Raw genomic sequence first — 110,152 nt, forward strand, 5'->3', positions numbered from 1 at the left:
CCTACGACAACAGCCTGGCCTATACCGACCACGTACTGGCGCAGACCGTCGCGCTGCTCGAGCGCAACGCCGCGCGCCTCGACACGGCGATGCTCTACGTCTCCGATCATGGCGAGTCCCTGGGCGAGGGCGGTCTCTACCTGCACGGTCTGCCCTACGCCATGGCGCCCGACGAGCAGACCCATGTGCCAATGATTCTCTGGGTCTCCGAGGGCCTGCTGCGCCAGGAGGGCCTGCAGGCCCATTGCCTGACGGGCCTGAAGGACCAGCGCCTGTCCCACGACAACCTGTTCCACTCGGTGCTGGGCCTGATGGCCGTGCAGACCTCGACCTACCGCCCCGAGCGCGACCTGTTCCGCCAGTGCCTGGCGCCGCAGCAGGCCGCCGCGCAGATGGACAGCGCGGCGAGTAGGGTCAACTAGCGCCGGGCGCGTGTCTTGCCGGGCGGCGGGTCAGAGACTGTCCTGGGCGTCCTCGCCGCGATCCATCGCCACCTGGCGGATCGACAGGCGCAGCTCGGCCGGCAGCACGCGCTTGGCGGCGCCCTCGACCAGCTCGCCCAGTTTCTCGTGGTGACCGAGCTTGCCGGCCTCGTCCTGGCGCAGCACGCCCTGCTCCTGCAGGGTCTGGATGAAGTGGCGGAACAGGCTCTTGTCGAAGAACTCCGGGGCATTGAGGCCATGCAGGATCGACAGGCGCTGGGCCATCACCGTGCACAGGTCCTCCAGCTGCTCGGCGCTGATGACGTTCTGCCCAGCATTGAGCAGCAGGGCGATGGCCATGTAGAAGCGCTGCAGGGTCTGGGCGATGGCCCGCGACAGCAGGGTCAGCAGGACGAACTGGCGCGAGCTCGGCGCCGGACGCACGTAGACGTCGCCCTCGAGCTTGAGCAGGCCCTGCTCGACGAAGGCCGCCAGCCACTCATCGACGACGCTCTCCAGTTCCTCCACGTCCCAGCGGATGAACAGCTCGGCCTGCAGGTAGGGGTAGAGCGCCTCGGTGAAGCGCAGGATCTGCTCGCGGCTGATCCGCGCGCTGCTCTGGAAGAAACTCGCCAGCAGCGCCGGCAGGGCGAAGATATGCAGCACGTTGTTGCGGTAGTAGGTCATCAGCACCGCATTGTGCTCGTCCAGGTAGAGGATCTTGCCCAGGGCGTCGCGCTGTTCGGCGAGCAGGTCCATGCCCTTGACGTAACCGATCAGCGCCTGGCCGTCACCGTCCGGCAGGGTGGTGTGGGGCGAGTAGGGCACCCGGCGCAGCAGCGCCAGGTAGAGGTCGAGGACCCGCGCCAGGGCGCTGTCGTCCAGGGCCAGCTTGCTGGTGGACAGCAGCGCCAGGGCCACCAGGTTGACCGGGTTGATCGCCGCCGCTTCGTTGAGGCGTTGCGCCACCCGCGCGCCGAGGCGGCTGGTGGTGTCGTTCAGCCAGGCCGGGCGGAACTGCCCGGCGTAATCCTGCTCGCGCCAGCCCGGTTGCTGCTGGTCGAGGAACTCGGCCAGCTTGATCGGCTCGCCGAAATTCACCCAGACCTGGCCGAAGCGCTGCTTGAGCGCGCCGATGACCTTGAAGATGTCGAAGATCGACTCCTTCTTCTTGCTCGCCCCACGCAACTCGCCCAGGTAGGTGCGGCCTTCGAGGACTCTTTCATAGCCGATATACACCGGCACGAACACCACCGGCAGGCGGTGGCTGCGCAGGAAGCTGCGCAGGGTGATGGCCAGCATGCCGGTCTTGGGCTGCAGCATGCGCCCGGTGCGCGAGCGCCCGCCCTCGACGAAGTACTCGACCGGGAAGCCCTTGCTGAACAGGCTGTGCAGGTATTCGTTGAACACCGCGGTGTACAGCGGGTTGCCCTTGAAGGTGCGGCGCATGAAGAAGGCGCCACCGCGGCGCAGCAGGCCGCCGATCAGCGGCATGTTGAGGTTGATGCCGGCGGCGATGTGCGGCGGGGTCAGGCCGTTGCGAAACAGCAGGTAGGACAGCAGCAGGTAGTCGATATGGCTGCGGTGGCAGGGCACGTAGATCACCTCGTGGCCCTGGGCGACGTCCTGCACGCCCTCGATGTGGTTGACCCGGATGCCGTCGTAGATCTTGTTCCAGAACCAGCTGAGCACCAGTTCGAGGAAGCGGATGGCGGTGTAGGCGTAGTCCGAGGCGATCTCGTTGCCGTAGCGCAGCGCCTGGGCTTCGGCCTTTTCCAGGCTGATGCCGGTGCGCGCGCTTTCCTCGCTGATCGCCTGGCGTACCAGCGGGCCGTGCACCAGGCCCTTGACCAGGTTGCGCCGGTGCGACAGGTCCGGGCCGATGACCGCGGTCTTCTGGTTGCGGAAATGCACACGGAGCATGCGCTGGACCATGCGCAGGGTGCGCTCGTGGCCCTTGTCCTGCTCGACCAGCTCGCGCAGGTGGATGGGCGTGGAGAACTGCACGCGGGTCTTGCGCCCGAGGATCAGGATGCTGACCAGCCGGCGCAGGCGCCCGGTGACCGCCCAGCTGTCGGCGAACAGCAGCTTCCAGGGGCTGGTTTCGCGGTCCGGCGACTGCCCCCAGAACACGCTGACCGGCACGATCTGCGCATCGTCCACGGCGTTCTGCCGTAGCGCGCTCACCAGCCGCGCCAGGGTCGGCGAGCTGCCGCGCTTGTCCTGGCGGCCGAGCCAGTCCGGCTCCGGGGTCAGGTAGAAGAAAGCCGCCGGCTCCTCCAGGTCGCCGACCCGCACCGCCACTACCGGGCGCGGCAGGCCGGCCTTGCGGCATTCGCTGTCGACCACCGCCAGGTCGCTCAGCGACGGCTGCTGCAGCACGAAGAACACCGGCTTGCTGCGGTCGAGCTTGAGGGTGAAACCCGACTGGTTGATGGTTTCCGAGCGTACCCAGAGGTACAGCAGGCGGCGCAGGGTGCCGAACACGAGGCGATGGAGCGGGGAGCGGGTCATACGGAATCTGCTGATGGCGTAAAACGAGCGATTGCTCGGGCTGGCTAGTGTGCCGTATCGCCGACGCGCCGGCAAAAGTCTTGTCGGCCGCCGCGCTTTGCGCGGCGGCGCAACATTTGCGCAAATTCCCGGTCTTGCACTGGCGAAGGCGGACTCCTTATAGTCCTGCGCGCATTCGAAGGGCCCGTCTCGCTGCTGTACGGGTAGCGGACAGGGTTTGACCGCGATGGTGAGAGACCATGATCGAGATAAGAAATCTTACGAAGCGTTTTGCACAGCACACGGCGGTGGACAACCTGTCCTTCCGCGTCCAGCCCGGTGAAGTGCTGGGCTTCCTCGGCCCCAACGGCGCCGGCAAGTCCACCACCATGAAGATGCTCACCGGCTTTCTCGCGCCGACCTCCGGTAGCGCCAGCATCCTCGGCTTCGATATCCAGAAGGACACCCGCCAGGCGCAGCGGCAGATCGGCTACCTGCCCGAAGGCGCGCCCTGCTACGGCGACATGACGGTCCGCGGCTTCCTGCAGTTCATCGCCGAGGTTCGCGGTTATCGCGGTCAGGAGAAGCAGCAGCGGGTGCAGCAGGCGGTGGCCCAGGTCGAGCTGGAGAAGGTCCTGGAGCAGTCCATCGAGACCCTGTCCAAGGGCTTCAAGCGCCGGGTCGGCCTGGCCCAGGCGATTCTCCACGATCCCAAGGTGCTGATCCTCGACGAGCCCACCGACGGCCTGGATCCGAACCAGAAGCACCAGGTGCGCAAGCTGATCCAGAGCCTGGCCCGGGACAAGATCGTGATCATCTCCACCCACATCCTCGAGGAAGTCTCGGCGGTCTGCACCCGCGCGGTGGTGATCGGCCAGGGCCGGCTGCTGGCCGATGGCACGCCGCTGGAGCTGGAGAGCCGCTCGCGCTACCACCAGGCGGTGACCCTGGTCGCCGAGGAACCCCTGGACCATGAGGCCCTGGCGGCGCTGCCCGGCGTGCTCGGCGTGGAGGCCAATGCCCCGGAGCACAGCCTCAGCGTGCTGGCCCGGCCGGGGGCGGTGATCTACCCCCAGGTCAGTGGCTTGATCGCCGAGCGCGGCTGGAAGGTCAAGGAGTTGAATGTCGAGCGCGGCCGCCTGGATGAGGTGTTCCGCAGCCTGACCCGTGGGGAGGTGGTATGAAGCAGTTGTCGGTGATCTTCAAGCGCGAGCTGGCGAGCTACTTCGCCACGCCGCTGGCCTATGTGTTCATCGTGATCTTCCTGGTGCTGTCCGGGGTGTTCACCTTCTACCTGGGCGGCTTCTTCGAGAGCGGCCAAGCCAACCTGGCGCCGTTCTTCAACTTCCACCCCTGGCTGTACCTGTTCCTGGTCCCGGCCATCGCCATGCGCCTGTGGGCCGAGGAGCGCAAGTCCGGCTCCATCGAGCTGCTGATGACCCTGCCGATCAGCCGCTTCGAGGCGGTCACCGGCAAGTTCCTCGCCGCCTGGGTGTTCGCCGGTCTGGCGCTGCTGCTGACCTTCCCGATGATCATCACCGTCAACTACCTGGGCCAGCCGGACAACGGCGCCATCGTCACCGGCTACCTCGGCAGCTGGCTGCTGGCCGGCGCCTACCTGGCGATCGGCTCATGCATGTCGGCCCTGGCGAAGAACCAGGTGATCGCCTTCATCCTCGCGGTGGGGCTGTGCTTCCTGTTCATCGTCAGCGGCTTCCCCATGGTCCTCGACGCCTTCAGCGGCTGGGCGCCGCAATGGCTGGTCGATGCCGTCGCCTCGTTGAGCTTCCTGACCCGTTTCGATGCCATCAGCAAGGGCGTGATCGACCTGCGCGACCTGCTGTATTTCCTCACCCTGATCGCCGCCTGGCTGGCCGCGACCGCGGTGGTCATCGACCTGAAGAAAGCCGACTGAGGACGCGCCCATGAAAAAGCTGATGGTATCCAGCGCCGGGCTCGTGCTCATCGCCCTGGCGTTTCTCGCCTTCAACCTGGTCTCCGGGCTCAGCCTGAGCGGCGCCCGCCTGGACCTGACCGAGCAGAAGCTCTACACCATTTCCGCCGGCACCGAGCAGATCCTCGGCAGCCTGGAAGAGCCGATCGAACTGAGCTTCTTCTACTCCGACAACACCGCCAAGGACCTGCCGGCGCTGCGCACCTACGCCAGGCGCGTGGAGGAGATGCTCAAGGCCTACCAGCGCGAGGCCGGCGACAAGCTCAAGCTGCAGATCATCGACCCGGCGCCGTTCTCCGAGGACGAGGACAAGGCCGCCGAGTTCGGCCTGCAGGCCATCCCGCTACAGCAGGGCGGCGACTCGCTGTACTTCGGCCTGGCCGGCAAGAACGCCCGGGGCGACACCCAGGTCATCCCGTTCTTCGCCCTGGATCAGGAGGAGTTCCTCGAGTACGAGCTCAGTCGCCTGGTGCAGAGCCTGGCCGAGCCCGAGCGGCCGGTGGTCGGCGTGCTCTCGGGGCTGCAGATCAACGGCGGCTTCGACATGATGGCGCGCCAGCCGACACCGCCGTGGATGGTCATGGAGGAGATCCGCCAGCTGTTCAAGATCGAGAGCCTGAAGGGCGACATCGACGCAATCCCCGAGCAGGTCTCGGTGCTGCTGCTGGTGCACCCGAAGCAGCTGCCGCAGCAGACGCTCTACGCCATCGACCAGTTCGTCCTGCGCGGCGGCAAGCTGCTGGCCTTCGTCGACCCGTTCAGCGAGGCCGACACCCAGGCCGAGATGCCCGGGGAGATGGCTGTCGACAAGTCCTCCGACCTGGCGCCGCTGTTCAAGGCCTGGGGCCTGCGCATGCTGCCCGATCAGGTGCTCGGCGACGGCGCCTACGCCATGTCCGTGAGCATGGGCCAGGGCGCGCGCCCGGTGCGCCACGCCGCCTGGCTGAGCCTGCCGAAGAATGCCCTGGATCAGGACGACATCAGCACCGCGGCGTTGGAGAACCTGACCGTGGCCAGCGCCGGCATGCTCGAGCCGCTGGAGGAGGCGAAGACCACCTTCATCCCGCTGGTGCAGAGCTCGCAGTACGCCATGCCATTCGATGTGAAGCGTTTCGGCCTGCTGCACAACCCGGAGGAACTGATCCGCGACCTGCAACCGACCGGCGAGCGCTACACCCTCGCCGCGCGCATCAGCGGCCCGGTGCAGTCGGCCTATCCGGACGGTATCGAGGGGCGCAAGGACGGCCTCAAGCAGGCGGACAACATCAACGTCATCGTGGTCGCCGACACCGACCTGCTGACCGATCGCATGTGGGTGCGGGTGCAGGACTTCTTCGGCCAGCGCATTCCCCAGCCCTGGGCCGACAACGCCGGTTTCGCGATCAACGCCCTGGACAACCTGGCCGGCTCCGAGGCGCTGATCAGCGTGCGTTCGCGCGGCCGCTTCAGCCGTCCATTCGAGGTGGTCGAGGCGCTGCAGCGTGAGGCCGAGGCGCGCTTCCGCGAGAAGGAGCAGGCCCTGCAGGCACGCCTGGCCGATACCGAGCAGAAGCTCGCGGCGCTGCAGCGCAACGACGACCCGAGCACGAGCCTGGAGCTGACCCCGGAAGAGCAGGCCACGGTGCAACAGTTCCTCCAGGAGAAGCTGAAGATCCGCAAGGAACTGCGCGAGGTGCGTTATCAGCTCAACGCCGATATCGAGGCGCTGGGGCGGACCCTGAAGTTCGTCAATATCGCCCTGATGCCGTTGGCGTTGACGCTCGGGGTGCTGGCCCTGTGGCTGTGGCGTCGCCGCCGCCACGGCTGACGGCCATCTCGCGGGTCGGGCGGCTCCGCGCCCGCCCCGTCGGCAGGGTACCGGGCGAGCACCTGGCATGTCTTGTAAATAACGCTGCAGGCCTTGTCCTGTATGGCCTGCAGCCCATCCCAAAAAGTGCTTTTCAGGCCCCGGGCTTGCTTTATACTCCGGCAGCGGTCGTTGTTATAACGCCATCGTCAATACCCGCTCCTCGCTTACTTCGGCCAGGGTCGGATACGACTGGAGCAACGTTTGCGCCGGACCGTCGAAGCGCCTTTACGGGACAATAAAAAACTGCGAGTTGGAGAGTGTAGTAATGGCTGATCGTGAGACTGGAACCGTCAAATGGTTCAATGATTCCAAGGGATATGGCTTCATTCAGCGCGAGAGCGGCGCCGATGTGTTCGTGCACTATCGGGCTATCCGCGGTGAGGGCCACCGCTCCCTGGTCGAAGGGCAGAAGGTCGAGTTCGCCGTGACCCAGGGTCAGAAGGGCCTGCAGGCCGAAGACGTGTCCGCGCTCTGAGCGCCGGCGCCACAGTAAAAGCCCGTCATCGACGGGCTTTTTTGTGCGCGGCTGAGAATGGCGGCCGGGATCAGCCGGTGCGCCAGGTGATCTCCTCGACGCCATCGGCGCTGATGCGCATCCAGCGGTCGGCCTGCTCGTCGCTTTCCTCCTCCTGCCAGCCGCCGGGGGCGCAGCGCACCTCGACCTGCAGCGCGGCGAAGGCCGCCTGGGCACAGGCCAGGTCGTCCGCCCAGGGCGTGGCGTCGCTCTCCAGGTAGAGGCTGTGCCATTTGCCGACGGCCTTCGGCAGCCAGGTCACCGGCACTTCGCCGGCGCGGCATTTGAAGGTCTGGCCCTTCTGCTGCCAGGGGGTGCAGGGGCCGAGTGCCTGACCCAGCCATTCGGCGACGGCCTGGTGCTCGGCGTCCTTCAGGTAAATCTCGATATCCGGTTGGCGCATGGGGCAGGTCCCTAGAGTTTCTCGATCCAATCGTAGCGTATGGCGACGGTCACCTCGAACGGCGCGGCAATCACCGCGTTGCGCCGCTCGGCGCTGGCGCGCCAGCCGTGGGGGGTCATGGCCAGCAGGTCGGCGCGGGCTTCGGCGCTGTCCAGCTGCAGGGCGAAGCGCAGGGTTTCGCTGTGGGCCAGGCGCATGCCGTCGGGGATCAGCTCCAGGTGCTTCTGATCGTCATAGTCGCGCACCTGGTCATAGAGTTTCTGGCGCAGCTCCAGCAGGTGCTCGCGGCTCGGGCCCATGCGCAGCAGGCCGCCGCCGGGGGCGAGCAGGCGCCGGGCCTCCTGCCAGTCCAGCGGGCTGAACACGCTGGCCAGCAGCTGGCAGCTGGAATCGCTCAGGGGCACCCGGGCCATGCTCGCCACCAGCCACTCGAGCTGGGTTGCGCGCTTGCAGGCGCGCTTGACCGCCTCGCGGGAGATGTCCAGGGCATAGCCCTGGGCCTGGGGCAGGGCCTCGGCGATCTGCGCGGTGTAATAGCCCTCGCCGCAGCCGATATCCAGCCAGCGGGCCGGGTTTCGCGCGGCGGCCAGTTCGGCCAGGCGCGTGGCCAGGGGCGCGTAGTGGCCGCCGTCGAGAAAGCGCCGCCGGGCCTCGACCATGGCGGCGTTGTCGCCGGGATCGCGGCTGTTCTTGTGCTGCACCGGCAGCAGGTTCAGGTAGCCCTGGCGGGCGCGGTCGAAGCGATGGCCGGCCGCGCAGGCCACGCCGTTGTCGACCGCGCCCAGGGCGCCCTGGCAGATCGGGCAGGTGAGCATCAGGCGAGCAGCTTGACGAGGGTCTGGTAGTAGATCTCGGTCAGCACATCCAGGTCGCTGGCCAGCACCCGCTCGTTGATCTGGTGGATGGTTGCGTTGACCGGGCCGAGCTCGACCACCTGGGTGCCGAGGGTAGCGATAAAGCGCCCATCGGAAGTACCACCGGAGGTCGAGGGCGTGGTCTCGCGCCCGGTCACCGCCTTGATGCTGGCGGCCACCGCATCGAGCAGGGCGCCGGGTTCGGTAAGGAACGGCAGGCCGGACAGCGCCCACTCCACGTGGTAGTCCAGGCCGTGCTTGTCGAGGATGGCTTCGACGCGCTTCTGCAGGCCCTCGACCGTGGATTCGGTGGAGAAACGGAAGTTGAAGATCGCCTGCAGCTCGCCGGGAATCACGTTGGTCGCGCCGGTGCCCGAATTCAGGTTGGAGACCTGGAAGCTGGTCGGCGGGAAGAAGGCGTTGCCGTCGTCCCAGTGCTCGGCGGCGAGTTCGGCCAGGGCCGGGGCGGCCAGGTGGATGGGGTTCTTGGCCAGGTGCGGGTAGGCCACGTGGCCCTGCACGCCGCGCACCGTGAGCTTGGCGCCGAGGGAGCCGCGGCGACCGTTCTTGACCACGTCGCCGACCAGCGAGGTGCTCGAGGGCTCGCCGACGATGCACCAGTCCAGGCGCTCCTGGCGCGCCGCCAGGCGCTCGATCACCGCCTTGGTGCCATGCTGGGCCGGGCCTTCCTCGTCGCTGGTGATGAGAAAGGCGATGCGCCCCTTGTGCTTGGGGTGGTCGGCGACGAAACGTTCCACCGCGATGATCATCGACGCCAGGCTGCCCTTCATGTCGGCGGCGCCGCGGCCGCAGAGCATGCCGTGTTCGTCGATCAGGGCGTCGAACGGCTGGTGCTGCCAAGCCTGCAGCGGGCCGGTCGGGACCACGTCGGTGTGGCCGGCGAAGCACAGCACCGGACCTTCCTGCTCGCCGTGGCTGGCCCAGAAGTTGTCCACCTCCTCGATGCGCATCGGCTCGACCGCGAAGCCGACGGCTTGCAGGCGGCGCATCATCAGCTCCTGGCAGCCTTCGTCGACCGGCGTGACGGACGGGCGGCGAATCAGGTCGCAGGCGAGTTCCAGGGTGGCGGAAAGGGTCGGCGAGGGGGCGGTCATTGCGGCTCCAGGGCGGGGTCTAGCGGAAAGGCCGCCATCTTAAAGCAAAATGTCGTTCGATGGCCGCCGTCAGGCGCCGCAGTTCGTCCAGCTGAGTGGGTCAGAGCGCAGGCCCGGGTGGCCGCAGCCGCTGTGCGCACCGGTATAATGCGGGCCCGCTCGATTTCTGGCTGTTGAGGTGAGTAGATGCCGTTCGACGATCAACGCTTTGCTGGAATTGCCCGTCTGTACGGCCGCGAAGGTGCGGAGCGGCTGTTGGCCGCCCATGTCGCGGTGGTCGGCATCGGCGGCGTGGGTTCCTGGGCGGCGGAGGCGCTGGCGCGTTCGGGGGTCGGCGAAATCTCGCTGTTCGACCTGGACGATGTGTGCATCAGCAACACCAACCGCCAGGTGCACGCGCTGGACGGCGCGGTCGGCCAGGCCAAGGTCGAGGCCATGGCGGCGCGCATCCGCGCCATCAACCCGGCCTGCGTGGTGCACGCGGTGGCCGACTTCGTCACCCGCGAAACCATGGCCGAGTACATCACCGAGCAGTTCGACGCGGTGATCGACTGCATCGACAGCGTGGCCGCCAAGGCCGCGCTGATCGCCTGGTGCAAGCGGCGCAAGATCCAGATCGTCACCACCGGTGGCGCCGGCGGCCAGGTCGACCCGACGCAGATCCAGATCGCCGACCTCAACAAGACCTACAACGACCCCCTGGCGGCCAAGGTGCGCTCGATGCTGCGCCGCGACTACAACTTCTCGCGCACCCCGGGGCGCACCTACAGCGTGCCCTGTGTGTTCTCCACCGAGCAGCTGCGCTACCCCAAGCCGGACGGCACGGTGTGTCAGGCCAAGGGCTTCGTCGGCGAAGGGGTCAAGCTCGACTGCGCCGGTGGTTTCGGCGCGGTGATGATGGTCACCGCCAGCTTCGGCATGGCGGCGGTGGCCAAGACGGTGGACAAGCTGGTGGCCGGCGCGCGGCGACCGGCCGAGCGCGCGGCGAAAACCTCCTAGTCCTCCGAGTGCTCCGCCGCCAGTTGGCGCATGCGCAGCAGCACGGCATTCAGGCCGTTGCTGCGTGAAGGCGAGAGCTGGCGCGACAGGCCGAGCTGGGCGAACCAGTCCGCCAGGTCGACTTCGCCCAGTTGCGCGCCGCTGAGGCCGTCGACCCGCGCCAGCAGCACCGCCAGCAGGCCGCGCAGCAGGCGGGCATCGCTGGCGGCGCGAAAGTGCCAGTGACCCTCCTGCTCCTCGCCCACCAGCCAGACCTGGCTTTCGCAGCCGTGCACCCGGTTGGCCTCGTTGCGCTCGTCCTCAGTCAGCGGCGTGAGGCGTTCGCCCCACTGCATCAGCAGGCGGGCGCGTTGCTCCCAGCCCGGGCATTGGGCGAAGGCGTCGAGCGCTACCTGGGCACCGCTGGGGATACTCATCGCAACAGCTCCAGGGCCCGGTCCAGCGCGGTGAAGAAGCGCTGCAGGTCCGTACCATCGTTGTACAGCCCCAGGGACACCCGCACCGCCCCGGCCAGGCCCAGGCTGCTGAGCAGCGGCATGGCGCAATGATGGCCGGCGCGCACGGCGATGCTTTGGTCGGTCAGCAGGTGGGCGAGGTCGGCGTTGTGCACGCCGTCGACGACGAAGCTGGCCAGGGCCACCCGCGGGGCGCCGAGCAGCTGGATGCCGTCGCGGACGGCCAGGCCGGCCAGCAGCTTGGCGTGCAGCGCCGCCTCGTGGCCGCTGACCGCGGCGGCGTCCAGCGCGCCCAGGTAGTCGAGGGCGGCGCCGAGGGCGATCACCCCGGCGATCGGCGGCGTGCCGGCCTCGAAGCCCAGGGGGGCGTCGCGAAACTCGGCGTATTGATAGTCGGCCAGGCGCACCATCTCGCCGCCGTACTGCCAGTGCGCGAGGCGGCGCAGGGCTTCGCGGCTGCCGTAGAGCACGCCGACCCCGTCCGGGCCGTAGAGCTTGTGACTGGAGAACACGTAGTAGTCGCAGCCCAGGGCCTGCACGTCATGGCGGCCGTGGACCACGCCCTGGGCGCCATCGATCACGGACAAGGCCCCGTGGGCCCTGCCCAGGTCGATCAGCTCGGCCAATGGCTGCCAGCAGCCGAGCACATTGGACAGCTGGCTGAGCGCCAGCAGGCGGGTGCGCGGGCCGATCAGCTCGGCGGCCCGCTGCAGGTCGACTTGGCCCGCGTCGTCCAGGGGCAGCACCACCAGCTTGAGCCCGCGCCGCAGCGCTAGTTGTTGCCAGGGCAGCAGGTTGGCGTGGTGCTCCGCGGCGCTGACGACAATCTCGTCGCCGGCGCGGAACTCGGCCTCCAGGCCATAGGCCAGCAGGTTGAAGGCCTCGGTGGCGCCGCGGGTGAAGACGATCTGGCTCGCTTCGGCGGCGTTCAGCCAGTTGGCGACCTTGTCGCGGGTCGACTCGAAGGCGCGGGTGGCACGCTCGCCGGGCAAGTGCTGGGCACGGTGCACGTTGGCCGCGCCGCCGGCGTAGTAGCCGAGCAGGGCATCGAGTACGGCCTGGGGCTTCTGTGCGGTGGCGGCGCTGTCCAGGTAGGTCTGGCCCTCGGCTTCTAGCGCCAGGATGCCGGGGAAATCGGTGCGCCAGGGGGAAATCAGGGACATGGGGTTCAGGCCTGAAAAAGTCCCGAGAGTGCGGGGATGATCATGTAGGGTGCGCCGTGCGCACCCAGTGCTGAACCGCGCGCGAAGGGTGCGCGCGGCACAGCCTGCTCGGGGTCAATTATGCGCGTGCAGGGCTTCGTTCAGCTCGATCGCCGACTTGTGGGTCTTGCACTCCACGGCGCCGGTCTGCGAGTTGCGGCGGAACAGCAGGTCCGGCTGGCCGGCCAGTTCGCGGGCCTTGACCAGCTTGACCAGCTGGCCCTGGTCGTCGAGCAGCGCCACCTTGGTGCCGGCGGTGACGTACAGGCCGGATTCCACGGTGTTGCGATCGCCCAGGGGGATGCCGATGCCGGCGTTGGCGCCGATCAGGCAGCCTTCGCCCACGGAGATCACGATGTTGCCGCCGCCGGACAGGGTGCCCATGGTCGAGCAGCCGCCGCCCAGGTCCGAGCCCTTGCCGACGAATACCCCGGCCGACACGCGACCTTCGATCATGCCCGGGCCGGCGGTGCCGGCGTTGAAATTGACGAAGCCCTCGTGCATCACCGTGGTGCCCTCGCCGATGTAGGCACCCAGGCGCACGCGGGCGGTGTCGGCGATGCGCACGCCGGCCGGCACCACGTAATCGGTCATCTTCGGGAACTTGTCCACCGAGAACACCTCCAGCAGCTTGCCCTTCAGGCGCGCTTCCAGCTGGCGTTCGGCCAGTTCGGCGAGGTCCACCGCACCCTGGCTGGTCCAGGCGACGTTGGGCAGCAGCGGGAAGATGCCGGTCAGGTTGACGCCGTGGGGCTTGACCAGGCGGTGCGAGAGCAGGTGCAGCTTGAGGTAGGCCTCGGGGGTGCTGGCCGGCGCGGCGTCTTCGGCGAGGAAGGTGGCGACCAGGGGGTTGTGGCTTTCGGCCAGGCGGGTCAGCAGCTTGGCCTGCACGGGGTCGATGCCCTTCAGGGCCTCGGCCAGTTCGCCGGCCTGGGTGGTGGTGAAGGCGAGCGCCTGGTTGCCGCCGCTGTAGCCGAGCTTTTCGGCGGCCTTGGCGACCAGCTCGCTGGCCGGGTTGAGCAAAGGCTGCGCGTAGAACACTTCCAGCCAGGTGCCCTGGCGGTTCTGGGTGCCGACACCGAAGGCGACGCTGAAGAGTTGGGTGGACATGGGTTTTCCTCTTGCTGAATTAGGTTGGATCAGGCAGGCCGGCGGCTGAGCAGCAGGCCCAGGCCTGCGCCGCCCAATAGGGCGGCGCAGCCACGGTTGAACAGCTGCCGGGCCTTGGGCGCGGCGAGCAGGCGGCCGAGATGCAGCCCGGCCAGTGAATAGAGCAGCACGGCCAGCCATTCCAGGAGCAGGAAGGCCAGGCCGAGGACCGCGAACTGCAGCGCCACCGGCTGCTGCGGGTTGACGAACTGCGGCAGGAACGCGGTGAAGATCAGGATGGCCTTGGGGTTGCCGGCGGCGACCCAGAACTCCTGGCGGCTCAGCGTCCACAGCGAACGGCTCGCTGCGCCGGCCCGGCCGTCGAGTTGCGCCGATGGCGCGCGCCACAATTGCAGCGCCAGCCAGAACAGGTAGGCCGCGCCGAGCAGCTTGATGGCCAGGAACAGGCTGGCCGAGGCCTGCAGCACCAGGGCCAGGCCGGATGCCGCCAGGGCGATCATGGCGCTGAACGCCAGCAGCCGGCCACTGGCGGCCAGGCAGGCGACGCGCAGGCCCTGGCGGGCCGCGTTGTTCAGCGACAGCAGGTTGTTCGGTCCCGGCGCCAGGTTCAGGGCGAAGCAGGCGGGGATGAACAGCAACCAGGCGATCTCCATGGCGATGCTCCTTGGTTCAGGACAGCGCGGCAGCGTAGCGCTCGGGCTTGAAGCCGACCAGGGTCCTGTCACCCAGATCCAGCACCGGACGCTTGATCATCGACGGCTGGGCCAGCATCAGTTCGATGGCCTTGGCCTGGTCGAGGTCGGTCTTCTGCGCCTCGTCGAGCTTGCGGAAGGTGGTGCCGGCGCGGTTGAGAATGGTCTCCCAGCCGTGCTCCTCGCACCACTGCTGCAGGCGCTCGCGGTCGATGCCGAGCGCCTTGTAGTCGTGAAAGGCATAGTCCACGCCGTGCTCGTCGAGCCAGGTGCGGGCTTTCTTCATGGTGTCGCACGCTTTGATGCCAAACAGGGTCTTGCTCATGCTTGCAGGCTCTTCACGAATTCACGGATGCGCTCGGCGGCCTCGACGCACTCGGCCAGCGGCGCGACCAGGGCCATGCGCACGCGCCCGGCGCCGGGGTTGACCCCGTCGACATTGCGCGACAGGTAGGAGCCCGGCACCACGGTGACGTGCTCGCGGGCGAACAGTTCGCGGGTGAAGCTCTCGTCGTCCACCGGGGTCTTGGCCCACAGGTAGAAGCCGCCGTCGGGCCGCTGCACCTCGAGCACGCCGTCGAGGATCGCCAGCACCGCGTCGAACTTCTCGCGGTACAGGGCGCGATTGGCCCGCACATGCACCTCGTCGCTCCAGGCGGCGACGCTGGCCAGCTGGGTCTGCACCGGCATGGCGCAGCCATGGTAGGTACGATACAGCAGGAAGGCCTTGAGGATGTCGGCATCGCCGGCGACGAAGCCGGAGCGCAGGCCCGGCAGGTTCGAGCGCTTGGACAGGCTGTGGAACACCACGCAGCGGGCGAAATCGCTGCGGCCCAGTTCGGCGCAGGCGCTCAGCAGGCCGGCGGGCGGCTGCTGCTCGTCGAAGTACAGCTCGCTGTAGCACTCGTCGGCGGCGATGACGAAGTCGTACTGGTCGGCCAGGGCGATCAGCTTCTTCAGGGTGTCCAGGGGAATCAGCGCGCCGGTGGGGTTTCCCGGCGAGCACAGGAAGAGGATCTGGCAGCGCTGCCAGATGTCCGCCGGCACCGCGTCGAAGTCCGGGTTGAAGCCCTGTTCCTCCAGGCACGGCAGGTAGTGGGGCCGCGCGCCGGCGAGCAGCGCCGCGCCCTCGTAGATCTGGTAGAAGGGGTTGGGGCTGACTACCAGGGCCTGCTCGTCGCGCTGGACCACGGCCTGGGTGAAGGCGAACAGCGCCTCGCGGGTGCCATTGACCGGCAGCACGTGGCGTGCCGGGTCGAGCCAGCCGCTCGGCAGGTTGAAACGCTGGCCGCACCAGTTGGCGATCGCCTCGCGCAGCGCCGGCACGCCCAGGGTGGTCGGGTAGACCGCCAGCTGGTCGAGGTTGGCGCTCAGGGCCTCGGCGACGAAGGCTGGCGAGCGATGCTTGGGCTCGCCAATCGACAGGGCGATGGCCTTCTTCTCGCTGGAAGGCTGGGCGCCGGCCAGCAGGGCGCGGAGCTTCTCGAAGGGGTAGGGCTGCAACTGGTTCAACGCATCATTCATGGCAATTTCCTGGTACTGCTACGGCGTGCCGACGGGCCTGGCTAGGCACCGCGGCGGTGCAAGGCTGTCGGTCAGATACTGATTCGGTTCGGCTCGCTCAGCAGCTCGCTGGCCTCGGTGAGCTGGGCGACGATGGTTTCCTGCAGGCGCACGCACAGCGCCGGGTCGGACAGCGGCTGGTTGTCCGCGTCGGTAACGAAGAACACGTCCTCCACCCGTTCGCCGAGGGTGGCGATCTTGGCATTCTGCACCGACAGGTCGAAATCGAGGAATATCCGCCCGACCCGGGCCAGCAGGCCGGGGCGGTCCGGGGCGGTCAGCTCGAGGACGGTCACCGGCCGCTGGGCGTCGTTGTAGATGGTCACCCGTGGCGGGAAGTCGAAATGCTTGAGCTGGCGCGGCACCCGGCGCTGGATGATGCTCGGGTACTCGTCCGGATTCTTCAGCGCATCGATCAGGCCCTGGCGGATCTGGCGGATCCGCGCCGGGTTGTCGCCGATCGAGCCGCCTTCGCCCTCCAGCACTATATAGGTATCGAGGGTGAACTGGCTGGTGGAGGTGAGAATCCGCGCGTCGTGGATGTTCAGGTTGAGCTGGGCCATCGCCGCCACGGTCACGGCGAAGAAGTCGTGCTGATCCTGGGCGTAGATGAAGATCTGGGTGCCGCCCTCGAACTCGCGCTGGGTGGTTTCCTTGATCAGCACCAGGGGGTTGCTGTTGTTGCCGTGCTGGAGGATCGCCTCGGTATGCCAGGCCACGTCGCCCGCCGTGTGGCGCAGGAAATAGTCGTCGCCGAGCTGCGCCCAGAGCTGTTCGGCATCGTCCTGGTCGGTGCCGCCGCGCACCAGGATGTCCAGGGCCGCGCCCTGGGTCAGGCGGATCTGCTCCTCGCGCTCCAGGCGATTCTCCAGGCCGCGGCGCAGGGCGCGCTTGGTCTCGGTGTAGAGCTGGCGCAGCAGGCTGGCGCGCCAGGAGTTCCACAGGCTCGGGTTGGTGGCGTTGATGTCAGCCACGGTGAGCACGTAGAGGTAGTCCAGGTGGGTCTGGTCGCCGACGAACAGGGCGAAGTCATGGATCACCTGGGGGTCGGAGAGGTCCTTGCGCTGCGCGGTGGTGGACATCGTCAGGTGCTGCTGCACCAGCCAGACCACCAGTTTCGAGTCCCATTCGGGCAGTTGGTGGCGGGCACAGAAGACCTCAGCGTCCAGCGCGCCGAGCTCCGAGTGGTCGCCGCCGCGGCCCTTGCCGATGTCGTGGTAGAGCCCGGCCAGGTAGATCAGTTCGGGCTTGGGCAGCCTGTCGATCAGCTTGCTGGCCAGGGGGAACTTCTCCGCCAGCTCCGGCCACCTGAACTTGCGCAGGTGCTTGATCAGGTTGAGGGTGTGGGCGTCGACCGTGTAGATGTGGAACAGGTCGTGCTGCATCTGCCCGACGATGTGGCCGAACTCCGGCAGGTAGCGGCCGAGGATGCCGTAGCGGTTCATCCGCCGCAGGTTGCGGTGGATGCCCTGGCCGCTCTTGAACAGCTCGATGAACAGGCTGGTGTTGCGGATGTCGTTGCGGAATTCGTCGTCGATCAGGTGGCGATGGTCGCGCAGCAGGCGGATGGTGTCGGCGCACACGCCGCGGATCTCGGTGTGCTGGGCCATCAGCACGAAAACCTCCATGATGGCGAACGGCGTGCGCTTGAAGACGTTCGGGTGGGTCACCTCGATATAACCGTCGCGCACCTGGAAGCGACTGTTCAGCGGGCTCGCCGGCGCCTTCTCGCCGGCGCGCAGGATGACCTCCTCGAAGTGCTGTTTGATCAGGTCGCTGAGCTCGGCGATGCTCATCACCACCCGGTAGTACTTCTGCATGAAGCGCTCGATGGCCCGTTGGTTGCCGCTGCCTTCGAAGCCGAGCAGGGCCGCGACCTGGGCCTGGTGATCGAACAGCAGGCGGTCTTCGGCGCGGCCGGCGAGCATGTGCAGGGCGTAGCGCACACGCCAGAGGAACTCCTGGCTGGAGGCGAGCAGGGCCTGTTCACTCTCGAGGAGGAAGCCCTGGCCGACCATCGCGTGCAGGTTCAGCGTGCCGAAGTGGCGGCGGGCGACCCAGAGGATGTTCTGGATGTCGCGCAGGCCTCCGGGCGAGCCCTTGACGTTGGGTTCGAGGTTGTACTCGGTGTCGTTGTATTTGCGATGGCGAGCCCGCTGCTCCTCGCGCTTGGCCAGGAAGAACTGCTTGCTCGGCCACATCCGCTCGCTGCTGGTGACCTCCAGCATGCGCTGGCGCAGGCGCTCCGGGCCGGCGATGGTGCGGCTTTCCATCAGGTTGGTGATCACCGTCAGGTCGGCGCGGGCCTCCTCGGCGCACTCATCGACCGAGCGCACGCTCTGACCGACCTCCAGGCCGATGTCCCAGAGCAGGGTAAGGAAGTGCTCGATCGGCTCACGGAAGGTCTCGTGGTCGGCACTGTCGAGCAGGATCAGCAGGTCGATGTCGGAAAACGGGTGCAACTCGCCGCGCCCGTAGCCGCCGACCGCCAGCAGGGCGATGTCGGCGTCCTCGCTCCAGTCCAGGCGACTCCAGGCCTCGCGCAGGATCTGATCGGCGAACCAGGCGCGATCCTCGACCAGACGGCGCACTTCGCGGCCCGCCCGAAAACGTGCGTCGAGCACGTCCTTGGCGAGGCGAATGGCCTTCTTGAAGGCAGCGATGGGGCTGGACTTCAGGGCCAGTTCCGCCTGGAACTGGCCGCGGTCGAACAATTCCGGGTCTACCTGCGGCATGCAACGGCTTTCCTATATGGGCGGCGGATCAGGCCGAGGTGCGGGCGATGGTGTCGTCGCTGCGCAGCGTGAAGATCTCGTAGCCGTCGGCGGTGACCAGAATGGTGTGCTCCCACTGGGCCGAGAGCTTGCGGTCCTTGGTGATGGCGGTCCAGCCGTCGCCGAGCAGGCGGGTCTCCGCGCGGCCCTGGTTGATCATCGGCTCGATGGTGAAGGTCATGCCTTCCTTCAGTTCCATGCCGGTGCCGGCGCGGCCGTAGTGCAGGACCTGCGGCTCCTCGTGGAACACCTTGCCGATGCCGTGTCCGCAATATTCGCGCACCACCGAGAAGCCGTTCTTCTCGGCGTGCTTCTGGATTACTTCACCGATGTCGCCGAGGCGGATGCCCGGGCGGACCAGTTCGATGCCCTTGTACATGCACTCCTGGGTGACCTTGGCCAGGCGCTCGGCCCACTCGGGCACCTTGCCGACCATGAACATCTTGCTGGTGTCGCCGTGGTAGCCGTCCTTGATCACGGTGACGTCGATATTGACGACGTCTCCGTCCTTGAGCGGCTTTTCATTGGGGATGCCGTGGCAGACCACATGGTTGACCGAGGTGCAGATCGACTTGGGGAAGCCCTTGTAGTTGAGCGGCGCGGGGATGGCCTGCTGCACGTTGACGATATAGTCATGGCAGATGCGGTCCAGCTCATCGGTGGTCACGCCGGGCTTGACGTGCTCGCCGATCATTTCCAGCACCTCGGCGGCCAGGCGGCCGGCCACGCGCATTTTCTCGATTTCTTCGGGCGTCTTGATGGTGACGGTCATGCGGTCTCTCTCGGCGCTCGGCGGCGCAAGGCAAAAAAAGGAAAGCCGGGATTCTATCAGAGAAGGCGACGACCGGCGGCATGGGCGAGGGCGCGGGGCTGGATGGTGGTGGACCGCGTCCGGGCTTATCTGTCGTTGTGGGTAGCTTATGGGGCGCTGCTATGGTATAAAACGCGCCGCTTTCAGGGCTGCCAGCCCGAAGGCACAAACCCACACACGTATCGACACGGTTTCCTGGGTGCCCGCAAGGGTTGGAAATTGGGATGCGTGGAGGCCTAACCCGACTTATCAAGGAACTATCATGTCCCAAGTCAATATGCGCGATATGCTGAAGGCCGGTGTGCACTTCGGCCACCAGACCCGTTACTGGAACCCGAAAATGGGCAAGTACATTTTCGGCGCGCGCAACAAGATCCACATCATCAACCTGGAAAAAACCCTGCCGATGTTCAACGAGGCGCTGTCCTTCGTTGAGAAGCTGGCTGCGGGCAAGAACAAGATTCTGTTCGTCGGCACCAAGCGTTCCGCTGGCAAGATCGTTCGCGAAGAAGCCGCTCGTTGTGGCTCGCCGTTCGTCGATCACCGCTGGTTGGGCGGCATGCTGACCAACTACAAGACCATCCGCGCTTCGATCAAGCGTCTGCGCGACCTGGAAACCCAGGCTCAGGACGGCACCTTCACCAAGCTGACCAAGAAAGAAGCCCTGATGCGCACCCGCGACCTGGAAAAGCTGGATCGCAGCCTGGGTGGTATCAAGGACATGGGCGGCCTGCCGGACGCACTGTTCGTGATCGACGTCGACCACGAGCGCATCGCCATCACCGAAGCCAACAAGCTGGGCATCCCGGTCATCGGCGTAGTCGATACCAACAGCAGCCCGGAAGGTGTGGACTACATCATCCCGGGTAACGACGACGCCATTCGTGCCATCCAGCTGTACATGGGTGCCATGGCCGACGCCGTAGTGCGTGGTCGCAGCAACGCTGGCGGCGGCACCGACGAGTTCGTCGAAGAAGCCCCGGCCTCCGAAGCGGCTGAAGGCTAAGCGGTAAGCTTCTAGCGTTACTCGCTGCGCAAAAAGGGGGCTAGGCCCCCTTTTTGCCACTCACAGAATTAATCGCCCGGCCTGACGGGTGAAGTGGTTGAAGACCTATCCAAGAGGATTCGAACATGGCAGAGATTACTGCAGCCCTGGTTAAAGAACTGCGCGAGCGTACCGGCCAAGGCATGATGGAATGCAAGAAGGCCCTGGTTGCCGCCGGTGGCGACATCGAGAAGGCCATCGACGACATGCGCGCTTCCGGCGCCATCAAGGCCGCCAAGAAGGCTGGCAACATCGCCGCCGAAGGTTCGATCGCCGTACGCGTCGAAGGCGGCCGTGGCCTGATCATCGAAGTCAACTCGCAGACCGACTTCCTGGCCCTGCAGGATGACTTCAAGGCGTTCGTCAAGGACAGCCTGAACGAAGCCTTCGAGCAGAACCTCACCGATGCCGCGCCGCTGATCGCTTCCCGCGAATCCGCTCGCGAGGCGCTGGTTGCCAAGTGCGGCGAGAACGTCAACATCCGTCGCCTGACTGCCGTTTCCGGCGATACCGTCGGTGCCTACCTGCACGGCCACCGCATCGGTGTTCTGGTGGTTCTGAAGGGCGGCAACGACGAGCTGGCCAAGCACGTTGCCATGCACGTTGCTGCGTCCAACCCGGCCGTTGTCAGCCCGGATCAGGTTTCCGAAGAGCTGGTTGCCAAGGAGAAGGAAATCTTCCTGCAGCTCAACGCCGAGAAGATCGCCGGCAAGCCGGAAAACATCGTCGAGAACATGGTCAAGGGCCGTATCAACAAGTTCCTGGCCGAAGCCAGCCTGGTTGAGCAGGCGTTCATCATGGATCCGGAAGTCAAGGTCGGTGACCTGGTGAAGAAGGCCGGTGCCGAGATCGTTTCCTTCGTACGTTACGAAGTCGGCGAAGGCATCGAGAAGGCCGAGACCGACTTCGCTGCCGAAGTCGCTGCTCAGGTTGCTGCCAGCAAGCAGTAAACTGGTCTAGCAGTCTACTCAGGCTGTCGCCCCGAAGAGGCTGCCCGCTCGCGCGTGCGGCCTCTTTTTCGAAGTGGGTTGGCAAATTGGCCTGGGGAGCGAGTCGCGGTGCTGGGCACCAAAGGCTCTGGGTGCGGTCTAAGCGCCCGATTACTGCGGGTATATTCGCCCGCGCAGAATTCAAACGCCGCAGGAGAGACTGGTAATGGCTCAGCAGGTGAGTGGTCGTCAACCGCGCTACAAGCGCATTCTGCTCAAACTTAGCGGCGAAGCGCTGATGGGCTCGGAAGATTTCGGCATCGATCCCAAGGTGCTCGACCGCATGGCCCTGGAAGTCGGCCAGCTGGTCGGCATCGGCGTGCAGGTCGGTCTGGTGATCGGCGGCGGCAATCTGTTCCGTGGCGCGGCCTTGAGCGCGGCGGGCATGGATCGGGTAACCGGCGACCACATGGGCATGCTGGCCACCGTGATGAACGCGCTGGCCATGCGCGACGCGCTGGAGCGCTCGAACATCCCGGCCATCGTCATGTCGGCGATCTCCATGGTCGGGGTGACCGATCACTACGATCGGCGCAAGGCGATGCGTCACCTGAAGACCGGCGAGGTGGTGATTTTCGCTGCCGGTACCGGCAATCCCTTCTTCACCACCGACTCGGCGGCGTGCCTGCGGGCCATCGAGGTCGACGCCGACGTCGTGTTGAAGGCGACCAAGGTCGATGGCGTATACACTGCCGATCCGTTCAAGGACCCGCATGCCGAGAAGTTCGAGCGCCTGACCTACGATGAGGTGCTCGACCGCAAGCTGGGGGTCATGGACCTGACGGCCATCTGCCTGTGTCGCGACCACCAGATGCCGCTGCGCGTTTTCAATATGAACAAGCCTGGTGCCCTGCTCAATGTGGTAGTCGGTGGCACCGAAGGCACTCTGATTGAGGAAGACAAGCAATGATCAACGAGATCAAGAAAGACGCCCAAGTGCGCATGCAGAAGAGCCTGGAATCCCTGGCTCATGCGTTCAGCCGTATCCGTACCGGCCAGGCTCATCCGAGCATCCTCGCCGGTGTCATGGTGCCCTATTACGGTACCGACACGCCGATCAATCAGGTCGCCAACGTGACCGTGAAGGACTCCCGCACCCTGCAGGTGGTGGCCTTCGAGCGCAACATGCTGGCGGCCGTGGACAAGGCGATCCAGAGCTCCGGCCTGGGCTTCAACCCGACCAACCTGGGTGAGCTGCTGCTGGTGAGCATGCCGGCATTGACCGAGGAAACCCGCAAGGGCTTCACCAAGCAGGCACGTGATGCCGCCGAAGACGCCCGGGTGGCGGTGCGCAACATTCGCCGTGACGCCCTGAGTCAGCTCAAGGATCTGGTCAAGGAGAAGGAAATCAGCGAGGACGAAGAGCGTCGCGCCGCCGATGAGGTGCAGAAGCTGACCGACAAGTTCGTTGCCGAAATCGACGCCGCGATGAAGCAGAAAGAAGCGGATCTGATGGCCGTCTGACGGTCAGGATATCGTCATGGAAAAGACCAGCCGCGGCGGCCAGTTAGCCGTGCCACGACACGTGGCGATCATCATGGACGGCAACAATCGCTGGGCGAGGAAGCGCTTGCTGCCCGGCGTCGCCGGGCACAAGGCGGGCGTCGACGCGGTGCGCGCGGTGATCGAGGTGTGCGCCGAGGCCGGGGTCGAGGTGCTGACCCTGTTTGCCTTCTCCAGTGAGAACTGGCAGCGCCCCGCCGATGAGGTGGGGGCGCTGATGGAGCTGTTTCTCGGTGCATTGCGCCGCGAGGCCCGGAAGCTCGATGACAACGGCATCAGCCTGCGCATCATCGGTGATCGCTCGCGCTTTCATCCGGAACTGCAGGCGGCCATGCGCGAAGCCGAGGCACAGACAGCCGGAGAGAAGCGCTTCATTCTGCAGATCGCCGCCAATTATGGCGGTCAGTGGGATATCGCCCAGGCCGTGCAGCGCCTGGCTCGCGAGGTGCAGGGCGGGCATCTGCGGCCGGAGGACATCACCCCGCAGCTGCTGCAGGGTTGTCTGGCGACCGGCGATCTGCCGCTGCCCGACCTGTGCATCCGCACGGGCGGCGAGCACCGCATCAGCAATTTCCTGCTATGGCAGCTGGCCTACAGCGAGCTGTATTTCTCCGAGCTGTTCTGGCCGGACTTCAAGCACGAAGCCATGCGCAAGGCGCTGGCCGACTTCGCCAGGCGCCAGCGGCGCTTTGGTAGAACCAGTGAGCAGGTCGAAGCCGAGGCGCGCAGTTAATGCTTAAACAACGAGTGATTACCGCGCTGGTGCTGTTGCCCATCGCGCTGGGTGGCTTTTTTCTGCTCGAGGGCGCGGCCTTTGCCTTGTTCATCGGTGCGGTGATTGGCTTGGGCGCCTGGGAGTGGGCGCGTCTCGCCGGATTCGACGGGCAGCCCCAGCGTGTCGGCTATGCGGCGCTGGTGGCGCTGCTGCTGTTCGGGCTCTATCACTTGCCCGCGCTGGCGCCCGGGGTTGTGGCGCTGGGCGTGATCTGGTGGGGGCTGGCGACCCTGCTGGTTTTGGGTTACCCCGCCAGCAGTCGCTACTGGCAGGGCGCTGGGCGCAAGTTGCTGATCGGTCTGTTGATTCTGCTGCCGGCCTGGCAGGGCCTGGTGCTGTTCAAACAGTGGCCCATGGCCAATGGCCTGATCCTGGCCGTGATGGTGCTGGTGTGGGCGGCGGATATCGGCGCCTATTTCTCCGGCAAGGCTTTTGGCAGGCGCAAGCTGGCCCCCCAGGTCAGTCCGGGCAAGAGCTGGGAGGGGCTGCTCGGCGGGTTGCTCACCAGTCTGCTGTTGACCCTGGTGGTCGGCCTGTACCGGGGCTGGGGCGGCGCTGCGCTGTTGCTGGCCCTGGCGGGCGCCGCCGTGGTGGTGCTGATTTCTGTGGTCGGTGACCTGACCGAGAGCATGTTCAAGCGTCAATCCGGGGTCAAGGACAGCAGCAACCTGCTGCCCGGACATGGCGGTGTGCTCGACCGAATCGACAGTCTGACTGCGGCGGTGCCGGTGTTTGCCGCGTTGCTGTGGCTGGCGGGCTGGGGGGCGCTGTGAGCGGCCCGCAGCAGGTCACCGTGCTGGGCGCCACCGGCTCCATTGGCCTCAGCACCCTCGACGTGATTGCCCGTCATCCCGAGCGCTATCGGGTCTTCGCCCTGTCAGGACATAGCCGCATCGCCGAGCTGGAGGCTTTGTGCCTGCAGCATCGACCACGTTTCGCGGTGGTCGCCGATGAACACTCGGCCCGCCAGTTGCAGGGTGGCTTGCATGCCGCGGGATTGAGCACGCGGGTGCTCAGTGGCGAGGCGGGGCTGTGCCAGGTGGCCGCGCATCCGCAGGTGGATGCCGTGATGGCCGCCATCGTCGGTGCGGCCGGGCTCAAGCCGACCCTGGCGGCGGTCGAGGCCGGCAAGAAGGTGCTGCTGGCCAACAAGGAGGCGCTGGTGATGTCCGGCGCCTTGTTTATCGAGGCCGTACGCCGCAGTGGTGCGACCCTGTTGCCGATCGACAGCGAGCACAACGCGATTTTTCAGTGCCTGCCCGGCGATTATGGGCGTGGCCTGGAGCAGGTCGGGGTGCGGCGCATCATGCTGACGGCTTCGGGTGGGCCGTTCCGCGAGACGCCGCTGGCTGAGCTGGCGGCAGTTTCACCGGAACAGGCTTGCGCTCACCCCAACTGGTCGATGGGGCGCAAGATCTCCGTGGATTCGGCGAGCATGATGAACAAGGGGCTCGAGCTGATCGAGGCCTGCTGGTTGTTCGATGCCCGCCCCGAGCAGGTCGAGGTGGTGATTCATCCGCAGAGCGTGATCCATTCCCTGGTCGACTATGTCGACGGCTCGGTGCTGGCGCAGTTGGGCAATCCCGATATGCGCACGCCGATCAGTCACGCCCTGGCCTGGCCGCAGCGGATCGACTCGGGCGTGGCGCCGCTGGACTTGTTCGCCGTGGCGCGCCTGGACTTCCAGGCGCCCGATGAGCAGCGTTTTCCCTGTCTGCGCCTGGCCCGGGCGGCGGCCGAGGCCGGTGGTACTGCGCCGGCCATGCTCAATGCCGCCAATGAAGTGGCGGTGGCCGCCTTTCTCGATCGGCGCATTCGCTTCCCCGAGATCGCGAGTATCATCGACCAGGTGCTGAACACCGAGGCGGTGGTTGCGGTCGAAAGCCTGGAAACGGTGTTGGCGGCCGACCAGCAGGCGCGTCAACTGGCCAGCCAATGGCTGAGTCGCCGTGGATAAGCGGCGCGGAGAAGCCCTATGAGTACGCTGTATATGATTCTCGGCACCCTGGTTGCGCTCGGGGTGCTGGTGACTTTCCATGAGTTCGGTCACTTCTGGGTGGCGCGGCGTTGCGGGGTCAAGGTCCTGCGCTTTTCGGTCGGCTTCGGCACGCCGCTGCTGCGCTGGCATGATCGCCAGGGCACCGAGTTCGTCATCGCCGCCATTCCCCTGGGCGGCTACGTCAAGATGCTTGATGAGCGCGAGGGCGAGGTGCCGCCCGCGCAGCTCTCGCAGTCGTTCAATCGCAAGAACGTGCGCCAGCGGATCGCCATAGTCTCCGCCGGCCCCATCGCCAACTTCCTTCTCGCGTTGCTGTTCTTCTGGCTGGTGGCCATGCTCGGCAGCCTGCAGGTGCGCCCGGTGATCGGTGCGGTCGAGAGCGGTAGCCTGGCCGCGCAGGCCGGCTTGCAGGCGGGCCAGGAGATCGTCGCGGTCAACGACGAACCGACCGCTGGCTGGGCTGCGGTCAATCTGCAGTTGGTGCGGCGGTTGGGGGAGAGCGGCAGCCTGCCGGTCACCGTGCGTGAGCCGGGCTCGACCCTGGAGAGTCCGCGGCAGATCGTCCTGGCCGACTGGCTCCAGGGCGTCGATCAGCCGGACCCCATCGCCTCCCTGGGTATTCGGCCGTGGCGGCCGACCCTGGAGCCGGTGTTGGCACAGCTGGACGACAAGGGCCCGGCCAAGGCTGCCGGGCTGCAAGTCGGCGACCGCATCTTGGCGCTGGATGGCGAGGTGCTCGAGGACTGGCAGCAGCTGGTCGAGCGCGTGCGCGCCATGCCGGGCCAGGCCGTGCGCCTGCTGGTCGAGCGCCAGGGGCGTGAGCGTGAGATCGCCCTGAAGCTCGCCGTGCGCGGCGAGGGCGAAGCGCGCAGTGGCTACCTCGGCGCAGGCGTGGCGGGGGGCGAATGGCCGCCCGAGATGCTCCGCGAGGTCAGCTTCGGACCGCTAGAGGCGGTTGGCGAGGCGCTCTCGCGTACCTGGACCATGAGCCTGCTGACCCTTGATTCGTTGAGGAAAATGCTGTTCGGCGAGCTCTCGGTAAAAAACTTGAGCGGGCCGATAACCATTGCTAAAGTGGCGGGCGCTTCGGCTGAGTCGGGCCTGGGGGATTTCCTGAACTTCCTCGCCTACCTGAGCATAAGCCTGGGGGTTCTCAATCTGTTGCCAATCCCCGTGCTGGATGGGGGGCATCTGCTTTTTTATCTGGTCGAGTGGGCACGCGGTCGTCCGCTGTCGGAACGGGTGCAGGGTTGGGGGATGCAGATCGGCATCAGCTTGGTGATAGGGGTGATGCTGCTGGCCCTGGTCAATGATCTCAGTCGGCTGTAATTGCTACTGAATTACAAATCTGTCGCCCCGAGCGACAGATTTTTTATTGTCAGTTGAAATAAGAAAGGACTTCATGAAACGTCTGCTGCTACCTGCGGTGCTTGCCGCATTGATGATCGCCGAAGTTCACGCCGAGTCCTTCACCATCTCCGATATTCGCGTCAACGGCCTCCAGCGGGTCTCCGCCGGCAGCGTGTTCGGTGCCTTGCCGCTGAATGTCGGCGAGCAGGTCGATGACCGCAGCCTGGTGGAAGCCACTCGCGAACTGTTCAAGACCGGTTTCTTCCAAGATATCCAGTTGGGTCGCGATGGCGACGTGCTGGTCATCACCCTGGTGGAGCGCCCGTCTATCTCCAGCATCGAGATCGACGGCAACAAGGCGATCACCAGCGAAGACCTGCTCAAGGGCCTCAATCAGTCCGGCCTGGCGGAAGGCGAGATCTTCCAGCGGGCGACCCTCGAAGGCGTGCGCAACGAGTTGCAGCGTCAGTACGTGGCCCAGGGCCGCTACTCCGCCGAAATCGAGACCGAAGTGATTCCCCAGCCGCGCAACCGCGTGGCGTTGAAGATCAATATCAATGAAGGCTCAGTCGCGGCCATTCAGCATATCAACGTGGTGGGCAACAGCGTCTTCGCCGACGAAGACCTGATCGACCTGTTCGAGCTGAAAACCAGCAACTGGCTGTCGTTCTTCAAGAATGACGACAAGTACGCCCGGGAAAAGCTTTCCGGCGACTTGGAGCGCCTGCGTTCCTATTACCTGGATCGCGGCTACATCAACATGGATATCTCCTCCACCCAGGTGTCCATCACCCCGGACAAGAAGCACGTCTACATCACGGTCAACGTCGATGAGGGGCAGAAGTACAGCGTGCGTGAAGTCAAGCTGGCCGGCGATCTGAAGGTGCCGGAAGAGGACATTCGCAGCCTGCTGCTGGTCAAGGAAGGTCAGGTGTTCTCGCGCAAGGTGATGACCACTACCTCCGAGCTGATCACCCGTCGCCTGGGTAACGAAGGCTATACCTTTGCCAACGTCAACGGCGTGCCAGAGGCCCATGACGAAGATGGCACGGTCTCCATCACCTTCGTCGTCGACCCGGGCAAGCGCGCCTACGTCAATCGCATCAACTTCCGCGGCAACACCAAGACCGAAGACGAAGTGCTGCGTCGGGAAATGCGCCAGATGGAAGGCGGTTGGGCCTCGACCTACCTGATCGATCAGTCCAAGACCCGCCTGGAGCGCCTTGGCTACTTCAAGGAAGTCAACGTTGAAACCCCGCCGGTACCGGGCAGCGATGACCAGATCGACGTCAACTACAGCGTCGAGGAACAGGCCTCCGGCTCGATCACCGCGAGCGTCGGCTTCGCCCAGAACGCCGGTCTGATCCTCGGCGGCTCGATCAGCCAGAGCAACTTCCTCGGAACCGGTAACAAGGTCAGCGTCGGCCTGAACCGCAGCGAGTACCAGACCAGCTACAACTTCGGCTTTGTCGATCCCTACTGGACGGCTGATGGTGTCAGCCTGGGCTACAACGCCTTCTACCGCACCACCGACTATGACGAGCTCGATACTCAGGTCTCCAGCTTTGCAGTCGACAGCCTCGGCGCGGGTGTGAGCATCGGTTACCCGATCAGCGAGACCTCGCGCCTGACCTATGGTCTGACCGTCCAGCAGGACACGCTCAATACCGGTGTCTTTACCGTCGACGAGATCTTCAAGTTCATCGAGCAGGAAGGCGACAATTACCTGAACCTCAAGGCCTCGGTCGGCTGGTCGGAGTCGACCCTGAACCGTGGCGTGCTGGCCACGCGTGGCCATTCCCAGAGCCTGGTATTCGAAACCACTGTGCCGGGTAGTGACCTGTCGTTCTACAAGGTCGATTACCGTGGGCAGATCTTCAAGCCGCTGAGCAACACCTACACCCTGCGCCTGCACACCGAACTGGGCTATGGCGACAGCTACGGTTCCACCGCCAGGCTGCCGTTCTACGAGAACTACTACGCCGGCGGCTTCAATTCGGTGCGCGGTTTCGACGACAACAGCCTGGGGCCGCGCAGCACGCCGAGCAAGGGTACCAATCCAGGAACCCAGTTCGATCCGGATCAGGATCCGCTGCCCTTCGGTGGCAACGTGCTGGTCCAGGGTGGTGTGGAGCTGCTGTTCCCGATGCCCTTCGTCAAGGATCAACGTTCGCTGCGCACCGCTCTGTTCTGGGATGTGGGTAACGTTTTCGACACCAACTGCGGCAGCACCCAGACCAGTTGCCAAGGCATCGATGCCGGCGAACTGGCCAGCTCCGTGGGTGTCGGCCTGACCTGGATCACCGCGCTCGGGCCCTTGAGCTTCAGTCTGGCGATGCCGGTGGTCAAGCCTGACGACGCCGACACCCAGGTATTCCAGTTCTCCCTCGGCCAGACCTTCTAAGCGGCTGGCCTCTGAACAACAACGGTTTTTTGCAGGAGTTGCATCGTGCGTAAGTTGACTCAACTGGTTCTGTTAAGTGCGGCCCTGCTGGCAATGCCGGCCTTCGCCGAAATGAAGGTGGCGGTGCTCAACTATCAAATGGCTCTGCTCGAGTCCGACGCGGCCAAGCGTTACGCCGTGGATGCGGAGAAGAAGTTCGGCCCGCAGCTGAACAAGCTCAAGACCCTGGAAGGCGACGCCAAGCGCATCCAGGATCGCCTGGTCAAGGACGGCGAGAAGATGCAGACCGCCGAACGCGAGCGCCTGGAGCTGGAATTCAAGCAGAAGGCCCGTGACTTCCAGTTCCAGTCCAAGGAGCTGAACGAAGCCAAGGCCATCGCCGATCGCGACATGCTGAAGAAGCTCAAGCCGAACCTGGACAAGGCAGTCGAGGAAGTGATCAAGAAGGGCAACTACGACCTGGTGCTCGAGCGTGGCGCAGTGATCGATGTCAAACCCCAGTTCGACATCACGCTGCAGGTCATCGAGCGCATGAATCAGATGCGTTGAGCATGAAGGCGCCGCTCTTTACCCTCGGTCAGTTGGCCGAGCGCCTGGGCGCTACCCTGCGTGGCGCCGAAGGCAAGCCGATCAGTGGCCTGGCGACCTTGCAGGAAGCCGGCCCGGATCAGCTGAGCTTTCTGGCCAATCCGCAATACCGCAAGTACCTGGCTGACTGCCAGGCCGGCGCCGTGCTGCTGACCGCAGCCGACGCCGAGGGGTTCGCCGGCGACGCCCTGATCGTCGCCAATCCCTACCTGGCCTACGCCGAGATCTCCCATCTGTTCGACCGCAAGCCGCAGCGGCTCGCCGGCGTGCATCCGACCGCATCGATTGCCGCGGACGCGCAGATCGACGCCAGCGCCAGCATCGGCGCCTACGTGGTGGTCGAAAGCGGTGCGCAGATCGGCGCCGGCGTGACCCTGGGCGCGCACTGCGTGGTCGGCGCGCGTTCGGTCATCGGTGAGGGCGGTTGGCTGGCGCCACGGGTGACCCTGTATCACGACGTGCGCATCGGCAAGCGGGTGGTGATCCAGTCGGGCGCGGTGATCGGCGGCGAGGGCTTCGGCTTCGCCAACGAGAAGGGTGTCTGGCAGAAGATCGCGCAGATCGGCGGGGTGCTGATCGGCGATGATGTCGAGATCGGCGCCAATACCACCATCGACCGCGGCGCGCTGGCCGACACCCTGATCGGCAACGGCGTCAAGCTGGATAACCAGATCATGATCGCGCACAACGTGCAGATCGGCGACAACACGGCCATGGCCGGCTGTGCGGGCATTTCCGGCAGCACCAAGATCGGCAAGAACTGCATGATCGCCGGCGGCGTGGGCATGGTGGGGCATATCGAGGTCTGCGACGGGGTGTTTGTCACCGGCATGACCATGGTCACCCGCTCTATCACCGAACCTGGCTCCTATTCCTCCGGTACGGCCATGCAGCCGGCCGGGGAATGGAGGAAGAGTGCGGCACGCATTCGTCAGTTGGACGAGATGGCACGGCGTCTGAAAGAACTGGAAAAACAGTTGGCGGCCGTGACCTCGGGCGGCAATGCCTCATCTGATGCCTGAGCCCGGCGGACGCCGGCTCCCCTCTTTTTACTACAGGCTTCTCTGGACATGATGGACATCAACGAAATTCGCGAATACCTGCCGCATCGCTATCCCTTCCTGCTGGTGGACCGGGTCGCCGAGCTGGATGTTGAAGGCAAGTGCATTCGTGCCTATAAGAATGTCAGCATCAATGAGCCGTTCTTCAACGGGCATTTTCCCGAGCATCCGATCATGCCTGGTGTGTTGATCATCGAAGCCATGGCCCAGGCCGCCGGTATCCTGGGTTTCAAGATGATGGGGGCCAGGCCTTCCGATGGTACGCTGTACTACTTCGTCGGCTCGGACAAGCTGCGCTTCCGCCAGCCCGTGGTGCCCGGTGACCAGCTGATGCTCGAGGCCAAGTTCCTCAGCACCAAGCGCGGCATCTGGAAGTTCGAGTGCCAGGCCACCGTCGATGGCAAGGAAGTCTGCTCGGCCGAGATCATCTGTGCGGAACGCAAACTATGAGTTTGATTGACCCTCGCGCCATCATCGACCCCAGCGCCAAGCTGGCGGACGACGTGGTCGTCGGTCCCTGGTCGATTGTCGGCGCCGATGTGGAAATCGGCGCGGGCACGGTGATCGGCCCGCATGTGGTGCTCAAGGGGCCGACCCGGATCGGCGAGCACAATCGCATCTTCCAGTTTTCCTCGATCGGTGAAGACACGCCCGACCTCAAGTACAAGGGCGAACCCACGCGCCTGGTGATTGGCGACCACAACGTGATTCGCGAAGGGGTCAGCATCCACCGTGGCACGGTGCAGGATCGCAGCGAAACCACCATCGGCGATCACAACCTGATCATGGCCTACGCGCATATCGGCCACGACAGTGTCATTGCCAACCATTGCATTCTGGTGAACAACACCGCCCTGGCCGGGCACGTCCATGTCGGCGACTGGGCGATTCTCTCCGGCTACACCCTGGTGCATCAGTATTGCCATATCGGCGCGCACAGCTTCTCCGGTATGGGCACGGCCATCGGCAAGGATGTGCCGGCCTATGTCACGGTCTTCGGCAACCCCGCCGAGGCACGCAGCATGAACTTCGAAGGCATGCGCCGTCGCGGTTTCAGCACCGAGGCCATCGCCGCGCTGCGCCGCGCCTACAAGACCGTGTATCGCCAGGGGTTGACGGTCGAGCAGGCGCTGGCCGAGCTGGCCGAGCCTTCGGCGCAGTTCCCCGAGGTCGCGCTGTTTCGCGACTCGATCCAGGCCTCGAAACGCGGCATCACCCGTTAATCCATGGCTCAGGTATTGCGCGTCGCACTGGTGGCTGGCGAAGCCTCGGGTGACATTCTCGGTGCCGGCCTGATGCAGGCGCTCAAGGCGCGGCATCCTCGGGTCGAGTTCATCGGCATCGGTGGGCCACGGATGGAAGCCGAGGGGCTGAAGTCCTACTTCCCCATGGAGCGCCTGGCGGTGATGGGGCTGGTCGAGGTGCTCGGCCGCCTGCCGGAGTTGCTGGCGCGCCGCCGACGCCTGCTGCGTGATCTGATTGCCGCCAGGCCGGACGTGTTCATCGGCATCGATGCCCCGGACTTCAACCTCGATCTCGAGCTCAAGCTGCGTCGCGCCGGGATCAAGACCGTGCACTATGTCAGCCCCTCGGTCTGGGCCTGGCGGCAGAAGCGGGTATTGAAGATCCGTCAGGGCTGCGACCTGATGCTGACCCTGTTCCCCTTCGAGGCGCAGTTCTACGACGCTCAGCAGGTGCCGGTGCGTTTCGTCGGTCACCCCCTGGCCGATGCCATCCCCCTGGACGCCGATCGTGCAGCGGCGCGCCTGGCCCTCGACCTTCCCGTCGATGGTCCGGTGGTGGCCCTGCTGCCGGGCAGCCGGGGCGGCGAGGTGGCGCGCCTGGGCGCTCTGTTCCTCGATGCCGCCTCGCGCCTGCGGGCTCTGCGTCCCGGTATCCGCTTCGTGCTGCCCAGCGCCAGTCCCGAGCGGCGTGCCCAGCTCGAGCAGATGCTGGTAGGCAGGGACCTGCCTCTGACCCTGCTCGACGGCCGTTCCCACGAGGCGTTGGCCGCCTGCGACGCGGTGCTGATCGCCTCCGGTACCGCGACCCTGGAGGCGCTGCTGTACAAGCGGCCGATGGTGGTGGCCTACCGGGTCGCGCCGTTGACCTACCGGATACTCAAGCGCCTGGTGAAGAGCCCCTATATCTCATTGCCCAATCTGCTCGCCGAGCGCCTCTTGGTGCCCGAGCTGATCCAGGACGCAGCCACCCCCGAGGCCCTGGCCCAGCACGTGGCGCCGCTGCTGGAAGACGGCGAGGTGCAGACCGAAAGCTTCGACCTGATCCATCGCGCGCTGCGCCGTGACGCCTCGGCCCAGGCCGCCGATGCCGTGCTCAAGCTGGTCGGACGCGCCTGATGCAGCTGGGGCTGGATTTCACCCAGGTGCAGGAGCTGGTCGCCGGCGTCGACGAGGTCGGCCGTGGCCCGTTGTGCGGCGCGGTGGTCACCGCGGCGGTGATTCTCGACCCGCTGCGGCCGATAGTCGGCCTGAACGATTCGAAGAAGCTCACTGAGGCGCGCCGCGAACGGCTGTTCGAGGAGATTCAGGAAAAAGCCTTGGCCTGGTGCATCGCCCGTGCCGAGGTCGAGGAGATCGATCGGCTGAACATCCTGCAGGCCACCATGCTGGCCATGCAGCGCGCGGTCGAGGGGTTGAGCGTCACGCCCAGGCTGGCGCTGATCGACGGCAACCGCTGCCCGCACCTGCAGGTGCCCAGCGCCGCCGTGGTCAAGGGCGACAGCCAGGTGCCGGCGATCGCCGCCGCGTCGATCCTGGCCAAGGTCAGTCGTGATCGCGAGATGCAGCAACTCGACCTGCAGTACCCCGGCTACGGCATCGCCGGGCACAAGGGCTACCCCACCCCGACCCACCTGGAGGCCCTGCGCCGTCTGGGGCCGACGCCGATACATCGGTGCTCCTTCGCCCCGGTTCGCGCGCTGCTGGAGCCCTGAGGGCGTCCACGTGCCAGTCGTGGGCCCGGCGCCTGCGGTCAGCTGAGCCGGGTTGCGCGTCTCTGGTCTTTATCCCCGAGCCCGGTACAATCCGGGCCTTGTCGTTTTCGTGTTCTGCATAGGCTTGCCATGACCGTTTCCTTCGTCCACCTGCGTCTGCATTCCGAGTACTCCCTGGTCGACGGCCTGGTGCGGGTCAAGCCGCTGATCAAGGCCACCGCGGGCGCCGGAATGCCGGCGGTGGCGATTACCGACATGAGCAACATGTGCGCCCTGGTTAAGTTCTACAAGGCGGCCATGGGCGCCGGGATCAAGCCGATCTGCGGCGCCGACATCTGGCTGGCCAGTCCCGACGAGGACGGCCCCCTGAGCCGCATGACCCTGCTGGCGATGAACGCCAAGGGGTATCGCAACCTCACCGAGCTGATCTCGCGCGGCTGGATGGAGGGGCAGAGCAACGACCTGGTGATCATCCAGCGCGACTGGGTCAAGGCCGCCTCCGAGGGCCTTATCGCCCTGTCCGGGGCGAAGGAGGGCGAGGTCGGGCATGCCCTGCTCGAGGGCGATCAGGCTGAGGCCGAGGCGCGGCTGCGCGAGTGGCTGGAGGTCTTTCCCGGGCGCTTCTACCTGGAGGTGCAGCGCACCAACCGGGTCAACGACGAGGAACACCTGCACGCCGCCGTCGCCCTGGGCGAGCGGCTCGGTGCGCCCCTGGTGGCGACCAACGACGTGCGCTTCATCAAGCAGGAAGACTTCGCCGCCCACGAGACCCGCGTGTGCATCGGCGAAGGCCGCTCCCTGGACGATCCGCGGCGCCTGCGTACCTATTCGGACCAGCAGTACCTGAAGACCCCGGAAGAGATGTGGGAGCTGTTCAGCGACCTGCCCGAAGCGTTGGAAAACTCGGTGGAGATCGCCAAGCGCTGCAACATCGAGGTCCAGCTCGGCACCTACTTCCTGCCGAACTTCCCGATCCCCGATGGCATGACCATGGACGAGTACTTCCGCAAGGTCTCCTTCGATGGCCTGGAAGAGCGTTTGGCCGTGCTGCTGCCGCCGGACACGCCGGACTACGAGGCGAAGAAGCAGGTCTATGTCGATCGCCTGAACTTCGAGCTGGACATCATCATCCAGATGGGTTTCCCCGGTTACTTCCTCATCGTTATGGACTTCATCCAGTGGGCGAAGAACAACGGCGTGCCGGTAGGTCCTGGGCGGGGGTCGGGCGCTGGCTCGCTGGTGGCCTACGTGCAGAAGATCACCGACCTCGATCCGCTGGCCTACGACCTGCTGTTCGAGCGCTTCCTCAACCCCGAGCGGGTGTCGATGCCCGACTTCGACGTCGACTTCTGCATGGACGGCCGCGACCGGGTGATCGACTACGTCGCCGAGAAATACGGGCGCAACGCGGTGAGCCAGATCATCACCTTCGGCTCCATGGCGGCCAAGGCGGTGGTCCGCGACGTGGCCCGGGCCCAGGGCAAGTCCTACGGCCTGGCCGATCGCCTGTCGAAGATGATTCCCTTCGAGGTCGGCATGACCCTGGAGAAGGCCTACGAGCAGGAGGAGGCGCTGCGTGACTTCCTCAAGGTCGATGAGGAAGCCGCGGAAATCTGGGAGATGTCGCTCAAGCTCGAGGGCATCACCCGCGGTACCGGCAAGCACGCCGGTGGTGTGGTGATCGCGCCGACCAAGCTCACCGACTTCTCGCCGATCGCCTGTGATGAAGAGGGCGGCGGCCTGGTGACCCAGTTCGACAAGGACGACGTCGAGGCCGCCGGCCTGGTCAAGTTCGACTTCCTCGGCCTGCGTACCCTGACCATCATCAAGTGGGCGATGGAGACCATCAACCGCGAGCAGGCCAAGAAGGGCCTGGAGCCGCTGAACATCGACTTCATCCCGCTGGATGACAAGCCGACCTTCCAGATGCTGCAGAAGGCCGAGACCACCGCGGTGTTCCAGCTCGAATCGCGCGGCATGAAGGAGCTGATCAAGAAGCTCAAGCCCGACTGCCTGGAAGACCTCATCGCCCTGGTGGCGCTGTTCCGCCCCGGCCCGCTGCAGTCGGGCATGGTGGACGACTTCATCAACCGCAAGCACGGCCGCGCCGAGCTGGCCTACCCGCACCCGGACTACCAGTACGAAGGCCTCAAGCCGGTGCTGGCACCGACCTACGGCATCATCCTGTACCAGGAACAGGTGATGCAGATCGCCCAGGTCATGGCCGGCTACACCCTCGGCGGCGCCGACATGCTGCGCCGTGCCATGGGCAAGAAGAAGCCCGAGGAGATGGCCAAGCAGCGCGGCGGCTTCATCGAGGGCTGCGCCAACAACGGCATCGACGCCGACCTGGCGGGCAACATCTTCGACCTGGTGGAAAAGTTCGCCGGCTACGGCTTCAACAAATCGCACTCGGCCGCCTACGGCCTGGTCTCCTACCAGACCGCCTGGCTCAAGGCCCATCACCCGGCGCCGTTCATGGCCGCGGTGCTCTCGGCGGATATGCACAACACCGACAAGGTGGTGACCCTGATCGAGGAGTGCCGCAGCATGAAGCTGCGCCTCGACGCGCCGGACGTGAACACCTCGGACTTCAAGTTTACGGTCAATGAGGACGGCCGTATCGTCTACGGCCTGGGCGCCATCAAGGGCGTCGGCGAGGGACCGGTGGAGGCCATCGTCGAGTCGCGTCGCGACGGCCCGTTCAAGGATCTGTTCGATTTCTGTTCGCGGGTCGACCTCAAGCGCATCAACAAGCGCACCCTCGAGGCGCTGATCCGCAGCGGCGCGCTGGATCGCCTGGGTCCGCATTTCCATGACGAGATCAAGGCCTACCACGCCAACATCGATCGCAACCGCGCGGTGCTGCTGGCGGCCATGGAGGAGGCGGTGCAGGCCGCCGAGCAGACCGCGCGCAGCCACGACAGCGGCCACATGGACCTGTTCGGCGGGGTCTTCGCCGATGCCGAGACCGATGTCTACGCCAACCATCTCAAGGCCCGCGAGCTGACCCTCAAGGAGCGCCTGAAGGGCGAGAAGGAAACCCTCGGCCTGTACCTGACCGGTCACCCGATCGACGAGTACGAAGGCGAGGTGCGCCGATTCGCCCGCCAGCGCATCGTCGACCTCAAGCCGGCCCGTGACAGTCAGACGGTGGCCGGGCTGATCGTCGCCCTGCGGGTGATGAAGAACAAGAAGGGCGACAAGATGGGCTTCATCACCCTCGACGACCGCTCCGGACGGATCGAGGCCTCGCTGTTCGCCGACGCCTTCGCCGGCGCCCAGGCGCTGCTGCAGACCGACGCCCTGGTGGTGGTCGAGGGCGAGGTGAGCAACGACGACTTCTCCGGCGGCCTGCGCCTGCGTGCCAAGCGGGTGATGAGCCTGGAGGAGGCGCGCACCGGCCTGGCCGAAAGCCTGCGCCTGAAGGTCGCCAGCGCGACCCTCAAGGGCGATCGCCTGCGCTGGCTGGCCGAGCTGTGCAGCCGTCATCGCGGCGCCTGCCCGATCACCCTCGATTACACTGGCGAGGAGGCCAAGGCGCTGCTGCAGTTCGGCGAAAGCTGGCGAATCGACCCGGCCGACAGCCTGATTCAGGCATTGCGTGACCAGTTCGGGCGAGACAACGTCTTCCTGCACTACCGCTGATAGACGAGGCCGCGCCTCGCCAGTTGGCCCGACACACTATTGGGTGTCGACCTCGATGCGCCTGATCCCTTAAGGTAGGGCGCGAAACGGATACAGCTCCCCGGCCGCTTGGCCGTCGACGCAAGACGGATGACTATGAACCCGAACTTTCTCGATTTCGAACAGCCGATCGCCGACCTGCAAGCCAAGATCGAAGAGCTTCGCTTGGTGGGTAACGACAACGCGTTGAACATCAACGAAGAGATCGCCCGCCTGCAGGACAAGAGCAGCGCCCTGACCGAAAGCATTTTCGGCAACCTGACCAGCTGGCAGATCGCCCAGCTCGCCCGTCATCCGCGCCGCCCCTATACCCTCGACTATCTGCAGCACATCTTCACCGAGTTCGATGAACTGCACGGCGATCGGCACTTCTCCGATGATGCCGCGATCGTCGGTGGCGTGGCGCGTCTGGACGGCGAGCCGGTGATGGTCATCGGTCACCAGAAGGGCCGCGACGTACGCGAGAAGGTGCGGCGCAACTTCGGCATGCCGCGTCCGGAAGGCTACCGCAAGGCCTGCCGCCTGATGGAGATGGCCGAGCGCTTCAAGATGCCTATCCTCACCTTCATCGACACCCCGGGCGCCTATCCGGGTATCGACGCCGAAGAGCGCGGGCAGAGCGAGGCCATCGCCTGGAACCTGCGCGTGATGGCGCGGCTGAAGACCCCGATCATCGCCACCGTGATCGGTGAAGGCGGTTCCGGCGGCGCCCTGGCGATCGGCGTGTGCGACCGCCTGAACATGCTGCAGTACTCGACCTACTCGGTGATTTCCCCGGAAGGTTGCGCCTCGATCCTGTGGAAAACCGCGGAGAAAGCGCCGGATGCCGCCGAGGCCATGGGCATCACCGCCGAGCGCCTTAAGGGCCTGGGCATCGTCGACAAGGTCATCGCCGAGCCCCTGGGCGGCGCCCACAGCGATCCGGTCGCAGCGGCCGAATCGATCCGCCAGGAGCTGAAGGCCCAGCTGGCGACCCTGAAGAAGCTCGATACCGCCGAGCTGCTGGCCCGTCGCTATGAGCGCCTGATGAGCTACGGCGTCGCCTAAATGAGTCTGCACGCCAAGGTGCTGGGGAATCTGGCTCCTTGGCGTGCTGCGCCGGCTTGGCGCGTGGCCTTTTCCGGTGGCCTGGACTCCACCGTGCTGCTCCATCTGCTGGCCGAGCTCGCGCAAAGCGAGGCCCTTCCGCCACTTTCCGCCATCCATATCCATCACGGCCTGCAGACTGCGGCCGAGTCCTGGCCGGCACATTGTCGGCGGGTGTGCGATCGGCTGGGGATTGCCTTGCAGGTCCACTCGGTCGAGGTGAAGCCAGGCGCCAGCCTCGAGCGCGCGGCGCGCGAGGCGCGTTATGCCGCCTTTGCCGCGGCGCTGGGGGGCGGCGAGGTGTTGCTGAGCGCCCAGCATCGCGATGATCAGGCCGAAACCTTGCTCTTTCGCCTGCTGCGCGGTGCCGGCACACGCGGTCTGGGAGGCATGCCACAAAGCCGCCCGCTGGGGAGGGGGCAGTTGCTGCGCCCGCTGCTGCACTGTTCGCGCGCCGAGCTGGAGGCCTACGCCGCCGAGCAGAGCCTGTCCTGGGTCGAGGACCCGTCCAACGCCGATGGACGCTTTTCGCGCAACTACCTGCGACATCGGGTGATGCCGGTGCTGGCGGCGCGCTGGCCCCAGGCGGCCGCCAACATGGCGCGCAGTGCCGCGCTGCTGGGGGAGTCGGCGCAGCTGCTCGACGAGCTGGCGCAACTGGACCTGGCGCCGGCGTTGGCGCCCAGTCCATTGACCTGGCTGCCATTGCCGAGCCTGGCCCTGGCCCCGTTGCGCACCCTGAGCCCGGCGCGCCAGCGCAACGTGCTGCGCTACTGGCTGCGCGAGCGGACGCCGATGCCGGATTTCGAGCACTGGGCCGGCTGGGACGCGCTGCTCTCGGCGGCCGGCGACGCGGCGCCGATCTGGCGCCTGGCGAGCGGCGAGCTGCGTCGTGCCGACGAGCGGCTGTGGTGGCTTTCCGCTGACTGGCTGAGAGCGCCAGCACCGCCTCCTGTCGTGCCGCAGATCAATCAAGCGCTGGCGCTGCCGGGTAATGGCTGTGTGCGTATCGATGGCAGCCTGGGCGGCGCAGGCCAGTGGCGCCTGGCCTATCGCCAGGGGGGCGAGGTGATGAATCTGCCTGGTCGCGGCCATCGAGATCTCAAGCGCCTGCTCAATGAGCGCCAGGTGCCGGCCTTCGTCCGTTCGCGCCTGCCGCTGCTGCTGTGCGACGGCGAGGTGCGGGCGGTGGCCAATCTGCCCGGACTGGACGGACCGCTCGACGGCCAGTGGCGGCTCAGTTGGCAGCCGCCATCCTGCGATCCGGGTTTGAGCTGATAAGGCCTTTCCGGTAGACTACGCTCCCGTCTTATCAGAGCTTTTGCTGACTCCCTTTCCTCGCGAAAACCGGAGTTGGTGATGGCTTGCCAATTGCGGCAATTCCGTGATTGGAGCTTCGGCTTTCCTTCGCTTTCCCCGGCGGCGCTGACCGCTTAAACGCAGACTTCTAGGGTTTTTCATGACGCGCTACATCTTCGTCACGGGTGGTGTTGTTTCTTCTTTGGGGAAAGGCATTGCCTCGGCTTCATTGGCGGCCATCCTGGAGGCGCGGGGCCTGAAGGTCACGATGCTCAAGCTGGACCCCTATATCAACGTCGATCCGGGCACCATGAGCCCGTTCCAGCACGGCGAGGTGTTCGTCACCCACGACGGCGCCGAGACCGACCTCGACCTGGGCCACTACGAGCGGTTCATCCGCACCACCATGACCCAGAACAACAACTTCACCACCGGCCGCGTCTACGAAGACGTGCTGCGCAAGGAGCGCCGTGGTGATTACCTGGGCGCCACCATTCAGGTCATTCCGCACATCACCGACGAGATCAAGCGCCGCATCATCAAGGGCGCCGGCGATGCCGACGTGGCCATGGTCGAGATCGGCGGTACGGTCGGCGACATCGAGTCGCAGCCGTTCCTCGAGGCCATCCGCCAGCTGCGCGTGGAGGTGGGCGCCAAGCGCGCCATGCTGATGCACCTGACCCTGGTGCCGTACATCGCCACTGCCGGCGAGACCAAGACCAAGCCGACCCAGCATTCGGTGAAGGAGCTGCGCTCCATCGGCCTGCAGCCGGACGTGCTGGTGTGCCGCTCCGATCATCCGGTCGATGTTTCTTCGCGGCGCAAGATCGCCCTGTTCACCAACGTCGAAGAGCGTGCGGTGATCAGCCTGGAAGACGTCGACACCATCTACAAGATCCCGTCGGTGCTGCATGCCCAGGGCCTGGATGACTTCGTCGTCGAGCGTTTCGGTCTGGACTGCGGCGGTGCCGACCTGTCCGAGTGGGACCGCGTGGTCGACGCCAAGCTCAACCCCGAGCGTGAAGTGAACATCGCCATGGTCGGCAAGTACATGGAGCTGCTGGATGCCTACAAGTCGCTGATCGAGGCGATGAGCCATGCCGGCATCCAGAACCGCACCAAGGTCAACCTGCGCTATATCGACTCCGAAGACATCGAGAACCAGGGCACCTCGCTGCTGGAAGGCGCCGATGCCATCCTGGTCCCGGGTGGCTTCGGCCTGCGTGGCGTGGAAGGCAAGATCAAGACCGTGCAGTTTGCCCGTGAGAACAAGATTCCCTACCTCGGCATCTGCCTCGGCATGCAGGTCGCGGTGATCGAGTTCGCCCGCAACGTGCTGGGCTGGCAGGACGCCAACTCCACTGAGTTCGACAGCGGCAGCGGTCATCCGGTGGTCGGCCTGATCACCGAGTGGCAGGACGCCACCGGCGCCACCGAGCAGCGCACCGAAGCCTCCGACCTCGGCGGCACCATGCGCCTGGGCGCCCAGGATTGCCAGCTGGAAAGCGGCTCCCAGGTGCGTGAGTGCTACGGCCAGGATGTGATCGTCGAGCGCCATCGTCATCGCTATGAGGTCAACAACAACCTGCTGCCGCAGCTGATCGAGGCGGGCCTCAAGGTCACCGGGCGCTCCGGCGACGGCGCGCTGGTGGAAGTGGTCGAGGCGCCGGATCACCCGTGGTTCGTCGCCTGCCAGTTCCACCCCGAGTTCACCTCGACGCCGCGTGACGGCCACCCGCTGTTCAGTGGCTTCGTCAATGCCGCGCTGGCGCAGCAAGCAAAGAAGGCCTGAGGATATGACGCAGAAGACTATTCGCGTCGGCGCGATCGAGATCGCCAACGACAAGCCCATGGTGCTGTTCGGCGGCATCAACGTCCTCGAGTCGCGTGATCTGGCCATGCAGGCCTGCGAGGAATACGTGCGGGTCACCGAGAAACTCGGTATTCCCTACGTGTTCAAGGCCAGCTTCGACAAGGCCAACCGTTCTTCGGTGGCCTCGTTCCGTGGCCCGGGCCTGGACGAGGGGCTGAAGATCTTCGAAGAAGTGAAGAAGACCTTCGGCGTGCCGGTGATCACCGACGTGCACGAGCCCCATCAGGCGCAGCCGGTCGCCGAGATCTGCGACATCATCCAGCTGCCGGCCTTCCTCTCGCGGCAGACCGACCTGGTGGTGGCCATGGCCAAGACCGGCGCGGTGGTCAACATAAAGAAAGCCCAGTTCCTCGCGCCCCAGGAGATGAAGCACATCCTGGCCAAGTGCGTGGAAGCCGGCAACGACCAGCTGATCCTCTGCGAGCGCGGCACCTCGTTCGGCTACAACAACCTAGTGGTGGACATGCTCGGCTTCGGCATCATGAAGCAGTTCGACTATCCGGTGTTCTTCGATGTCACCCATGCCTTGCAGATGCCCGGCGGCCGCGCCGACTCCGCCGCAGGGCGGCGTGGCCAGGTCACCGACCTGGCCAAGGCGGGCATGAGCCAGGGCCTGGCCGGCCTGTTCCTCGAGGCCCATCCGGATCCGGACAACGCCAAGTGCGACGGCCCCTGCGCGTTGCGCCTGGACAAGCTGGAGCCGTTCCTCACCCAGCTCAAGCAGCTGGATGATCTGGTCAAGAGCTTCGCGCCGATCGAGACTGCCTGACGCGGTGGTTTCCCGCTAAGTCGCTAGTTGTATACAGTTTTGTTTGTTAGCCGGTACAATTTTCTCGTCTGTCCATTTGGCAACGGGCAATGGCTGTCCAGTCCGGCGCTACCCTTTCGTCAACTTTTGGAGTGCTCAACGCAATGGCAAAGATCGTCGACATCAAAGGCCGTGAGGTTCTCGACTCCCGTGGCAACCCGACCGTGGAAGCCGATGTGATCCTCGAGGGCGGCATCATCGGCAGCGCCTGTGCGCCGTCCGGTGCCTCCACCGGTTCGCGCGAAGCGCTGGAGCTGCGTGATGGCGACAAGAGCCGTTACCTGGGCAAGGGCGTGCTCAAGGCCGTGGCCAATATCAACGGTCCGATCCGTGACCTGCTGCTTGGCAAAGATGCTGTTGACCAGCAGGCCCTGGACCGCGCGATGATCGAGCTCGACGGTACCGAGAACAAGGCCAGCCTGGGCGCCAACGCCATCCTCGCCGTGTCCCTGGCCGCTGCCAAGGCTGCCGCCCAGGCCAAGGGCGTGCCGCTGTACGCGCACATCGCCGACCTCAACGGTACGCCGGGCCAGTACTCCATGCCGGTGCCGATGATGAACATCATCAACGGCGGTGAGCACGCCGATAACAACGTCGATATCCAGGAGTTCATGGTTCAGCCGGTCGGCGCCAAGACCTTCTCCGACGCCCTGCGCATGGGCACCGAGATCTTCCATCACCTCAAGGCCGTGCTCAAGGCGCGTGGCCTGAGCACCTCGGTGGGCGACGAGGGCGGCTTCGCGCCGAACCTGGCCTCCAACGAGGACGCCCTGGCGGCCATCGCCGAAGCCGTGGCCAATGCCGGCTACAAGCTGGGCGACGACGTCACCCTGGCCCTGGACTGCGCTTCCAGCGAGTTCTACAAGAACGGCCAGTATGACCTGGCCGGCGAAGGCAAGGTGTTCGACGCCGCCGGTTTCGCCGACTACCTGGCCGGCCTGTCCCAGCGTTACCCGATCATCTCCATCGAAGACGGCATGGACGAGTCCGACTGGGCCGGCTGGAAGGTGCTGACCGACAAGATCGGCGCCAAGGTGCAGCTGGTCGGCGACGACCTGTTTGTCACCAACACCAAGATCCTCAAGCGCGGTATCGACGAGTCCATCGCCAACTCGATCCTGATCAAGTTCAACCAGATCGGCTCGCTGACCGAGACCCTCGAAGCCATCCAGATGGCCAAGGCCGCTGGCTACACCGCGGTGATCTCGCACCGCTCCGGTGAGACCGAAGACAGCACCATCGCGGATCTCGCCGTGGGCACCGCCGCCGGGCAGATCAAGACCGGCTCGCTGTGCCGCTCCGATCGCGTGTCCAAGTACAACCAGCTGCTGCGCATCGAAGAGCAGCTGGCGGGCAAGGCGGTCTATCGTGGTCGCGCCGAGTTCCGTGGTTGAACTCAGTCGTGGTAAAAGAGGGGCGGCGCGAGTCGCCCCTTTTTCGTTCGGATACCTTTTCCTCTATGCGTAGCCCCTATTGGTTGTGGCTGGTACTGGTCCTGCTGCTCGCCGGCTTGCAGTACCGCCTGTGGGTCGGTGATGGCAGCCTGGCCCAGGTCGCCGACCTGAAGCAGCAGATCGCCGATCAGCAAGGCGAGAACCAGCGCCTGCTGGAGCGCAACCGCATCCTCGAGGCCGAGGTGCTGGAGCTGAAGAAAGGCATGGAAACCGTCGAGGAGCGCGCCCGCCACGAGTTGGGCATGGTCAAAGAGGGTGAGACCCTCTTTCAGCTGACCGAATGACTGCTTTCAGCCCGCCGCCCTTCTGGGCGCTGATTCCGGCTGCCGGGGTTGGCAGCCGGATGCGCGCCGACCGCCCCAAGCAGTATCTGGAGCTGGCCGGTCGGACCATTCTCGAACACACCCTGGCCTGCTTTCTCGATCATCCGCAGCTGCGTGGGCTGGTGGTCAGCCTGGCCAGTGACGATCCCTACTGGCCGACCCTGGCGTGCGCCGCCGATGCGCGCATTCAGCGCGCCGACGGTGGCCGCGAGCGTGCCGACTCGGTGCTGGGCGGCCTGCGCCGTCTGGCCGAGCTGGGTGCCCAGGAGCAGGATTGGGTGCTGGTGCACGACGCCGCGCGGCCCAACCTGTCGCGCGGCGATCTCGATCGCCTGCTCGGCGAACTGGCCGATGATCCGGTCGGCGGCCTGCTGGCGGTGCCGGCGCGCGACACCCTCAAGCGCGCCGGTGCCGATGGCCGGGTGCAGGAAACCGTCGATCGTGCGCCGATCTGGCAGGCCTACACCCCGCAGATGTTCCGTCTCGGCCAGTTGCACCGGGCCCTGGCCGACGCCCTGGTGTCCGGCGTGGCGATCACCGACGAGGCGTCGGCCATCGAGTGGGCCGGTTGCGCACCGCGGCTGATCGAGGGGCGGGCCGACAATCTCAAGGTCACTCGTCCGGAAGACCTGCAGAGCCTGGCGCTGCTCTGGCGTAAAGCCTAAGCGCCGCTCCCTCCGCTCCTTCCGCTCGCCGATCAGGCGTTCGCGCGGTATTCGTGGCGTTGCGCCAGGCCTTCCTTGAGGTAGTCCACCAGTTGCCGCACCTTGGGCGACAGGTGGCGCTGTTGCGGATAGAGCGCCCAGACCGCGGTGTTCGGCGGCTGCTGGTTGCCCAGCAAGGACACCAGGGCGCCGCTGCGCAGGTGCTCCAGCACGTAGTAGTCCGGCAGCTGGCACAGCCCCAGTCCACGCAGGGCCGCCTCCAGCACCGCCTGACCGCTGTTGCAGCGCCAGTTGCCCTGGACCCGCTGGGCCGACTCGCGGCCGTTGAGCTGGAAGGTCCAGGTATCCGAGCTGCCGATCAGGCAGTTGTGCCGACTCAGCTCGGACAGGCTGTGCGGGCGGCCGTAGCGCTGCAGGTAGGCCGGCGCCGCGCACAGGTACATCTGCCGCGGCGCCAGGCGCGTGGCCACCAGGCGCGAGTCCTGCAGGCGGCCGAGGCGAATGGCCAGATCGAGTCCTTCCTGGACCATGTCCAGGGTGCGGTTGCTCAGCTCGATCTCGACCCGCAACTGGGGGTGCCTGCTCATGAAGTCGGTCACCAGTGGCACGATGAAGCGCTCGCCGTAGGCCACCGCGCAGGTCATGCGCAACAAGCCCTTGGGTTCGCTGCCGAGATCGCCGACCGCGCGCAGCGCCTCTTCGCGGGCGTCCTGCAGGCGCTGGCAGTGCTGCAGGAAGGTCTGGCCGGCCTCGGTCAGTGCCACCCGGCGGGTACTGCGGTAGAACAGGCGGGTCTGCAGCCGGTCTTCCAGGCGAGCGATCTGCCGGCTGACCTGTGAAGAAGACAGGCCCAGGCGTTCGGCGGCAGCGGTGAACTGGCCGCATTCGGCCACGGCGACGAACTCATCCAGGCCTTCCCAGCGGCTCATCGTGGCGCTCCTAGGGTGGTGGGGTGGCCACAGATTCTAAGCTGGCAGGCCTGCGATTGTCCCTGGCTGGCAATAATGTTTTGCATGTTGGCTGATTATTGATGATTGGTGGCTGATCTATACTTTCCGCCACTTTTGCACCCATCGGAGAGCGAACATGATCAAGTCCCGTGCTGCCGTGGCCTTTGCCGCCAACCAACCCCTGCAGATCGTCGAAGTGGACGTCGCGCCGCCCCAGGCCGGCGAAGTGCTGGTGCGCATCGTCGCCACCGGCGTGTGCCACACCGACGCCTACACCCTGTCTGGTCAGGATTCCGAAGGCGTATTCCCCTGCATCCTCGGTCACGAGGGCGGTGGCGTGGTCGAGGCAGTCGGCGAAGGGGTGACCTCAGTCAAGGTGGGCGATCACGTGATCCCGCTGTACACCGCCGAGTGCGGCCAGTGCAAGTTCTGCAAGTCCAACAAGACCAATCTGTGCAGCTCGGTCCGGGCCACCCAGGGCAAGGGCCTGATGCCGGACGGCACCACGCGCTTCTCCTACCAGGGCCAGCCGGTCTACCACTACATGGGCTGCTCGACCTTCTCCGAGTACACCGTGCTGCCGGAAGTCTCCGTTGCCGTGATCCCGAAGGAAGCGCCGCTGGACAAGGTCTGCCTGCTGGGCTGCGGCGTCACCACCGGCATCGGTGCGGTGCTCAACACCGCCAAGGTGGAAGAGGGCGCTACCGTGGCGATCTTCGGTCTGGGCGGTATCGGCCTGGCGGCGATCATCGGTGCGAAGATGGCCAAGGCTTCGCGCATCATCGGTATCGACATCAACCCGGCCAAGGAAGCCGTGGCCCGTGAGCTGGGTATAACCGACTTCGTCAATCCCAAGGACCATGCCAAGCCGATCCAGGAAGTCATCGTCGAAATGACCGACGGTGGTGTCGACTACAGCTTCGAGTGCATCGGCAATGTGCAGCTGATGCGTGCGGCGCTGGAGTGCTGCCACAAGGGCTGGGGCGAGTCGACCATCATCGGCGTGGCGCCGGCGGGTGCCGAGATCAGCACCCGTCCGTTCCAGCTGGTCACCGGTCGCGTCTGGCGCGGTAGCGCCTTCGGTGGCGTCAAGGGCCGCACCGAGCTGCCGGGTTATGTCGAGAAGTCGCAGAAGGGCGAAATCCCGCTGGACACCTTCATCACCCACAATATGCCGCTGGACGACATCAATCAGGCCTTCGAACTGATGCACGAAGGCAAGAGCATCCGCACCGTCATTCATTTCTGACGTGAAGTCGCGCGGCCGTCTGGCCGCTTGGATTACTCGTAGGGTGCGCCGTGCGCACCGCAACCCATAGGTGCGCACGGCGCACCCTAAGGATCTGAGGGGATTGTCATGACCTTGGAAAATATTTCCTGTCAGAAGAGTTTTGGCGGCTGGCACAAGCGTTACCGTCACCGCTCCAGCACCTTGAATTGCGACATGGTGTTCGCCGTCTACCTGCCGCCGCAGGCCGAGCAGGGCGCCAGGCTGCCGGTGCTGTACTGGTTGAGCGGCCTGACCTGCACCGACGAGAACTTCATGCAGAAAGCCGGCGCCCAGCGCTTGGCCGCGGAGCTGGGGTTGATCATCGTGGCGCCGGACACCAGTCCGCGTGGCGACGACGTGCCCGGCGACCCGGATGGCGCCTGGGACTTCGGCAAGGGCGCCGGCTTCTACCTCAACGCCACCCAGGAGCCCTGGGCCCGTCACTACCGCATGCACGACTACGTGGTGCAGGAGTTGCCGGCGTTGATCGAGGCCAACTTCCCTGTCTCGGACAAGCGTGGCATCAGCGGTCATTCCATGGGCGGCCATGGCGCGCTGGTCTGCGCTCTGCGCAACCCCGGGCGCTACCAGTCGCTGTCGGCCTTCTCGCCGATCACCAATCCGATGAACTGCCCCTGGGGCGAGAAGGCGTTCACCCGCTTCCTCGGTGAAGATCGCTCGCGCTGGCGCGAGTGGGATGCCTGCGCGCTGATCGCCGAGGCCTCGGAGCGCTTGCCGATCCTGGTCGACCAGGGCGACCGCGACGACTTCCTCGCCAATCAGCTCAAGCCCGAGGCCCTGCAAGGCGCCGCCCAGGCAGTCGGGCATCCGCTGACTCTGCGCCTGCAGCCGGGCTACGACCACAGCTATTACTTCATCGCCAGTTTCATCGATGACCATCTGCGTCATCATGCGCAGGCGCTGCAGAGCTGAAAGACTCCCAGTCGTCGAGAGTCCTGTAGAATCACGCCCTGAATTTTCAGGGCGTTGTTCTTTATGCGTATTGGTCACGGCTACGATGTGCACCGCTTCGGCGAGGGCGATCACGTCACCCTCGGTGGCGTGCGGATTCCCCACGGGTTCGGGTTGATCGCCCACTCCGACGGCGACGTGCTGCTGCATGCGCTCAGCGATGCGTTGCTCGGCGCGGCGGCCCTCGGCGATATCGGCCGGCATTTCCCTGACACCGACCCGCGCTTCAAGGGCGCCGACAGCCGGGCGCTGCTGCGCCACGTGCTCGGCCTGATCCAGGCCAAGGGCTGGCGGGTCGGCAATGTCGACGCCACCATCGTCGCCCAGGCGCCGAAGATGGCCCCGCATATTCCGGCCATGCGCGAGCGGATCGCCGCAGACCTGCAGGTCGATCTGGACCAGGTAAACGTCAAGGCCACCACCACCGAGAAGCTCGGCTTCACCGGTCGCGAGGAAGGCATCGCGGTGCATGCCGTGGCGCTGTTGGTCGGCCTATGACCGAGCTCGAACTGCTGGGCCCGCGCGCCCATGGCCCGGCCTGCGGCAGCGCAGTGCTCAAGGCCAGCGCGGAAGACTTCCAGGTCGACGAGGTACTGGATATCCCGCTGGCCGGCGAGGGCGAGCACCTCTGGCTATGGGTGGAGAAGCGCGGGCTGAATACCGAGGAGGCGGCCAAGCGCATCGCCCGCGCCGCCGGGGTGCCGCTGCGGATGATCAGCTATGCCGGGCTCAAGGATCGCCAGGCCCTGACCCGGCAGTGGTTCAGCCTGCACCTGCCGGGCAAGCTCGATCCTGATCTGAGCGCGGCGCAAGACGCCAGCCTGAGTGTCCTCAAGCAGGTGCGGCATAGCCGCAAGCTGCAGCGCGGTGCGCATGCCGCCAATGGTTTTACCCTGCGCCTGACCCAGCTCGAGGCTGACATCGCAGCCCTGGATGGACGCCTGCAGCAGATCGCGGCCCAGGGCATCCCGAACTACTACGGCTTGCAGCGTTTCGGCCATGAGGGCGGGAATCTGGCCCATGCCCGGCACTTTGCCGCAGGCAGCAGCTTGCCCGAGAAGCGCAATGTACGCTCGCGGGTGCTCTCGGCGGCGCGCAGCTATTTGTTCAATCGTGCCCTTGCCGAGCGTGTCGCCGCCGGCACCTGGAACCGAGCGCAGGTCGGCGATCTGCTGGCCTTCACCGACAGTCGCAGCTTCTTCATGGCCGGCGCGGCCGAGTGCGACGACCCGCGTCTGGCGCTGCTCGACCTGCACCCGACCGGGCCGCTGTGGGGCGCCGGTCAGTCCTCCGCCGAGGGCGCCACCCAGGAACTGGAGCAGCGCCTGGCACAAAGCGACAGCGAGCTGGTCGACTGGCTGGCAGAAGCGGGCCTGCAGCACGAACGGCGCATCCTGCGCCTCCCCATCGGCGGTTTGACGTGGCATTATCCGGAGCCTGACATTCTGCAACTGGAATTCGTCCTGCCGGCTGGATGCTTCGCCACTGTCTTGGTGCGCGAACTCGTCGATCTACTGCCGGCAGGGCAGACGGATAACCCATGCGTATTCTGATTTCTAACGACGACGGCGTGGCGGCGCCGGGCCTCGCCGCGCTGCATGCTGCGCTGCTCGACTATGCCGATTGCACGGTGATCGCGCCCGACCAGGACCGCAGTGGCGCCAGCAGCTCGCTGACCCTGGACCGGCCGCTGCACCCGCAAACCCTGGCCAACGGCTTCATCAGCCTCAACGGCACGCCCACCGACTGCGTGCACCTGGGGCTCAACGGCCTGCTCCCGGAGCTGGCCGATCTGGTGGTCTCGGGCATCAACCTCGGCGCCAACCTGGGCGACGACGTGCTCTATTCGGGTACCGTGGCCGCCGCCCTGGAGGGGCGTTTCCTGGTGCGTCCGGCGTTCGCCTTCTCCCTGCTGTCGCGGGCGCCGGACAACCTGCCGACCGCGGCCTATTTCGCCCGCAAGCTGGTGGCCGCCCATGAGCGCCTCGACCTGCCGCCGCGCACCGTGCTCAACGTCAATGTTCCCAACTTGCCACTGGATCAGGTGCGCGGGATCCAGTTGACGCGCCTTGGCCATCGGGCCCGTGCCGCGGCGCCGGTCAAGGTGGTCAATCCGCGTGGCAAGGAGGGCTACTGGATTTCCGCGGCCGGCGCCGCCGAGGACGGTGGCCCGGGAACGGATTTCCATGCGGTGGCCCAGGGCTACGTGTCGGTGACACCGCTGCAGCTGGACCGCACCTTTAGGGAAGGCTTCAACGGCCTGCAACCTTGGCTGGAGAGCTTGCTCTGATGAATCGGGACCAGGACGAACTGCAGCGCCGGGGCATCGGCATGACCTCGCAGCGCACCCGCGAGCGACTGATCCAGCGTCTGTACGAAGAGGGCTTGTCCAACGCCCATGTGCTCGAGGCCATCCGCCGTACGCCGCGCCATCTGTTCGTCGATGAGGCCCTGGCGCACCGTGCCTACGAGGACACCGCGCTGCCGATCGGCAGCAATCAGACCATCTCCCAGCCCTATATGGTCGCGCGGATGAGCGAGCTGCTGCTGGCGGCCGGGCCGTTGGACAAGGTGCTGGAGATCGGCACCGGCTCCGGTTACCAGACCGCGATCCTGGCCCAGCTGGTCGAGCGGGTGTTCACCGTCGAGCGCATTCAGGGTTTGCAGGACCGGGCCAAGGAACGTCTTAGCGAGCTGAACCTGCGCAATGTGGTGTTCCGCTGGGGCGATGGTTGGGAGGGCTGGTCGGCGCTGGCGCCGTACAACGGCATCATCGTCACTGCGGCTGCCACCGAGGTGCCCCAGGCCCTGCTCGACCAGCTGGCTCCGGGCGGGCGCCTGGTGATCCCGGTTGGCGCCGGCGATGTGCAACAACTGCTGCTGATCGTTCGCGAGGAACACGGCTTTGCCAGGCATGTGCTGGATGCCGTGCGCTTCGTGCCTCTGCTCAATGGGCCGCTGGCCTGACCTCACGCTTAACCGGATGGATCCATGAAGAAACAATTCCTGCTCTATGCCAAGGGCATCGCCATGGGCGCGGCCGATGTGGTGCCCGGCGTGTCCGGCGGCACCGTGGCCTTTATCAGTGGCATCTATGACGAGTTGCTGCGCTCGCTCGCCAGCGTGCCGGCGGCCTTGGGCATGCTCCTGCGCGGGCGTATCGTGGCGGCCTGGCAGGCGGCCAACGCGACCTTCCTGCTGGTACTGCTGGCCGGCATCCTCACCAGCGTGCTCAGCCTGGCGCGGTTGATCAGCTACCTGCTGGTGGCTCAGCCCATCGCGGTCTGGTCGTTCTTCTTCGGCCTGATCCTGGTTTCCGCGCACATAGTGGCGCGGGAGATCCAACGCTGGAATTGGTCTCGCGGGCTTAGCTTCGTCCTGGGGATGGGCTTTGCCTACTGGATCACCGTGGCCGCGCCGGTGCAGTGGGGGCATGATCCGCTGAGCCTGTTCCTCGCCGGTGCCATCGCCATCTGCGCGATGATCCTGCCGGGGATATCCGGTAGCTTCATTCTGGTCCTGCTGGGGCTCTACCCCTTCGTCCTCGGCGCGGTCAAAAGCCTGGATGTCGGTGTGTTGGCCTTGTTCGCCAGCGGTTGCCTGGTGGGCATCGTCAGCTTCGCCAGCCTTCTGCGTTGGCTGCTGGTGCGCTGGCGCGACCTGAGCCTGGCCTTCCTCACCGGCTTGATGCTCGGCTCGCTGAACAAGATCTGGCCCTGGAAGGAGACCCTGACCTGGCGGACCGACCGTCACGGCGAGCAGGTGCCGCTGCTGCAGGCCAACCTGTTGCCCGGGCGGTTTGCCGAGATCAGCGGCCAGGATCCGCAGCTGCTGCTGGCCATCCTCCTGGCCCTGTCCGGGGTGCTGCTGGTGCTCGGCCTGGAATGGCTGGCCGGCCGCTTGCAGCAAAACACTGGTTGCCGCAATTAATTGCGGCACAATACGCGCCTACCAACCCATGCCGTTTGCCAAATAGGGGAGACACGGGTGAGCTTCACTGCCATTCAATCGCCAGCTCGCTGCAGCCGCCTCCGTTGCCTGCTGGGTGGCCTGGTCCTGGGCGTGTTGCTGAGCGGTTGCGCCAGCCCTCCATCCGGTGGGGTGCAGGTGGTTGACCGTAATCACCGTGCGGCGGCGGCCCAGCAGCGCCCGACCGTAACCAGTGGGCAATACGTGGTGCGTCGTGGCGATACGCTCTATTCGATCGCCTTTCGCTTCGGCTGGGACTGGAAGGCGCTGGCCGCACGAAACGGCATCACGGCCCCCTATCTGATCCGGGTGGGGCAGATCATTCGCTTCGATGGTCAACCCGTCGCGCGTCCCGCCCCCGCAGCGACGGCGGCACCGGTGGTCAGCCGGCCGGCGCCTGTCGCGCCGTCGGTGGCCGCTGCTCCAGCGCCCGTCACGCCAGTGCGCAGCGCCCCGGCCACGCCGGTTCAGAGCACGCCAGCCACCACGCCGGTGCAGCCGGTTCAGCGCTCCGCGAGCGGCTGGGCCTGGCCGTCGAACGGCGCCGTGATCGGGCGTTTTTCGTCAAACGGTAGTTTGAATAAAGGCATTGATATCGCGGGGGAATTAGGCCAGCCTGTTTTGGCTGCGTCTGATGGATCAGTGGTGTACGCCGGGAGTGGTTTACGGGGCTACGGCGAGTTGTTGATCATCAAACACAGCGATACCTACGTCAGTGCCTACGGACATAACCGCAGGCTGTTGGTACGGGAGGGGCAGCGGGTCAAGGCCGGGCAGACAATTGCCGAGATGGGTTCCACGGGAACCGACCGGGTGAAGCTTCACTTCGAAATTCGCCGTCAGGGTAAACCTGTAGATCCATTGCAATACTTGCCTCGCCGTTGATCAGTCGCCGGCCTGTTCCATTTCGTGGGAGGAACGGGCTCAGGTGTAGCCAGGGATCCAGGCGACGCTCGGGCTTGCTGTCGAACTCAGCAAGGAGCAACCACAATGGCTCTCAAAAAAAAAGAAACGCCGGAGTTTGACGTCGACGATGAAGTGCTCCTGATGGAGCCTGGCATTGTTTTGGACGGCGGCTTGAAAGAGGAGAAGCCAGCACCGGCTTCTCGTTCCAAGGCCAAGAATTCGGCAAGCAGCAAGCAGCACAAGTACATCGACTACACCCGGGCGCTCGACGCCACTCAGCTGTACCTCAACGAAATCGGTTTTTCTCCCCTGCTTACTCCCGAAGAGGAGGTGTTCTTCGCGCGTCTGGCGCAGAAGGGCGACCCCGCCGGGCGCAAGCGCATGATCGAAAGCAACCTGCGCTTGGTGGTGAAGATCGCCCGCCGCTATGTCAATCGCGGCCTGTCGCTGCTCGACCTGATCGAGGAAGGCAATCTCGGGCTGATTCGCGCGGTGGAGAAATTCGACCCCGAACGCGGCTTCCGCTTCTCGACCTATGCCACCTGGTGGATTCGCCAGACCATCGAGCGGGCGATCATGAATCAGACCCGCACCATTCGCTTGCCGATCCATGTGGTCAAGGAGCTGAACGTTTACCTGCGCGCCGCTCGTGAGTTGACCCAGAAGCTCGACCATGAGCCCTCGGCCGAAGAGATCGCCAATCTGCTGGAGAAGCCGGTGGGTGAGGTCAAGCGCATGCTGGGCCTGAACGAGCGGGTGTCTTCGGTGGATGTGTCCCTCGGCCCGGATTCGGACAAGACCCTGCTCGATACCCTGACCGATGATCGGCCGACCGATCCCTGTGAGCTGTTGCAGGACGATGATCTGTCGCAGAGCATCGACCAATGGCTGTCGGAACTGACCGACAAGCAGCGTGAAGTCGTGGTACGTCGATTCGGCTTGCGGGGCCATGAGACCTGCACCCTGGAGGAGGTCGGCCAGGAAATCGGTCTGACTCGCGAGCGAGTCCGGCAGATCCAGGTTGAGGCGCTCAAGCGCCTGCGCGAAATCCTCGAGAGCAATGGCCTGTCGAGTGATTCGTTGTTTCAGTGAGCGATACAGGCAGCAAGAGGCCCGGCTGATGCCGGGTTTTTTGTGGCTGTTCATGTAAGTCATTGCTTACAAGGGATGTAAGCAATTGCAGGAAAGTGCCGCGGGCTAGTGGCTCTTCGGGGTCGTATAAATATCGTAACGTTTTGATATTGTTGATTATTATTTTTATCGAGTGCGCGTTCGAGTGCTTTTGATGAGCTGCCGCTGGCTTGTAGGCGTTCCAGAAATCGCTAATATCACACCTGTGTCGAGGGACAGACACAGGTCGCTAAGGAAGGTGACCAGGACAACCGCCGGATGCGGTTTCATCAGGATGATGAGCTGGGAAATAAAGGGAGTAGGGACAAAAGAGTGGGCGGGTAAAACCGCCCCTTTTTTTGTCCGCAGAAAAGTAAAAGGCCCGCGTATGGCGGGCCTTTCCTTGAGCTGTTGCTGAGACTCAGCGTTCCAGGTGCTGCAGCTTGTCCTTTACCCCGTCCCATTCCTCGGCATCCGGCAGGGCGTCCTTCTTCTCGGTGATGTTCGGCCAGACTTCCGCCAGGTCGGCGTTCAGTTCGATGTATTCCTGCATGTCCTCCGGGACCTCGTCTTCGGAGAAGATCGCCTGTGCCGGGCATTCGGGCTCGCACAGCGCGCAGTCGATGCACTCGTCCGGGTGAATCACCAGGAAGTTCGGGCCTTCGTAAAAGCAGTCGACAGGGCAGACTTCCACGCAGTCGGTGTATTTGCACTTGATGCAGTTGTCGGTAACGACGAAGGTCATGGCTTGATTCTCTCCTCGGGCGGCGGCCTGGCCCCATCTATGCGGGGCGTGCAGGCGTTCGTTATTGGCCGCGGCTCAGGCTTTAAACCGGGCAGTCATAAAAATGCGCGCGATTCTATCAGCTTGCGCGAGTCAGCGTTAGATGCGTGTCTTCCATGTATATAACAGCTCCAATGCCTTGCGTGGCGTTAGATCATCCGGATTGATCCTCGACAATTCTTCCAGCACCGGGTGCGGCAGGCTGGCGAACAGGTCGCTCTGCAGAGGGACACCGGCTTGTCCCGGTTCCTGCGGGGGCAATTCGTGGGGCAGGCTGGTGGTTTCCAGGCGCGCCAGGTGCTCGCGGGCGCGGGTGATGACCTCGCTGGGAACCCCGGCCAGCTGCGCCACTGCCAGACCATAGCTCTGGCTGGCCGGGCCGGGGAGCACGTGGTGCAGGAAGACGATGCGCTCGTTGTGCTCGGTGGCGTTGAGGTGCACGTTGGCGACGATCGGCTGGCTCTCCGGCAGCACCGTCAGCTCGAAATAATGGGTGGCGAACAGGGTGTAGGCGCGCAGCTTGGCCAGCTGCTCGGCGGCGGCCCAGGCCAGCGACAGGCCGTCGAAGGTGCTGGTGCCGCGGCCCACCTCGTCCATCAGCACCAGGCTGCGTTCGCTGGCGTTGTGCAGGATGTTGGCCGTTTCGCTCATCTCGACCATGAAGGTCGAGCGGCCGCCGGCCAGGTCGTCGCTGGAGCCGATGCGGGTGAAGATGCGGTCGACCGGCGACAGCTCGCAGCTGGCTGCCGGGACGAAGCTGCCGATATGGGCCAGCAGCACGATCAGTGCGGTCTGGCGCATGTAGGTGGACTTACCGCCCATGTTCGGGCCGGTGATGATCAGCATGCGCGTGGCGTCGTCCAGGCGCAGGTCGTTGGCCACGAAGGGCGTGGTCAATACCTGCTCCACCACCGGATGGCGGCCCTGCTCGATGCGCATGCAGGGCTCGTCGACGAAGCGCGGGCGGTTGAGGTCGAGCGTCAGCGCGCGCTCGGCCAGGTTGCTCAGCACGTCCAGCTCGGCCAGGGCGGCGGCGCTGTCCTGCAGCGGCGCCAGGTGTTCGATCAGCAGCTCGAGCAGGGCCTCGTAGAGCATCTTCTCGCGCGCCAGGGCGCGGCTCTTGGCCGACAGCGCCTTGTCCTCGAACTCCTTCAGCTCGGGGGTGATGAAGCGCTCGGCGCCCTTGAGGGTCTGCCGGCGGATGTAGTCGGCGGGCGCCTGCTCGGCCTGCTTGCTCGGCAGCTCGATGAAATAACCATGCACGCGGTTGTAGCCGACCTTGAGGTTGGCCAGGCCGGTACGGGCCTTCTCCCGGGTTTCCAGGTCCATCAGGTACTGGCCGGCGTTCTCGCTCATCGCCTGCAACTCGTCCAGCTCGGCGTCGTAGCCGGTCTTCAGCACGCCGCCTTCGCGGATCACCGCCGGCGGATTGTCGATGATCGCCCGTGCCAGCAGATCCGCCAGTTCCGGATAGGTGCTCACGCTGGCAGCCAGCGCCTTGAGGTGCGGCGCCTCCAGCACGCTCATCGCCTGTTGCAGCTGTGGCAGCGCCGCCAGGGCATCGCGCAGGCGGGCCAGGTCGCGGGGCCGGGCGTTGCGCAGGCCGATACGGGCGAGGATGCGCTCCAGATCGCCGATTTCCTTGAGTTGCGGCTGCAAAGTCTCGAAGCGATAGCGCTCCAGGAAACAGTCGATCGACTCCTGGCGCGCCTCCAGCACCGCGCGGTCACGCAGCGGGCGATTCAGCCAGCGACTTAGCAGGCGGCTGCCCATGGCTGTCTGGCAGCGATCGACCACCGACTGCAGGGTGTTGTCCCGTCCGCCGGCGAGGTTGATGTCCAGCTCCAGATTTCGCCGGCTGGCGCCGTCGAGGATCACCGTGTCGTCGAGGCGCTCATGGCGCAGGCTGCGCAGGTGCGGCAGGGCGGTGCGCTGGGTTTCCTTGGCGTAGCCGAGCAGGCAGCCGGCAGCGCCTATGGCCAGGGTCAGGTTCTCGCAGCCGAAGCCCTTGAGGTCCTGGGTGCCGAATTGCTGGCACAGGCTCTTGTGTGCGGAATCGCGCTCGAAATCCCAAGGGGCCCGGCGTCGAGCGCCGCGGCGCTTCTCTGCCGGCAGGCCCTGGGGCCAGTCATCGGGAATCAGCAGTTCGACCGGGTTGAGTCGTTCCAGCTCGGCCAGCAGGTTCTCCCAGCCCTTGATCTCGAGCACGCTGAAGCGGCCGCTGGTGATGTCCAGCACCGCCAGGCCGAACAGGCGCTCGTCGCCGAGCACGGCGGCCAGCAGGTTGTCGCGGCGTTCGTCGAGCAGGGCTTCGTCGCTGACCGTGCCGGGGGTGATGATGCGCACCACCTGACGCTCCACCGGGCCCTTGCTGGTGGCCGGATCACCGACCTGCTCGCAGATCACCACCGACTCGCCGAGCTTGACCAGCTTGGCCAGGTAGCCCTCGACGGAATGGAAGGGGATGCCGCACATCGGAATGGCCTGCCCGGCGGACTGGCCGCGGGCGGTGAGGGTGATGTCGAGCAGCTTGGCGGCCTTCTTGGCGTCCTCGTAGAAGATCTCGTAGAAGTCGCCCATGCGGTAGAACATCAGCTGGTCCGGGTGCTGGTTCTTCAGTTTCCAGTACTGCTGCATCATCGGGGTGTGGGCGCTGAGATCGCTTTGGCTCATCGTGATTAACTGTCCGGCTGAATCGCAAAAGCGCCTAGTGTAGGGTATCGCCCTTACCCGTTTCACCCCGGAGCGCGAAAGACTGTGGATGATCGAGAGCTGACTCGTCTGGCCACCGAACTGGGTGCGCGGCTGCTGGCCGCCAAGGCCCAGGTGAGCACGGCCGAATCCTGCACCGGCGGCGGTATCGCCGAGGCCATCACCCGGGTTCCCGGCAGCTCGGTCTGGTTCGAGGCCGGCTACGTCACCTATTCCAATGCCCAGAAGAGCAAGCAGCTGGATGTGCCCGAGGCGCTGTTCGCAACAGTTGGGGCCGTCAGTCGCGAGGTGGTCGAGGCCATGGTGCGCGGCGCCCAGGGCGCCAGTGGCGCGCGCTACGCCGTGGCGGTCAGTGGCGTGGCCGGCCCGGATGGCGGTTCGCCGGACAAACCGGTGGGCACCGTATGGCTGGCCTGGAGCGACGGCGCACAGCTGTTCAGCCAGCGCCGGCAGTTCACCGGCGACCGTGGCGAAGTTCGCCGACAAACGGTCGAGGCCGCCCTAGAGGGGTTGCTGCGCCTGTTGGCGAAAGAAAATCCGGAGGCGGGGTAGGCGGGCGACTTGCCCTGTGGAATAATACTGGCTACTTATACAGTTGTTGGCCGTCAGGCCCTCTTGATCACGTGAGGACTTCAATGGACGAGAATAAGAAGCGCGCCTTGGCGGCTGCCCTGGGCCAGATCGAAAAGCAATTCGGCAAGGGCGCGGTGATGCGCATGGGCGACCACGAGCGCCAGGCGATTCCGGCCATCTCCACCGGCTCGCTCGGCCTGGACATCGCCCTGGGCATCGGCGGTTTGCCCAAGGGGCGTATCGTCGAGATCTATGGCCCTGAGTCCTCGGGCAAGACCACCCTGACCCTGTCGGTGATCGCCGAAGCGCAGAAGCTCGGTGCCACTTGCGCCTTCGTCGATGCCGAGCACGCGCTGGACCCGGACTACGCCGGCAAGCTGGGAGTCAACGTCGACGACCTGCTGGTCTCGCAACCGGACACCGGTGAGCAGGCCCTGGAGATCACCGACATGCTGGTGCGTTCCAACGCCATCGACGTGATCATCGTCGACTCAGTGGCGGCCCTGGTGCCCAAGGCGGAGATCGAGGGCGAGATGGGTGACATGCATGTCGGCCTGCAGGCCCGCCTGATGTCCCAGGCGCTGCGCAAGATCACCGGCAACATCAAGAACGCCAACTGCCTGGTGATCTTCATCAACCAGATCCGCATGAAGATCGGTGTGATGTTCGGCAGCCCGGAGACCACCACCGGCGGTAACGCCCTGAAGTTCTACGCATCGGTGCGCCTGGACATCCGTCGCACCGGCGCGGTGAAGGAAGGCGACGAGGTGGTCGGCAGCGAGACCCGGGTCAAGGTCGTCAAGAACAAGGTAGCGCCGCCTTTCCGTCAGGCCGAGTTCCAGATCCTTTACGGCAAGGGTATCTACCGTAACGGCGAGATCATCGACCTGGGCGTGCAGCTGGGCCTGCTGGAGAAGTCCGGTGCCTGGTACAGCTACCAGGGCAGCAAGATCGGTCAGGGCAAGGCCAACTCGGCCAAGTACCTGGAAGACAACCCGGAAGTGGCGCGCACCATCGAGGGCATGATCCGCGAGAAGCTGCTGGTGTCCAGCGTGCCGGCCAAGGCCACCGCCGACGACCTGGCTGGCGCCGAAGTCGACGCCTGAGTCCGGGGTCACTGAGAGTACGGCAGGGCTTAGCGCATGCCCGTGGTCCTCGATAATCCGCTGGCGGTGCGCCGCACGGCCATGGATCTGCTGGCGCGCCGCGAGCATGGCCGGGTCGAGCTGACGCGCAAGCTGCGTCAGCGCGGCGCCAGCGCCGAGCTGATCGAGGCGGCCCTGGATCGCCTGGCGGAGGAGGGCTTGCTGTCCGAGGCGCGATATCTGGAGAGCTTCATCAGCCATCGCGCGCGCTCCGGCTACGGACCGCAGCGCATTCGCGAAGAGCTCACCCAGCGTGGCTTGGCCCGGGCCGAGGTCGAGCAGGCGCTGCGCGACAGCGGTATCGACTGGGTCGAGCAGCTACGCGCGGCCTGGCAACGCAAGTACGCCGGCAAATTGCCCGAGGACGCCCGCGAGCGCGCTCAGCAAGGGCGCTTTCTCAGCTACCGCGGTTTTTCCCATGAGTTGATCGGCCGCCTGCTGCGCGGCATCGACGATTGAACCGGCAGGCGCCCGGCAGCCTATCCTCGTCCTGATTCCCCACTACTGCTCTGGCGACGGGCTGGATCGGCATTCATATCCCTGGTGCTTCTGGCTCATTGCGATCAAAAGCCAAGGGCCGGCCGCTCCCCAGCGGCCGGTCGGGTGAGGATCGACCTGGAACGACGTCAGGCTTTCTTCGCCCAATTCTGTGGCAGGTTGATGAAGTTCAGCAGCTCGCGCAGGCGTCCGTGGTCGCGGCCGTTGAAGGCGAAGGCCAGGCGCGTGAGGTGAGACAGTTCCGGCTCGTCCTGCTCCAGTTCGGAAGGCTGCTGCTGCTGGAATTCGCCCTTCTTGCAAAGGTCCCTGAAATCGTGGTTGAGCTGCTGCATGGCCGCCTCGCCGAGTGGGTGGTTGAGGCGAATGACGTACAGGCCCTTCAGCCAGCGACTGGAATGGAAGTTGCCGTAGAACCGGGCAATCTCTTCGGCCGCCTCGTCGGCGCTGTGCACCAGGCGGATCAGTTGCAGGTCGCTGGGCAGGATGTAGCCGTGGCCGAGCACCTGCTTCTCGATAAAGGCCAGGTGCTCCTCCCAGTAGCTACCGCCCGGCTGGTCCAGCAGTACCACCGGCACGATCGGACTCTTGCCGGTCTGGATCAGGGTCAGCACTTCCAGGGCCTCGTCCAGGGTGCCGAACCCCCCCGGGCAAAGCACCAGGGCGTCGGCCTCCTTGACGAAGAACAGCTTGCGCAGGAAGAAGAAGTGGAACGACAGCAAGTGCCCGCTGCCTTCAACGGTGGCGTTGGCGCCTTGTTCGAAGGGCAGGGTGATGTTGAAGCCCAGGCTGTTCTCCAGGCCGGCGCCTTCATGGGCGGCGGCCATGATCCCGCCACCGGCGCCGGTCACCACCATGAGGTCGTAGCGCGCCAGGGTGGCGCCCAGTTCCCGGGCCAACTGGTAGACCGGATGATCGACCGGGGTACGTGCCGAGCCGAATACCGTGACCTTGCGCCGCCGCTTGAACTGCTCCAGGGTACTGAAGGCGTGCTCCATTTCCCGCAGGGTCTGCAGCATGATCTTGGCGTCCCAGCGATTGCGGTCGGCCTGGGCCATGCGCACCACGGTGATGAACATTTCCCGATACAGCGACAGGTTGGGGCTGTCCGGGGGGACGGCCAGAGAGGTGAGTTCCTCCACCTTGCCGGTCAGGTCGATGCCGCTGATCTGGAAGTGCCGAGACAGGTAGTCGTCCGATTCATCAGGCATAGAACTTCTCCTTTTTCTAATGCGGACCGGATCGTTTCGACTCCCTGAAGTGCCCAGCCCTTTACAAGAGTATGGCTGGGTCGCGGCGTTTCTGCGGCTGGGGACTGAGCAATGGGCGCGACCAGAAGGTCGTCTCAGGAGAGGCTACAGGGCGATCTGTTCGCCGGGTTCGGGGATGTTGGCGATCCATTGCAGGCGCTCGCGCAGCACCTGTTGCAGGACTTTCATCTTCTCCAGTTCACCGTGCACCAGATACAGCTCCGGGTGATGCTCGAAGTGGCTGACCCAGTCGAGCAGTTGCGATTGCCCGGCATGGGCGGAGAAGCCGCCGAGGGTGTGCACCTTGGCCTTCACCGCGATGCGCTGGTGCAGCACCTTCACCGTTTCCGCGCCGTCGACGATCGCCCGGCCGGTTGTGCCCCGCGCCTGGAAACCCGGAAACACCAGGTGGCAATCGCTGCGCCAGAGGTTGTGCTTGAAGTGGTGGACGATGCGTCCGCCGTTGCACATGCCGCTGCCGGCGATGATGATCGCGCCGCTCTTGATCCGGTTGATCGCCATGGACTCTTCCGGTGACGGCGTGCAGCGCAGGATCGGCAGCCAGTCCTCGACGCGCCTGACCCCCTTGGCCTTGATCTCCGCCTGGTTGGTCAGGTCGAACTGCTCGTGATAGCGGGCATAGATGGCGTTGGCACGAATGGCCATGGGGCTGTCGAGGAACACCGCCTGCTGCGGCAGGCGGCCCTCCTGGTAGAAGCGCCCGAGGTAGTAGATCAGGTCCTGGGTGCGGCCGACGGCGAAGGACGGAATCAGCACGTTGCCGCCGTCGCGATGGGCCTGCTGGAGGATCTGCGCCAGTTCGTCGAGGGTTTCCCGGTTGTTGCGGTGGTCACGATCGCCATAGGTGGATTCCAGCAGCACCACATCGGCGCGCTCCAGCGTGGCCGGATCGCACATCAGCGGCGAGCAGGTATTGCCCAGGTCGCCAGAGAACACCAGGCGGCGGGTCAGGTGATGGTCCTGCACTTCGAACTCGACGATCGCCGAGCCGAGGATGTGACCGGCATCGTGATAGGTGACCTGCACGCCCTTGGCCACTTCATGGGGCCTGCCGTAGGGCAGTGGCTGGCGCAGCGCCAGGGTCTTCTCGGTGTCCTTGGTGGTGTACAGCGGTTTGACCGGCGGCTTGCCCTGGCGCACCCGCCACTTGCTCTCCCATTCGGCGTCCTTCTCCTGAATATGCGCCGAGTCCAGCAGCATCAGTTCCATCAGCTCGCAGCAGGCCTCGGTGGCGAAGATCGGCCCGCGGTAGCCGGAGGCGACCAGGCGCGGCAGCAGGCCGGTGTGATCGAGGTGGGCATGGGAGATCACCACCGCGTCCAGGCTGCCGGGATCGAAGGGGAAGGGCGCGTGGTTGCGATCTTCCTCCTGGCGGCGGCCCTGGTGCATGCCGCATTCGAGGAGGACCCGCGCGCCATCGCGGCTTTCGACCAGGTAGCAGGAGCCGGTGACCTGCTGAATGGCCCCGTAGAAGTTGAGTAGCGCCATGGGTGAGCTCCTTGGCAGTGCGGGATGGGCATGGCCACAGGCTGCACCAAGGCGAGTCGGGTGGACTTGACCCTGGTCAGCACGGCCCTGCATCGGCCTCGTGGCGAGCCTGAATGGGCCGCTGCCGGCTGGCAGTCGGTAGGCGGTTCGCGACGAGCCCCTCTCGCCTTTAGCCTAGTCGGATAGCCGTTGCAGCCGGCGCCGCAGCAATGCCGCTCATCCGTTGATACGGCTTATCTGCCTTGGCGGTTGCTGCTATAGCGCGCTCAAGGCATCCCGCAGTCGGCCTTGGCGAAGCGCTCGCTGGTCACCGGGCGGTTGCTCTGGTATTCGCTGAACTGGTAGCGCAGCACCGCGCCATCGGCCAGCAAGCGGCGGAAGCCGTCATTGCGGCATACGCTGTCGGCCAGCTGCGCCCGCACCGTGTCGGGATTGCCGCGCATCTCGGCGGCATGGCGGGCGCGTACGCTGAGGTGGTTGATCAGTTCGTTGCCCTCGACCGTGTAACCACGATCGAGGATGTCGGCGTTGATGGCCCGTGGCGTGCCCTGGCTGCTCTGGCGGGCGACCTGTTCCAGCATCTTGGTCAGCTCATGGTCCTTGAGCGAGGCGGCTTGGGCGCCGAGCGGCAGGCTCAGGGCGATGATCAGGGCGGTGGCGCGCAGCATGGGGGGCTCCGGTAGGGGTGAGGACGTTGGACCTGCAGGCGGCGCAGGAGGTTCAGCAGCCGCGCCTTCAGTCGTATCGGCACGCCGTAGCACGGCGGCTTTGTTAGACTGCCGCGCCTGTCGACCCAGGATCAAGCATGCCGTCTTCATCTTGCCCCCCAGGCGCGGCCCAAATGAGCCACGCCGTTGCCCGTCTACGCGCCGCACGCCTGGCGCGCAGCGTCAAACCCTTCGTCGCGCGGGGTTCCAAAACCATCCGCTGCCCGAGCTGCCGGCTGGCCGCGAGCCATTGCCTGTGCCCCTGGCGGCCGCGGGTCGAGGCGGAGTCGGCGGTGTGCCTCCTGATGCACGACGTCGAGGCGCTGAAGCCGAGCAACACCGGCTGGCTGATCGCCGATGTGGTGGCCGATACCTCGGCCTTCGGCTGGCTGCGCACCGAGGTCGATCCGAGCCTGCCGGCTTTGCTCAGCGATCCGCAATGGCAACCCTACCTGGTGTTTCCCGGCGAGTATGCCGCGCCCGAGCGGGAGGTCAGCGAGGTCGAGGTGGCACCGGGCAAGCGTCCGCTGTTCGTGCTGCTCGATGCGACCTGGACCGAGGCGCGCAAGATGTTCCGCAAGAGCCCCTATCTGGATCATCTGCCGGTGCTCAGCTTCAAGCCGGAGCAGCTGTCGCGCTATCGCCTGCGCCGCTCCACCCGCGGCGATCACCTGTGCACCGCCGAGGTCGCCGCGCTCTGCCTGGAGCTGGCCGGCGACCAGCGCGCCGGCGATGCGCTGGGGGCCTATCTGGATGTGTTCAGCCAGCACTACCTGGCGGCGAAAGGGCAGCGCGCGATCGATCCGGATGATCCGCTGCACCAGCGCTTGCGGGCGTTTCTGTGATCGCCGCCGGCGCCACTGGAACCACCAGCGGCGGCAGTTTGCGCGGCCACAGCTGGGCCAGCAGCATGCCGCTGAACATCAGCGCACAGCCGAAGTAGCCGCGCATTTCCAGTGACTCGCCGAGCAGCAGCGCGCCGGCGATGGCGGCGAACACCGCCTCCAACGAGAGGATGATCGCCGCATGGGAGGCGATTGCATGCTTCTGCGCCACCACCTGCAGAGTGAAGCCGATCGCCACACCGAACACACCGCCGTAGAGAATCGCCGGACCGGCGGCGAGGATTGCCTCCAGGCGGATCTCCTCCAGCAGCACGGCCAGCAGCAGGCTGATCAGCGCACAGGTGATGAACTGCACGACGGCCAGGCGCAACGGGTCGTGGCGCCCGGCGAAATAGCCCACCAGCAGCACATGCACGCCCCAGACGAAGGCACCGGCCAGCTGCAGCCAGTCGCCGGAGGCCACCTGGAAACCTTCGCCGACGCTCAGCAGGAACATGCCGAACACCGCCAGGCAGGCGCCCAGCCAGATGCCGAGGCCGGTCTTGTGGCCGATCAGCAGGCCGAGCAGCGGCACGATGATCACATACAGGCCGGTGATGAAGCCGGAGTTGGTCACGCTGGTGAACAGCAGGCCGACCTGCTGCAGGTTGATCCCCAGGGCCAGGGCCAGGCCCATCAGCACGCCGCCGAGCAGCAGCGGGCGATTCACCGGCGGTGTCGGCGCGTCAGGCGAGAGGCGCTGCAGAATGGGCAGCAATGGCAGCAGGATCAGCGCCGCCAGGGCGAAGCGCAGGCCGCTGTAGAGAAACGGGCCGATGCTGTCCATGCCCAGGCGTTGGGCCACGAAGGCCGACCCCCAGATCATGGCCGTCAGGAGCATTAACAGGTCGGCGCGCAGGGCTTCCTTTCGCATGGAGCAATCCTAGTTGGGCAAAGACGCAGACTGTGCCGCAAAGCATGGCGCTTGACCACCCCCGCCGCGCTCGGCATGCTGGGCGCCGCCTCAGGCGCGCAGTAGGGCCTGACCGCGCGGCCCGACGAGCTGACCTAGGCTTGTCTGGGGGCTACCTGGAACGCCCGGGACCGGCCCGTCGTGGCCGCTTACATAACAAGAAACAGGATCTGCCGATGGCTGCCTATGAAATCCTGATTGCCGACGATCATCCGCTGTTCCGCAGCGCCTTGCAGCAGGCTTTGACCCTGGGGCTGGGGCCGGACGTGCGCCTGGTGGAGGCCGCCAGCATTGCCGAGCTGGAAGCCGCGCTGGCGAGCAAGGCGGACTGGGACCTGGTGCTGCTCGATCTCAATATGCCGGGGGCCTATGGCTTCTCCGGCCTGGTGCTGCTGCGCGGGCAGTACCCGCAAGTTCCCGTGGTGATGATCTCTGCCCAGGAGGACGCGGCCGTGGTGGCCCGTTCCCGTGAATTCGGCGCCAGTGGCTTCATTCCCAAATCCAGTGCCCTGGAGACCATCCAGCAGGCGGTGCGCCAGGTGCTCGACGGCGACGCCTGGTGGCCGCCGCAAACCGAGGAGGCGGCGGCGCTGTCGGCCGAGGCCAAGGCCGCCAGCGCCGGCCTGGCCAGCCTGACTCCGCAGCAGTTCCGCGTGCTGACCATGGTCTGCGACGGGCTGCTGAACAAGCAGATCGCCTATGAGCTGAGTGTCTCGGAGGCGACCGTCAAGGCCCACGTCACGGCGATCTTCCGCAAGCTCGGGGTACGCACCCGCACCCAGGCGGCGCTGCTGCTGCAGCAACTGGAATCCATTCCCGGCGCCTGAGCCCCGCCTCAACCCGACTCGACCAGATTCGGCAGGACGATCTCGTGGCTGCGCCTGACCCCGACGGTCAGCGCCCGGCACTGGACGAGGAACTCGCGCATGGCGGCGGTCTGGTACTTCTGTTTGTGCCAGATGAAGTAGAACTGCCGGCGCAGGTCCAGGGTCGGGGTTTCCACCGCCACCAGGCTGCCGCGGCGGAAGGCGTCGCGCAGGGCCAGGCGCGAGATGCAGCCGATGCCCAGGCCCGACTCCACGGCGCGCTTGATCGCCTCGGTATGCTCCAGCTCCAGGCGGATATTCAGCGAGGCCGGATGGTGACGCATGGCCTGGTCGAAGGTCAGGCGCGTGCCGGAGCCCTGCTCGCGGAGAATCCAGGCCTCCCGGGTCAACTCCTCCAGGCTCGCCTCGCGGCGTTGCGCCAGGGGATGCTGGGGCGCGCAGAACACCACCAGCTCGTCCTCCACCCAGGGCTGCACCTCGATATCCGGATGCTGGCAGTCGCCCTCGATCAGCCCCAGGTCCAGTTCGTAATGGGCGATCTGCTGGACCACGTGGGCGGTGTTGTGCACCTGCAGCCTCACCCGGCATTCCGGGTGGCGCTGCATGAAGGTGCCGATCAGCAGGGTCGCCAGGTAATTGCCCACGGTCAGGGTGGCGCCGACATCCAGCGAGCCGAAGCCACTCTTGCCGGCCAGCAGGCGTTCGATCTCCTTGGCCTGGTCGAGCAGGGCCACGGCCTCGGGGAGTAGCTGGCGACCCAGTGCATTGAGGCGCAGGCGCTTGCCGGAACGGTCGAACAGCTGGCAACCGGACTGCCGTTCCAGCTCGCTCAGCGAGGTGCTGGTGGCCGATTGCGACAGGGCCAGGGCCTCGGCCGCGCGTGACACGCTTTCCTGTTGGGCGGCGATGACGAACACATGAAGCTGTCTAAGCGTAAATCGCATATCTATATAACCGATAAGCCATATCAGAATTATCCACTTAACAGATATTCTGCGCCCGCCTAGAATGCCGCGCAATCACCCGCATCGGGTATCTGAGCCTTCGAGGAAGCCAGCATGAGCAATCTGAACGTCGAGCGTGTGCTCAGCGTCCACCACTGGAACGACACCCTGTTCAGTTTCAAGACCACCCGCAGTGCGGGCCTGCGATTCGAGAACGGTCAGTTCGTGATGATCGGCCTGCAGCAGGACAACGGTCGCCCGCTGATGCGCGCCTACTCGATCGCCAGCCCCAACTACGAGGACCATCTGGAGTTCTTCAGCATCAAGGTGCCGGACGGCCCGCTGACCTCCAAGCTGCAGCACCTCAAGCCGGGCGACGAGCTGATGGTCAGCCGCAAGCCCACCGGCACGCTGCTGCTCGACGACCTGCTGCCGGGCAAGCACCTCTACCTGCTCAGCACCGGCACCGGCCTGGCCCCCTTCATGAGCGTGATCCAGGACCCGGAAACCTATGAGCGCTACGAGAAGGTGGTGCTGGTGCACGGCGTGCGCTACGTCAACGAGGTCGCCTACCGCGAGTTCATCACCGAGCACCTGCCGCAGAACGAGTACTTCGGCGAGTCGCTCAAGAGCAAGCTGATCTACTACCCGACCGTGACCCGCGAAGAATTCGAGAACCAGGGCCGGCTCACCGACCTGATGCGCAGCGGCAAGCTGTTCCGCGATATCGGCCTGCCCCCGATCAACCCGCAGGACGACCGCGCGATGATCTGCGGCAGCCCGAGCATGCTCGACGAGACCAGCGCGGTGCTGGATGGCTTCGGCCTGAAGATCTCGCCGCGCCTGGGCGAGCCGGGTGACTACCTGATCGAGCGCGCTTTCGTCGAGAAGTGATGCGCACGGTCTGCGCCGGAGCCCGCCTTCAGGCGGGCTTTTTCGTGGCGCTCGGCACCACCTCGAGCACGCGAATCTGTCCGGGTTGCGGGTAGTGCCAGCGCACGTCCACATCCCAGAAACCGGCGCCGTAGCGGCGCTCCGGTTGTGGCTGCTGATAGGCCGGGCGCGGGTCCTGGGCCAGGCATTGCTCGATCAGTTCGACCAGGGGCTCGTCCAGACGCAGGGCGTGCTGGCGGGCCTGGGCCAGGGCCTGCTCCTGCCAATCCACCGCAATCGGCTGTGGCGCGCTGTCGGCGATGGCGTTTGTCGCGTCCGTCACGCAATCGGCATAGGGCACGTAGGGCTTGATATCCAGCACCGGCGTGCCGTCGAGCAGGTCGATGCCGGAAAGCCACAGGCGCCCCGGCTCGACCCTGTCCAGCCTGACCACCGACTGGCCGATGCCGTTGGGCCTGTGGGTGGCGCGGCTGGCGAACACGCCGAGCGACTGGTTGCCGCCCAGGCGCGGCGGCCGCACCTTCAGGCGCGGCTTGTCCTCCAGGGTCTGGTGGAAGAGAAACAGCAGCCAGACATGGCTGACCTGCTCCAGTCCCTGCACGGCCTCGCCCTGGTCGAAGGGCGCAAGCAGCTCCAGAACACCGCGGGCCGCCGGCGCCAACTGCGGCTGGCGCGGGATGGCGAACTTCTCCTTGAAGCAGGAACGCAGGAAACCTATGGGCGATACGGCGTAGGACATGGGCGGGCGATCGGCGGCGGGGGAGGCCCATCTTACCTGCTGCAGACTCCAGTCTTAAGCCCGGGCTAGGCGTACAGCACCAGCAGGCCCCAGGCCAGCAGCAGGAGCCCGGCCAGGCGCGCGAGCCACAGGCCTTGCGGCAGCACTTTCTCCAGCAGCACATAGGCGCCGATCAGGGCCGCCCACAGCAGGTTCATCACCCCGCCAAGAAACAGCAGGCCCATCAGTGCCCAGCAGCAACCCAGGCAATACAGGCCGTGGGCCAGGCCCATACGCCAGCCGCCGGCGATACCGGGACGCCAATGCCCGAGGAGAAACAGCACCGGTCCGCGGCAATGGGCCAGGCAGGCGGCTTTGCCCGGCAGCCACTGGTAGGCGCCGGCGCCGATCAGCAGGCTGGCGCCCAGCCACTGGCTGTCACTGCGCATCTGCGGGTTGAGCAGGGCGAGGCGGTCCAGGCCCCATTGCGCGGCGGTGGCGAGCAGGCTGAAGCCGCCCCACACCAACAGGTAGGCCAGGCAGAACGCCAGCAGGGCCAGCTGTCTGCGCGGCGAGTGCAGCTGCCGGCGCAGCATCTGCTGGTACAGCAGGATCATCGGCACGGCGCTGGGTAACATCATGCCGACCATCATCACCGCCCACATCGCCAGCATCAGCAGAGCATCGGCGGCGCTCCAGGGCATCGGCATGGCGGCCATGGCCATCTCGGGCATGCTGCCGGCCATCCGCAACAGGGCCCACCAGGCCAGCCCCAGCAGTACCAGCAGGCACAGCGCAGTGCTCCACTGGTCGCGCTGCAGCGGCCAGTGGGGCAGCCGCCGAGCAGGCTCGGCGGCGCCAGGAAGTGCGGGCGATTTCAGCGCACCACCCCCTGGCCGGTGAAGTGCAGGCGGGCGAAGTGGCCGTGGCCCTGCTGCGACTGGATCTTGATCGCGCCGTGGGTCTGGTAGCTGCCGCTGGCCATCTGCGCCTCGGTGAACTCGAAGCCGTTGGGCAGTACCAGGCGCGCTTCCTGGGCCTGGCCGCTGACCGGGTTGCGGATCGGTTCACCTGTTACTTCCAGCACCCCAGGGATGCGGGTGTGGGCTTCGCGGCGATCGACATCGACGCTGAACTCGATGGGGACGAACTGCGGCTCGTACAGCTCGCCGAGGGTGCTGGCGAACACAGAGAACACCGTGGCGCCGGGCTCGGTGTCCTCGCCGGCGAGAATCCGCAGCAATGCCTCGCGTTGTTCGGCAGAGGCGCGTTCGTCGATGAACAGCTGGCAGCGGCCATCGCCCTCGTGGATGGCCTTGGGCCAGGCGAAGGTGCCGACCCAGCACAGACCGTCGAGTTGGATGTCTTTGTAGTGCCCCCGGTCGATACGCATCGACACCACGGCCTCGCAGTTGCCGTGGCTGGGCAGGGCGCTGAATTGACAGGGACAGCCCCAGTTGCAGTTGCAGGTAGCGAACTCGACGCCCTGCATGCGCCAGTCAGCCATGCTCATGGCCTTCCTCCCTGCCGCGCTGGCGGCCTGAAGTGGTGACCCCCAATTAGAAGGTTAGCAATGGCGGGACGCCCGGCGGGCGCGGCGGACTAGCGGTTGCCGCGGGGAGCGGGGCCGAATCCGGTTCGGCCTAGGCGCTCAGTGGCGAAGGTCCGAGCCTGCGGTTCAGCCGCGCAGGCGCAGGGTCAGGCCCCGGAGGAAGTTGCGCAGGAACTGGTCGCCGCAGGGACGGTAGTTGCTATGGCCGGACTTGCGGAACAGCGCGCTCATCTCCGGCTTGGACACCGGGCAGTCGACGCTCTGCATGATCGCGTGCATGTCGTCTTCCTTCAGCTCGAAGGCCACGCGCAGCTTCTTCAGCACCATGTTGTTGGTCACCGGCAGCTCGAAGGGCTGCGCCGGATGGCTGTCGTCCTTGCCGCGCTTGAAGTACACCAGGCCGTCGAGAAAATGCGCCATCAGCTCGTCTTCGCAGGCCTGGAAGCCGTCCTCGTCGTCCTTCTTCAGCACCGCGCTGACCTGCTCTGCGGCGACCTGCAGGCCGCTGAGCTGGATGATATCGGCCATCTGCGCGTCGCTGAGGTCGAGGGAGTAGCGCAGGCTGCGCAGCACATCGTTATTGAGCATGGCTTGATTCCTGGAAATAAGGGGAGCCGCACCGGGGCGGGACGGCGGGGGAGGCGGACCTAGAAGCGTTCCTTGGCGGCCAGATAGCGCCACTGGCCGGCTGGAACCTTGGCCATCGGCACGCCGCCGATGCGGATGCGCTTGAGCCCCAGTACCTTGAGGTCGACGCTGTTGCACATGAACACGATCTGACCGGGCTGGGGGTTCTTCAGGGCGAAGCGCAGGCGGGTTTCGTTCTGCCAGCTGACCTTGCAGGGTGGCAGCGGCGTGCCGTTGAAACTCAGGCCGTGGTTCAGGCGCTTGAGCTGGGCCGGACTGAGCTGGCCGCTGACTTCGACCACGTACTCCTGCTCCAGCTTGCCAAGGTCTTCCCGCAGTTTGCGTTCGACGCGCCAGTCCTGGGTCAGCACGTGCAGGCCGTCGGCGCCAGCCTGCAGCGGAGCGCAGGGAGTCAGGCGGGCGAAATGGCCCTTCAGTGGGCGGATGCCGGAGGGGTCATCCGGCCAGTGGCTGGCCGGCCCGAGGGTGGTGGTGGCGCTCGCCGGGGCGTGGCCGCTGGGCACGTGGAGCAGCAGGGTCGCCGGCTCCAGCGGTGCGGCGACGGCGTCCGGGAGCAGCTCGACTTGCTGGTCCAGCACCTTGAACTGCGGTTCGTCCACCACTTCGCCATCGACCAGCACCCAGCCGCCCTGGATATACAGCTCGGCCTCGCGGCGCGAGCAGCCGACCAGTTCGATCAGGCGCTTGGAAAGGCGGACGGGGTCGGTCATGGCAAAGGTCATCGGCAAGGGGAGGGCGGCCATTGTAACTGGCACGGGCCGTGGCACAGGGATAAAAAAACCGCTCCGAGGAGCGGTTTTCTGATCGCCGGCGTTTCAGCCGCCGAGATAGGCGTCGCGCACCTTGGGGTTGGTCAGCAGTTCATGGCCGCTGCCCTGCATGACGATCCGTCCGTTCTCCAGCACATAGCCGCGATCGGCCAGCTTGAGCGCCTGGTTGGCGTTCTGTTCGACCAGGAAGATGGTCACGCCGTCCTTGCGCAGCTGTTCGATGATGTCGAAGATCTGCTGGATGATGATCGGCGCCAGGCCGAGGGAGGGTTCGTCGAGCAGCAGCATCTTGGGCATGCTCATCAGCGCGCGGCCGATGGCGAGCATCTGCTGCTCGCCGCCGGACATGGTGCCGGCGCGCTGGTTGAGGCGTTCCTTGAGGCGCGGGAACAGGTGCAGGACCTTGTCCATCTGCTCGCGGAACTCGCCCTTGGCGGTGAAGAAGCCGCCCATCACCAGGTTCTCCTCGACGGTCAGGCGGGCGAACACCCGGCGCCCCTCGGGGACGATGGCGATGCTCTTGCGCATGATCTCCGGGGTGTCCTTGCCGACCAGTTCCTCGCCCTGGTAGCGGATGCTGCCGCTGGAGGCGTGCGGGTTGCCGCAGAGGGTCATCAGCAGGGTCGACTTGCCGGCGCCGTTGGCCCCGATCAGGGTGACGATCTCGCCCTGGCGAACCTCGACGCTGACGTCGTGGAGTGCCTGGATCTTGCCGTAGAAGGTGGAAACCTTGTCGAAAGTCAGCATGGCTCAGGCCTCCCCCAGATAGGCTTTGATCACGTCCGGGTTGTCGCGGACCTGCTCCGGCGTGCCGTCGGCCAGGGGGGTGCCCTGGTTGATCACGTAGATATAGTCGGAAATGCTCATGACCAGCTTCATGTCGTGTTCGATCAGCAGCACGGTGACGTTGTGCTGGTCGCGCAGCATGCGGATCAGCGCCTTGAGGTCGTCGGTCTCGCGCGGGTTGAGGCCGGCGGCCGGCTCGTCGAGCATGAGGATGCTCGGGCGCGTCATCATGCAGCGGGCGATCTCCAGGCGCCGTTGCTGGCCGTAGGCCAGGGTGCCGGCCGGGCGGTTGGCGAATTCGGTCAGGTCGACCTGCTCCAGCCAATGCGCGGCGTATTCCATGGCCTGGCGCTCGCTCTTGCGGAACGCCGGGGTCTTCAGCAGGCCGGCGATGAAGTTGGTGTTGAGGTGTCGATGCTGGGCCACCAGCAGGTTCTCCACCGCGGTCATTTCCTTGAACAGGCGAACGTTCTGGAAGGTGCGCACCACGCCCCTGTGGGCGATCTTGTGGCCCGGCAGGCCCTCGATCTGCTCACCGTTGAGGCGGATGCTGCCGCTGGTCGGCTGGTAGAAACCGGTCAGGCAGTTGAACACCGTGGTCTTGCCGGCACCGTTCGGGCCGATCATCGACACCACTTGCTTCTCGTTGACGGACAGGCCCACCCCGTTGACGGCCAGCAGGCCGCCGAAGCGCATGGACAGGCCGCTTACTTCTAGAATCGGGCGGCTCATGGTTTCAGCTCCAGGTGCGGGCGCTGCATGGGCAGCAGGCCCTGCGGACGCCAGATCATCATCAGTACCATCAAGGCACCGAACATCAGCATGCGGTACTCGTTGAACTCGCGGGCCAGTTCCGGCAGCAGGATCATCACCACTGCGGCGAGGATGATCCCCAGTTGCGAGCCCATGCCGCCCAGCACGACGATGGCGAGGATGATCGCCGATTCGATGAAGGTGAAGGATTCCGGGGTCACCAGACCCTGGCGGGCGGCGAAGAAGCTGCCGGCGAAACCGGCAAAGGTCGCGCCTAGGGTAAAGGCCGACAGCTTGATCACGGTGGGGTTCATACCCAGCGCCCGGCAGGCGATCTCATCTTCGCGCAGGGCTTCCCAGGCGCGGCCGATCGGCATGCGCAGCAGGCGGTTGATCACGAACAGGGTCAGCAGCACCAGCAGCAGGGCGATCAGGTAGAGGAAGATCACCTTGTTGATCGAGTTGTAGGCAACCCCGAAGTACTCGTGGAAGGTCTGCATGCCTTCGGCGGCCTTGCGCTCGAACGACAGGCCGAACAGGGTTGGCTTGTCGATGTTGCTGATGCCGTTGGGGCCGCCGGTCAGCTCGGTCATGTTGCGCAGCAGGATGCGGATGATTTCGCCGAAGCCCAGGGTGACGATGGCCAGGTAGTCGCCGCGCAGGCGCAGCACCGGGAAACCGAGGATGAAGCCGAAGAACGCCGCCATCAGGCCGGCGATCGGCAGGCACACCCAGAAGCCCAGGCCGTAGTAGTGCGACAGCAGTGCGTAGCTGTAGGCACCCACCGCGTAGAAGCCGACATAGCCCAGGTCGAGCAGGCCGGCCAGGCCCACGACGATGTTCAGGCCGAGGCCGAGCATCACGTAGATCAGGATCAGCGTGGCGATGTCCACCGCGCCGCGGCTGCCGAAGAATGGCCAGGCCAGGGCGATCAGGATCAGCACGAGGACGACCCAGCGCTGGGTGCTCGGCAGGGTGAGGAAGTCACTGGCCTGGCCGGGCACCTTGGGCATGCTGGGCACGCTGGCCCAGGCGGCGCCGATCTGGTCGCGCAGCAGCTGCCAGAAGAACATGGCGATGGCGCAGGCGGCGATGGTCCAGAGCACGGCGGGGCTGGCGCCCTGCACCTGCAGGCTGATGCCCACGGTGGTCAGCTTCAGGCCGATGACCGGATAGGCCACGGCGATCACCAGCAGGGCGCTGAAGAAGGCGGTCTTGAGGTTGCCGCGATTGATCGAAGTCATACCTTTTCAACCTCCGGACGGCCGAGAATACCGGTCGGGCGGAACAGCAGGACCAGTACCAGCAGGCTGAAGGCCACCACGTCCTTGTACTGGTCACCGAAGATGTCGGCGCCGAAGGCTTCGGCCACGCCCAGTACCAGGCCACCGAGCATGGCGCCGGGGATGCTGCCGATGCCGCCGAGGACCGCGGCGGTGAACGCCTTGATGCCGGCGAGGAAGCCCAGGTGTGGGTTGATCACGCCGTACTGCATGCCCAGCAGAACCGCGGCGACAGCGGCCAGGGCGGCGCCGATGACGAAGGTCAGGGCGATGATGTTGTTGGTGTTGATGCCCAGCAGGTTGGCCATCTTCAGGTCTTCGGCACTGGCGCGGCAGGCGCGGCCGAGGCGCGAACGGGAGATGAACAGGGTCAGGCCGACCATCGCCAGGAAGGTGACGACGAAGATCAGCACCTGGGTGTAGGAGATCACCACGCCGTTCATGGTGCTTTCGCCGAACACGAAGTTGCCCGGCAGCGGGTTGGGGATCGCCTTGTCCTTGGAGTCCTGGGCCAGCAATACCAGGTTCTGCAGGAAGATCGACATGCCGATCGCGGAGATCAGCGGGATCAGGCGGTTGCCGCCGCGCAGCGGGCGATAGGCGACTCGCTCGATACTGTAGCCATAGGCGCTGCAGACGATGATGCTGGCGGCGAAGCCGGCAATCATGATCAGCGGCAGGCTGTCCAGGCCCATCATGGCGAGCAGAGTAATGGCGATGAAGGCTACGTACGAGCCAATCATGTACACCTCGCCATGGGCGAAGTTGATCATGCCGATGATGCCGTAGACCATGGTGTAGCCGATGGCGATCAGGGCATAGGTGCTGCCAACGGTGAGGCCGTTAACCAGCTGTTGCAGGTAGTGATAAAGATCAGGCATTGCCTAACTCCTGGGTCAGCACGCACGGCGGCGCTTGTGGCGCAGCATGAGACCAGAATTCTTCTAATAAACAAAACCCACTGCGGCTGCAGTGGGCTTTGGGTTCAGGCGGGACGCCCCCGGATTAGTGGGTGGCGGCTTCGGACTTGGTGCCGTCCTGGTGCCATTCGTAGACGACGAAGCTGAAGTCTTTCAGATCGCCCTTCTCGTCGAAGGCCAGGGTGCCGGTCGGGGTGTCGAAGCTGTTGGCGCGCAGGGCAGCGGCCACCTTGGCGGTGTCGGTGTCACCGGCCTTGGCGATGCCTTCGGCGATCACCTGTACGGCGGCATAAGCCGGGAACACGAACGGACCAGTCGGGTCCTGGTTCTTGGCCTTGAAGGCCTCGACCAGTGCCTGGTTCTTCGGATCCTGGTCGAAGGACTTCGGCAGGGTCACCAGCAGGCCTTCGGAAGCCTCGCCGGCGATGGCGGAGATTTCCTTGTTACCCACGCCTTCCGGACCCATGAACTTGGCTTTCAGGCCCTTCTCCGACGACTGGCGCAGCAGCAGGCCCAGTTCCGGGTGGTAGCCGCCGTAGTAGACGAAGTCGACGTTGGCCTGCTTGAGCTTGGAGATCATCGCCGAGAAGTCCTTGTCGCCGGCGTTGATGCCTTCGAACAGGGCGACGTTGACACCCTTGCCTTCCAGGGTCTGCTTGACCGCGGTGGCGATGCCTTCACCGTACTGCTGCTTGTCGTGGATGACCGCGACGCTCTTCGGCTTGACGTGGTCGGCAATGAAGTTGCCGGCGGTCGGGCCCTGCAGGCTGTCCAGGCCGATTGTGCGGAACAGCAGCTCGTAGCCACGGGCGGTGATGTCCGGGCTGGTGGAGGCCGGGGTGATCATCAGGATGCCTTCGTCTTCGTAGATGTCGGACGCCGGCTGAGTGGAGCTGGAGCAGAGGTGGCCAACCACGAACTTCACTTCGTCGTTGACGATCTTGTTGGCTACGGCAACGGCCTGCTTCGGATCACAGGCGTCGTCGTACTTCACGCCTTCGAGCTTGGCGCCGTTGATGCCGCCGGCCTTGTTGATCTGCTCGATGGCCATTTCGGCACCGATGAATTGCATCTCGCCGTACTGCGCAACGGCGCCGGTTACCGGACCGGCCATGCCGATCTTGATGGTGTCAGCCGCTACCGAGTAGCTGGCAACGCCGGCCATGGCCATGGCGGCAAACAGTTTGGAAATCTGCTTAGTAGCCTTGTTCATAGTGCTCCACTCTTATTGGTCTTTCATTGTTGTAGTTCTGGCGGCCAAAGCTGCAGAACCGGGTTGTTTCCCCGGCTGTACCCCCGGCAACTGTACCGGTGCAGTGTAGAGCGGCGGTTCTCGCCTTGAAAAGCCGGCTGCTGGGGGCAAAACATCGGGGTGTCGCCTTAATGTAAGGAACGTATAGAAAAACGGCGTGCTTCGACAGCCCTGACAACGCCCTGAATACTTGCCTGGGCGGCGCCCGAAGTTATCATGGCCGCCGACTGAAACCCGGCTTCCACCATAGGGCACACCATGACTGAACAACCTAGCACCCTCTATGCCAAGTTGCTTGGAGAAACTGCTCCCATTCGCTGGCAAGAGCTGCAGCCTTTCTTCGCCCGCGGCGCGTTGTTGTGGGTCGAGGGCGCTCAGGATCTGGTCGCGGTGGCCGAGGCGGTGGCGGAAAACCATCAGGGCAAGGTGGTCGGCTGGTTGCAGGATGGCCTGCTGCGCAAGGTCGACGACAGCCTGGCCGAGGACCTGCTGACGCGTGATCCGCAGCTCTGGGCCGTGGTGGTGGCGCCCTGGGTGCTGGTCCAGGAGCGTGCCGAGCAGCCGCTCTGAACTGTCCCGGTCGGCAGCGATGAGGGCAAAGCGGGCGGCGAGCTACTATGCTCGGGGCTGATCCGCAGAAGGAGCGCCGCCATGTTCCAGCCCGGCCACTTGCACCGCGCCAATCCGGTTGCCACCAGCGATCAACCGGCGTACAGCATCGATCTGTTCTATGAGGTGCGCCAGGATTCGGTCGAGGGCCCGATGTTGCACATGCGCCTGTGCGGAGAGATAGCGGGCAAGCAGTTCGAGGAACAGTTCGAGCTGCACCGAGACACCGCCTTCAACTTCGCCAGCGTCGCCAGCCGTATCGCCCGCAAGCACGGCCTGCCGGCCTCTACCAGCCTGCTGCTGCGTGATCATCAGGAGTACGACCATATGTTCGCCGATATCCGGGCCAAGCTCGGCAGTCATACCGGCGATCCGGTCGATCTCGACCATCTGGAGAAGGATGGCCTGTAAGCGCTAGCCGCTGATCCAGCGCTGGCGCGCCCAGCCGCTGAGGGCGTCGACCCCCAGCACCAGAATCAACATGGCCAGAATTACCGCTGCCGCCTGGGCTTGCTGGAACAGGCTGAGGTGGACGTAGAGCATCTGCCCCAGGCCGCCGGCGCCGACGAAGCCGAGCACGCTGGCCATGCGGATATTGTTTTCCCAGCGGTACAGCGAGTAGGCCAGCAGCTGCGGCCAGACGCCGGGTAGGGTGCCGTAGCAGAATGCCGCGACGGCGCTGCCACCGCCCAGGCGGATAGCCTCGGCTGGCGCGTCCGGGGTGTTTTCCAGGGCCTCGGCGAACAGCCGGCCGAGCACGCCGCAGGTGTGCAGCGCCAGGGCCAGGGTGCCGGCATTCGGCCCCAGGCCTGCGGCCAACACCACCAGGGCCGCCCAGACCAGCTCCGGCACCGCGCGCAGGGCGTTGAGCAGCAGGCGTGCGCCATTGCGCGGCAGCCAGCCGAGGCGTCCGGCGGCCGGCAAGGCCAGGGCCAGTCCCACGACTGCCGCCAGCAGCGTGCCGATGGCGGACATGGCCAGGGTCTCCAGCGCCGCGTCGCCGATCGAACGCAGGTGCCCGGCGGACAGGTCCGGGCGCAGAAAGCTCGCGGCATAGCCGGCCATCTGCTTGGGGTTGTCGCCGCCGAACAGCCCGCCGAGGTCGATGCCCAGGTAGAGGAAGGAAGCGACCACCGCCGCCAGCAGCGCCAGCAGCAGGGCGCCATTGCCCAGATGGCGCTTCACAGCAGTCGCGCCCGCAGCAGGCGGCTGAGCTGGTCGGCCAGCAGCACCAGGGCCAGGAAGGTCAGCAGCATGCTGGCCACCTCGGCGCCGGCGAACATGCGCATCGACAGTTCGATCTGCTGGCCCAGGCCGCCGGCGCCGACGAAGCCCATCACCACCGAGGCGCGGATCGCGCATTCCCAACGGTACACCGTGTAGGAGAGCATTTCCGCCGCGGCGTGGGGCAGCACGCCGTAGGCGAATGCCGCCAGGCGCGGACTGCCGGCCAGCAGCAGGGCGCGGCTGGGGCGCGGGTCGACCGACTCGAAAATCTCCGCATAGACCTTGCCGAGCATGCCGCTGTAGGTGATGGCGATGGCCAGCACGCCGGCGGTGGGGCCGAGGCCGACGGCGCGCACGAACAGCAGCGCCCAGACGATCTCCGGCACGCTGCGCAGCACGATCAGCAGGGCGCGCACCGGCCAGCGCAGCGTCTGCGCCCACCAGGCCGGACGACCGCCGCGGTGCAGTGCAGAGAGGGACAGCGCACGACTGGCCAGCAGCGCGCCGGGCACGGCAATCAGCAGCGCCAGGGCCATGCCGGCGGTGGCGATGGCCAGGGTTTCCAGGGTCGCGCGGCCCAGCAACTGGAGGAACCCGGGATCATGAGCCGGCGGCCAGAAGTCGTGGAGAAAACGCCCCATGTTCGCGGCGTTGTCGCTGTCGAACAGCACGCCCAGGTCCAGCTCGCTGAGACGCAGGCCCGGCCACAACAGCGACAGGGCGAGCAGGGTCAGGGCCAGGCGCGGCAGGGCGGCCGGGTCGCGTGGGGACGGCGTCAGCATCGCGGGATATGGGGGATCGGCTGAGGCGCTGGGGTCGCGGCCGGCGTGGCCTGCAGCTGGTCGTTGGCGTACAGGGCGGCCAGTTGCGCCGGCTGGATCGCCTTGGGCGGCAGGTCGAAGGCGATGCGTCCGTCGCGCAGGCCGATAATCCGTGGAAAGTGGGCCAGGGCCAGGTCCACCGCATGCAGGCTGGCCAGCAGGGTCAGGCCGCGGCTGTCGGCCTCGCGGTTGAGCACCCCCAGGGTGTGCCCGGCGAGCAGCGGGTCCATGGCCGATACCGGCTCATCGGCGAGGATGATTTCCGGCGCCTGGTACAGCGCGCGGGCAATGCCGACGCGCTGCAGCTGGCCACCGGACAGCTGGTCGCAGCGCTCGAACAGCTTCTCCGCCAGGTCCAGGCGGCCGAGGGCCGCGGCCGCGCCGGCGCTGTCGAGCGGATGCAGCAGGCTGAGCAGGCTGCGGGCCAGCGTCCACTGGCCGAGCTTGCCGGCCAGCACGGCGGTGACCACGCGCTGGCGTGGCGGCAGCGGCGGGCTCTGGTGGATCAGGCCGATGCGCGCGCGCAGGCGTTGGCGCTGGCGGGCGCTGAGCTGCCAGGGCTGCTGGTCGAGCACGCTGACCTGCCCGCTGCTGGGCCGCTGGCCGGTGGCGAGCAGGCGCAGCAGGCTGGTCTTGCCCGCGCCGGAGGGGCCGATGATCGCCACCCGTTCGCCGGGCTGGACGCGCAGGTCGATGTTGCTGAGCGCGACCCGGCCGTTGGCGTGGGCCAGGCCCACGCCCTCCAGGCTCAGGCTCACTGCAACAGGCCGGCCGCGCGGGCTGCTTCCTCGATGCCTTGGTAGTTATCCGCCTTGGTTTCGATGAAGCGGCTGGCGCCTTGCAGGTCGAGGATCGCCTTGTGCGCGGGATTGGCCGGGTCGAGGGCGAGGAATGCGCCCTGGAGCTTGTCGCGCAGGGCCGGCTCGAGGCTGCCGCGCACGGTCCAGTTGTAGTCGAAGTAGGGCGGGGTGGTGGCGATCACCCGGACCTTGTCGCTGTCGACCTTGCCGGCGGCGACCAGCTTGTCCCACACCGAGGCATTGAGCACGCCGCCATCGGCCTTGCCGGCCTGGACCCAGGCGGCGGTGGCGTCGTGGGCGCCGGAGTAGGCGATGCGGCTGAAAAACTGCTCGGGCTCGATGCCGTCCTGCAGCATGAAGTAGCGCGGCATCAGGCTGCCGGAGGTGGAGGATACCGAGCCGAAGGCGAAGGTCTTGCCCTTGAGGTCCTGCAGCGACTGCACGGCGGGATCGGCGCTGATGAACTTGCTGGTGAACTTCTCGTCCTCGGCGCGTTGCACCAGGGGAATCGCGTCACCGGTCTTCAGGCGCGCCTGGACGAAGGTGAAACCGCCCAGCCAGGCCAGGTCGATACGCTCGGCGGCGAGGGCTTCGACCACTGCGGCGTAGTCGGTGACCGGGACGAACTCGACCGGCATGCCGAGCTGCTGCTCGAGGTAGGCCCCCAGCGGTTCGAACTTGCGCAGCAGTTCGGTGGGTGCCTCATCGGGGATGGCCGAGACTCGCAGTGCTTCGGCGGCTTGGCTGATGACGCAGGAAAGGGACAGGGCGAGGCCGGCGACGAGCGCCAGGGATTTCTTGAGCTTCATGGGTTCTCCGGTTCAATAGCGGGGAAAGCGGGGGCGGATTATAGGGACATGGGCGCATTTGCGCAGCTTTCATTGGCGGCGCCGACCGTTAAGATGGGCCTTCCGTTGATTTGGGGAATTTGCCACATGACCGCTGCGTTGCCTTCGATCGCCTTCGCCGGCATCGGCCTGATGGGCCTGCCGATGACCCGCCGGCTGCTCGCCGCCGGCTATCCGCTGAGCGTCTGGAACCGTTCGCCGGACAAGTGCGCGCCGCTGCTGCAGCAGGGCGCACGCCGCGCCGCGAAGCCGGCCGATCTGTGTGCCGATGCCGAGGTGGTGCTGCTCTGCCTGGCCAATACCGAGGTGGTGCGCGAGGTGGTGTTCGGCCCCGGCGGCATCGTCGAGGGCGGCAAGCCCGGGCAGGTGCTGCTGGACATGTCCAGCCTGGAGCCGGCGGCGACCCGCGAGATGGCGGCCGAACTGCTGCAGCGCTGCGGCATGCATTGGGTGGACGCGCCGGTGTCGGGCGGTACCGCCGGCGCCGAAGCCGGCAGCCTGGCGATCATGGCCGGCGGGCGCGCGGAGGATGTCGAGCGGGTGCGGCCGATCCTCGCCCACCTGGGCCAGCGTCTCACCCACATGGGCGCGGTCGGCGCCGGCCAGGTGAGCAAGGTGTGCAACCAGATGATCGTCGCCTGCAATGCCCTGGTGATCGCCGAGGTGGTGGCCCTGGCCGAGCGCGCCGGGGTCGACGCCGGGCTGATCGCCCCGGCCCTGGCCGGCGGGTTCGCCGACTCCAAGCCGCTGCAGATTCTCGCCCCGCAGATGGCCAGCAGCCAGTTCGCGCCGGTCAAGTGGCATGTGCGCACCCTGCTCAAGGACCTGGATACCGCGGTCAAGCTGTCCCGCGAGATCGGCTCGGCGACCCCGCTCAGCGGCCTGGCGGCGCAGCTGATGCGCCTGCATGGCAGCCAGGGCAACCTGGAGAACGATCCGGCGACCCTGGTCGAGCTGTACCGCGAGGGCCAGGCATGAAGATCGCCGCCAACCTGTCGCTGCTGTTCGCCGAGGTGCCGCTGATCGAGCGCGTCGTCGCCGCCGCGGCGGCCGGTTTCGATGGCGTGGAGATCCAGTTTCCCTACGAGGTTCCGGCGATTCGCCTGAAGGAGGCCCTGGCGGCGGCGGGCCTGCCGCTGGTGCTGATCAACCTGCCGGCCGGCGACCTGTTGAGCGGTGGCGCCGGCCTGGCGGGCGTGCCGTCGCGCCGCGTGGCGTTCGCCGCGGCGCTGCAGGAGGCCCTGAGCTACGCGGCGATGGTGCGCCCGGCCTGCGTCAATGTGCTGCCGGGACGGCTGGCCGAGGGCGTCAGCCGGGAGCAGGCGCTGGCCACCCTGAGCGATAACCTGCGCCTGGCGGCCGAGGCCTTCGAGCTGCTGCGTATCCGGGTGCTGGTGGAGGCGATCAACCCGTTGGACATGCCCGGCTTCCTGATCAACACGCCACAGCAGCTGGACGAGCTGCTGCGCACGGTCGATCACCCGAACTGCCTGGCCCAGTACGACCTCTATCACATGGCCCGGCAGGGGCTCGATCCGGTTGCGGGAATCGAGCTGCTGGCCGGGCGTATCGGCCATGTGCAGTTCGCCGACTGTCCCGGCCGCGGGGCGCCCGGCAGCGGCAGCCTGGACTTCAGCGCGGCGCTGGCGGCGCTGCGGCGCAGCGGTTATCGCGGTTGGCTGGGGGCCGAATACAACCCCGGTGCGGCGGGCACGCGGGCCGGCCTGGATTGGCTGGCGAGATGGCGCGCGGACGCCTGAGGCTGGAGTCTCAGCCCGGCGGCGGCACGACGGCGGGGGCGTAGCACTCGATGCGATTGCGCCCGCGCTGCTTGGCCCGGTAGAGCACCTGGTCGGCGCATTTCACCAGCTCGCGCAGGCTCTGTCCGGGTTGCCACTGGGCCACGCCAAAGCTGGCGGTAACGCTGATCTGGGCGGCGGTCGGCTCGTTGGAGATCAGGATGCGCAGTTTTTCCGCGATCACCGCGGCATGCTCGAGATTGGTATGCGGCATGAGGATGACGAATTCCTCGCCGCCCCAGCGGCACAGGCAGTCGGATTCGCGCAGCTGCGCCTGGACGCGCTGGGCCACGGCGCGCAGGACCCGGTCGCCGGCATCGTGGCCATGCTGGTCGTTGACCACCTTGAAGTGATCGATGTCGAAGAACAGCAGGCTGAGCGGCAGCCCATAGCGCTCGGCGCGCTTGATCTCGTTGTGCGCCACTTCCTCCAGTTTCAGTCGGGTCCACAGTCCGGTGAGGGGATCGGTGTTGGCCACGCGCTCGAGTAGCAGGTTGCTGTCGCGCAGCTCCTGTTCGGCCTGCCTGCGTCGACTGACCTCCCGGCGCAGGCGCCGGGACAGGCGGGCGAAGCGCAAGGCGACGATCGCCATCAGCAGCAGGGCCAGCGCGGCGCCGGCGATGACCTGGTAGAGCAGGCGGTGATCGGGTTGCGTCATGCCCTGGTAGAGGAAACCGTCGAGATCACTCGAATCCTCGGCCATGCCCAGTTCCACATAGCTGTCGGCGATGGTCTGCCAGCGTCCGGGGTTCATGTGGCCGAGCTGAACCAGCTCCGGCATGATCAGCTTCTTCAGCTCCTCGGCCTCGAAGCGCAGGTGCTCCAGGGTCTTTTCCGGCGCATAGCGCTGCTGGATCAGCAGGATGCTTTCCTCGATGTTGTCCAGGGCGTACTGCCAGCCCTTGAGGCTGGCGTTGACGAAGGCCTCGACCTGCTCGGGGCGCTGCTCGAGCAGCGCCTCACGGGTGGCCAGCACATCGTTGTAGAAGTTGACCCCGTACTCGCGTGGGTTGATCAGGCGATAGTCGACCCCCTGCTGTTTGAGCCAGTACGGCTCGTTGGAGGTGTAGCCGTCGTAGGCGTCGGTGCGACCGTCGACCAGGTCCTGCGGGTCGAAGCCGGTCGGGCTGATCTGCAGGCGGTCGAGGTCGATGCCTTCGCGCAGCAGGGTGATGCGCAGCTCGGCGCTTTCCGGCGGCTCGAGCAGCATGGCGCGTTTGCCGGCCAGGTCGTGGACCGTGTAGATGCCCGAATCGGCGCGGACGATCCACACCACCGGCGAGGTCTGCATGATCGCCGCCAGCGCCACCACCGGCTTGCCGCGCAGGCGGGCGATGACCAGGCCGCTGTTGGCGATGGCGAAATCGACCTCGCCGGCCAGCAGGGCGCCGATTGGCCTGGCGGCCTGGGGGCCGCCCGGGAGGATCTGCACATCCAGCCCGGCCTGGCGGTAGAAGCCTTTCTCCAGGGCCATGTAGTAGCCGGCGAACTGGAACTGGTGCAGCCAGCGCAGTTGCAGGCGCAGTTTTTCCGCTGCCAGCGCTTCGAATGGCCAGAGCAACTGGGTGATGAGCAGACCGATGGCCAGCCATAGCGAACGGCCGGCGGCAGGCGCCGAGGGCTGGATGGCAAGCTGGCTGGCAATGGGTACTGACATGAAGGCCCGTCGCTGGTCTGGCGTTTTGATGCCTGCTATGACGATGGACAGCGAACGCCATGGCGTCAACCGGCCGGCGTTCAGCGACAGCGCGTCAGCAGGGGCAGGGATTCGGCCGCAGCCGGCTGCTGGCGCAGGAAGTCCAGCAGCTGCAGCAGCGGCAATGGCCGGCTGAGCAGGTAGCCTTGCAGGTAGTCGCAACCATGTTCCTGGAGGAAGGCCAGCTGTTGCGGAGTCTCCACCCCTTCGGCGACGACCTTCAGGTGCAGGGTGTGGGCCATGGCGATGACCGCCTGGATGATCTCCATGTCCTGGCGCGAGGCCGGGACGTCCTGGATGAAGGAGCGGTCGATCTTCAGGGTGTCGAGGGGCAGGCGCTTGAGGTAGGCCAGCGAGGAGTAGCCGGTGCCGAAATCATCGATGGACAGGCTCACGCCCAGCTCGCGGATCTGCTGCAGCAAGGCGACGGCGCGGTTGATGTTGCCCATCAGGGCGTTCTCGGTCACCTCCAGTTCCAGGCGTTGGGCGGCGACCCCGGAGCTGCCCAGGGCATCGCGCACCTCCTTGAGCAGTTCCTCCCGGCCCAGGTTCAGCGCCGAGCAGTTCACCGCGACGCGCAGCTGCGGGTAGCCGGTATCGCCCAGCAGGCAGAGGTCGCGGCAGGCGCGCAGCAATACCCAGGCGTCGAGTTCGCCGATGAAGCCATTGGCTTCGGCGATGCCGACGAAGCGGTCCGGGGTCAGCAGGCCGTGCTCCGGGTGCTGCCAGCGCACCAGGGCCTCCAGCTTGCTCACCTGGCCGCTGTGCAGGTCGAGGATCGGCTGGTAGTACAGCAGCAGGCCCTGGTCGCGTTGCAGCGCGGTGCGCAGTTGCTCTTCCAGCTGCAGTTCGAAGCTGGCCTTGATCTTCAGTGGCGCGCTGAAGAACTGGGCGTTGTTGCGGCCGCTGCCCTTGGATTGGTAGAGGGCGAGGTCCGCGTGCTTGAGCAGCTCCTCGCAGCTTTCCCCGTCCTTGGGGAACAGGCTGATGCCGATGCTGGTGCTCATCACCATGCTGCGTCCGGCCAGGACCACCGGCTCCTTGATGCGCTGCATCACCCGCTGCGCCAGGTGCCGCGCTTCGTCGTTGTCGATCAGGCTGGCGATCACGCAGAACTCGTCGCCGCCGAAGCGGGCGATCACGTCGTTGCCGCGCAGCACGCCGCGGATGCGCTCGGCGAACACCCTGAGCATCTCGTCGCCGGCGGCATGGCCGAGGCTGTCGTTGATCCGTTTGAAGTGATCGATGTCGAGGAACATCACCGCCAGCGGCGTACCCCGCTGCCGATGCTCCTGGATCTTCTCGGCAAAGGCCTCCTCCAGGCCCTGGCGATTGAGCAGGTCGGTCAGGCTGTCGAACTGGGCGACCTGTTGCAGCGAGGCGCGCGCGTGGTCGAGCTGGGTCAGCAGCGAGCTGACCTGCAGCTGTTCGCGCTCCTTGTGCTCCTGCTTGCGGTCGGCCCAGGTCGCGGCCAGGCTGGCGCCGATGCTCAGCAGGGCCACGCTGCCGACGGTCAGAGCCAGTTGCAGGGCATTGGCGGCGCCCTGCTGGTGCAGGGCGGTGCCCAGTGGCACCGCCAGGCTCAGCGAGGCCATGCCGACAAAATGCATCAACGCCATGGCCAGGCCCAGTAGCGCTCCGGCGGCGCCCTGGCAGAGCGTGCGCCGCTCGCCGCGCAGCTGGCGGGCATGCCGGTTGAGCAGCAGCGCGGCGAAACTGCAGGCCAGGGTCAGCGCCACGGCCAGGGCCAGCAGCCAGGGTTGGAAGTACAGGGTGGCGGTCGAGCGTACGGCGTTCATGCCGCCGTAATGGCTGGCCGTGATGCCCAGGCCAATGCACAGGGCGGCGAGCGCGCACTGCCGCGTGCCCAGTTGGCGCTGATCCAGCAGGTGCATCGCCAGCAGCGCCGGAACGAAGGCTGCGAGCAGCGCGAGGAGGGTGGTCGGCAGGTCGTAGCGGATGGCAATCGGTGCCTGCAGGGCCAGCATGGCGATGAAGTGCAGCGACCAGGCGCCGCCGGCCAGGCCCAGGGCGCCCATCCAGCACCACAGGCTGCGGGTGCCTGGGCGCTGGCAACCGTGGGCGCGTTCGGCCATGTCCAGGGCGGCGTAGCCGGCGGCGGCGGCCACCAGGCAGGCCAGCGCCACCAGCCAGGGGTTGTGGGTGAGTTCGAGGATCAGCTGGCCGCCGTGGGGGATGTCAGAGGTCAATCGCAGGTAAAGCCAGTCCATAGCGTGCTCTCTCCCTTACACCTGTCGATGGGGGGTCGCGTCATGCCGTCAGTATAGTGAGGGCCCTTGTCCGACAAGGGGGGATGGGGCAATGGTCGTGACTTTTTGGCGATCAGGCTTATCGCCATTCGATCCAAGAGTCTGGCCCTCGGCGGCCGGCGCTGCACCGCAGAAACGCGACAGGCCCGCATAGGCGGGCCTGTCGTGTCGAGCGGGCGGGACGTTTAGCCGGCCACCAGTACGCGGATCGCCTCCAGGCGCAGGGCCGCCTTGTCGAGCATGGCCAGGCCCTGTTCGCGCTGCTGGCGCAGGGCGTTCAGCTCGTCGTCGCGCACGCTGGGGTTGACCGCCTGCAGGGCGGTCAGGCGCGCCAGTTCCTCGTCGACCTCGGCGGCCAGGCGACGCTTGGCCTCGGCGACCCGCTCGGCGTGACGCGGGGCGATCTTGTCCTCGCCGGCGTTGATCAGCGGGCTCAGGGCATCGCGCTGGGCCTGGACGAACTTGTTGGCGCTGGCCCGCGGCACGCTTTCCAGCTGGTCGTTGAGGGTCTCGAAGGCGACCTTGCCGGCCAGGTCGTTGCCGTTGGCGTCGAGCAGGCAGCGCAGCGCCGCCGGCGGCAGGTAGCGGCCGAGCTGCAGGGTGCGCGGCGCCACCACCTCGCTGACGTAGAGCAGCTCCAGCAGCACGGTGCCAGGCTTGAGCGCCTTGTTCTTGATCAGCGCGACGCCGGTGTTGCCCATGGAGCCGGAACGCACCAGGTCCATGCCGCCCTGCACCATGGGGTGTTCCCAGGTGAGGAACTGCATGTCCTCGCGGGCCAGGGCCTGGTTGCGGTCGTAGGTGATGGTCACCCCCTCGTCGCTGCCCAGGGGGAAGCTGGCGTCCAGCATCTTCTCGCTGGGGCGCAGGATCAGGGCGTTTTCCGAGTGGTCCTCGCTGTCGATGCCGAAGGCGTCGAACAGCGCTTCCATGTAGATCGGCAGGGCGAACTGGTCGTCCTGCTCGAGGATCGCCTCGACCAGCGCCTCGCCCTCGCCGGCGCCGCCGGAGTTGAGTTCCAGCAGGCGGTCGCGGCCGGCGTGCAGTTCGCTCTCCAGGCGCAGGCGCTCCGCCTTGGCGTCGTCCACCAGGCGCTGCCACTGCTCGTCGTCGCCGCCTTCGAGCAGCGGCAGCAGGCGGGCGCCGAACTGGTGCTGCAGGGCGTTGCCGGTAGGGCAGGTGGCGAGGAAGGCGTTGAGGCCCTGGTGGTACCAGTGGAACAGGCGTTCCTGGGGGCTGTTTTCCAGGTAGGGCACGTGCAGCTGGATGCGGTGCTTCTGGCCGATGCGGTCGAGGCGGCCGATGCGCTGCTCGAGCAGGTCGGGGTGGGCTGGCAGGTCGAACAGCACCAGGTGGTGGGCGAACTGGAAGTTGCGACCCTCGCTGCCGATTTCCGAACAGATCAGCACCTGGGCGCCGAATTCCTCGTCGGCGAAGTAGGCGGCGGCGCGGTCGCGCTCGAGGATGCTCATGCCCTCGTGGAACACCGTGGCGGGAATGCCCTTGCGCACACGCAGGGCGTGCTCCAGGTCCATGGCGGTCTCGGCGTGGGCGCAGATCACCAGGACCTTGAACTTCTTGAGCATCTTCAGGGTGTCGATCAGCCACTCGACCCGTGGGTCGAAGTGCCACCAGCGCTGCTCGTCGTCGACCTCGGGCTGGGCCTGGAAGCTGACCTCGGGGTAGAGGTCAGGGTGCTCGCCGATCGGCAGCTCCATGTACTCGTCCGGGCTCGGCAGCGGGTAGGGGTGCAGCTCGCGCTCGGGGAAGCCCTGCACCGCCGCGCGGGTGTTGCGAAACAGCAGGCGGCCGGTGCCGTGGCGGTCGAGCAGCTCGCGCACCAGGCGCGCCGCGGCTTCCTGGTCGCCATCGTTGACCGCGGCCAGCAGGCCTTCGCCTTCCATGCCGAGGAAGTCGTGGATGGTGCGGTGTGCGGTGGTCGACAGCTGGCCCTTGTCCAGCAGCTCCTGCACCGCCTCGGCGACCGGGCGGTAATGGGCGCTCTCGGCGCGAAAGGCCTCCAGATCATGGAAACGGTGCGGGTCGAGCAGGCGCAGGCGGGCGAAGTGGCTGTCCTGGCCGAGCTGTTCGGGAGTCGCGGTGAGCAGCAGCACGCCGGGGATGACGCCGGCCAGTTGCTCGACGAGGGCGTATTCCGGGCTGGCATGCTCCGGATGCCAGACCAGGTGGTGGGCCTCGTCGACCACCAGCAGGTCCCAGCCGGCGGCGAACAAGGCATCCTGGGCGCGCTCGTCCTCGCGCAGCCACTCCAGGGCGACCAGGGCCAGCTGGGCGTCCTCGAAGGGGTTGCTGGCGTCGCTCTCGATGAAACGCTCGGCGTCGAACAGCGCCACCTCGAGGTTGAAGCGCCGGCGCATCTCCACCAGCCACTGGTGCTGGAGGTTCTCCGGCACCAGGATCAGCACCCGGCTGGCGCGGCCGGTGAGCAGCTGGCGATGGATCACCAGGCCGGCCTCGATGGTCTTGCCCAGGCCCACTTCGTCGGCCAGCAGCACCCGCGGGGCGATGCGATCGGCCACTTCGCGGGCGATGTGCAGCTGGTGGGCGATGGGTTGCGCGCGGGCGCCGCCCAGGCCCCAGAGCGGTGACTGCAGCTGCTTGCTGGTGAACTCCAGGGTGCGGTAGCGCAGGGCGAACCAGGGCAGCGGGTCGATCTGGCCGGCGAACAGGCGATCGCTGGCCAGGCGGAACTGGATGAAGTTCGACAGCTGGGTTTCCGGCAGGCTGATGCTTTCGTGCTGGCCATTGAGGCCGTGGTAGACCAGCAGGCCGTCGATGTCCTCGACCTCCTGCACGGTCAGCTTCCAGCCCTCGAAATGGGTGATCTCGTCGCCCGGGGCGAAGCGCACGCGGGTCAGCGGGGCATTGCGCGCAGCGTACTGGCGGGTCTCGCCAGTGGCCGGGTAGAGCACGGTGAGCATGCGGCCGTCCTGCATCAGGATGGTTCCCAAGCCCAGCTCCGCTTCGCTGTCACTGATCCAGCGTTGCCCCGGTTCGTATTGCGCCATGCCTGTCTCCCCGCGTAAAAAAGCCGGCTATGGTAACGGAACGTCGGGCCCAGGCCAAAGGCGCAATACACCTGCCAGGCACTTAACGGCGTCGCCCGAGTCGAAAGTGTAGTTAGGCTGCTCTCAAGTCGGCGTGCAGCTGGCCGACAGCCTGACCAAAGGAGGGCGTAATAACGTGCTACCCCCCATCCCCCACAGCCTGGCACCGGTCACGGTGCAGCGGGACGTGATCAAGCCCAAGCCCGAGGTGCCGCCGGTGACGCCGGCGGCCGAGGGGGCCAAGGAAAGCGGCGTCAGCCTGGACAAGCGCCACCCGCAGGAGGCCGCCGAGCTGCTGCGCGAAGAGCAGCGCCAACGCCAGCGGCGCGGCTACAGCGCCGAAGAGCTGGCCGAGGGCGAGGTGGAGCAGGAGGATGCGCCACTGCTCGACGAGCTGCCGCGCCAGGGCCTGTGGGTGGATGTGGAGGTCTGAGCCGCGCACAATGCCGGCATCCACCCGACGCTTTTACCGACGAATCACCAGTGAGCCTGTTCCCCGATACCCCGTTGCAGTTGGCCGATGCCCAGTTGGACTTCCAGCCGGGCTGGCTCGACGCGCCGACGGCCGACAGCTGGCTGGGCCAGCTGCTGCAGGAAACGCCCTGGCAGCAGCCGCAGCTGCGCCTCTACGGGCGCCTGCACCCGGTGCCGCGCCTGGTGGCCTGGTACGGCGATGCCGAGGCGAGCTACCGCTATTCCGGCCTGATCCACCGACCGCTGCCCTGGACGCCGCTGCTGGCGCATATCCGCCAGCGCCTGGAGGCGGCGGTGGGGCAGCCGCTCAACGGCGCGCTGCTCAACTACTACCGCGATGGCCAAGACTCCATGGGCTGGCACAGCGACGACGAGGCGGAACTGGGCGCCAACCCGTTGATCGTCTCGCTCAACCTGGGCGGCACCCGGCGCTTCGACCTGCGCCGCAAGGGGGGCTCGGGCATCGAGCACTCCCTGGAGCTGGGCCACGGATCGCTACTGGTCATGGCCGGCCCGACGCAGCATTATTGGCAGCATCAAGTGGCGAAGACGCGCCGGCCCAGCGCGCCGCGTCTGAACCTGACCTTTCGCCTAATCCGGTCGCCCGCATGAGCAAAGACGAAAACCTGATCGATTTCAGCGCCGAGCGCGACAAGCGCATCCATGACCTGCACGACAAGCGCCTCGACGAGATGCGCCAGAAGTTCGAGCAGGTGCTGCCGTTGGCCAAGGCCAGGAAGAAGGCCAAGGGCAAGCCGAAGAAGCGCTGAGTCGCCGCGTCAGCCAAGCCGATCCGTTGATCTGGATCAGCTTTTCCCCGCCTGTTGTTATCCCGCCTCACGGGCCCTTGACCTGGATCAAGGATCGCCCTGCTGCCCCTGCTAACTTGCCGTCATCGCGACAGGCTCAAGACAGGAGGCCAGCATGTTCATCGATGTGGTAGTTCTCGCCGGAGTCGGCACCGTCGGCCTGATGCTGGCCTTCTTCGCCGGCGTCGGTTATTTCATCTGGAAGGATTCGCACGGGCGCAAGCAGGGCTAGTTGCGCCGAAGGGGCACAGGCACGCAAGGCAATTCGGGCGACTCAGGTCGCCCTTTTTTTTGTTGCCGGGCACTGCCGGCACTCCCGCTAGTCGAGGCGCTTGCTGACCCGCAGCACCGCGACGCCCAGCATCAGCACGGTGAATGCCAGCAGCGCCAGCATTTCCGGCCAGAGTTCCAGCAGGCCGGCGCTGCGCAGCATGATGCCGCGCGCCAGGCGCAGGAAGTGGGTCAGCGGCAGCAGCTCGGCGAACCACTGTGCGGCCCGGGGCATGCCGGCGAAGGGGAACATGAAGCCGGACAGCAGGATCTGCGGCAGGAAGGTGAAGAAGGCCATCTGCATGGCCTGGAACTGGGTGCGCGCCAGGGTCGAGAGGAATACCCCGAGGGCCAGGCTGGCGACGATGAACAGCAAGGCGGCGCCGTACAGCTGCAGCAGCGAACCGCGCACCGGCACGGCGAACAGCAGGCCGCCGACCAGCAGGATCACCGTTACCTGAATCAGGCCGATGCCGACGAACGGCAGGACCTTGCCCAGGGTCAGTTCCCAGGGCGACAGCGGCGTGGCGATCAGCATCTCCAGGTTGCCGCGTTCGCGCTCGCGCACCAGGGCGATGGCGGTGAACATCACCAGGGTCATGGTGAGGATCACCCCGATCAGCCCCGGCACCGTATTCAGCGCGGCGCGCCGCTCGGGGTTGTAGAAATTGACCACCTCCACCGCCTGGCGGTTGCCCCAGCCCGGCAGCGGATAGGCCGCCAGCTGCCGGGCCGAGGCCTGCACGCTCTGGTCCGATCCGTCGACCAGCAGCTGCAGCGGCGGGCGCTCGCGGCGTTGCAGGCGGGTCTCGAAATCCGCCGGCAGCACCAGGGCGGCGCTGATCTTGCCCTGGCGCAGCAGGTCGTCCAGCTGCTGTGGGCTGTGGGCCCGATAGCGCAGCTCGAGCACCTGGCTGGAGCCGATCTCCGCCACCACCTCACGCGCGCGCGCCGTGCCGGCCTGGTCCAGCACGGCGGCGTCGATGCCGCGCACGTCCATGTTGATGGCATAGCCGAACAGCACCAGCTGCAGCAGCGGGATGCCGACGATCATGGCGAAGGTCAGGCGGTCGCGGCGCAGCTGGCGCAGCTCCTTGATGACGATCGCACTCAGCCGGCGCAGGTTCATCGGCGTGCCTGCACGGGTTGCTGGGTGACGCTGACGAAGACGTCCTCGAGGTTGGCCGGGGCCTCCTGCAGGCGGGCGTCGATCCGCGCGTCGTCCAGGCGCGCGGCAACCGCGGCGCGGGCGTCGGCACCGGCCACCAGCACCCGCAGGCTGGCGCCGATCTGCGCCATGGCCAGCACCTGCGGGCAGCCCTGCAGCGCGCGCTGGGCCTGGCGCGGCTGCGCGCACTGGATCAGCAGCGGCCGGCCTGGCAGGGCGTCGAGCAGCTCGCGCGGGCTGCCATCGGCGACCAGGCGGCCGTCATCGAGGATACCCAGGCGGGTACAGCGCTCGGCCTCGTCCATGTAGTGGGTGGACACCAGCAGGGTGGTGCCGGCCTCGGCCAGCTCGAACAGCGAATCCCAGAACTCGCGGCGCGACTGCGGGTCGACCGCGCTGGTGGGCTCGTCCAGCAGCAGCAAGTCGGGCTGGTGCAGCACCGCGCCGGCCAGGGCCAGGCGCTGCTTCTGCCCGCCACTGAGGGTGCCGGCCATCTGCCGGCGGCGGTCGGCCAGCCAGTAGCGCTCCAGCAGCTGCTCGATGCGCGGCCGAGCCGCAGCCTTGCTCAGGCCCTGGACGGCGGCGAGAAACTGCAGGTTCTCCAGCACGCTGAGGTCCTCGTACAGCGAGAACTTCTGGGTCATGTAGCCGATGCGCCGCTTCAGCGTCTCGGCGTCGCGGGGGATCTGGCAGCCGAGCACCTCGATCTCCCCGGCGCTGGGCAGCAACAGGCCGCAGAGCATGCGGATGGTGGTGGACTTGCCGGAGCCGTTGGGGCCGAGGAAGCCGAACACCTCGGCGCGGCGCACCTCCAGGTCGAGTCGGTCGACCGCGCTCAGGGTGCCGAAGCGCTTGCTCAGGCCGCGGCAGCGGATCACCGCGTCTGCGCTACTCATGGTGCTGGCGCTCGGCGCGCAGGGGCAGGCCGGCCGGCAGGCGGCGCGCCGCCTCGCCCTGCAGGCGCAGTTCGGCGCGGTACATCAGGCGGCTGGCGTCGTCGCCGCTGAGGGCGAAGTAGGGGGTGAAGCTGGCCTCGCTGCGGATGCTGCCGACTATGGCGGTGAACGGCTGGGCGACGCCCTCGACCCGCACCTGCAGGCTGTCGCCCAGGGCGATGCCCGCGCGCTGGCTGGCGGGGATGTAGACCCGCGCGTAGGGCTGCTCGCCGACCAGCAGGCTGACCAGTTCGGCGCCACGCGGCGGCTGGTCGCCGGGCTTGAACGGCAGGGCGTCGACCCGGCCGGCGCGTGGCGCGTGCAGGCGCAGGCGCTGGCCCTCGAGCCGCAACAGCTCCAGGCTGGCGCGGGTGCCCTGCAGGCGCGCGGCAGCCTGTTCCAGCTGTTCGGGGCGGGTGCCGTTGCTCAGTTCGCGCAGCTGGGCGTCGGCCGCACGGCTGGCCGCGCGGGCCTGGTCGCGGCTGGCGCGGGCGCGATCCAGCTCGGCATCGGCGAGCAGGCCGCGCCGGTGCAGGGTGGCGCTGCGCTGGAAGCTGCGTTCGGCATCGACCTGGGCGGCGCGGTTTCGCGCCAGGCGGGCCTGGGCCGCCTCGATGCTCTCCAGCCGCGCGCCATTGCTCAGCTCGCGCAGGCGCGCCTCGGCGCCGGCGACTTCGGCGCGGGCCTGGGCGATGCGCGCGTCCTGGCGCCGCGGGTCCAGCTCCAGCAGCAGCTGGCCGGCCGCGACCCGCTCGCCCTCGACCACGTGCCAGCGCAGCACGGGTTCCGATAGCTCGGCCGGCAGGCCGATACGGTCCCATTCCAGGGTGCCGAGCAGCACCGTCTCGCCCGCGCGCTCGCAGCTGCCGAGGAGGGTGAGCAGCAGCAGGCCCGGCAGCAGTCTGGGCATTTCAGGCCTCCATCCCGCGTTCGAGCAGGGCCAGGGTGTGGGCGACCAGCGCCTCGTCACCGATCTGCGGGTTGGCGAAGATGCCGCGCCATAACGGCGCGGCGGCGTAGGGCAGCATGGTCAGGCCGATCAGCGAGACCACCAGCAGGCGCGGGTCCAGGTCCGGGTTGAGGGCGCCGCGGGCCTGGGCGGCGGCGAAGCGCTGGGCCAGCAGCAGGGGGATCAGCGGGGCGATGCGTTGGCTCAGCTGTTCGCGCAGCATGCCGCCCTCGCAGAGAATCTCGCGCACCCACAGCGGCGGAATCCACGGGTGCTCGATCACCATCTCGCTCATGCCGCGGACGAAACGCCCGACCAGTTCACGGGGGTCGTCGCCGGCCTGCTGCAGGCCGCTGGCGACGCCGCGGATCAGCGGCAGGAAGCGCTCCTCGATCATCGCCTCGACCAGGCGCGTCTTGTTGCCGAAGTAGTAGTTGACCAGGGCCGGGGTGACCCCGGCCTGCTCGGCGATGCCGCGCAGGCTGGAGGCCTTGATGCCGGCATGGGCGAAGGCCTCCACGGCGGCATCGAGCAGGCGTTCGCGCTGCTGGGGGGCATCGCCGCTGGGCCGGCCAGGTGAGCGGGGGCGGGACATGCGCGGCTCCGGGGTCGCGGCGTTTATTTAAATATAAGTTTAATTAAACGCCGCGAACGGGCCGGGTCATCTGCCGAACGGCAGTCTGCACGCCGTGGGCGCGATCAGGCAGGGGAAGGGCAGGCGGCTGGGCACCCCACTAGAGGTGTCCAGCCGGGGGCGCCCAGCCGGGGGCGCCCAGCCGGGGACGCCCAGTCGGGGGCTAGGCGCCCCCGGGAACGACTCAGCGGGTGCCGAGGAAGTCGCGCTTGCCGACCGCGACGCCGTTGTGGCGCAGGATGGCGTAGGCGGTGGTGTAGTGGAAATAGAAGTTGGGCAGGACGTGGTCGAGGAGGAAGGCCTGGCCCTGGAAGTGGGTTTCCTTGTCGCGGCGCTTGAGGGTCACGGTGCGCTCTTCGCTGCCGTCGATCTGCCCGGGACTGACGGCCTGGAGGAATTCCAGGGTCTTGGCGATGCGCGCCTGCAACTCGGCCAGGGTGGTTTCGTCGTCGGCATGGCTCGGCGGTTCGACGCCGGCCAGCAGGGCGACGCCGGCCTTGGCGCCGTCGCAGGCGATCTGCACCTGGCGGCTCAGGGGAAACATGTCGGGCGCCAGGCGCGCGTTGAACAGCACGCTCGGGTCGAACTTGCGCGCCTCGGCGTCGGCCGCGGCGAGGCCGAGAATGGTCGACAGGTTGTTAAGCTGGCGGACGAAGACCGGGATGGACGCTTGGTACATGGACAGGGACATGGAGCTCTCCAGGGAGGTGCGTGGGATGCGGCGAGGAAGAAGACAGACCGCCGTTGTGGCGGTCTGTCGACAGGTGTGCGGGTTAGACCGGGAAGTTTGCCCCGGGTTGCCCGCAGGCTAGCCGATGTGGATCGGCGGCAGTTCGGTCAGCTCCACGGTCTGCTGCTTGCGCGGGGCGAGAATCTCGGCCTCGCCATCGACCACCAGCTCGTCGCGCTGGTTGAACACCCGGGTGGCGATGCGCACGCGGAACTTCGGCAGTTTCTCGAGGATTTCCAGGCGCACGGTGAGGGTGTCGCCGAGTTTCACCGGCAGGGTGAAGCGCATGGTCTGGCCCAGGTAGATGGTGCCGGGGCCGGGCAGTTCGCAGGCCACCGCCGCGCTGATCAGGGCGCCACTGAACATGCCGTGGGCGATGCGCTCCTTGAACATGGTGCCGGCCGCGTACTCGGCATCCAGGTGCACCGGGTTGTGGTCGCCGGACATCGCGGCGAACAGCTGGATATCGCGCTCCTCGACGGTCTTGCTGTAGCTGGCGGTCTGGCCGACCTCGAGGGCTTCGTAGGGCGTGTTGCTGGTCTGGGTCATGAGATCTCCTTGGCTTTGCGTGTGCGGTGGCGGCTGTGGTTCAGGGCTTGGTTCAGCCAGCCGATCAGGTAGGCGGTCACCTCGTCGCGGTTGCGCTCGTTGAGCAACTCGTGGCGGGCGTCCGGGTAGGTTTTCAGCTGTACCCGCTTGAGGCCGGCTTGTCGCAGGGCTTCGGACAGGTCGCGCAGGCGCTTGCCGGCGCTGACCGGGTCGTGATCGCCGCCGATCACCAGCAGCGGCAGGTCGCTGTCGATCTGCTCGAGGTGCTGGGTCTGGCTGATGTGCTGCAGGCCGCCGAGCAGGTCGAGCCAGAGCTGGTTGGTGCAGAGGAAGCCGCACAGCGGGTCGTCGATGTAGTTGTCCACCTCCCTGGGGTCGCGGCTCAGCCAGTCGAACGTCGTGCGGTTGGGCTTGAAGGCCTTGTTGAACGAGCCGAAGGACAGCAGGTCGATCAGCCTGCTGCGGCCATGGGCGCCCTGGCGCCAACGCTCGAAGCGCGCCACCAGGCGGGCCAGGCGATAGAGCCAGATCGGCTGGTAGTTGGAGCCCGAGAGTATGGCGCCCTGCAGGCTGCAGCTGTGGTGCATCAGGTAGGCCTGGCCGATGTAGCTGCCCATGCTGTGGCCGAGCAGGAAGATCGGTGTCTGCGGGTGGCGCTGGCGGATATGGTGGTTGAGGCAGGCCAGGTCGCCAATCACCAGGTTCCAGCCGTTGTCGTCGGCATAGTGGCCGAGGCGGCCGTGGCTGGCGGTCTGGCCATGGCCACGCTGGTCGTGGGCGAACAGCTCGTAGCCGGCCGCCGTCAGCGCGCCCCCCAGGCGGTCGTAGCGGCCGCTGTGCTCGGCCATGCCGTGGGCCAGCATGATCACGGCCTTGGGCGGCGCCTCCGGCGACCAGCGGTTCACGTACAGGGGCGTTGCATCACTGCTGTTCAGCCAGAATGCTTCGTGGTGCATGGCGAATCCTTGAGCCTGCGGGAGTCGGCATTGTAGAGGCAGGCCCCGGGCTTTCCCAGCCGCACGAGCGGATCGAGGATTCACGCGATCTATGACGATCGTACCAGTCTTTCCGTGCCGTACTGGAACTGTTAAGTTCGACGCAGATCCTGGCGTGACTCGGCAAGTTCTTGCGCGGTCCCGCTTGGCAGGGGAAATCATCTCGAGGAAGAGGACAATAATAAATGCAGCCTGATTTCTGGAACGACAAGCGCCCGGCCGGCGTACCCAGCAACATCGACCTGGACGCCTACAAATCGGTGATCGAGGTGTTCGAGCGCTCTTGCAAGAAGTTCGCCGACCGCCCAGCCTTCACCAACATGGGCGTGACCCTGACCTATGCCGAGCTGGACCGTCTGTCCGCCGCCTTCGCCGGCTACCTGCAGAAGCACACCGACCTGCAGCCCGGCGACCGCATCGCCGTGCAGATGCCCAATATCCTGCAGTACCCGGTCGCCGTGTTCGGTGCCATGCGCGCCGGGCTGATCGTGGTCAACACCAACCCGCTGTACACCACCCGGGAGATGCGCCACCAGTTCAAGGACGCCGGCGTGCGTGCGCTGGTCTACCTCAACATGTTCGGCAAGCTGGTGCAGGAGGTGCTGGGCGATACCGAGATCGAGTACCTGATCGAGGCCAGGATGGGTGACCTGATGCCGAGCCTGAAGGGTTGGCTGGTCAATACCCTGGTGAAGAAGGTCAAGAAGATGGTGCCGGACTACCAGCTGCCCCAGGCCGTGCCGTTCAAGCAGGCGCTGGCCGAGGGGCACGGCTATGACATCAAGCCGGTGAAGGTCGGCCATGACGACATCGCGGTGCTGCAGTACACCGGCGGCACCACCGGGGTGGCCAAGGGCGCGATGCTGACCCACGGCAACCTGGTGGCCAACATGCTGCAGGTCAATGCCTGCATGTCGCAGCTCGGCGCTGACGGTACGCCGCTGATGAAGCCGGCCCAGGAAGTGATGATCGCGCCGCTGCCGCTGTACCACATCTATGCCTTCACCGCGAACTGCATGTGCATGATGGTCAATGGCAACCACAACGTGCTGATCACCAACCCTCGGGACATCGCCGGCTTCGTCAAGGAGCTGGGCAAGTGGAAGTTCTCCGCGCTGCTGGGCCTCAACACCCTGTTCGTCGCCCTGATGGACCACCCGAAGTTCAAGGACCTGGATTTCTCCCACCTCAAGCTCACCAACTCCGGCGGCACCGCCCTGGTCAAGGCCACCGCCGAGCGCTGGCAGGCCATGACCGGCTGCGCCGTGACCGAGGGCTATGGCCTGACCGAGACCTCGCCGGTGGCCAGCGCCAATGGCTATGGCGACAAGGCGCGCCTGGGTACGGTCGGCGTGCCGGTACCGGGCACGGCGTTCAAGACCATCGATGACGATGGCAACGAAATGCCCATCGGCGAGCGCGGCGAGCTGTGCATCAAGGGGCCGCAGGTGATGAAGGGCTACTGGCAGCGCGAGGAAGCCACGGCCGAGGTGCTGGACGCCGAAGGCTGGTTCAAGACCGGCGACATCGCGGTGATCGACCCGGACGGCTTCGTGCGCGTCGTCGACCGCAAGAAGGACATGATCATCGTCTCCGGCTTCAACGTGTACCCCAACGAGATCGAGGACGTGGTCATGGCCCATCCCAAGGTCGCCAGTTGCGCGGCCATCGGTGTGCCCGACGAGAAGTCCGGCGAGGCGGTCAAGCTGTTCGTGGTACCGCGCAGCGGCGACCTCAGCGTCGAGGAGCTCAAGGCCTACTGCAAGGAAAACTTCACCGGCTACAAGGTGCCCAGGCACATCGTTTTCAAGGACGCGCTACCTATGACCCCGGTCGGCAAGATCCTCCGTCGCGAACTGCGCGATATCGCCTGATCCCTCCCAGGCTGGCGCCACCCGTGGGTGGCGCCAGTTCATCCCTACCCGTTCTGCTGGCGCCAAGCCGCGACAGGTTCGTCGGCTCTGCCTGCCGCACGCGGCACGCCGCTCGGCATTTGCGGCATGCTGCCCAGGGAGGCGATTGTCGGGCAATCTGGCAGCCCTCTCGATAAGTGACCAGAAGATGCTTTTCTGGTCACTTATGGACCTTTCGGGCTGATTTCGGTGCTAGTCGGCCTCTGGCAAAGCTGCTACTCTCGGCTCGCCTTGTGGCCGCCTGCACGGCGGAGAAACAGGCCAAAACAACAAACAACCGCCTTCGCGCGGTGCAGATCAGCTGTCGCTTAGGAGTGGGCTTCCATGACCGAGAATTTTTGGAAGGATAAGTATCCCGTTGGCATCGCTGCCGAGATCGATCCCGACCAGTACCCGAACATCCAGGCGGTACTGCAACAGTCCTGCCAGCGCTTCGCCGACAAGCCCGCGTTCAGCAACCTCGGCAAGACCCTGACCTACGGCGAGCTGTACCAGCTGTCCGGTGCCTTCGCCGCCTACCTGCAGCAGCATACCGACCTCAAGCCGGGCGATCGCATCGCCGTGCAGCTGCCCAACCTGCTGCAGTACCCGGTGGTGGTATTCGGCGCCATCCGCGCCGGCCTGGTGGTGGTCAACACCAACCCGCTGTACACCGCCCGGGAAATGGAACACCAGTTCAACGACTCCGGCGCCAAGGCGCTGGTCTGCCTGGCCAACATGGCCCACCTGGCCGAGCAGGTGGTGCCCAAGACCGGGGTCAAGACGGTCATCGTCACCGAGGTCGGCGACATGCTGGCGCCGCTCAAGCGCCTGCTGACCAACAGCGTGGTCAAGTACGTGAAGAAGATGGTGCCGGCCTATAGCCTGCCCCACGCCGTCAAGCTCACCGACGCCCTGGCCAAGGGCCGGGGCCAGGCGGTCACCGAGGCCAACCCGGCCAGCGGCGATGTCGCCGTGCTGCAGTACACCGGCGGTACCACCGGGGTGGCCAAGGGCGCCATGCTGACCCATCGCAACCTGGTGGCCAACATGCTGCAGGCCAAGGCGCTGCTGGGTGCCAACCTCGTCGAGGGCGGCGAAGTGGTGATCGGGCCGCTGCCGCTGTACCACATCTATGCCTTCACCTTTCACTGCATGGTGCTGATGCTGACCGGCAACCACAACGTGCTGATCACCAACCCGCGGGATCTGCCGAGCATGGTCAAGGACCTGGGCAAGTACCGTTTCACCGCCTTCGTCGGCCTCAACACCCTGTTCGTCGCCCTGTGCAACAACGAGGCGTTCCGCGCCCTGGACTTCTCCGCCCTGAAGCTTACCGCATCCGGCGGCATGGCCCTGCAGCAGGCCGTCGCCGAGCGCTGGAAGGAAGTCACCGGTTGCTCGATCTGCGAAGGCTACGGCATGACCGAAACCAGCCCGGTGGCTTCGGTCAATCCGGCGGCCAACATCCAGATGGGCACCATCGGCATTCCGGTGCCCTCGACCCAGTGCAAGGTCATCGACGACGCCGGCAACGAGCTGCCGCTCGGTTCGGTGGGCGAGCTGTGCATCAAAGGGCCGCAGGTGATGAAGGGCTACTGGCAGCGCCAGGAAGCCACCGAGGAGATCCTCGACGCCGAGGGCTGGCTGAAGACCGGCGACATCGCGCTGATCCAGGAAGACGGCTACATGCGCATCGTCGACCGCAAGAAGGACATGATTCTGGTGTCCGGCTTCAACGTCTACCCGAACGAGCTGGAAGACGTGCTGGCGACCCTGCCGGGCGTGCTGCAGTGCGCGGCCATCGGCGTGCCGGATGAGAAGTCCGGCGAGGCGATCAAGCTGTTCGTGGTCGCCAAGCCAGGCGTGACCCTGACCAAGGAGCAGGTGATGGAGCACATGCGCGCCAACGTCACCGGTTACAAGATGCCCCGGGCCGTGGAGTTCCGCGAGGTGCTGCCGACCACCAACGTCGGCAAGATCCTGCGCCGCGAACTGCGCGACGAGGAACTGAAGAAGCTGGCCAAGGCCAGCTGAGGCCACTGCGCCTGAAGAAGCCCCGCCCAGCAGGCGGGGCTTTTTCGTTTTACGCGCGTCGCGGTCGGGGGCCTGCGCTGCTCAGGGGGGCCATCGCCGGCGGCCCGGGCGCATGCGGCGGGGAAATCTGCGACAATCGCCGGCCAATTTTCCCTGTCGAGGTGGGTGCGGTCCGCGCCCACCCCGCATGAGCGCGCCACGGCAACCGATGACCGACCAGACTCCCGCCTTCGACCTCCTGCTGAAAAACCTCGATCAGGCGCTGATCGCCGACCGCCATCGCCTGCGCCGCCAATTGCACGAGTTGCGCAAGCAGGCGCAGCCGGACCAGGCCAAGCTGGCGCAGTGGCTGGAACGCTTCCAGGCCTCCGCCGCCAAGGTCGAGGCGCGCCGCCTCAGCGTGCCCGGCATGCGCTACGACGATGCCTTGCCGATCGCCGCCAAGCGCGAGGAGATCAAGGCCGCCATCGCCGCGCATCAGGTGGTGGTGATCGCCGGCGAGACCGGCTCGGGCAAGACCACCCAGCTGCCGAAGATCTGCCTGGAACTGGGCCGCGGCACCCACGGGCTGATCGGCCATACCCAGCCGCGGCGCCTGGCGGCGCGCAGCGTGGCGACGCGGGTGGCCGAGGAGATCGGCACCAAGCTGGGCGAGCTGGTCGGCTACCAGGTGCGCTTCGAGGACCAGAGCAACGAGCGCAGCCTGATCAAGCTGATGACCGACGGCATCCTGCTGGCCGAGACCCAGCACGACCGTTTCCTCGACAAGTACGACACGATCATCGTCGACGAGGCCCACGAGCGCAGCCTGAACATCGATTTTTTGCTCGGCTACCTGAAGACCCTGCTGGCCCGCCGCCCCGACCTCAAGCTGATCATCACCTCGGCGACCATTGACCTGGAGCGCTTCTCCAAGCATTTCGGCGGGGCCGGCCTTCCGGGCGCGCCCATCGTCGAGGTATCCGGGCGCACCTACCCGGTTGAGACCTGGTACCGACCGCTGACCGCCGAGCAGGACGAGGAGGGCAACCGGGTCGAGGAGGACCTCAGCGTCGACCAGGCGATTCTCGCCAGCCTGGACGAGATTGCCGCGTTCGAGAAGAGTGAGGGCAAGCGCCCCGGCGACGTGCTGGTGTTCCTCCCCGGCGAGCGGGAGATTCGCGACTGCGCCGAGGTGCTGCGCAAGGCCAACCTGCGTCTGACCGAGGTGCTGCCGCTGTATGCCCGGCTGACCCCGGCTGAGCAGCAGAAGATCTTCCAGCCCATGGGCGCACGCAAGATCGTCCTGGCCACCAACGTCGCCGAGACCTCGCTGACCGTGCCCGGCATCCGCTACGTGATCGACAGCGGCACCGCGCGCATCAGCCGTTACAGCTACCGCGCCAAGGTCCAGCGCCTGCCCATCGAGGCCGTGTCCCAGGCCAGCGCCAACCAGCGCAAGGGCCGTTGCGGGCGGGTCGAGCCGGGTATCTGCATTCGCCTGTACAGCGAGGAGGACTTCCTCGCCCGCCCCGAATTCACCGACCCGGAGATCCTGCGTACCAACCTGGCGGCGGTGATCCTGCAGATGCTCCACCTGCGTCTGGGCGAGGTCGACGCCTTCCCCTTTATCGAGCCGCCGGATGGCAAGGCCATCAGCGACGGCTACACCCTGCTGCAGGAGCTCTCGGCGGTCAGCCGCGACGGCCAGCTCACCCCCCTGGGCCGTCAGCTGGCGCGCCTGCCGGTGGACCCGCGCCTCGGCCGAATGGTGCTCGAAGGCGCCAGGCAGGGCAGCCTGGAAGAAGTGCTGATCATCGCCAGCGCCCTGTCGGTGCAGGATGTGCGCGAGCGGCCGTCCGATCGCCAGCAGGCCGCCGACCAGGCCCACGCGCAGTGGAAGGACGTCGATTCCGACTTCGCCGCCCTGGTCAACCTCTGGCGCGGCTTCGAGGAGCAGCGCCAGGCCCTGGGCTCCAACGCCCTGCGCAGCTGGTGCCGGAAGAACTTCCTCAACTACCTGCGCCTGCGCGAGTGGCGCGACGCACACCGCCAGCTGGTGCTGATCGTCCGCGACCTGCAACTCGCCGACAGCCGCAAGGTGGATGGCTCCGGTCAACCTAGGGTGGCAGACGCGCGCAGCAAGGGCAGGGTGGACAACGCCGCAGGCTTGTCCACCAAGGCTGACGGCGCCAACCGCGCGCCCGCGCAAGCGGCCAAGGACGAGGCCCAGCAGCGCAGCATCGATTACGCCAAGGTGCACAAGGCGATTCTCTCCGGCCTGCTCAGCCAGATCGGCCAGAAGACCGAGGACGGCGACTACCTCGGCGCGCGCCAGCGGCGTTTCTGGGTCCATCCCTCCTCGGGGCTGGGGCGCAAGCGCCCGCAGTGGATCATGACCGCCGAGCTGGTCGAGACCAGCAAGCTGTTCGCGCGCATGGTGGCCAAGATCGAGCCGGACTGGATCGAGCCGCTGGCCGGCCACCTGATCAAGAAGAACCACCTGGAACCGCACTGGGAGAAAAAGCGCGGCCAGGTGGTGGCCTACGAGCAGATCACCCTCTACGGCCTGATCGTGGTCGGCCGCCGTCCGGTGCACTACGGCCCCATCGACCCGCCGGTAGCGCGTGAGCTGTTTATCCGCGAGGGCCTGGTCGGCGGCGAGATGCATTCCCGCGCGCGCTGCCTGACGGCCAACCGCCAGCTGCTGGAGAAGCTCGATGAGCTGGAGGCCAAGGCCCGCCGGCGCGACATCCTCGCCGACGAGGAAACCCTGTTCGCCTATTACGAGGCGCGCCTGCCGGCGGAGATCTACCAGAGCGCCAGCTTCGACAGCTGGTACAAGCGTGAGAGCGCCCAGGACCCGCAGCTGCTGATCATGCGCGAGGAGGATGTGCTGGCCCGCGACGCCCGCGAGGTCACCGCCGCCCAGTACCCGGACAGCCTGCGCCTGGGCGAGCTGCAACTGCCGCTGTCCTACCACTTCGAGCCCAATCACCCGCGCGACGGCGTGACCCTGCGGGTGCCGGCGCCGCTGCTGCCGCAGCTGCCGGCCGAGCGTCTGCAGTGGCTGGTGCCGGGCCTGCTGGAGGCCAAGTGCATGGCCCTGGTGCGTGGGCTGCCCAAGGCGCTGCGCAAGAATTTCGTGCCGGTGCCGGATTTCGTCGGCGCCGCCCTGGCCAAGATCGGCTTCGCCGTCGGCAGCCTGCCCGAGGCCCTGGGCCGCGAGCTGCTGCGCATGACCGGCGTGCGTGTGCCGGAGGAGGCCTGGGCCGAGTCCGATGCGCAGCTGGAACACCACCTGCGGATGAACATCGAGGTGGTCGACAGCCAGGGCAAGCCGCTCGGCGAAGGCCGCGACCTGGCCGAGTTGTGCGCGCGCTTCAGCGCCGCCAGCCAGGCGGCCCTGGCCATCCCCCAAACCGACAAGGCGCCGAAGGCGGTGGAGGCCAAGGCCTTCACCCAGGTCGCCGAGAAGGCTCAGCAGAAGATCGCCGGTCTGTCGATGACCGTCTACCCGGCGCTGGTCGAGGAGGGCGGCACGGTCAAGGAAGGCCGCTTCCCGACTCAGGCCGAGGCCGAGTACCAGCATCGCCGCGCCTTGCAGCGCCTGCTGTTGCAGCAACTGGCCGAGCAGGCCAAGTTCCTCCGCGGCAAGCTGCCGGGGCTGACCGAGCTGGGCCTGCTGCACCGCGAGATCGGCCGCATCGAGGCGCTGGTCGAGGACATCCTGCTGGCCAGCCTGGACGCCTGCATCCTCGAGGGCGAAACCAGCCTGCCGCGCGACGGCGCCGCCCTGGCCGCCCTGGCCGAGCGCAAGCGTGGCGACTGGACCGCCCACGCCGAACGCCTGGCCCGCCTGACACTGGAAATCCTCAAGCTGTGGCACGGCCTGCAGAAGCGCTTCAAGGGCAAGATCGACCTGGCCCAGGCCATGGCCCTCAACGACATCAAGCAGCAGCTGGCCAATCTGGTGTATCCCGGCTTCGTGCGCGAGACCCCGGGCGAATGGCTCAAGGAACTGCCGCGTTACCTCAAGGCCATCGAGCAGCGCCTGGACAAGATCGGCGCCCAGGTGCAGCGCGACCGGGTGTGGAGCGGCGAGCTGGCAGGCTACTGGGAGCAGTACCAGGCGCGTCTGGGCAAGCACGCCCAGGAAGGCAAGCGCGACCCGCAGCTGGTGCTGTACCGCTGGATGCTCGAGGAATACCGGGTGTCGCTGTTCGCCCAGCAGCTGGGCACCAAGATGGCGGTGTCCGACAAGCGCCTGAGCAAACAATGGAGCGCGGTCGAAGCCTGACCGCGGGAGGAGTCCCAGATGTTCGAAATTCAGCCCATGAGCCCCGAGCACTACCGCCGGCAGACCCGCCGCAGCACCCTGGTGATCGTGCTGCTGTTCCTGCTGCTGGCCATGCTCTGCGCCACGGCCAGCAGCCAGCTGTTCGGCACCCCCGGTGGCGACAACTTCAAGTGGAACCTGATCGGCGTGCTCGCCGGCCTGGCCCTGACTGTCGCCTTCGTGCGCCTGCAGCTGTGGTCGCGGCCGTTCATGGCAGCGGCGGTCTATGGCTGGCGGCTCAAGCGCAGCCTGCTGCGCGTGACCAACCAGATGCACCAGGTCAAGGCCGGGGTGGCGCGGGGCGACGCGCAGGCCATGCAGCTGTTGCGCTTCTACCACCTGGGCCTGACCCAGATGCACCAGCTGGATGGCAACAGCGGCGAACTCAGCCAGCTGGTGCGGGAGATCGACGCGCACCGCGAGGCCATGGCGCAGCGCGGGCTGGACCCGCAGCAACAGCCCCTCGATCCGGCCTGGCTGGAGGCGGTCAAGGGCTTTAAGTGAGGCGCTGGTGACAGGCCGGCGTCGATCCGTTGCGGGCTATCACAGAGGCCGGTGGACAAGTAAGCGTTGTCCACCAGTGGTCACCGAGGCGACCTCGCTGATACCGGGTAGGGTGCGCCACGCGCACCGTCAGGCATTTTCGGCGCTGGGGCGATGGGGCGATGGTGCGCAGGGCGCACCCTACGGTTCGACCGGTGAAGCAGGGTGGAGAACCGCACGCCTTGACGCTCAAGGGGCTCGGTTGGCCCCGGCCTTGCCGTTGGCCCCGCGCCAGCCGATGCCCGGCGGGCGGCGTTTGATCGGCTGGGATTTGACGATTGCCGTGCTGGTCTGCGCCTTGTCGGAAATGCGGTCGAGGATGTGGTCGAGCTGGTCGATCGAACGCAAGTGCAGGCGGGCGATAAAGCAGTCGTCGCCGGTGACCTTGTCGCACTCGCAGAACTCGGCGGTGTCCTCGATCAGCTTCTGCACCGTGTGCAGCATGCCCGGCATGGGCTTGATCCGCACGATGGCCTGCAACTGGTAGCCCAGGGCCCTGGGGTCTATCTCGATGGTGAAGCCGCGGATCACCCCGCGCTCCTCCAGCCGGCGCACCCGTTCCGAGGTGGCGGGCGAGGACAGGCCGACCTGGCGGGCCAGTTCCTTGAGCGATACCCGCGAGTCCTGCAGCAGCATTTCGAGGATCTTCTGGTCGAGTTCGTCCAGCATTTTCGCTGCTCCATAAAAAGTGCCAGTTAACCTTATAAAGTTAGGTTTATCTTGTTTTTAGCCTTTTTCAAGTCATGTGAATTGGCCTGGCTCCATAATATCTTAGCCTCTGACAACTGACGGAGGTGCTCCATGAACAGCACGACGCGTGGCTCGGTCGAAATGACCGCCGCAATGATAATTTCCGGGACCATTGGCTGGTTCGTTCTCTACTCCGGTCAGCCGGCCATGGACGTGGTGTTCTGGCGCTGCGCCATCGGTGCGCCGGTGCTGCTGGCCGTGTGCGCCGCCCTCGGCCTGCTGCGCGGCCAGTTGACGCCGCGCCTGCTGGCGTTCGCCGCGCTGGGCGGGGTGGCGATCGTGCTCAACTGGCTGCTGCTGTTCGCCGCCTACCCACGCGCCTCCATCTCGATCGCCACGGCGGTGTACAACACCCAGCCGTTCATCCTGGTGGGGCTCGGTGCGCTGTTCCTCGGCGAGCGCCTGACCGCGAACAAGCTGATGTGGCTGGGCCTGGCCTTCGCCGGCATGCTGCTGATCGTCCAGGCCAAGCCGAATGCCGGCTACGTGGGCAGCGACTACCTCGGCGGCGTCCTCCTGGCCCTGGGTGCGGCGTTCTTCTACGCCCTGGCCGCGCTGGTCGCCAAGAAGCTCAAGGGTACGCCGCCGCACCTGATCGCGCTGATCCAGGTGTGCGTCGGCACCCTGATGCTGGTGCCGTTCGCCAACCTGGCGCAGCTGCCCAGCGATGCCGCCAGCTGGGGCGCCCTGGTGACCCTTGGCGTGGTGCATACCGGGCTGATGTACATCCTGCTGTACGGCGCCATCCAGAAGCTGCCGACCCACCTGACCGGGGCGCTGTCGTTCATCTATCCGGTGGTGGCGATCCTGGTCGACTACCTGGCCTTCGACCACCGCCTGCACCCGCTCCAGCTGGTCGGCACCGCCGCCATCCTGTTGGCCGCTGCCGGCATGACCCTGGGCTGGTCGTTGTGGAAGAAGGCCGAGCAGCCGGCGAATGCCAACGGTTGAGCGGCTGAAGCGCAGCGCTGGCGGTTATTGCAGGCCGAAGCCGGCCAGCTCCTGAGTCGAGAGCACGCGCATCTTATGCGGCTCGATGCGCTGCATCTCGTCCGCCAGGCGGCCGGGAAGGTTCATTTCGCGGAAGTAGGCACTCGGGCTGTAGCGTTCGCCGCGGTGGACGGCCTGCGCCAGGGCCGAGTCGCCACTGGGGAAGCGCGGCCGGTGCAGGCCTACGTGGCCGCGTACGGTCTTCTTGTGGCCGGCGGCGAGCAGGTAGATGCAGCTGCCCTGGCAGACGCCGCGGCTGGGCACCAGGGCATCGAAGCCGGTCTCGCGCAGCAGGCGGCCCATGCGGATGGCTTCCGGGGCGCTGCCGCCGATGCTGTCGAGCAGCAGGATCTTGCCGGCGAAGCGACCGGGATTGGCCCGCAGGCCCTTGAGCAGGGCCTCGTAGTCGCCGGGGGCGATGTCCTCGGAGACCTTGGCGATCAGCAGCGGGCCGAGGCGCTTGTGCTGCGCCGCTTCGATCTCGACCCTGGCCAGGGTGGCGGTCGAGCAGAGCGCTGCGGCGAGCAGCAGGGCGGCCTGGATTAGGGCAGTGGGCATGGGCTGGCGCAGTCCTGGAAAGCGGCGGTGCGCAGAAGATACCCGCCGCCGCGGTTCTGCGCACCAGGCGCCAGACAGCGTGCTTCAGTCGCGCTTGGGAATGGCCAGGCCGCGGATCACCGCCGGGCGCGAGAGGAAGGCGTCCAGGGCGCGGTTGACGTGGCTGAAACGCTCGATCTGCACCAGCTCGCCGGCCTCGTAGAAGCCGACCAGGTTGCGCACCCAGGGGAAGGTGGCGATGTCGGCGATGCTGTAGGCCTCGCCCATGATCCAGGCGCGGCCGTCCAGGCGCCGGTCGAGCACGCCGAGCAGGCGCCTGGCTTCCTCGACATAGCGCTGCAGCGGACGCTTGTCCTCGAAGTCCTTGCCGGCGAGCCGGTTGAAGAAGCCGACCTGGCCGAACATCGGGCCGACGCCGCCCATCTGCCACATCAGCCACTGCAGGGTTTCATAGCGTGCGGCGGCATCCTTGGGCATCAGCTGGCCGGTCTTGTCCGCCAGGTACAGCAGGATTGCGCCGGACTCGAACAGCGCCAGCGGCTTCCCGCCGGGGCCGTTGGGGTCGAGGATCGCCGGGATCTTGTTGTTCGGGTTGAGCGAGAGGAACTCCGCGGACAGCTGCTCGTTGCGCTCGAAGCTGACCAGGTGGGGTTCGTAGGCCAGGCCGGTTTCCTCCAGCATGATCGACACCTTGACCCCGTTGGGTGTGGGCAGCGAATACAGCTGCAGGCGTTCGGGCTGCGTGGCGGGCCATTTGCGGGTGATGGGGTAGGCGCTGAGGTCTGACATGGAATTTCCTTTCAACTGGCGGTGGCACGGATCGCTCGCCCTGGCTGGCCCGGGCGAGCGGCTTGGGCCCGCCCCGCGGATGGGGCTGGCAGGCTGCGAGCAGACCACGGTCGGGCCCACGGCGAAAATCGATCGTCCTGCTAGTGGCCATCGGGCTGGCTGATGGCCACCTGGTAGCGGGTTTCCCGCGGCCCTGCGAGCGGGTATCGTGCGCGCATCTTTGCACCGGTAATGGAGAACTCCGATGAGCCTGCATGGCGATTATGACCCGCAGAATATCTTCGCCCAGATCATTCGCGGCGAGGCCCCCTGCTACAAGCTGTACGAGGACGACGACGTGCTCGCCTTCCTCGACCTGTTCCCGCAGGCCCTCGGCCACACCCTGGTGATTCCCAAGCGTGCGGCGGCGCGCAACATCCTGGAGATCGATGCGCAGGCGCTGGCCAAGGTCATGGCGGCGACCCAGCTTCTGGCCAGGGTCCTGGTCGACGAGTTGCAGCCGGACGGCGTGCAGGTGGCGCAGTTCAATGGCGGCCCGGCCGGGCAGACCGTGTTCCACCTGCACATGCATGTGATTCCGCGTTTCGCCGGCCAGGGTCTGGGCATCCATGCGGCCAACAAGGCCGATCCGGCCGAACTGGAGGCGCTGCAGGCGCGCCTGGTCAAGCGCCTGGCGGGTTGAGGCCAGGCGTTCCCGGCGCCTGCCGCCCGGGCGGCGGCAGAGGCCGGGGAGTGGTCAGCTGGCCAGGGCGAATGCCTGCTTGAGGATGCACCATTCGGCCGGCAGGCGGATCAGGGTGGTGAAGGCGCGGTAGTCGGCGTGCTCGTCGCCGGCATCCAGGCGAACCTCGATGCCGCCGCCGGCTGACTCGAGGAAGTCGCGCACGGCGTCCATGCCGACCCCGCGACCCGACACCTCGGTGACCTGGTCGGCGGTGGAGAAGCCGGAGGCGAAGATCAGGTTGGCGATCTCGCTGGCCGCCGGGCGCGGCGCATCGGCCGGATACAGGCCCAAGGCCACGGCCTTGGCGAAGATCTTGCTCAGCGCCACGC

At 66.4% G+C, this 110,152-nt stretch carries 106 protein-coding genes (2 of these 106 only partly in view); 58 read left to right on the forward strand and 48 right to left on the reverse strand.

Annotated features, from left to right (window positions below):
• On the forward strand, nt 1–422 hold the final stretch of the coding sequence (locus LPB260_RS11030; RefSeq protein WP_256625605.1) for a phosphoethanolamine transferase. Its footprint begins 1,285 nt before the window's first position; the window shows 422 of its 1,707 coding nt (coding positions 1,286–1,707); the start codon falls outside the window, past its left edge; it ends in the stop codon at nt 420–422.
• 30 nt (nt 423–452) lie between these two features.
• Here the strand turns inward: LPB260_RS11030 and plsB are convergent, their stop codons facing one another.
• Nucleotides 453–2,936, reverse strand: a complete 2,484-nt coding sequence (gene plsB, locus LPB260_RS11035) for a glycerol-3-phosphate 1-O-acyltransferase PlsB (protein WP_208708772.1) — start codon at nt 2,934–2,936, stop codon at nt 453–455.
• 239 nt (nt 2,937–3,175) lie between these two features.
• Between plsB and LPB260_RS11040 the strand changes: the two genes are divergently transcribed.
• From LPB260_RS11040 to LPB260_RS11055, 4 genes are all read left to right on the forward strand, one after another.
• Nucleotides 3,176–4,099: an ABC transporter ATP-binding protein gene (locus tag LPB260_RS11040; protein WP_208708773.1), complete on the forward strand. Its 924-nt coding sequence runs from the start codon at nt 3,176–3,178 to the stop codon at nt 4,097–4,099.
• Nucleotides 4,096–4,830 carry an ABC transporter permease subunit gene (locus LPB260_RS11045; RefSeq protein ID WP_208708774.1) on the forward strand — a complete coding sequence of 245 codons (735 nt, stop codon included), beginning with the start codon at nt 4,096–4,098 and terminating at the stop codon, nt 4,828–4,830. Before LPB260_RS11040 ends, LPB260_RS11045 begins: the two co-directional genes overlap by 4 nt.
• A 10-nt stretch (nt 4,831–4,840) precedes the next feature.
• Entirely contained in the window at nt 4,841–6,676 is a 1,836-nt protein-coding gene (locus LPB260_RS11050; protein ID WP_208708775.1) for a Gldg family protein, read from the forward strand.
• 307 nt (nt 6,677–6,983) lie between these two features.
• Nucleotides 6,984–7,193 carry a cold-shock protein gene (locus LPB260_RS11055; RefSeq protein WP_208708776.1) on the forward strand — a complete coding sequence of 70 codons (210 nt, stop codon included), beginning with the start codon at nt 6,984–6,986 and terminating at the stop codon, nt 7,191–7,193.
• A gap of 70 nt (nt 7,194–7,263) precedes the next feature.
• Here LPB260_RS11055 and LPB260_RS11060 read toward each other — a convergent pair whose 3' ends face one another.
• Genes LPB260_RS11060 through dapE form a run of 3 tightly spaced genes read right to left on the reverse strand, consistent with a single transcriptional unit; the run spans nt 7,264 to nt 9,604 of the window.
• Nucleotides 7,264–7,635 (reverse strand): hypothetical protein, encoded by a 372-nt coding sequence (locus tag LPB260_RS11060; RefSeq protein WP_208708777.1) that lies wholly within the window; start codon nt 7,633–7,635, stop codon nt 7,264–7,266.
• Nucleotides 7,636–7,646: 11 nt separating this feature from the next.
• Nucleotides 7,647–8,450 carry a putative RNA methyltransferase gene (locus LPB260_RS11065; protein WP_208708778.1) on the reverse strand — a complete coding sequence of 268 codons (804 nt, stop codon included), beginning with the start codon at nt 8,448–8,450 and terminating at the stop codon, nt 7,647–7,649.
• On the reverse strand, nt 8,450–9,604 hold the full coding sequence (gene dapE, locus LPB260_RS11070) for a succinyl-diaminopimelate desuccinylase (RefSeq protein ID WP_208708779.1): 1,155 nt from the start codon (nt 9,602–9,604) through the stop codon (nt 8,450–8,452). Before dapE ends, LPB260_RS11065 begins: the two co-directional genes overlap by 1 nt.
• Before the next feature lie 186 nt (nt 9,605–9,790).
• Here dapE and tcdA point away from each other — a divergent pair, with 186 nt between their 5' ends.
• Complete coding sequence (gene tcdA / locus LPB260_RS11075; RefSeq protein WP_208708780.1) at nt 9,791–10,603, forward strand: tRNA cyclic N6-threonylcarbamoyladenosine(37) synthase TcdA; 813 nt, start codon at nt 9,791–9,793, stop codon at nt 10,601–10,603.
• On the opposite strand, the gene LPB260_RS11080 is transcribed toward tcdA, so the two are convergent.
• The 8 genes from LPB260_RS11080 to map form a co-directional block, all read right to left on the reverse strand.
• Nucleotides 10,600–11,019 carry a SufE family protein gene (locus LPB260_RS11080; protein ID WP_208708781.1) on the reverse strand — a complete coding sequence of 140 codons (420 nt, stop codon included), beginning with the start codon at nt 11,017–11,019 and terminating at the stop codon, nt 10,600–10,602. The genes tcdA and LPB260_RS11080 overlap by 4 nt on opposite strands.
• Nucleotides 11,016–12,221, reverse strand: a complete 1,206-nt coding sequence (locus LPB260_RS11085; RefSeq protein WP_208708782.1) for an aminotransferase class V-fold PLP-dependent enzyme — start codon at nt 12,219–12,221, stop codon at nt 11,016–11,018. Before LPB260_RS11085 ends, LPB260_RS11080 begins: the two co-directional genes overlap by 4 nt.
• A gap of 114 nt (nt 12,222–12,335) precedes the next feature.
• Nucleotides 12,336–13,370 (reverse strand): 2,3,4,5-tetrahydropyridine-2,6-dicarboxylate N-succinyltransferase, encoded by a 1,035-nt coding sequence (gene dapD / locus LPB260_RS11090; protein ID WP_208708783.1) that lies wholly within the window; start codon nt 13,368–13,370, stop codon nt 12,336–12,338.
• Nucleotides 13,371–13,399: 29 nt separating this feature from the next.
• Nucleotides 13,400–14,023 carry a LysE family translocator gene (locus LPB260_RS11095; protein WP_208708784.1) on the reverse strand — a complete coding sequence of 208 codons (624 nt, stop codon included), beginning with the start codon at nt 14,021–14,023 and terminating at the stop codon, nt 13,400–13,402.
• 16 nt (nt 14,024–14,039) lie between these two features.
• Nucleotides 14,040–14,387 carry an ArsC family reductase gene (locus tag LPB260_RS11100; RefSeq protein WP_208708785.1) on the reverse strand — a complete coding sequence of 116 codons (348 nt, stop codon included), beginning with the start codon at nt 14,385–14,387 and terminating at the stop codon, nt 14,040–14,042.
• On the reverse strand, nt 14,384–15,586 hold the full coding sequence (gene dapC, locus LPB260_RS11105) for a succinyldiaminopimelate transaminase (protein WP_208708786.1): 1,203 nt from the start codon (nt 15,584–15,586) through the stop codon (nt 14,384–14,386). Before dapC ends, LPB260_RS11100 begins: the two co-directional genes overlap by 4 nt.
• Nucleotides 15,587–15,657: 71 nt before the next feature.
• Nucleotides 15,658–18,360 carry a [protein-PII] uridylyltransferase gene (locus LPB260_RS11110; protein ID WP_208708787.1) on the reverse strand — a complete coding sequence of 901 codons (2,703 nt, stop codon included), beginning with the start codon at nt 18,358–18,360 and terminating at the stop codon, nt 15,658–15,660.
• 28 nt (nt 18,361–18,388) lie between these two features.
• Entirely contained in the window at nt 18,389–19,171 is a 783-nt protein-coding gene (gene map / locus LPB260_RS11115; RefSeq protein ID WP_208708788.1) for a type I methionyl aminopeptidase, read from the reverse strand.
• A 301-nt stretch (nt 19,172–19,472) separates the two neighbouring features.
• Between map and rpsB the strand changes: the two genes are divergently transcribed.
• The 23 genes from rpsB (at nt 19,473) to ispD (ending at nt 45,075) form a co-directional block, all read left to right on the forward strand.
• A complete protein-coding gene (gene rpsB, locus LPB260_RS11120) occupies nt 19,473–20,216 on the forward strand; it encodes a 30S ribosomal protein S2 (RefSeq protein WP_208708789.1) in 744 nt (247 codons plus the stop codon).
• A 125-nt stretch (nt 20,217–20,341) separates the two neighbouring features.
• The gene (tsf, locus tag LPB260_RS11125) at nt 20,342–21,205 is read left to right on the forward strand and encodes a translation elongation factor Ts (protein ID WP_208708790.1); all 864 of its coding nucleotides are present in this window, start codon (nt 20,342–20,344) and stop codon (nt 21,203–21,205) included.
• Nucleotides 21,206–21,410: 205 nt separating this feature from the next.
• A complete protein-coding gene (pyrH, locus tag LPB260_RS11130) occupies nt 21,411–22,154 on the forward strand; it encodes a UMP kinase (protein ID WP_208708791.1) in 744 nt (247 codons plus the stop codon).
• Complete coding sequence (gene frr / locus LPB260_RS11135; RefSeq protein ID WP_208708792.1) at nt 22,151–22,708, forward strand: ribosome recycling factor; 558 nt, start codon at nt 22,151–22,153, stop codon at nt 22,706–22,708. The genes pyrH and frr overlap by 4 nt, the downstream gene beginning before the upstream one ends.
• Before the next feature lie 16 nt (nt 22,709–22,724).
• On the forward strand, nt 22,725–23,480 hold the full coding sequence (gene uppS / locus LPB260_RS11140) for a polyprenyl diphosphate synthase (protein ID WP_208708793.1): 756 nt from the start codon (nt 22,725–22,727) through the stop codon (nt 23,478–23,480).
• Entirely contained in the window at nt 23,480–24,295 is an 816-nt protein-coding gene (locus tag LPB260_RS11145; protein WP_208708794.1) for a phosphatidate cytidylyltransferase, read from the forward strand. The genes uppS and LPB260_RS11145 overlap by 1 nt, the downstream gene beginning before the upstream one ends.
• Complete coding sequence (ispC, locus tag LPB260_RS11150; RefSeq protein ID WP_208708795.1) at nt 24,292–25,479, forward strand: 1-deoxy-D-xylulose-5-phosphate reductoisomerase; 1,188 nt, start codon at nt 24,292–24,294, stop codon at nt 25,477–25,479. Before LPB260_RS11145 ends, ispC begins: the two co-directional genes overlap by 4 nt.
• 18 nt (nt 25,480–25,497) lie before the next feature.
• The gene (gene rseP / locus LPB260_RS11155; protein WP_208708796.1) at nt 25,498–26,850 is read left to right on the forward strand and encodes a sigma E protease regulator RseP; all 1,353 of its coding nucleotides are present in this window, start codon (nt 25,498–25,500) and stop codon (nt 26,848–26,850) included.
• Nucleotides 26,851–26,923: 73 nt separating this feature from the next.
• On the forward strand, nt 26,924–29,275 hold the full coding sequence (bamA, locus tag LPB260_RS11160) for an outer membrane protein assembly factor BamA (RefSeq protein WP_208708797.1): 2,352 nt from the start codon (nt 26,924–26,926) through the stop codon (nt 29,273–29,275).
• A 45-nt stretch (nt 29,276–29,320) separates the two neighbouring features.
• Nucleotides 29,321–29,824, forward strand: coding sequence for an OmpH family outer membrane protein (locus LPB260_RS11165; protein ID WP_208708798.1), 504 nt, complete (start codon nt 29,321–29,323; stop codon nt 29,822–29,824).
• A gap of 2 nt (nt 29,825–29,826) precedes the next feature.
• Nucleotides 29,827–30,885, forward strand: a complete 1,059-nt coding sequence (lpxD, locus tag LPB260_RS11170; protein WP_208708799.1) for a UDP-3-O-(3-hydroxymyristoyl)glucosamine N-acyltransferase — start codon at nt 29,827–29,829, stop codon at nt 30,883–30,885.
• A 48-nt stretch (nt 30,886–30,933) separates the two neighbouring features.
• The gene (gene fabZ, locus LPB260_RS11175; protein WP_208708800.1) at nt 30,934–31,374 is read left to right on the forward strand and encodes a 3-hydroxyacyl-ACP dehydratase FabZ; all 441 of its coding nucleotides are present in this window, start codon (nt 30,934–30,936) and stop codon (nt 31,372–31,374) included.
• Complete coding sequence (gene lpxA, locus LPB260_RS11180; protein WP_208708801.1) at nt 31,371–32,147, forward strand: acyl-ACP--UDP-N-acetylglucosamine O-acyltransferase; 777 nt, start codon at nt 31,371–31,373, stop codon at nt 32,145–32,147. The genes fabZ and lpxA overlap by 4 nt, the downstream gene beginning before the upstream one ends.
• Before the next feature lie 3 nt (nt 32,148–32,150).
• Entirely contained in the window at nt 32,151–33,284 is a 1,134-nt protein-coding gene (gene lpxB, locus LPB260_RS11185) for a lipid-A-disaccharide synthase (RefSeq protein WP_208708802.1), read from the forward strand.
• The gene (gene rnhB, locus LPB260_RS11190; RefSeq protein WP_208708803.1) at nt 33,284–33,880 is read left to right on the forward strand and encodes a ribonuclease HII; all 597 of its coding nucleotides are present in this window, start codon (nt 33,284–33,286) and stop codon (nt 33,878–33,880) included. Before lpxB ends, rnhB begins: the two co-directional genes overlap by 1 nt.
• 129 nt (nt 33,881–34,009) lie before the next feature.
• Nucleotides 34,010–37,528, forward strand: a complete 3,519-nt coding sequence (dnaE, locus tag LPB260_RS11195) for a DNA polymerase III subunit alpha (RefSeq protein WP_208708804.1) — start codon at nt 34,010–34,012, stop codon at nt 37,526–37,528.
• 135 nt (nt 37,529–37,663) lie between these two features.
• Nucleotides 37,664–38,614, forward strand: a complete 951-nt coding sequence (gene accA, locus LPB260_RS11200) for an acetyl-CoA carboxylase carboxyl transferase subunit alpha (protein WP_208708805.1) — start codon at nt 37,664–37,666, stop codon at nt 38,612–38,614.
• Nucleotides 38,615–39,931 (forward strand): tRNA lysidine(34) synthetase TilS, encoded by a 1,317-nt coding sequence (gene tilS, locus LPB260_RS11205; RefSeq protein ID WP_208708806.1) that lies wholly within the window; start codon nt 38,615–38,617, stop codon nt 39,929–39,931.
• A gap of 181 nt (nt 39,932–40,112) precedes the next feature.
• Nucleotides 40,113–41,744 (forward strand): CTP synthase, encoded by a 1,632-nt coding sequence (locus LPB260_RS11210; protein ID WP_208708807.1) that lies wholly within the window; start codon nt 40,113–40,115, stop codon nt 41,742–41,744.
• A gap of 4 nt (nt 41,745–41,748) precedes the next feature.
• The gene (kdsA, locus tag LPB260_RS11215) at nt 41,749–42,594 is read left to right on the forward strand and encodes a 3-deoxy-8-phosphooctulonate synthase (protein ID WP_208708808.1); all 846 of its coding nucleotides are present in this window, start codon (nt 41,749–41,751) and stop codon (nt 42,592–42,594) included.
• Between the two features lie 143 nt (nt 42,595–42,737).
• Complete coding sequence (eno, locus tag LPB260_RS11220) at nt 42,738–44,027, forward strand: phosphopyruvate hydratase (protein ID WP_208708809.1); 1,290 nt, start codon at nt 42,738–42,740, stop codon at nt 44,025–44,027.
• Between the two features lie 65 nt (nt 44,028–44,092).
• On the forward strand, nt 44,093–44,371 hold the full coding sequence (gene ftsB, locus LPB260_RS11225; RefSeq protein WP_208708810.1) for a cell division protein FtsB: 279 nt from the start codon (nt 44,093–44,095) through the stop codon (nt 44,369–44,371).
• Nucleotides 44,368–45,075: a 2-C-methyl-D-erythritol 4-phosphate cytidylyltransferase gene (gene ispD, locus LPB260_RS11230; RefSeq protein ID WP_208708811.1), complete on the forward strand. Its 708-nt coding sequence runs from the start codon at nt 44,368–44,370 to the stop codon at nt 45,073–45,075. The genes ftsB and ispD overlap by 4 nt, the downstream gene beginning before the upstream one ends.
• Before the next feature lie 32 nt (nt 45,076–45,107).
• On the opposite strand, the gene LPB260_RS11235 is transcribed toward ispD, so the two are convergent.
• Nucleotides 45,108–46,004: a LysR substrate-binding domain-containing protein gene (locus tag LPB260_RS11235; protein WP_208708812.1), complete on the reverse strand. Its 897-nt coding sequence runs from the start codon at nt 46,002–46,004 to the stop codon at nt 45,108–45,110.
• A gap of 157 nt (nt 46,005–46,161) precedes the next feature.
• On the opposite strand from LPB260_RS11235, the gene LPB260_RS11240 reads away from it, so the two are divergent.
• From LPB260_RS11240 to rpoS, 9 genes are all read left to right on the forward strand, one after another.
• Nucleotides 46,162–47,274, forward strand: a complete 1,113-nt coding sequence (locus LPB260_RS11240; RefSeq protein WP_208708813.1) for an S-(hydroxymethyl)glutathione dehydrogenase/class III alcohol dehydrogenase — start codon at nt 46,162–46,164, stop codon at nt 47,272–47,274.
• A 108-nt stretch (nt 47,275–47,382) separates the two neighbouring features.
• A complete protein-coding gene (gene fghA / locus LPB260_RS11245) occupies nt 47,383–48,228 on the forward strand; it encodes an S-formylglutathione hydrolase (protein ID WP_371926138.1) in 846 nt (281 codons plus the stop codon).
• Between the two features lie 63 nt (nt 48,229–48,291).
• Nucleotides 48,292–48,765: a 2-C-methyl-D-erythritol 2,4-cyclodiphosphate synthase gene (gene ispF, locus LPB260_RS11250; protein ID WP_208708814.1), complete on the forward strand. Its 474-nt coding sequence runs from the start codon at nt 48,292–48,294 to the stop codon at nt 48,763–48,765.
• Nucleotides 48,762–49,820, forward strand: coding sequence for a tRNA pseudouridine(13) synthase TruD (truD, locus tag LPB260_RS11255; RefSeq protein ID WP_208708815.1), 1,059 nt, complete (start codon nt 48,762–48,764; stop codon nt 49,818–49,820). The genes ispF and truD overlap by 4 nt, the downstream gene beginning before the upstream one ends.
• The gene (gene surE / locus LPB260_RS11260; RefSeq protein WP_208708816.1) at nt 49,808–50,557 is read left to right on the forward strand and encodes a 5'/3'-nucleotidase SurE; all 750 of its coding nucleotides are present in this window, start codon (nt 49,808–49,810) and stop codon (nt 50,555–50,557) included. Before truD ends, surE begins: the two co-directional genes overlap by 13 nt.
• Nucleotides 50,558–50,598: 41 nt before the next feature.
• On the forward strand, nt 50,599–51,234 hold the full coding sequence (locus LPB260_RS11265; protein ID WP_208710171.1) for a protein-L-isoaspartate(D-aspartate) O-methyltransferase: 636 nt from the start codon (nt 50,599–50,601) through the stop codon (nt 51,232–51,234).
• Nucleotides 51,235–51,258: 24 nt separating this feature from the next.
• Complete coding sequence (locus LPB260_RS11270; protein ID WP_208708817.1) at nt 51,259–52,197, forward strand: DUF368 domain-containing protein; 939 nt, start codon at nt 51,259–51,261, stop codon at nt 52,195–52,197.
• Nucleotides 52,198–52,254: 57 nt separating this feature from the next.
• Nucleotides 52,255–53,121: a peptidoglycan DD-metalloendopeptidase family protein gene (locus LPB260_RS11275; RefSeq protein ID WP_208708818.1), complete on the forward strand. Its 867-nt coding sequence runs from the start codon at nt 52,255–52,257 to the stop codon at nt 53,119–53,121.
• Between the two features lie 105 nt (nt 53,122–53,226).
• On the forward strand, nt 53,227–54,234 hold the full coding sequence (gene rpoS / locus LPB260_RS11280) for an RNA polymerase sigma factor RpoS (RefSeq protein ID WP_208708819.1): 1,008 nt from the start codon (nt 53,227–53,229) through the stop codon (nt 54,232–54,234).
• A gap of 439 nt (nt 54,235–54,673) precedes the next feature.
• Here rpoS and fdxA read toward each other — a convergent pair whose 3' ends face one another.
• Entirely contained in the window at nt 54,674–54,997 is a 324-nt protein-coding gene (gene fdxA / locus LPB260_RS11285) for a ferredoxin FdxA (RefSeq protein WP_208708820.1), read from the reverse strand.
• A gap of 138 nt (nt 54,998–55,135) precedes the next feature.
• On the reverse strand, nt 55,136–57,709 hold the full coding sequence (gene mutS / locus LPB260_RS11290) for a DNA mismatch repair protein MutS (RefSeq protein ID WP_208708821.1): 2,574 nt from the start codon (nt 57,707–57,709) through the stop codon (nt 55,136–55,138).
• Nucleotides 57,710–57,793: 84 nt separating this feature from the next.
• On the opposite strand from mutS, the gene LPB260_RS11295 reads away from it, so the two are divergent.
• The 3 genes from LPB260_RS11295 (at nt 57,794) to recX (ending at nt 59,925) form a co-directional block, all read left to right on the forward strand.
• Nucleotides 57,794–58,300: a CinA family protein gene (locus tag LPB260_RS11295; protein ID WP_208708822.1), complete on the forward strand. Its 507-nt coding sequence runs from the start codon at nt 57,794–57,796 to the stop codon at nt 58,298–58,300.
• 83 nt (nt 58,301–58,383) lie between these two features.
• Nucleotides 58,384–59,427, forward strand: a complete 1,044-nt coding sequence (gene recA, locus LPB260_RS11300; protein WP_208708823.1) for a recombinase RecA — start codon at nt 58,384–58,386, stop codon at nt 59,425–59,427.
• 36 nt (nt 59,428–59,463) lie between these two features.
• Nucleotides 59,464–59,925, forward strand: coding sequence for a recombination regulator RecX (gene recX / locus LPB260_RS11305; protein ID WP_208708824.1), 462 nt, complete (start codon nt 59,464–59,466; stop codon nt 59,923–59,925).
• A 167-nt stretch (nt 59,926–60,092) separates the two neighbouring features.
• On the opposite strand, the gene LPB260_RS11310 is transcribed toward recX, so the two are convergent.
• The 3 genes from LPB260_RS11310 to LPB260_RS11320 form a co-directional block, all read right to left on the reverse strand.
• The gene (locus LPB260_RS11310; RefSeq protein WP_208708825.1) at nt 60,093–61,172 is read right to left on the reverse strand and encodes an LOG family protein; all 1,080 of its coding nucleotides are present in this window, start codon (nt 61,170–61,172) and stop codon (nt 60,093–60,095) included.
• Between the two features lie 144 nt (nt 61,173–61,316).
• Nucleotides 61,317–62,720: an MBL fold metallo-hydrolase RNA specificity domain-containing protein gene (locus tag LPB260_RS11315; protein WP_208708826.1), complete on the reverse strand. Its 1,404-nt coding sequence runs from the start codon at nt 62,718–62,720 to the stop codon at nt 61,317–61,319.
• A gap of 266 nt (nt 62,721–62,986) precedes the next feature.
• A complete protein-coding gene (locus LPB260_RS11320) occupies nt 62,987–63,388 on the reverse strand; it encodes a quorum-sensing-regulated virulence factor family protein (RefSeq protein ID WP_208708827.1) in 402 nt (133 codons plus the stop codon).
• 173 nt (nt 63,389–63,561) lie between these two features.
• On the opposite strand from LPB260_RS11320, the gene LPB260_RS11325 reads away from it, so the two are divergent.
• The gene (locus LPB260_RS11325; RefSeq protein ID WP_208708828.1) at nt 63,562–64,272 is read left to right on the forward strand and encodes a tRNA-uridine aminocarboxypropyltransferase; all 711 of its coding nucleotides are present in this window, start codon (nt 63,562–63,564) and stop codon (nt 64,270–64,272) included.
• On the opposite strand, the gene LPB260_RS11330 is transcribed toward LPB260_RS11325, so the two are convergent.
• Nucleotides 64,187–65,185 carry a DMT family transporter gene (locus tag LPB260_RS11330; RefSeq protein ID WP_208708829.1) on the reverse strand — a complete coding sequence of 333 codons (999 nt, stop codon included), beginning with the start codon at nt 65,183–65,185 and terminating at the stop codon, nt 64,187–64,189. The two genes, LPB260_RS11325 and LPB260_RS11330, sit on opposite strands and share 86 nt — an antisense overlap.
• 215 nt (nt 65,186–65,400) lie before the next feature.
• Here LPB260_RS11330 and erdR point away from each other — a divergent pair, with 215 nt between their 5' ends.
• A complete protein-coding gene (gene erdR / locus LPB260_RS11335) occupies nt 65,401–66,051 on the forward strand; it encodes a response regulator transcription factor ErdR (RefSeq protein ID WP_208708830.1) in 651 nt (216 codons plus the stop codon).
• Between the two features lie 8 nt (nt 66,052–66,059).
• Here erdR and LPB260_RS11340 read toward each other — a convergent pair whose 3' ends face one another.
• A complete protein-coding gene (locus tag LPB260_RS11340; RefSeq protein ID WP_208708831.1) occupies nt 66,060–66,995 on the reverse strand; it encodes a LysR family transcriptional regulator in 936 nt (311 codons plus the stop codon).
• A gap of 114 nt (nt 66,996–67,109) precedes the next feature.
• On the opposite strand from LPB260_RS11340, the gene fpr reads away from it, so the two are divergent.
• Nucleotides 67,110–67,889 carry a ferredoxin--NADP reductase gene (gene fpr / locus LPB260_RS11345; protein WP_208708832.1) on the forward strand — a complete coding sequence of 260 codons (780 nt, stop codon included), beginning with the start codon at nt 67,110–67,112 and terminating at the stop codon, nt 67,887–67,889.
• Nucleotides 67,890–67,917: 28 nt separating this feature from the next.
• On the opposite strand, the gene tsaA is transcribed toward fpr, so the two are convergent.
• From tsaA to LPB260_RS11395, 10 genes are all read right to left on the reverse strand, one after another.
• Nucleotides 67,918–68,628 (reverse strand): tRNA (N6-threonylcarbamoyladenosine(37)-N6)-methyltransferase TrmO, encoded by a 711-nt coding sequence (tsaA, locus tag LPB260_RS11350; RefSeq protein WP_208708833.1) that lies wholly within the window; start codon nt 68,626–68,628, stop codon nt 67,918–67,920.
• Between the two features lie 65 nt (nt 68,629–68,693).
• Nucleotides 68,694–69,341 carry a DUF2182 domain-containing protein gene (locus tag LPB260_RS11355; RefSeq protein WP_256625608.1) on the reverse strand — a complete coding sequence of 216 codons (648 nt, stop codon included), beginning with the start codon at nt 69,339–69,341 and terminating at the stop codon, nt 68,694–68,696.
• A 143-nt stretch (nt 69,342–69,484) separates the two neighbouring features.
• Entirely contained in the window at nt 69,485–70,120 is a 636-nt protein-coding gene (locus LPB260_RS11360) for a DUF1326 domain-containing protein (protein WP_208708834.1), read from the reverse strand.
• A 165-nt stretch (nt 70,121–70,285) separates the two neighbouring features.
• Nucleotides 70,286–70,747 (reverse strand): DUF1456 family protein, encoded by a 462-nt coding sequence (locus LPB260_RS11365; protein WP_208708835.1) that lies wholly within the window; start codon nt 70,745–70,747, stop codon nt 70,286–70,288.
• 59 nt (nt 70,748–70,806) lie between these two features.
• A complete protein-coding gene (locus tag LPB260_RS11370; RefSeq protein WP_208708836.1) occupies nt 70,807–71,517 on the reverse strand; it encodes an rRNA pseudouridine synthase in 711 nt (236 codons plus the stop codon).
• Between the two features lie 105 nt (nt 71,518–71,622).
• On the reverse strand, nt 71,623–72,324 hold the full coding sequence (locus LPB260_RS11375; RefSeq protein WP_208708837.1) for an ABC transporter ATP-binding protein: 702 nt from the start codon (nt 72,322–72,324) through the stop codon (nt 71,623–71,625).
• Between the two features lie 3 nt (nt 72,325–72,327).
• The gene (livG, locus tag LPB260_RS11380; protein ID WP_208708838.1) at nt 72,328–73,095 is read right to left on the reverse strand and encodes a high-affinity branched-chain amino acid ABC transporter ATP-binding protein LivG; all 768 of its coding nucleotides are present in this window, start codon (nt 73,093–73,095) and stop codon (nt 72,328–72,330) included.
• On the reverse strand, nt 73,092–74,360 hold the full coding sequence (locus tag LPB260_RS11385; RefSeq protein WP_208708839.1) for a high-affinity branched-chain amino acid ABC transporter permease LivM: 1,269 nt from the start codon (nt 74,358–74,360) through the stop codon (nt 73,092–73,094). Before LPB260_RS11385 ends, livG begins: the two co-directional genes overlap by 4 nt.
• A complete protein-coding gene (gene livH / locus LPB260_RS11390; protein ID WP_208708840.1) occupies nt 74,357–75,280 on the reverse strand; it encodes a high-affinity branched-chain amino acid ABC transporter permease LivH in 924 nt (307 codons plus the stop codon). Before livH ends, LPB260_RS11385 begins: the two co-directional genes overlap by 4 nt.
• 124 nt (nt 75,281–75,404) lie before the next feature.
• The gene (locus LPB260_RS11395; protein WP_208708841.1) at nt 75,405–76,532 is read right to left on the reverse strand and encodes a branched-chain amino acid ABC transporter substrate-binding protein; all 1,128 of its coding nucleotides are present in this window, start codon (nt 76,530–76,532) and stop codon (nt 75,405–75,407) included.
• A gap of 297 nt (nt 76,533–76,829) precedes the next feature.
• Here LPB260_RS11395 and LPB260_RS11400 point away from each other — a divergent pair, with 297 nt between their 5' ends.
• A complete protein-coding gene (locus LPB260_RS11400; protein ID WP_208708842.1) occupies nt 76,830–77,141 on the forward strand; it encodes a DUF2288 domain-containing protein in 312 nt (103 codons plus the stop codon).
• 81 nt (nt 77,142–77,222) lie between these two features.
• Entirely contained in the window at nt 77,223–77,591 is a 369-nt protein-coding gene (locus tag LPB260_RS11405; protein WP_208708843.1) for a DUF5064 family protein, read from the forward strand.
• A gap of 3 nt (nt 77,592–77,594) precedes the next feature.
• On the opposite strand, the gene phnE is transcribed toward LPB260_RS11405, so the two are convergent.
• The 4 genes from phnE to LPB260_RS11425 are packed head-to-tail and all read right to left on the reverse strand — an operon-like array spanning nt 77,595 to nt 80,837.
• A complete protein-coding gene (gene phnE, locus LPB260_RS11410; RefSeq protein ID WP_208708844.1) occupies nt 77,595–78,365 on the reverse strand; it encodes a phosphonate ABC transporter, permease protein PhnE in 771 nt (256 codons plus the stop codon).
• Nucleotides 78,362–79,189 (reverse strand): ABC transporter permease, encoded by an 828-nt coding sequence (locus tag LPB260_RS11415; protein ID WP_208708845.1) that lies wholly within the window; start codon nt 79,187–79,189, stop codon nt 78,362–78,364. Before LPB260_RS11415 ends, phnE begins: the two co-directional genes overlap by 4 nt.
• Nucleotides 79,183–79,986: a phosphonate ABC transporter ATP-binding protein gene (locus tag LPB260_RS11420; RefSeq protein ID WP_208708846.1), complete on the reverse strand. Its 804-nt coding sequence runs from the start codon at nt 79,984–79,986 to the stop codon at nt 79,183–79,185. The genes LPB260_RS11415 and LPB260_RS11420 overlap by 7 nt, the downstream gene beginning before the upstream one ends.
• Nucleotides 79,983–80,837 (reverse strand): putative selenate ABC transporter substrate-binding protein, encoded by an 855-nt coding sequence (locus tag LPB260_RS11425; protein ID WP_208708847.1) that lies wholly within the window; start codon nt 80,835–80,837, stop codon nt 79,983–79,985. Before LPB260_RS11425 ends, LPB260_RS11420 begins: the two co-directional genes overlap by 4 nt.
• A 126-nt stretch (nt 80,838–80,963) precedes the next feature.
• Between LPB260_RS11425 and LPB260_RS11430 the strand changes: the two genes are divergently transcribed.
• Both LPB260_RS11430 and LPB260_RS11435 read left to right on the forward strand, forming a co-directional pair.
• A complete protein-coding gene (locus LPB260_RS11430; RefSeq protein WP_208708848.1) occupies nt 80,964–81,854 on the forward strand; it encodes an NAD(P)-dependent oxidoreductase in 891 nt (296 codons plus the stop codon).
• The gene (locus LPB260_RS11435; protein ID WP_208708849.1) at nt 81,851–82,636 is read left to right on the forward strand and encodes a hydroxypyruvate isomerase family protein; all 786 of its coding nucleotides are present in this window, start codon (nt 81,851–81,853) and stop codon (nt 82,634–82,636) included. The genes LPB260_RS11430 and LPB260_RS11435 overlap by 4 nt, the downstream gene beginning before the upstream one ends.
• 10 nt (nt 82,637–82,646) lie before the next feature.
• Here LPB260_RS11435 and LPB260_RS11440 read toward each other — a convergent pair whose 3' ends face one another.
• From LPB260_RS11440 to rapA, 3 genes are all read right to left on the reverse strand, one after another.
• Nucleotides 82,647–84,332, reverse strand: coding sequence for a GGDEF domain-containing protein (locus LPB260_RS11440; protein ID WP_208708850.1), 1,686 nt, complete (start codon nt 84,330–84,332; stop codon nt 82,647–82,649).
• 80 nt (nt 84,333–84,412) lie between these two features.
• The gene (locus LPB260_RS11445) at nt 84,413–86,602 is read right to left on the reverse strand and encodes a bifunctional diguanylate cyclase/phosphodiesterase (RefSeq protein ID WP_208708851.1); all 2,190 of its coding nucleotides are present in this window, start codon (nt 86,600–86,602) and stop codon (nt 84,413–84,415) included.
• Nucleotides 86,603–86,826: 224 nt separating this feature from the next.
• On the reverse strand, nt 86,827–89,670 hold the full coding sequence (gene rapA, locus LPB260_RS11450) for an RNA polymerase-associated protein RapA (RefSeq protein WP_208708852.1): 2,844 nt from the start codon (nt 89,668–89,670) through the stop codon (nt 86,827–86,829).
• 175 nt (nt 89,671–89,845) lie between these two features.
• On the opposite strand from rapA, the gene LPB260_RS11455 reads away from it, so the two are divergent.
• From LPB260_RS11455 to ccoM, 4 genes are all read left to right on the forward strand, one after another.
• The gene (locus LPB260_RS11455) at nt 89,846–90,142 is read left to right on the forward strand and encodes an aspartate-semialdehyde dehydrogenase (RefSeq protein WP_208708853.1); all 297 of its coding nucleotides are present in this window, start codon (nt 89,846–89,848) and stop codon (nt 90,140–90,142) included.
• 50 nt (nt 90,143–90,192) lie between these two features.
• Entirely contained in the window at nt 90,193–90,795 is a 603-nt protein-coding gene (locus tag LPB260_RS11460; RefSeq protein ID WP_208708854.1) for an alpha-ketoglutarate-dependent dioxygenase AlkB, read from the forward strand.
• Nucleotides 90,792–90,953, forward strand: a complete 162-nt coding sequence (locus LPB260_RS11465; protein WP_208708855.1) for a hypothetical protein — start codon at nt 90,792–90,794, stop codon at nt 90,951–90,953. The genes LPB260_RS11460 and LPB260_RS11465 overlap by 4 nt, the downstream gene beginning before the upstream one ends.
• Before the next feature lie 154 nt (nt 90,954–91,107).
• Nucleotides 91,108–91,224 carry a cytochrome c oxidase subunit CcoM gene (gene ccoM / locus LPB260_RS29175; protein ID WP_305888806.1) on the forward strand — a complete coding sequence of 39 codons (117 nt, stop codon included), beginning with the start codon at nt 91,108–91,110 and terminating at the stop codon, nt 91,222–91,224.
• Between the two features lie 87 nt (nt 91,225–91,311).
• Here ccoM and LPB260_RS11470 read toward each other — a convergent pair whose 3' ends face one another.
• The 7 genes from LPB260_RS11470 to LPB260_RS11500 all read right to left on the reverse strand — a co-directional run bounded on the left by LPB260_RS11470 (nt 91,312) and on the right by LPB260_RS11500 (nt 97,183).
• Nucleotides 91,312–92,391 carry an ABC transporter permease gene (locus tag LPB260_RS11470; protein WP_208708856.1) on the reverse strand — a complete coding sequence of 360 codons (1,080 nt, stop codon included), beginning with the start codon at nt 92,389–92,391 and terminating at the stop codon, nt 91,312–91,314.
• Complete coding sequence (locus tag LPB260_RS11475; protein ID WP_218281515.1) at nt 92,388–93,326, reverse strand: ABC transporter ATP-binding protein; 939 nt, start codon at nt 93,324–93,326, stop codon at nt 92,388–92,390. Before LPB260_RS11475 ends, LPB260_RS11470 begins: the two co-directional genes overlap by 4 nt.
• Complete coding sequence (locus LPB260_RS11480) at nt 93,319–94,275, reverse strand: HlyD family secretion protein (protein WP_208708857.1); 957 nt, start codon at nt 94,273–94,275, stop codon at nt 93,319–93,321. Before LPB260_RS11480 ends, LPB260_RS11475 begins: the two co-directional genes overlap by 8 nt.
• A gap of 1 nt (nt 94,276) precedes the next feature.
• Complete coding sequence (locus LPB260_RS11485) at nt 94,277–94,909, reverse strand: TetR/AcrR family transcriptional regulator (RefSeq protein WP_208708858.1); 633 nt, start codon at nt 94,907–94,909, stop codon at nt 94,277–94,279.
• A 223-nt stretch (nt 94,910–95,132) separates the two neighbouring features.
• Nucleotides 95,133–95,639 (reverse strand): DUF1993 family protein, encoded by a 507-nt coding sequence (locus LPB260_RS11490; RefSeq protein ID WP_208708859.1) that lies wholly within the window; start codon nt 95,637–95,639, stop codon nt 95,133–95,135.
• A 117-nt stretch (nt 95,640–95,756) separates the two neighbouring features.
• The gene (locus LPB260_RS11495) at nt 95,757–96,227 is read right to left on the reverse strand and encodes a MaoC family dehydratase (protein WP_208708860.1); all 471 of its coding nucleotides are present in this window, start codon (nt 96,225–96,227) and stop codon (nt 95,757–95,759) included.
• The gene (locus tag LPB260_RS11500; RefSeq protein WP_208708861.1) at nt 96,224–97,183 is read right to left on the reverse strand and encodes an alpha/beta hydrolase; all 960 of its coding nucleotides are present in this window, start codon (nt 97,181–97,183) and stop codon (nt 96,224–96,226) included. The genes LPB260_RS11495 and LPB260_RS11500 overlap by 4 nt, the downstream gene beginning before the upstream one ends.
• A gap of 224 nt (nt 97,184–97,407) precedes the next feature.
• On the opposite strand from LPB260_RS11500, the gene fadD2 reads away from it, so the two are divergent.
• The 4 genes from fadD2 to LPB260_RS11520 all read left to right on the forward strand — a co-directional run bounded on the left by fadD2 (nt 97,408) and on the right by LPB260_RS11520 (nt 105,973).
• Complete coding sequence (fadD2, locus tag LPB260_RS11505; RefSeq protein WP_208708862.1) at nt 97,408–99,096, forward strand: long-chain-fatty-acid--CoA ligase; 1,689 nt, start codon at nt 97,408–97,410, stop codon at nt 99,094–99,096.
• A 363-nt stretch (nt 99,097–99,459) separates the two neighbouring features.
• Entirely contained in the window at nt 99,460–101,151 is a 1,692-nt protein-coding gene (gene fadD1 / locus LPB260_RS11510) for a long-chain fatty acid--CoA ligase (protein ID WP_208708863.1), read from the forward strand.
• 208 nt (nt 101,152–101,359) lie between these two features.
• Nucleotides 101,360–105,430, forward strand: coding sequence for an ATP-dependent RNA helicase HrpA (gene hrpA, locus LPB260_RS11515; protein ID WP_208708864.1), 4,071 nt, complete (start codon nt 101,360–101,362; stop codon nt 105,428–105,430).
• Between the two features lie 18 nt (nt 105,431–105,448).
• Nucleotides 105,449–105,973 carry a DUF3087 domain-containing protein gene (locus tag LPB260_RS11520; protein WP_208708865.1) on the forward strand — a complete coding sequence of 175 codons (525 nt, stop codon included), beginning with the start codon at nt 105,449–105,451 and terminating at the stop codon, nt 105,971–105,973.
• A gap of 228 nt (nt 105,974–106,201) precedes the next feature.
• On the opposite strand, the gene LPB260_RS11525 is transcribed toward LPB260_RS11520, so the two are convergent.
• Nucleotides 106,202–106,681: an Lrp/AsnC family transcriptional regulator gene (locus LPB260_RS11525; RefSeq protein ID WP_208708866.1), complete on the reverse strand. Its 480-nt coding sequence runs from the start codon at nt 106,679–106,681 to the stop codon at nt 106,202–106,204.
• A 132-nt stretch (nt 106,682–106,813) separates the two neighbouring features.
• Here LPB260_RS11525 and LPB260_RS11530 point away from each other — a divergent pair, with 132 nt between their 5' ends.
• The gene (locus tag LPB260_RS11530; RefSeq protein WP_208708867.1) at nt 106,814–107,713 is read left to right on the forward strand and encodes a DMT family transporter; all 900 of its coding nucleotides are present in this window, start codon (nt 106,814–106,816) and stop codon (nt 107,711–107,713) included.
• 24 nt (nt 107,714–107,737) lie between these two features.
• Here the strand turns inward: LPB260_RS11530 and LPB260_RS11535 are convergent, their stop codons facing one another.
• Together LPB260_RS11535 and LPB260_RS11540 are read right to left on the reverse strand one after the other, a co-directional pair.
• Entirely contained in the window at nt 107,738–108,310 is a 573-nt protein-coding gene (locus LPB260_RS11535) for a hypothetical protein (RefSeq protein ID WP_208708868.1), read from the reverse strand.
• 84 nt (nt 108,311–108,394) lie between these two features.
• Nucleotides 108,395–109,099 carry a glutathione S-transferase N-terminal domain-containing protein gene (locus LPB260_RS11540; protein WP_208708869.1) on the reverse strand — a complete coding sequence of 235 codons (705 nt, stop codon included), beginning with the start codon at nt 109,097–109,099 and terminating at the stop codon, nt 108,395–108,397.
• Nucleotides 109,100–109,343: 244 nt separating this feature from the next.
• On the opposite strand from LPB260_RS11540, the gene LPB260_RS11545 reads away from it, so the two are divergent.
• Nucleotides 109,344–109,781, forward strand: coding sequence for an HIT family protein (locus LPB260_RS11545; protein WP_208708870.1), 438 nt, complete (start codon nt 109,344–109,346; stop codon nt 109,779–109,781).
• Between the two features lie 54 nt (nt 109,782–109,835).
• Here LPB260_RS11545 and LPB260_RS11550 read toward each other — a convergent pair whose 3' ends face one another.
• Nucleotides 109,836–110,152, reverse strand: the end of a protein-coding gene (locus LPB260_RS11550; RefSeq protein WP_208708871.1) for a GAF domain-containing protein. It continues 2,842 nt past the right edge of the window; the window shows 317 of its 3,159 coding nt (coding positions 2,843–3,159); its start codon lies beyond the right edge, outside the window — the gene reads right to left on this strand; the stop codon is at nt 109,836–109,838.

This window comes from Pseudomonas sp. LPB0260 (assembly GCF_013388395.1).

What these genes read in the sequence shown, in the direction of transcription:
- plsB (WP_208708772.1), bottom strand. Translation starts at nt 2,936, where the DNA reads ATGACCCGCTCCCCGCTCCATCGCCTCGTGTTCGGCACCCTGCGCCGC.
- LPB260_RS11040 (WP_208708773.1), top strand. Translation starts at nt 3,176, where the DNA reads ATGATCGAGATAAGAAATCTTACGAAGCGTTTTGCACAGCACACGGCG.
- LPB260_RS11045 (WP_208708774.1), top strand. Translation starts at nt 4,096, where the DNA reads ATGAAGCAGTTGTCGGTGATCTTCAAGCGCGAGCTGGCGAGCTACTTC.
- LPB260_RS11050 (WP_208708775.1), top strand. Translation starts at nt 4,841, where the DNA reads ATGAAAAAGCTGATGGTATCCAGCGCCGGGCTCGTGCTCATCGCCCTG.
- LPB260_RS11055 (WP_208708776.1), top strand. Translation starts at nt 6,984, where the DNA reads ATGGCTGATCGTGAGACTGGAACCGTCAAATGGTTCAATGATTCCAAG.
- LPB260_RS11060 (WP_208708777.1), bottom strand. Translation starts at nt 7,635, where the DNA reads ATGCGCCAACCGGATATCGAGATTTACCTGAAGGACGCCGAGCACCAG.
- LPB260_RS11065 (WP_208708778.1), bottom strand. Translation starts at nt 8,450, where the DNA reads ATGCTCACCTGCCCGATCTGCCAGGGCGCCCTGGGCGCGGTCGACAAC.
- dapE (WP_208708779.1), bottom strand. Translation starts at nt 9,604, where the DNA reads ATGACCGCCCCCTCGCCGACCCTTTCCGCCACCCTGGAACTCGCCTGC.
- tcdA (WP_208708780.1), top strand. Translation starts at nt 9,791, where the DNA reads ATGCCGTTCGACGATCAACGCTTTGCTGGAATTGCCCGTCTGTACGGC.
- LPB260_RS11080 (WP_208708781.1), bottom strand. Translation starts at nt 11,019, where the DNA reads ATGAGTATCCCCAGCGGTGCCCAGGTAGCGCTCGACGCCTTCGCCCAA.
- LPB260_RS11085 (WP_208708782.1), bottom strand. Translation starts at nt 12,221, where the DNA reads ATGTCCCTGATTTCCCCCTGGCGCACCGATTTCCCCGGCATCCTGGCG.
- dapD (WP_208708783.1), bottom strand. Translation starts at nt 13,370, where the DNA reads ATGTCCACCCAACTCTTCAGCGTCGCCTTCGGTGTCGGCACCCAGAAC.
- LPB260_RS11095 (WP_208708784.1), bottom strand. Translation starts at nt 14,023, where the DNA reads ATGGAGATCGCCTGGTTGCTGTTCATCCCCGCCTGCTTCGCCCTGAAC.
- LPB260_RS11100 (WP_208708785.1), bottom strand. Translation starts at nt 14,387, where the DNA reads ATGAGCAAGACCCTGTTTGGCATCAAAGCGTGCGACACCATGAAGAAA.
- dapC (WP_208708786.1), bottom strand. Translation starts at nt 15,586, where the DNA reads ATGAATGATGCGTTGAACCAGTTGCAGCCCTACCCCTTCGAGAAGCTC.
- LPB260_RS11110 (WP_208708787.1), bottom strand. Translation starts at nt 18,360, where the DNA reads ATGCCGCAGGTAGACCCGGAATTGTTCGACCGCGGCCAGTTCCAGGCG.
- map (WP_208708788.1), bottom strand. Translation starts at nt 19,171, where the DNA reads ATGACCGTCACCATCAAGACGCCCGAAGAAATCGAGAAAATGCGCGTG.
- rpsB (WP_208708789.1), top strand. Translation starts at nt 19,473, where the DNA reads ATGTCCCAAGTCAATATGCGCGATATGCTGAAGGCCGGTGTGCACTTC.
- tsf (WP_208708790.1), top strand. Translation starts at nt 20,342, where the DNA reads ATGGCAGAGATTACTGCAGCCCTGGTTAAAGAACTGCGCGAGCGTACC.
- pyrH (WP_208708791.1), top strand. Translation starts at nt 21,411, where the DNA reads ATGGCTCAGCAGGTGAGTGGTCGTCAACCGCGCTACAAGCGCATTCTG.
- frr (WP_208708792.1), top strand. Translation starts at nt 22,151, where the DNA reads ATGATCAACGAGATCAAGAAAGACGCCCAAGTGCGCATGCAGAAGAGC.
- uppS (WP_208708793.1), top strand. Translation starts at nt 22,725, where the DNA reads ATGGAAAAGACCAGCCGCGGCGGCCAGTTAGCCGTGCCACGACACGTG.
- LPB260_RS11145 (WP_208708794.1), top strand. Translation starts at nt 23,480, where the DNA reads ATGCTTAAACAACGAGTGATTACCGCGCTGGTGCTGTTGCCCATCGCG.
- rseP (WP_208708796.1), top strand. Translation starts at nt 25,498, where the DNA reads ATGAGTACGCTGTATATGATTCTCGGCACCCTGGTTGCGCTCGGGGTG.
- bamA (WP_208708797.1), top strand. Translation starts at nt 26,924, where the DNA reads ATGAAACGTCTGCTGCTACCTGCGGTGCTTGCCGCATTGATGATCGCC.
- lpxD (WP_208708799.1), top strand. Translation starts at nt 29,827, where the DNA reads ATGAAGGCGCCGCTCTTTACCCTCGGTCAGTTGGCCGAGCGCCTGGGC.
- fabZ (WP_208708800.1), top strand. Translation starts at nt 30,934, where the DNA reads ATGATGGACATCAACGAAATTCGCGAATACCTGCCGCATCGCTATCCC.
- lpxA (WP_208708801.1), top strand. Translation starts at nt 31,371, where the DNA reads ATGAGTTTGATTGACCCTCGCGCCATCATCGACCCCAGCGCCAAGCTG.
- lpxB (WP_208708802.1), top strand. Translation starts at nt 32,151, where the DNA reads ATGGCTCAGGTATTGCGCGTCGCACTGGTGGCTGGCGAAGCCTCGGGT.
- rnhB (WP_208708803.1), top strand. Translation starts at nt 33,284, where the DNA reads ATGCAGCTGGGGCTGGATTTCACCCAGGTGCAGGAGCTGGTCGCCGGC.
- dnaE (WP_208708804.1), top strand. Translation starts at nt 34,010, where the DNA reads ATGACCGTTTCCTTCGTCCACCTGCGTCTGCATTCCGAGTACTCCCTG.
- accA (WP_208708805.1), top strand. Translation starts at nt 37,664, where the DNA reads ATGAACCCGAACTTTCTCGATTTCGAACAGCCGATCGCCGACCTGCAA.
- tilS (WP_208708806.1), top strand. Translation starts at nt 38,615, where the DNA reads ATGAGTCTGCACGCCAAGGTGCTGGGGAATCTGGCTCCTTGGCGTGCT.
- LPB260_RS11210 (WP_208708807.1), top strand. Translation starts at nt 40,113, where the DNA reads ATGACGCGCTACATCTTCGTCACGGGTGGTGTTGTTTCTTCTTTGGGG.
- kdsA (WP_208708808.1), top strand. Translation starts at nt 41,749, where the DNA reads ATGACGCAGAAGACTATTCGCGTCGGCGCGATCGAGATCGCCAACGAC.
- eno (WP_208708809.1), top strand. Translation starts at nt 42,738, where the DNA reads ATGGCAAAGATCGTCGACATCAAAGGCCGTGAGGTTCTCGACTCCCGT.
- ftsB (WP_208708810.1), top strand. Translation starts at nt 44,093, where the DNA reads ATGCGTAGCCCCTATTGGTTGTGGCTGGTACTGGTCCTGCTGCTCGCC.
- ispD (WP_208708811.1), top strand. Translation starts at nt 44,368, where the DNA reads ATGACTGCTTTCAGCCCGCCGCCCTTCTGGGCGCTGATTCCGGCTGCC.
- LPB260_RS11235 (WP_208708812.1), bottom strand. Translation starts at nt 46,004, where the DNA reads ATGAGCCGCTGGGAAGGCCTGGATGAGTTCGTCGCCGTGGCCGAATGC.
- LPB260_RS11240 (WP_208708813.1), top strand. Translation starts at nt 46,162, where the DNA reads ATGATCAAGTCCCGTGCTGCCGTGGCCTTTGCCGCCAACCAACCCCTG.
- fghA (WP_371926138.1), top strand. Translation starts at nt 47,383, where the DNA reads ATGACCTTGGAAAATATTTCCTGTCAGAAGAGTTTTGGCGGCTGGCAC.
- ispF (WP_208708814.1), top strand. Translation starts at nt 48,292, where the DNA reads ATGCGTATTGGTCACGGCTACGATGTGCACCGCTTCGGCGAGGGCGAT.
- truD (WP_208708815.1), top strand. Translation starts at nt 48,762, where the DNA reads ATGACCGAGCTCGAACTGCTGGGCCCGCGCGCCCATGGCCCGGCCTGC.
- surE (WP_208708816.1), top strand. Translation starts at nt 49,808, where the DNA reads ATGCGTATTCTGATTTCTAACGACGACGGCGTGGCGGCGCCGGGCCTC.
- LPB260_RS11265 (WP_208710171.1), top strand. Translation starts at nt 50,599, where the DNA reads ATGACCTCGCAGCGCACCCGCGAGCGACTGATCCAGCGTCTGTACGAA.
- LPB260_RS11270 (WP_208708817.1), top strand. Translation starts at nt 51,259, where the DNA reads ATGAAGAAACAATTCCTGCTCTATGCCAAGGGCATCGCCATGGGCGCG.
- rpoS (WP_208708819.1), top strand. Translation starts at nt 53,227, where the DNA reads ATGGCTCTCAAAAAAAAAGAAACGCCGGAGTTTGACGTCGACGATGAA.
- fdxA (WP_208708820.1), bottom strand. Translation starts at nt 54,997, where the DNA reads ATGACCTTCGTCGTTACCGACAACTGCATCAAGTGCAAATACACCGAC.
- mutS (WP_208708821.1), bottom strand. Translation starts at nt 57,709, where the DNA reads ATGAGCCAAAGCGATCTCAGCGCCCACACCCCGATGATGCAGCAGTAC.
- recA (WP_208708823.1), top strand. Translation starts at nt 58,384, where the DNA reads ATGGACGAGAATAAGAAGCGCGCCTTGGCGGCTGCCCTGGGCCAGATC.
- recX (WP_208708824.1), top strand. Translation starts at nt 59,464, where the DNA reads ATGCCCGTGGTCCTCGATAATCCGCTGGCGGTGCGCCGCACGGCCATG.
- LPB260_RS11310 (WP_208708825.1), bottom strand. Translation starts at nt 61,172, where the DNA reads ATGCCTGATGAATCGGACGACTACCTGTCTCGGCACTTCCAGATCAGC.
- LPB260_RS11315 (WP_208708826.1), bottom strand. Translation starts at nt 62,720, where the DNA reads ATGGCGCTACTCAACTTCTACGGGGCCATTCAGCAGGTCACCGGCTCC.
- LPB260_RS11320 (WP_208708827.1), bottom strand. Translation starts at nt 63,388, where the DNA reads ATGCTGCGCGCCACCGCCCTGATCATCGCCCTGAGCCTGCCGCTCGGC.
- LPB260_RS11325 (WP_208708828.1), top strand. Translation starts at nt 63,562, where the DNA reads ATGAGCCACGCCGTTGCCCGTCTACGCGCCGCACGCCTGGCGCGCAGC.
- LPB260_RS11330 (WP_208708829.1), bottom strand. Translation starts at nt 65,185, where the DNA reads ATGCGAAAGGAAGCCCTGCGCGCCGACCTGTTAATGCTCCTGACGGCC.
- erdR (WP_208708830.1), top strand. Translation starts at nt 65,401, where the DNA reads ATGGCTGCCTATGAAATCCTGATTGCCGACGATCATCCGCTGTTCCGC.
- LPB260_RS11340 (WP_208708831.1), bottom strand. Translation starts at nt 66,995, where the DNA reads ATGCGATTTACGCTTAGACAGCTTCATGTGTTCGTCATCGCCGCCCAA.
- fpr (WP_208708832.1), top strand. Translation starts at nt 67,110, where the DNA reads ATGAGCAATCTGAACGTCGAGCGTGTGCTCAGCGTCCACCACTGGAAC.
- tsaA (WP_208708833.1), bottom strand. Translation starts at nt 68,628, where the DNA reads ATGTCCTACGCCGTATCGCCCATAGGTTTCCTGCGTTCCTGCTTCAAG.
- LPB260_RS11355 (WP_256625608.1), bottom strand. Translation starts at nt 69,341, where the DNA reads ATGCCCGAGATGGCCATGGCCGCCATGCCGATGCCCTGGAGCGCCGCC.
- LPB260_RS11360 (WP_208708834.1), bottom strand. Translation starts at nt 70,120, where the DNA reads ATGAGCATGGCTGACTGGCGCATGCAGGGCGTCGAGTTCGCTACCTGC.
- LPB260_RS11365 (WP_208708835.1), bottom strand. Translation starts at nt 70,747, where the DNA reads ATGCTCAATAACGATGTGCTGCGCAGCCTGCGCTACTCCCTCGACCTC.
- LPB260_RS11370 (WP_208708836.1), bottom strand. Translation starts at nt 71,517, where the DNA reads ATGACCGACCCCGTCCGCCTTTCCAAGCGCCTGATCGAACTGGTCGGC.
- LPB260_RS11375 (WP_208708837.1), bottom strand. Translation starts at nt 72,324, where the DNA reads ATGCTGACTTTCGACAAGGTTTCCACCTTCTACGGCAAGATCCAGGCA.
- livG (WP_208708838.1), bottom strand. Translation starts at nt 73,095, where the DNA reads ATGAGCCGCCCGATTCTAGAAGTAAGCGGCCTGTCCATGCGCTTCGGC.
- LPB260_RS11385 (WP_208708839.1), bottom strand. Translation starts at nt 74,360, where the DNA reads ATGACTTCGATCAATCGCGGCAACCTCAAGACCGCCTTCTTCAGCGCC.
- livH (WP_208708840.1), bottom strand. Translation starts at nt 75,280, where the DNA reads ATGCCTGATCTTTATCACTACCTGCAACAGCTGGTTAACGGCCTCACC.
- LPB260_RS11395 (WP_208708841.1), bottom strand. Translation starts at nt 76,532, where the DNA reads ATGAACAAGGCTACTAAGCAGATTTCCAAACTGTTTGCCGCCATGGCC.
- LPB260_RS11400 (WP_208708842.1), top strand. Translation starts at nt 76,830, where the DNA reads ATGACTGAACAACCTAGCACCCTCTATGCCAAGTTGCTTGGAGAAACT.
- LPB260_RS11405 (WP_208708843.1), top strand. Translation starts at nt 77,223, where the DNA reads ATGTTCCAGCCCGGCCACTTGCACCGCGCCAATCCGGTTGCCACCAGC.
- LPB260_RS11415 (WP_208708845.1), bottom strand. Translation starts at nt 79,189, where the DNA reads ATGCTGACGCCGTCCCCACGCGACCCGGCCGCCCTGCCGCGCCTGGCC.
- LPB260_RS11425 (WP_208708847.1), bottom strand. Translation starts at nt 80,837, where the DNA reads ATGAAGCTCAAGAAATCCCTGGCGCTCGTCGCCGGCCTCGCCCTGTCC.
- LPB260_RS11430 (WP_208708848.1), top strand. Translation starts at nt 80,964, where the DNA reads ATGACCGCTGCGTTGCCTTCGATCGCCTTCGCCGGCATCGGCCTGATG.
- LPB260_RS11435 (WP_208708849.1), top strand. Translation starts at nt 81,851, where the DNA reads ATGAAGATCGCCGCCAACCTGTCGCTGCTGTTCGCCGAGGTGCCGCTG.
- LPB260_RS11440 (WP_208708850.1), bottom strand. Translation starts at nt 84,332, where the DNA reads ATGTCAGTACCCATTGCCAGCCAGCTTGCCATCCAGCCCTCGGCGCCT.
- LPB260_RS11445 (WP_208708851.1), bottom strand. Translation starts at nt 86,602, where the DNA reads ATGGACTGGCTTTACCTGCGATTGACCTCTGACATCCCCCACGGCGGC.
- rapA (WP_208708852.1), bottom strand. Translation starts at nt 89,670, where the DNA reads ATGGCGCAATACGAACCGGGGCAACGCTGGATCAGTGACAGCGAAGCG.
- LPB260_RS11465 (WP_208708855.1), top strand. Translation starts at nt 90,792, where the DNA reads ATGAGCAAAGACGAAAACCTGATCGATTTCAGCGCCGAGCGCGACAAG.
- ccoM (WP_305888806.1), top strand. Translation starts at nt 91,108, where the DNA reads ATGTTCATCGATGTGGTAGTTCTCGCCGGAGTCGGCACCGTCGGCCTG.
- LPB260_RS11470 (WP_208708856.1), bottom strand. Translation starts at nt 92,391, where the DNA reads ATGAACCTGCGCCGGCTGAGTGCGATCGTCATCAAGGAGCTGCGCCAG.
- LPB260_RS11475 (WP_218281515.1), bottom strand. Translation starts at nt 93,326, where the DNA reads ATGAGTAGCGCAGACGCGGTGATCCGCTGCCGCGGCCTGAGCAAGCGC.
- LPB260_RS11480 (WP_208708857.1), bottom strand. Translation starts at nt 94,275, where the DNA reads ATGCCCAGACTGCTGCCGGGCCTGCTGCTGCTCACCCTCCTCGGCAGC.
- LPB260_RS11485 (WP_208708858.1), bottom strand. Translation starts at nt 94,909, where the DNA reads ATGTCCCGCCCCCGCTCACCTGGCCGGCCCAGCGGCGATGCCCCCCAG.
- LPB260_RS11490 (WP_208708859.1), bottom strand. Translation starts at nt 95,639, where the DNA reads ATGTCCCTGTCCATGTACCAAGCGTCCATCCCGGTCTTCGTCCGCCAG.
- LPB260_RS11495 (WP_208708860.1), bottom strand. Translation starts at nt 96,227, where the DNA reads ATGACCCAGACCAGCAACACGCCCTACGAAGCCCTCGAGGTCGGCCAG.
- LPB260_RS11500 (WP_208708861.1), bottom strand. Translation starts at nt 97,183, where the DNA reads ATGCACCACGAAGCATTCTGGCTGAACAGCAGTGATGCAACGCCCCTG.
- fadD2 (WP_208708862.1), top strand. Translation starts at nt 97,408, where the DNA reads ATGCAGCCTGATTTCTGGAACGACAAGCGCCCGGCCGGCGTACCCAGC.
- fadD1 (WP_208708863.1), top strand. Translation starts at nt 99,460, where the DNA reads ATGACCGAGAATTTTTGGAAGGATAAGTATCCCGTTGGCATCGCTGCC.
- hrpA (WP_208708864.1), top strand. Translation starts at nt 101,360, where the DNA reads ATGACCGACCAGACTCCCGCCTTCGACCTCCTGCTGAAAAACCTCGAT.
- LPB260_RS11520 (WP_208708865.1), top strand. Translation starts at nt 105,449, where the DNA reads ATGTTCGAAATTCAGCCCATGAGCCCCGAGCACTACCGCCGGCAGACC.
- LPB260_RS11525 (WP_208708866.1), bottom strand. Translation starts at nt 106,681, where the DNA reads ATGCTGGACGAACTCGACCAGAAGATCCTCGAAATGCTGCTGCAGGAC.
- LPB260_RS11530 (WP_208708867.1), top strand. Translation starts at nt 106,814, where the DNA reads ATGAACAGCACGACGCGTGGCTCGGTCGAAATGACCGCCGCAATGATA.
- LPB260_RS11535 (WP_208708868.1), bottom strand. Translation starts at nt 108,310, where the DNA reads ATGCCCACTGCCCTAATCCAGGCCGCCCTGCTGCTCGCCGCAGCGCTC.
- LPB260_RS11540 (WP_208708869.1), bottom strand. Translation starts at nt 109,099, where the DNA reads ATGTCAGACCTCAGCGCCTACCCCATCACCCGCAAATGGCCCGCCACG.
- LPB260_RS11545 (WP_208708870.1), top strand. Translation starts at nt 109,344, where the DNA reads ATGAGCCTGCATGGCGATTATGACCCGCAGAATATCTTCGCCCAGATC.